We start from the raw sequence: 115,343 nt of genomic DNA, 5'->3' as shown, positions 1-115,343 counted from the left end.
GGCTCCTGGAACCGGTCCGTAACCGGACTGTCGATATCCAGCACGCCGACAAGCAGTCCGTCCTTCATCATCGGGACGACGATCTCGGAACGGGATGCCGCATCGCAGGCGATATGGCCCGGGAAGGCGTGAACGTCATGGACGACGAGAGTTCGCCGCTCCTGGGCGGCGGTTCCGCACACGCCGCGTCCCAACGGAATGCGGATGCAGGCCGGCAAGCCCTGGAACGGGCCGAGCACCAGTTCTTCCTTGGACTCGTCCATTAAGTAGAATCCGGCCCAGTTAATATCCTTCAAGCCTTGCCAGAGCAAGGCCGATGCATTGGCCAGGTTGGCGATAAGATTCGGCTCGCCCTCGATTAGGGCGATAAGCTGCTTATGGAGCAGCGGATAATCCTGATCCGGCTGACCGGAATATTGGCTCGGTGCGAACATCGGCAGGCCTCCTGATTGCATAGTATTTCTTGTTACATTATGTACCATCGTATCACATCCGAGGGCTGCCGCGAAGAGGCGGTCAGCGCCGCAACGCCTGTCTTACCATCCTCTTCCACCTTCTCTCCATATTCATTTGCTTCTTATGACCAATATTCCCGTCGCTCAGGAAAGCCAGTACTCGTCTTTGTACAGATCATACCTATTCGCCTTTTTACAATTCATACCTCTTCGTCTTTGTCAGTTCATCCCTCTTATCTCTGTACCGTTCATACCTCTTAGGACGGGTACCGCATGATGTCCCTATTACGACCAGTCTTCCTTTAGCTCAGGAGAGTCAGTAGCCTTTTATGGACCATAATGGCCTCTTTATGAACGATCCTACCGTTATTCAGAAAAGCCCGTAACCCTCTCGATCCCGCACATATCTCATATCACAATTTATTCACGGTGATCAGGAAACTCAGCAACCCGCTCTAGCCCTCTTATGACGGATATCCCCTTCGCTCAGAAACGAACGATTTCATACCAAGCAGTTTCAGACTAATTGGTTCTGAACCAGGCGGGCTCAGACCACGCGGTTCCGAATCAAGCGGGCTCAGACCAAACGGATAGTTTCATCCTGACCGAGTGGGAGATTGAGCGTAGGGTATTGTTTCGAGGAATATATGTTACCTGAACGACAGGGAGACTACACAAAAGAAGACGTAATGCTACAACAAATGAAAACAAGACTGAGCGAATGGGATATTAAGCAAAAGGAGTGAGAAAGACATCCGGCAAGTAGCAGAGGGACTCCAAAAAACCGCAAATCAGAGAATGCGCACGAATCAGATTCATGGATTTCCCTCCCTGTTCGAAGATATAATGGAAGATAATGATATAAGGTCCCTTGAGCACAATGAGAGAAGCGGACCTGAAGAACCGGCAATAGGCTGCCGGCCGCAGCTTATCGCCGATCCATTACGGGAGGCGTTCTATATGTTATCCAATACGTTCACGTTCACCGACCCGGAGGGCGTTCGCGTCCATGTGTACCGCTGGGTTCCGGAAGAAGGGCAGCCCGTGCGCGGGGTCATTCAGATTGCCCACGGCATGACCGAGACGGCCCGACGCTACAGCCGCTTCGCCGAAGCGCTGACGGATGCGGGCTACGTTGTCTACGGCAACGACCACCGCGGGCATGGCCGGACCGCGGAGCGGTCCCAAGACCTCGGCTATGTCGGCGAGGACGGCTTTACATGGATGGTCCGCAATATGGCGCAACTGACCGAGATCATTCAGTCTGAGCAGGCCGGGCTGCCGGTATTTCTGTTCGCGCACAGCATGGGATCCTTTCTAGCCCAGAAATATATTGCGGAGCACGGCGGTAAAATAAACGGCGTCATTCTGTGCGGCAGCAACGGGCCGCGGGGGCCCGAATTGTACGCCGGAGTCGCGATGACGAAGCTGATTGCCTCCGCTCGCGGCTCCCGCCACCGCAGCAAAATGATTGACAACATGGCATTCGGCGGCTTCAACCGCACGTTCCGGCCGAGCCGAACCTCCTTCGACTGGTTGAGCCGGGATGAGCAGGAAGTCGATAAGTACGTGGCCGACCCAGAATGCGGATTTTTGAGCACAATCGGCTTTTACCGGGACTTGTTCGGAATGCTGCGGGAGATTCACCGCCCCGAGACGATGCAGGCCATACCGAAGGAGCTGCCGGTGATGCTCATTGCCGGCGACCGCGATCCGGTCGGCCAATATGGCAAGGGCGTACGGCGGCTGGCTGAGATGTATCGCGAGCTCGGGATCCGCGAGGTTGAATGCATTTTATACCCGGAGGCGCGGCATGAGCTCCTGAATGAGAAGAACCGGGATGAGGTTACGTCTGACTGTCTCTCTTGGCTGCGGAATCACACGCCGTAATCATTGCTGTAGCAAGGGATATCCTTCGACGTGAATGGCCGATTTGTTTCCTGCATACTTGGAGGGGTATAATGGGATTGGGAAGTACAATCTCGAACATGATTCTTTGGAGGGATAGCCATGCCCCAATTATTTGAACCGCTAACGTTACGCGGGGTGACGATACCGAATCGTATCGTGATGTCGCCGATGTGCATGTACTCTTGCCACAATGAGGACGGGATGGTCAACGATTGGCATCTGGTCCACTATACGTCCCGCGCCGTCGGACAAGTCGGCCTGATCATGATCGAGGCGACCGCCGTCACCCCTGGAGGACGCATCAGCGCGCAGGATCTGGGCATTTGGAGCGACGAGCATGTAGACGGGCTCCGCCGCCTGACCGACATGGTCCACGCGCACGGCAGCAAGATCGGGATTCAGCTCGCCCACGCCGGGCGCAAAGCAACCGTTCCCGGCATTATCGCCCCTTCGGCGCTTCGCTTCAGCGAAGCCTATGAGACGCCGGAGGAGATGACGCTGGAGGACATCCGCAAGACGATCAAAGCATTCGCCGACGCCGCGCGGCGGGCGGAGGAAGCCGGGTTCGACGTGATCGAGATTCACGGCGCGCACGGGTATTTGATCAACCAGTTCCTGTCCCCGCTGACGAACCAACGGACCGACAGCTACGGCGGCGGCGCTGACGCCCGCTACCGCTTCTTGAGCGAAGTGATTGAAGCGGTGCGCATCACGTGGTCGAAGCCGCTGTTCGTGCGCATCTCGGCCAACGAATATGCCGAAGGCGGCAACGCAATCGAGGCATACATTGACTATGCGCGGCGCATGAAGGACCAGGGCGTCGATCTGATCGATTGCAGCTCGGGCGGGGTCGTCCCTCATCCGGTCGAAGCGTACCCGGGTTATCAGGTCCAATATGCGCATGCGATCCGCCAATCGGCCGGCATCGCGACCGGCGCTGTCGGACTGATTACCGAACCGTCCTTGGCGGAAGAGATTGTGCGCAATGCCCGGGCCGATTTCATCTTCCTCGGCCGCGAGCTGCTGCGGGATCCGTACTGGCCGCGTCAGGCTGCGAAGCAATTGCGCCAGGAGCTCGCTCCGCCGAAGCAATATGATCGCGGCTGGTAATCCATTTTTAGAATAATCATTGCATCTTGAACCCCACTTATTCCAGGCGGGGCCGCACGAGCGGCCTCGCCTGCTTGCATTATCTTCGACCCATGCCGCCGCTGCCGTTCAAGTGCCGGAGCGGACCTCTCCGTTCCCGAACATTTTTAAGGTCCGGACAGCGCCCGGAATTGCCTCAAATCCTGTCGTTTTCTTATGAGGAATATCACTTAAAACCTATTTACTTACCCAATATGTTGTAGTATATTATCATGAGTATAACAACATATTGAACGATACAGGTGCTGCGGTTCGACAAAAGCGATGCGCGTCGAGCCCCGGCTTAATAGGGAAGACGGTGCGAATCCGTCGCGGTCCCGCCACTGTAAGAAGCACGCTTCCGGAGCATCGGTCCTCTCCGTTCCGGCAGCAAGTACCCGACAGAACAGGCGCTCTGTAGAGAGCGGCCTTTTCTATGTCCACTGGGACGAATGTCCCGGGAAGGCTGCCGAGGTATTCGGCTTCGAGCCAGGAGACCTGCCTGTGTCGCAGCACATTCATTTCCCTACGCGGAATAGGGAACGTGTTCAGGCCGCGCTCTGCGCTGCGTTACCGCCTTCGGCGGGCGATTGCAGCTGCGTGGTTGCAGGGGGAGCTGCGCCCTGTCCTAGTGATGCGCAGCCGCCATGATAAGAAGCCCCTGGATACATACGGCTTTGCCATGCCGTCCTGAGCTGTTCTCGCGAAGGGACGGCTATTTTTATTGCTCTTTTTCGAGGAGGAATACGGATGCTAACCACCAATCATACCGTTCAGACCGTACACAAACCGAATAATCGCTCGCTCGCGTTCGACGCGAAGCGCATCATGCGTTATGGCGAGCGCATCATGGGCGCTTACCCGGAGCTGGACCGCGAACGCTGGCACCGGGGCGTCCTGGCCAAGCTTCGTCACAGCCATGTTCAGGCATCCGACATCACGCAGGCTTGCATCATGACCGCATTGGAGCTGGTCTCCGTCGAGGAGCCGCAGTGGAAGTTCGTCGCGGCGCGCGCGCTGCTGACGAAGCTGTATAAGGAAGCAGCTTTGCACCGCAGCTACAAGGCGTACGCCGATCGCCCGTACGGTGACTTCTACAAGTTGATTAAGCAACTGGCCGATATCGGCATCTACCGACAGGAGCTGCTGGAGGCCTACACGCCCGATCAGATTCGCGAGCTGGGCCAGGCGATCGATCCGGCCTGCGACGAGTTGTTCGACTATATCGGGCTGCTTACCCTCGCGGAGCGGTATTTGGCCGTTGATTTCGAAGGACGCACGATGGAGCTGCCGCAGGAGCGCTATATGATCATCGCCATGTACCTGATGCATCAGGAACCGGAGGAGCGCCGGGTTGAGCTGGCCAAGGAAGCATATTGGGCGATGAGCAATCTTTATATGACCGCCGCGACGCCGACGATGGCGAACGCGGGCAAGAAGGTCGCCGGCCAGTTGTCGAGCTGCTTCATCGATACGGTGGACGACTCTCTGGAAGGCATCTTCGATTCGAACACCGACGTGGCGCGGCTGAGCAAGATGGGCGGCGGCATCGGCGTCTATCTCGGCAAGGTACGGGCGCGCGGCTCCGATATTCGCGGCCATAAAAATACGAGCTCCGGCGTCATTCCTTGGATCCGCCAGCTGAACAATACTGCGGTGAGCGTCGACCAGCTCGGCACACGCAAGGGCGCCATTGCCGTCTATCTGGACGTGTTCCACAAGGACATTCTGTCCTTCCTCGATCTCAAATTAAATAACGGCGACGAGCGCATGCGCGCGCATGATATTTTCCATGGCGTCTGTATTCCGGATCTGTTCATGGAAGCGGTCGAAAAGCGCGAAGACTGGCATCTATTCTGTCCGCATGAAGTGAAGAAGACAATGGGCTGGACCGACGGGAACGGCCGTCCGCTAGGACTGGAAGATTTCTATGACGAGCAGGCGGGCCAGGGGCAGTTCCGCGAGAAGTATGCAGAGGCGGTGGCGAATCCCCATCTGTCGCGCATTACGCTGCCGGCCATCGACATCATGAAGCGCATTCTCAAGTCTCAGCTCGAGACCGGAACGCCTTATATGTTCTACAAGGATACCGCCAACCGGGCTAATCCGAACAAGGCGCATGGCACGATCTTCTGCTCCAATCTGTGCACCGAGATAATGCAGAATATGTCGCCGACGACGATTGAGCAGGAAGAGCTGGTGCTGGAGGACGGCCGGGCCCGCATCATCATCAGCAAGCTTCCGGGCGACTTCGTCGTCTGCAACCTCAACTCGATTCATCTGGCGCGCGCCGTGCGGGCCGACGTGCTCGAACGCCTCGTGCCGATCCAAGTGCGGATGCTCGACAATGTCATCGACATCAACAATATCGAAGTGCTGCAAGCCCAGCATACGAACCGGCGCTACCGCGCGATCGGGCTCGGCACCTTCGGGCTGCATCATCTGCTTGCGCTGGAAGGCATCGCCTGGGAATCGGATGAGGCCGTGGAATACAACGACTCTCTATATGAGCGAATTCATTATTTGGCGGTTCGGGCAAGCATGGAACTGGCGAAGGAAAAAGGCGCCTACCCACTGTTCGCTCAGTCCGAATGGGAGAACGGCCGCTACTTCGAACAGCGCGAATATACGGCCGGAACGCGTCCTGTCCGCTTCGTGACGACCGAGCAGTGGAACGAGCTCGCTGCCGAGGTCAAGGCGAACGGGATGCGCAACGCCTGGCTGATGGCGATCGCGCCGAACGGCTCCACCTCGATCATTGCCGGCTCGACGGCAAGCATCGATCCGGTATACGAGCTGCTCAGCTATGAGGAGAAGACCACGTACAAAATCGCCAATCCGGCGCCGGACTTGTCCGACAAGACGATGTGGTATTACAAGACGGCATTCCGCCTCGATCAGAACTGGTCGATCCGCATGGCGGGAGCCCGCCAGCGCCATATCGACCAAGGCCAGAGCTTCAACCTGTACGTCCGTCCGGATATCCGGGCTGTCGATTTCCTTAACCTGCATCTGCATGCCTGGAAGGCCGGCTTGAAATCGACTTACTACGTGCGCAGCCAGGCGCTGACCGTAGAGGAGTGCGAAGCGTGCAGCTCTTAAATGAAGTAAAGCAGCGCCGCATGACCGCTCTCGCCTGGCTTCGCTTGTCCGGAAGCAGTCCCGCTTCTTCGGGACCCGCTTCCTCCCCGGGCGGAAGATAGAATGATGATAATGTGAGGAAAGGAAGAAAATGATGACTTTACTCGATCGCGAGCTGAAACTGCAAAAAATATTCAATACCGAGGCGCCGAACCAATCGACCCGCATTATTTTGGGTGAATGCTCCGGCATCTTGAACTGGGACGATATCCGGATGCCGCATATGTACAAGCTGTACAAGGTGCTTCTGCTGAACCATTGGATTGCCGATGAGATTCCGATGTCCAAAGACGCCCAGCAATTTCCGAACCTGACGCCTGATGAGCAGCGCGCCTTTAAGATCAATATCTCGCTGCTGGCGGTGCTCGATTCGATGCAGACGATGTTCGTAGGCGATGTGAAGCGGTTTTTCACCGATTCCTCCCTGGAGGCCATTGCGGCCATTATCGCCCAGCAGGAAGTCGTTCACAATCAATCTTATTCTTACGTGCTGTCCTCGCTCGTGTCGGAGCAGGAGCAAAAGGATATTTTCGAATATTGGAAGCATGATGCCGTGCTGCTCGAGCGCAACCGCTTCATCGCGGACATTTACCAGACGTTCCGGGACAATTCGACGCCGCAGACGTTCTTCGAAGCGCTCGTCGCCGATCTGATTCTCGAAGGCGTATTTTTCTACAGCACGTTCGCTTTCTTCTATAATTTGGCGCGCGACCAGAAGATGATGGCGACGAGCCAGATGATCTCGTACATCCAGCGCGACGAGAACCAGCACTGCTACTTCTTCGGTGAAGTGTTCAAGCAGCTGCTGCGCGATTTCCCGGAATTGAATACCGACGCGAACCGCCGGTTCGTCTACGATACAATCGACCGGGCCGTGCAGTTGGAGACGAACTGGGCCCATTATACGCTCAGCAATATTCGCGGCATCGATCTTCGCGAGTTGAGCGATTACATTAAATATATCGCGAATCGCCGCCTCGCTATGATGGGCCTGGAGAAAGCCTATGAAGGCGTTGACGTGAACTGCATGCCTTGGATTAAGCCTTTCTCCGACGAGGCACTCAATTCGACGAAGACCGACTTCTTCGAAGCCAAATCGCGCAACTACGGCAAAGTCGGCGATGACAACGGCTTCGACGAGCTGTAAGCCGGCGTGTTGCAGGGCACCCGCCCGCGCATGTATCCCTATTGCCAGCGCATATATGAACGATATAATGCAAGGCCGTCCAGTCACCTGTGACCGGAACGGCCTTGCTTTGCGCTTTAACCTGACCATCATCCGCCTTTACAAAGGCCACGTGCGGTACGCGCATTTCACCGTGCCTGCGCGGCTCTTTTTTTGGTGAAAAAACCATCTTCCCAGAGAAGACAGAGGGCATCTGAGCGCCTTATTCGCTTCCGTTAACCGATCGTCTCGACGACCTCGCCATCCTGGTTGCGGATCTCGATCTTGACGATGTGGAATTGCACCTTCCGCAGGTCGTTGCGACCGAATGGGAGAGGGGTCTTACATCCGCCGGATGATGACCAAAATATTGTCGAAAATCGGCACGCCCACCGCGTCACCCATAAAGACGTTGGCCGGCGGCTTGTTATAACGCAAATACCCTGTTGAAGCCGATGAAAGCGATTCCCGAAGCGTAGACCAAGGGGCGGCCCCTACCTGCACGATAAGCTTCGGCAGCGCGGGGAAGTCCTTGCGCCGGGTCTTGTACCGGTCATCCACCATCCCGATGGACAGGATAAGCAGCCCGCCGCCGAGAATGCCGGCCATCTTCGTCAAGGGCTGCCTATGTATTTTCCGTTCGTTATCCGCCTGCGGCTGATCGACGAAGCCGATGCGGAAGGCTAATTTTTTGAAGTTGACAATTCTTAAAGAGGGATGTTACTCTTTATTTGTGTTCCTTATTACGAACGAATTCGGCTTATGTTGTTCTTTAATAAGAACAATAACGTGTATCTGGAGGAGAACGACGATGGGTGCAGTAGCAGGCATTTATCACCTTCACCACGATAAGTTGGACCCCGGACTTGGCAGACAAATGATCGATGCGTTGCGACGCTTTCCCGCTGATTATGTAAGCAGTTGGAGTAACGGTTCCTTATTTTTGGGGTGCCTCCAGCAGTGCATTACCCCGCAATCCATCAACGAGGTCCTGCCCTACTATGATCCGGTTACATCACTCGCCATTACTTCGGATGCGATTATTGATAATCAGGACGAATTAACAGACCAGCTGCAACTATCCAAGCAGGCTCGACAGACCATAACGGACAGCCAGCTTATTCTCCAAGCATATATGAAATGGGGCCATGATATGCCCAAGCGTCTCGTAGGGGATTTCGCTTTCATCATTTGGGATGGCAGGGATCGCACGATGTTTGGCGCAAGGGATTTTTCCGGAACACGGACCCTTTACTTTCATCAATCCCCGGAACTGTTCTCATTCTGTACAATCATGGACCCGCTGCTTAAGCTGCCACACATTAAAAGAGATTTGAACGAACACTGGATTTCCCAATTCCTTGCTATCCCGATCACGACAGACGCCGTAGATTCCTTCTCTACCGTGTATCAATCCATTAAGCAGATCCCCCCTTCGCATTCCATTTTCGTTGCCAATGGGAAAGTAAACTTTCAACAATATTGCCGTCTGCAGCATACTGAGAAGCTTGTGCTTACAAGCAACGAGGAATACGAGGAAGCGTTCCGGGATGTTTTTCAGACTGCCGTTCAAGCCCGGTTAAGAACGTTCCGCCAGGTCGGAGCACATCTAAGCGGCGGACTTGATTCCGGTTCAGTCGTGAGCTTTGCCGCACCGATGTTGAAAGCCAACAATAAGCCTCTCTATACCTTCAGCTATTATCCGATCGAAGGCTTTTCCGATTTCACTTCATGCAACCGTTTTGCGGATGAAAGAGAATACATACGGTCCACGGTGGAGCATGTAGGCAATATCGAGATGAATGTATCCAGTTATCCGTCAAGCAACCCTTACTCCGTCATAGACGAATGGCTTGATACGCTGGAGATGCCGTATAAATTTTTCGAGAACTCTTTTTGGCTTAAAGGAATCTATGAACAAGCCTCTGCCCGGGACATCGGGGTTATGCTTACCGGACAGAGGGGGAACTGGACCATTTCCTGGGGGCCCGCCATGGATTACCAAGCCACTCTGCTAAGGAAGGGGCGTCTGATGTCGTTCTTCTGGGAGCACAGACGTTATTGCCAATCGCTTGGGGCGGATCCCTGGAAAGTGATTCAAATTGTCGGCAAGAAGAGCTTTCCTTGGCTCGCCCCGCTGCTTGCTCCGGGAGGCGACCCTGCGCTGCCGGTCTTGATTAGCCCGGACTTCGCCAGAAAAACCAATGTAACCAACTACATGAAGGCCTGCGGCATGGACGTCTGGGGATCATCGACTCAGAATGCGTATGACATCCGCAAGGATCACTTTAATCAACTGTATTTTTGGAATATTAACGGAACGGTCGGCACGAAGCTTTCCCTTAAGCATAAGATCTGGGACAGGGATCCCACCAATGATTTGCGGGTCGTCCGCTTCTGTCTGTCGGTACCTGATGAACAGTTCGTTCAGCAAGGCGTCGACCGTTCACTCATACGCAGAGCAACCGCCCGCTACCTGCCCGACAAGGTAAGATTAAACCGCAAAAGACGCGGCGTGCAGGGCGCTGACGGCGTGTTCAGGCTCATGCCTGACTGGAATGGATTGATCCGGGATCTTGAACAGATGATTGGCGATCCGCGAACCTCTTATTATCTGAATGCCCCCCTGCTTCAGGAGCTGCTGGACGATATCCGGCATCACCCGCGCCCGGAGCTTGCGTTCGATCTCAAGTTCCGCGTGCTGATGCGCGGATTCATCTTTCATAAATTCCTGTCAAAAATCACTTGAAAGGAGGTGTAACCATGAAAAAGCAGTACAGCAAACCGTCCCTTGAAGTGTTGGATGTGCATCAGACCATGGCTGGACCAGGTACCTCTACGCCGGATGCTTTCCAGCCGGACCCGGATGAAGACGTGCATTTCGATCCGATGGATAGCTAGACAACAGGCTTAATGAATGCGGTTATGATGCGGTACCCTTATACTTCTCAACGGGTATAAGGGTTCCCCTGTTCTCATTTTAAAGACCCTTGGAGAGATGAGCATGACCGAACGAGCAATGGTAAGGACTTACCAATATAAAGCTTTTGGCTTCCGTATTGAGAGCGACTTTGTATTGCCGGAACTGCCTCAGGCTGGCGACCGCGAGACTATGGACAACATTACGGTACGGCGGACAGACTTGCAGCCTCTCTGGAACAGCTCCATTCATTCCTATGGAAACTTGGCTATTCTGGATCACGGCCGTACGGTTATGTTTCGCGTACCTGGGGCTGCTATATATGCGGTACAGGATGCCTCCTCCATTCTGGTCTCTCCGTTCGATCAGGCGGATGAGGATTGGGTTCGGCTTTTTATTCTGGGGACTTGTATGGGCATTCTATTGCTGCAGCGACAAATTGTGCCTTTGCACGGCAGCGCCGTAGCTATTGACGGGAAGGCCTATGCCATTATCGGCGACTCCGGGGCGGGCAAATCCACCTTGGCCTTGCACCTGATGTCCGAAGGATATCCGCTGCTTAGCGATGATGTCATTCCCGTCGTGATGACTCAAGGCTCTCCTTGCGTTGTTCCATCTTATCCACAGCAAAAATTATGGGTGGACACATTGAAGCACATGGGAATGGACAATGCCAATTACACCCCTCTTTATGAGCGTAATACGAAATTTGCCGTGCCCGTGGGGTCCAACTTTCATGAAGAACCTCTTCCGTTGGCAAGTATCTTTGAGTTGGTTCCATCGGATGCAGCCACTCATATTGCGCCAATCCAGGGGATGGAGCGCTTTCGCGTCCTCTTTCATCATACGTACCGTAATTTTTTAGTGCAGCCGCTGGGATTGATGGAATGGCACTTCAAAGCCCTGTCATCCTTCGTTCACCAGATCGGGATGTACCGTCTGCACCGTCCCATGGTTGGATTCAGCACGCTTGATCTGACATCTCACATCTTAAACATTACCCGGCAAGGAGAGAAAGACCAATGAGCAAACTTCATTCGATCACCCCTGTCGATACGCTTGTTCAATGTGAGGGACATATCGTTAGCGATATGGCTGGCGAAAAAGTGATGTTAAGCGTTCAGAAGGGAAAATACTATAATCTCGGTACGCTTGGCGGCGAGATCTGGGATATGCTTATCACGCCCGTGAAAGCGGAACATATTATTCGATCCATTTTATCCGAATATGAGGTGGAGTCGTCGGAATGCGAGGAAGACATTCTCCTGTTCCTCTCGGATTTGGAGCATGAGGGCTTGATACGGCATGTGAAGCGGCTATGAACCGGTTGAGAAGATGGATATGGTTATTCTTATTAGACCGGAAGACATCCCTTTTATTTGCGGAGGCTTTTCTTTATTTGGGGTGGGCGCGCATTCTTTTGTATTTTCCGTTCGCGAAGATCTCGCCGTTACTGGGGAGGCGATCCATGGAAACGCCAGAAGTCCATGATCCGTCGCACACGAAAACCATGAAGCATATTCGGAGCGCGATCCATATCGCGAGCCGGCATACTTTCTGGGAGAGCAAATGCTTGGTAAGAGCGATAGCAGGTATGAAGATGCTTGAAAAAAGAAACCTGCACAGCACTTTATATTTGGGGACCGGGAAAAATAAAAACGGTGACCTGATCGCACACGCCTGGCTCCGCAGCGGTTCAATATACATTACCGGCGCCGAGATGATGAAGCAGTTCGTCGTGGTGGAGAAATTCGCGAAGAGCGCAGGGACAGACTCATGAATGCCATTATTCTTTACCTGAAGCGGCTTCATAAAACGGCAGGGTTACAATTAAGCATCAATATTATTGGCATGGTGATCAGCAGTCTCCTGGAGGGCATGACATTTCTTCTGCTCATCCCCATGCTTACGGTTGGCGGCGTTCTGTTGTCAGAGCCGGCTTGGGAGAACAGGCTGCGGTTTTTGAACATCCTCCACAGCTTGCCGCAGGCTTCTTCCCTAGCCATCATTCTAACGGTATACCTGCTGATTGTCGTCACTCAGAACCTCATTCATCGGGCCGTTACGATCCGCAATGCCGAGATAGAGCAGCATTTCAGCCGACAACTGCGTTACGAGAACTACAGCGCTCTTCTAAGAGCGCAATGGTCTTTTTTCATAAACCGCAGAACTTCCGATCTGGTGAATGCCCTTACGATCGAAACCGCCAGAGTCTTGGGGGGAATCAGTCTGCTTCTCCAATTCATTACATCTGCCTTGTTTACCCTCCTTCAGATTATTTTCGCCTTTTGGATCTCACCGAAGATAACCCTGTTCGTTATTGCCTGCGGAGCCATGCTTGCTTTTCTGTCCCGCGGATTTATTCGCAAATCCAAGCAGCTCGGCAGCCGGACATCCAAGCTCGCCCAAGCTTATCTGGCAGGAATCACTGACCAGCTTCAAGGAATGAAAGATATAAAGAGCAATAACCTGGAACCCTCCCGCTTGGAGTGGCACCAGCAGCTTACCGAAGGAACCATGCAAGAGCAGCTGGATTATGTGCGGCTAAGGCTGACTTCCCAGCTGTTGTATAAAATAGCGTCCTCCCTGCTTATTGCCGGATTTATCTTTACGTCATTTCGTTTTTTTCCGAGTGAGGGGCCGTCTTTGTTGATCGTTATCCTGCTCTTTGCCAGGTTGTGGCCGAGATTTACCAGCCTCCAGTCCAAACTGGAACAATTGGCCTCGACCATCCCGGCCTTCAAGGCTCTTCAGCAATTGCAGCATGACTGCAAATTGGCTGCAGATCAGGCGATTACGCTTACCGAATCGCCCGCTCCGGGACCTGGCCATTGGTTCGTTATGCAAGGAATCGAAGTCAGAAATCTTTCGTTTCGCTATCAGCCGCAACTGCCTGTGTATGCTTTGCAAAATATCAGCGTTCATATTCCAGCCCAAGGGATGACCGCTATCGTTGGCAAATCAGGGGCCGGCAAGAGCACGTTTATCGACATCCTTATGGGCCTGATGCAGCCTGAATCCGGTCAAGTCCTCGTGGATGGCATGGCGATCACGAATGACAATCTGATCGCGTACAGACGCTCCATCGGGTATGTGGCGCAGGATCCGTTTCTCTATAATGCGACCATAAGAGAAAACCTGTTGATGGTTAAACCGAGTGCCACGGAGAACGAGCTGTGGGAAGCACTCGATTTTTCCTCGGCGGCTGAATTTGTACGCAAGCTTCCTCACCAATTGGAGACGCTCATTGGAGATCGGGGCATCCGTCTGTCAGGAGGAGAACGGCAGCGGCTGGTCCTGGCAAGAGCCATCATCCGACAGCCTTCGATCCTTGTTCTGGATGAGGCGACAAGCGCACTGGATACGGAGAATGAAAAAAAGATTCTGACCGCTTTACATCGGTTGAAGGATCGCATTACGGTCATTGTGGTTGCCCATAGGCTGTCCACCATCCAAAACGCAGAACAAATTTTAGTCATCCATGACGGGAAGTTGGTTGAACAGGGAACCTTTTTGTCATTATCCTCAGAAAAAAAGAGTATATTTGCAAATCTTTTACAAAATCAGGAGGCGCAGCCTGTTACCGTCTATACGCTGTAGCCGCTTTCGGAGGTGGCAGAAATCGGATATAATAGGGACAAGCAGATGTATACACGGAGGTTAAACCATGATCGGAGAACGGATTCAAATCCTTCGAAGGAAGAAAAATTACTCACTGTCAGAACTCTCCGAAAGAGCCGGTGTCGCAAAATCCTATTTAAGCTCAATTGAAAGGGGAATTCAGCAGAATCCTTCCATTCAATTTTTGGAGAAGATTAGTGTTATTCTCGGAGTCTCAGTTGAGGAGCTGCTGCATGACAAGGAAGCCTCGAAGGAAGCTGAGGTGTTGGACGAAGAATGGACTAATCTTGTAAAAGAAGCGATGGCTTCTGGCGTAAGTAAAGAGCAATTCAAAGAATTTCTGGAATATAATAAGTGGAAGCTAACACGCGAAGAGTCATGATGATCCCTAGCGTTGACGCAGCCAACAATAAAGAAATCTCCGATTGTTGAGTTCACCACGCATTATCTGTAAACATACCTCAACAAAGGAGATTTCTTTTCGATAATGTCAACGGTCGTGCGTTATGCTTCTGAATTGACATGGAGCGGCCGTTCGGGATCAGACTGTGCCTGAAAATCGCGAAGAAGTTTACGAATGTCCTCAATGGAAAGGCCCATTTGTCGTGCAATTAAGATAATAGCTACCCAATCCTTGTCCAATTGTTCATTGTTACCTGGAACCGCTTCTACCATGATTGCATTGCCTCCCGAATTTACTCGGCCGGTTGCACCACTAACTCCACGCGCCTAAAGTGCCCAGACAAAAAGCGCATTTCATTGTTCCCTAATATATACTTATTAAGTAGTATTATACACGATACTTGACGTTCCATGGTGTCAGAGTATGTCGTCTCTGGAGCACTAGTTTTGTCGAATTCGATGATTACCCGGCCGTGATCCTGTCGCAATACCCTTGCGGATTATGAACCTGCCAATTCCAGCTATCCTCACACATGTCGATAATGCCGTATTTCGGGAACCATCCCAGGCTCATATGGGACTTTGTCGGATCAGCATAGCATATCGCGATATCCCCTGGTCTTCGCCCCACGATTTCATAGGGAATCTGAACCCCCGACACCTTCTCGAAGGAATGGATCATCTCCAGCACCGTAAACCCCCGGCCTGTACCCAGATTGTAAAATTCAACCCCATTTGCATGATCCAAATGCTCCAATGCTCTCAAGTGACCTTGTGCCAAATCCACGACATGAATATAATCTCGAATTCCCGTCCCGTCTTTTGTAGGATAATCGCAGCCGTATACTTTAAGCGATGGCAATCTCCCCACAGCGACTTGCGTAATAAACGGCATTAAATTGTTAGGCGTCCCATTTGGGCTTTCTCCGATCTTTCCGCTTTTATGAGCCCCGACGGGATTGAAGTATCTGAGAATGGAAATTCCCCATCTCGGGTCAGAAGAAGCCAGATCCTGCAGGACCTGCTCAATCATTTGTTTGGTTCTTCCATAGGGACTCACCGCCCCAAGGCTGGCTTCCTCCGAAATGGGAACACATTCCGGTGCCCCATACACCGAGGCGGACGAACTGAATACCAGCTTATACACGCCATGCTTGGCCATCGCCCTGCACAGAACCAGCGTGCTGGTAAGATTCGTATGGTAGTATTCAAGCGGCACCTGAACCGATTCCCCAACGGCTTTCAGACCAGCAAAATGGATTACGGCATCGATGCGATGTTCCTCGAATATCCGATTCAAGCTTCGCTCGTCGAGAAGATCCGCTTCATAAAAAGCAAATCCTTTGCCTGTAATATCCGAGATCCGACGAATCGATTCCGGATGGCTGTTGGAGAAATTATCAAGAACGACGATTTCATATCCCGCCTCCAGCATTTCTACGCAAGTATGGCTTCCGATATACCCGGCGCCACCCGTGATCATAATGGCCATTACCTTGTCTCCTCTCTCCGTATGACCGGATTGAATTTAGTAAGGATCGGCAGCTTTCCCAGATTCGCCTTGGCTATGTTCGTTAAGTAGATAAACTCGCTCGATTTCCGAAAGCACACATAGAAGATCAGGTTCGTTATGGACAGGCACAGCAGGACCCTGACGGCAATATCCCATAACAGCGGCAGCGTGAGTAATCCTGCAATCCAGCCGCATAAGGAGGCCGCAAGAAGAACTAACAAGGCATGCAGTCCGTAACGGGTAAAGTAAGGGCGCAGCGGTTGAAAGAATACGTGCTTATGAAGCAAATAAGGATCAACCCAAAAATAGGTTAACAATCGGCTAATGACCGTTCCGAAGAACACTCCCGGCATCCCGATGAAGCGTGCAAGCGTAATCGATAATGCGATGTTCAGTGCCGCTGCGATCAACGGGCTGTACCTTCCCCTTCGGAACATGCCCGTCGTATCCCGGAACATGGTCGAAGCATTTTGCATCCCCGTCGTATAAAAATTGAGCAGGATCGCAAGCAAGGTCTCCTTGCCGAGGACAAAGGAACCTCCGAGCCATAAAACAATCACGGGATCAAGCAAATTCCACAAACATACGGCACAAAGCCCGAACACCCAAAAGTTGGCCAAGCGTAACACACGATAGAAGAAAAACTTCTTCTCCTTATCCTCCGTAGCGATCAAATTCCCCACGCTGGCCGTTAGAGAATAGAAGAAATAGCTCAGAAATGTAGTTATGGTTGTCAGAATCAAAAAATAATTGGAGTACAGTCCAACCCATATGACGCCAAATAGGTTGGCTATAATCAGATTGTCCGTCCCATTGATGACAACGCCGCTCACTTTGTACATAAGCAGGGAGCGCAGATTTTGAAAAAAGGTCTTCTTCTCTCCTTTGTCCAAAGGAGTGCTGACCGGCTCCCTCAGGAATTCGTACTTTCGGTCGGCCACACGGGAAATATACTTGTTTCTAAGAACGCTCATTCCGATTTGGATGATAAGGAATAGAATGTAGTTCTTCGTTAAGAGAAGCACGATGATTTGGATCGTGTTCATGGCAATCACATACACACTATGGATTCGCGATATCACATGCTGCTGCTGGTCGGCCACAATTATGGCCTGTTTATAAGCGAAGAAGTAGGTAGACACGGAATTGAGCAGAAATAACACATAGATGACTTCGATATGAGAAACCGTCGTTTCCCCCTGAATGAAAACATTAAGAAAAGGAATCAGGGAAAGCCCCAGCGCAAGCACAATCATACCTACGCACAGATAGGCTTTTCGAAATAAATGCATAAAAGCTTTTATCCTGGCCTCGTCCCGATCGGCAAGAGGTTGATACAAGCTGTAAATAATGGCGGTCTCAAAACCGAGATTGGCAAGAGACAGGAGCATGAGGACATCGGAAAACAGACCGCTCACTCCCAGGTACTCAACGCCAAGCGTCCATATAAAAACCGTTCTAACGATAAAACCCATCATGGTGCTAATGGCTTGTCCCAGCAGACCAAAAAAAATGTTATAGAGCGAATTTCGAATTCTCATCCCTGTACCTGCTCTTTTACCTGGTTTCACGGATTTGCTGCAAACCCGTTCTCACTTTCCTTCTGATGATCGGGAAAAATTGCGTTACACGGTAGCGGAACCGTTCTTTTCTTCGCTGGGCCACAAAATCGTAATCCGGAAACCAAGACAGCAGATCCTGATCCTTCACATTGTCAGGGTTCTCCCGCATGCGCTCCTGGATCGGCTTCCATAACCGATCGATTTGGATATTCGTGAAAAACTTGACCTCCCGCTTCAAAAACCGCTTCAGAAAAGCGGAGATCTCATCAGGCACCGGAAAACCGTAGTCATTCGGGTCATGGCCTTCTGCCGCAATCCCCATGATCGTTCTTACGCACTTCTCGCATTGACAGCAGTTCTCTGTGTTGCGATAGCATACCCGGATCGCGGTCTTGTCATTGGTATTGGCATAATGATCGACGACCACTTTGACTTTATCCTGCCGGGACAGTTCGTATCCGTCATGGAACACATCTCCCGCTCCGTAACGAATCATATTGTCCGTGGATGGGTCGGAAGCACATGAATACGTGTTGCCGATCGTATGCGAGCTCGCAATGTAAATTGTTTTAACCTGTATCAAGCAGGTTGCAGGAACCGCAGCCGATATAATCGCCAGACCGTGATGCAGTCCATGCCACCAGGTGTCCCCCAGCGAGCGCCGGAAATCCCGGTCGATCCGCTGAGGATATACGAAGGTGCCGTAATTGGACTCCACCAGGATATTGGAGAGCCCTTCCTTGCGGGCAAAAGCCTCCGCATGCTCACGGTCTGCAGTCCATACCTCGCTGTCTGTACATTCCCCTTCATGCCATCCGTACTCCGTAATGAGAAAAGGCTTCTTATCACGGTGGCGGATATAGGTCGTCAAGGCGTCCAATCCCCCGCTAAATAACACGGCAGCTTCGTGCTCCGGTTGATAATCATAGGAAGAAACCTGCCCAACCTTGATTTGCCCCTTGAGCGGAAAGTGGGGGAACATCTTCTGATATGCCTGCTTCAGTTCCTCAAGACAGTCATAGAAGGAACGATCCAGCTCGTCGACGTACAGCGTTGCATCCGTAAGCCACGCGAGCGGCATCACATTCGCTACAAACGGAATCGACAATATGCTTGCAGGCAGACCCGAGATATCATAGTTATATTTCATAAATAAATGATTGCTTGGTCTGAAATATTTTTGAAGCTTGGGGGCCACACGAAAAAAATAGTCCACACGGTTATGATTTATTTTTATTTGTTCCTGCGACAGTTGTATCATAGGTTCCCTCCTTCAAGACCGGTATTATCGCTGCTTGAACTGATCCAGCCACGCATGGATGGCTTCCAGGTTCGTCCGGACATTCGTCGCAAATTCCGAATGGATCATGGCTTCAAGGCCAGCGAGATCCGTACGGTCAACGGTATTCAGGGCGTACGTCTCACTCATTCCTCTGGCCCGTTCATCGACCGCAATAATGATGGAGCGTTTCTTGTGGCGCATCGCATAAATTCCGGCATGCAGACGCGTGCCTACAAAATCGACATCCGTGCTGAGCACAGCCTCATATTCTTCCAGCGAAGGAGGAATGACGTGAATGGTTTCGGTATTCGATAACGTATGAAAGTACGCATAATCATCGGCTCCCTGAACCCAGAAGTATACTTTCTTATAACTCCTAATCAGAAGATCAATCAGGAGCTGATCTTGACGGGGCGCTCTTGCGTAGTCTGTCAACGTAAACACGACGGCATCCGATTTCCCCCGGGGAATATCCTGGCAATGCTCGGGCGTTAACGACCACATCGTCGGACATCCCGTATTTAACGCCTTGAGCCCCAAATCCGTGACGAATCTCCAGGTCCGTTCATCCCGAACGCTATGCACATAGTCATGGGACAATACCTTGCGGTACAGCATTTTCGTGTACCGTTTTATTTTTTCGCCTTTGCCTGCCCCCACTCCCAGGAGAATGCTGCCTTGTAACGGACGATAATTAAACACATTAATATTCCATTGCGGGAAATGGGTGAACATATCCATGGTCAACAGATTGGTTCCGCCGACAAATTTGTATTTGGCTCTTGTATAGAACTGAACACGCAGTGAATCTCGCATCACCTGGAACCAGCCGAAGGGGGAAAGATGTGTAGGCACGGTAAACACATTTGCCTGGCGCGTAATATCAGACAACTGGCGCCTCACGCATTTCATGATGATTTCATCCCCTTTGTTCAAGGAACCGACTGAGGTGTCGAGCAGCAGGATGTTATCCATATCCACGCCTCCTATCCATATCCAACAATGCGTATAGTTTATTGAGTTCGCCCGCATTGCCATAATGAGTCCTGCTGCACACATCCGCGAGCCGGCATCTTAGCTGCCGATCTCGATATAAATGCTCGATCCCTTCCGCTAAGCCCTCGACCGATAAGTCCGTAATATATCCGTCCTTGCCGTCGGCAACCTGACTCTGTGCCGTAGGATAGCGGGTAATCAGAACAGGCTTGCCCAAAATCTGGGCTTCAGTTACGGTCACAGCTTTTCCCTCGTAACGGGAAGGCTGTACATAGAGATCGCCTTGCTTGATGAAAGGATAGGGATTGTACTGCTTGCCAAGCAAAATGAAATCATCCTGCAGCCGATTTTTCGCAATGAGACCGCGAATCATCTCCTCGTCCCCGCCATAACCCACAACGTACCAGGCAATGTCCTCAAGCCCCTTCTCTTTCAGCTTCTTCAAGGCCATGACAGCTTGGTCGATTCCCTTGGCGTTCGACAAACGGGCGACGGTGACCAATTTGAAGCGCGGATCCGCTGCCATCGGTGACTCGACAGACTCCTCGGACATCATCTTAATGTAGTCCGGAGAGATAATGTTCTCGATCACAGTTACCTTGTCCCTCAGGGATTCGTACTTCGCCAAGAAGGCTTCCCTGCATGAAGGAGATACGGCAATGATATGATCGAACTTGCTCCACAGCTTCAAATCAGAGCGCACATTCGTCGCTACGGTCGAATAATCCGTATGAATCCAGGCTATTTTTGTGCGGGCATCGACTTTCTCGGCAACGTAGTAATGGGGCCATAAGAAGCTCACAGCCACATCGTACAGCTGTTTGTTCCGGGGCAGGAAGGGAAGGGTATATCTCCACATCAACTGCATCTGATAATATCCCGTTTCTGTAACCCCTCTCGCTTTCCCAGCCATGCCGGCATGCACTTTTGCGGCGAGCCTTCCGATCCCGATCAGCAGCTGCCGGCTCCTCATAATGTCGCCGATGGACTTGCGGAAGGTAGCATAGGCTCGTTGCTCCTCCAGCAACTGGACTTGTTCGGGGAGCAAAGGCATAAAATCGCCTTGATGGCGATACAGCATCAGCTCCGCCTGATAGCGTTCATAGTCAAAATGCTCCAGCAAGCTGGCCAGGCTTCTCTCGACTCCTCCAACCTCCATATCGAAGGATGCGAACAGTACTCTTTTCATTTCTGTACACCTACGCTTTTTCTCCATGCCCATAAGAAGGGCCTTAAAGGAATATAGATAAAACGAATCATCCTCGGTAATCGAATGACCTTGACATCCTCGGGATAAGGCAGCATGAAGCTTAGAATGAACAAGCATTTATGCCGTAGCGGCATTAACGCAAACAGATGACGCTTATGGTAGGCTCCGACTTCTTCAGGTACCGGCTCCTTATGGAGATGAATCATCTGCGACAGATAGAACATGGCGTCCTGGGCCAGCCGCACCGATCTCCGCCTGCTTCCAAGCCGCCGCAGCTCCGGCGCTAACGGCGCTTGAAGCAGCGACGATGCCAGGACGACAGATTGTCCCCCGGCACGCATACATCGGCGCCGCCTCAATCTTTTGATGATCTGGCCGTGATCCGGCTGTTGATTAAGAAGCTGCTTGATATCGAGCAGCCAGCGCAGTCGCGACCAGCCGTGGCGGGCGCCGTGGGTCACCAGAAAGACGAACAAATCCTCTCTGCCCAAATAATAGATCGGGCTGCCGAACAGCGTGCTTCTTCGCTTCCTGAGCCACAACTCGTTAAATTTCGGCTCCTTGGACGGGAACGGGTTGAGCCGCCAATGAAGCTCAACCTTGATGCCCTTGACCGGGTGAAAAAAGGTCAGATGGTGATGCCGCCATTTCCAGTCCCCCAGTACGGACTCAATGTAGTCATCTTTCTCGTACCCTAACTTGATAAGTATCGTTTCCGCCCTAAATAATTCGGGTAAAGGAACGAGGAGATCCAGATCCGAGGAAGTGCGAAGCGAGACACTTCCATATAAATCCTGGCCAAGCACAGGTCCCTTTAAAAATAAACAACGCAGGCCTCTTCCGGTCAGTTCCTTGCCGATGTGTTCGATCTCGCCGCCCAGATGAAGCATTCGCAGCGTATTGGTGCAATAGTGGCGGTACAGACGTTGAATGACCGCCGGGGGCACCATATCATCGCCCATATCCTTCATCTGCATATACAGCACGGAATAGACTCGGTGATGCATCGCAAGCTGAATAAATGCATCCCACTCGCAATCCTGAAAAAGTCCGGCTTTGTCCTTGGGCAAAGCCTCGGGACGATCACTTGAAATAATCTCCAGAATCAACTTCATTTCGTTCGTCAGCATGTCTGTGTCCAATCTAAGGGATTTCTCCATGAACTTACTCCTTCTGTCAGATATCGCTCGCTTTAACGAACAAAATAATCTATAATTGTTCTTATTAAAGAACAAACCCCCAATGCCATTCTCCCCTGATTCACCCTAACTAGAGGAGGGACCAAGTTCATGCTCGATATTATTGTTTTTGGTGCCGGCGGGCATGCCAAAGCCGTCATTGACGTGATTGAGAAGACTGGGAAATACCGAATCCTTGGTATCCTTGACAGCCATAAACCGCGCGGTACCGAGTGCTATGGATACGAAATTGTTGGAGGTCTGGATTACTTGTCCGCGCATCAGCAACAAATTCAGGGAGGAATCGTAGCCATTGGAGACAACTGGACCCGCTATCGCATTACGCAAAGCATAAGACAGGTCATGCCTGACTTTCGCTTCATTCAGGCCGTACACCCGCAGGCTTCTATCGCGAGAGGAGCCCGAATCGGCGAAGGTTCCGTTATCATGGCCGGCGCCGTACTCGGCAGCGATGCCATCGTCGGAGACCATTGCGTGATGTACACCCGATCCTCGCTCGATCATGACTCGCGGCTCGGACATTATGCGACGCTCGCCCCCAATGCCGCGACCGGAGGACAAGTCCGGATTGGCGACTATAGCATGATCTCTATCGGCGCGAGCGTGATCCACGCCGTAATCATTGGCGATCATTGCGTAATCGGTGCCGGTTCCACCGTTCTTCATGATATTCCCGGTTGCTCCATCGCTTACGGCATACCCGCCACAATCGCGAGAACCCGACAGCCCGGGGAACGTTATCTGTAGGCAGGAGCATTTGCGGACCGAAGGGACAAGAACTCTTGGATGGAATCAATGACTCTTTGCTGGTCCGCCTCGCTCATTCCCGAACCGGAAGGCAGACAAATCCCGGTCTCGAACAGCTGCTCTGACACCGTCTTCCCTTCGCCATGAGCATAGAACAGGCAATCATGGAACAACGGCTGCAGATGCAGCGGCTTCCATACCGGGCGACTCTCGATGTTGACAGCTTCAAGGGCATGGATCAACTCGGCAGGAGCCACGCCGGTTACCCGGGCATCCATAGTTAAGGCGGTTAACCATCGGTTCGATCGGGTGTTTTCCAGCTCAGGCATGAATTGAATTCCGTCTATTCCCCCTAGCGCCTTACGGTACTTTTCAAAAATGCTCCGCCTCGCCTCAACCCGTTCATTCAGCACCTGAAGCTGCGCACGCCCTATTCCCGCTAACACATTGCTCATTCGGTAGTTGAAGCCCATCGCTTGATGCTGGTAATGCAACGCCGGTTCCCTTGCCTGCGTGGCAAGAAAGCGCGCCCGGCGCAATTCATCCCGATGATTGGATATAAGCATTCCGCCGCCTGAGGTGGTAATGATTTTATTTCCGTTGAATGAATAAATGCCAAAGCGCCCCATAGACCCGCTGGCTTTGCCGTAATAGAGAGAACCGAGCGATTCTGCCGCATCCTCAATAACCGGAACCTCATAACGTTCGCACGCCTCCATAATTTCGTTCATCTTGGCACTCTGGCCATATAAATGAACGACGATGACCGCTTTGGGGAGGTTTCCGGCCCGTGCAGCTTCCTTCAGCGCTCTCTCCAGGGCCGAAGGAGACATGTTCCAGGTATCCGGCTCCGAATCAATAAACACCGGCTTCGCGCCTGTATATGATATTGGATTCGCACTGGCTACAAACGTCAGACTGGAGCAAAATACAAGGTCGCCCTTCCCTGCGCCAAGCAAGGTCAAAGCCAAATGAATCGCTGCGGTGCCCGAACTGACAGCAGCCGCGCCCTTCACTTGGGCATAAGCCGCGATTTCCGCCTCGAACGCATCGACATGGGGCCCGAGCGGAGCAATCCAATTCGTAGTGAAGGCTTCGTTAATAAAGTCTTGTTCCCTTCCACTCGTATGTGGGGGCGATAGCCATATTCTCCGGTTCGCTGTCATCTGCCAACTCCTCTACCTTTCCTGTTCATAGTTCACGGTACCCTTAAATACCGGCATCGTAACATGGTTGCCGTGCTGAATGTTTCCGGGCTTCAACACGTGGAGAAACGTCATCCACAAAATTTTCAAATCCAGCCAGAAACCTTGGTGTTCAACATACCAGACATCGTACTTGAACTTCTCCTCCCAAGAGATCGCATTGCGTCCGTTCACTTGGGCCCAGCCCGTGATGCCCGGCTTCACGCAATGTCTCTTGGCCTGCTCTTCGGTATACAGCGGCAGATATTCCATAAGAAGGGGCCTTGGCCCCACCAGGCTAATATCCCCTTTGGCTACATTCCATATCTGGGGAAGCTCGTCAAGACTATATTTCCGGAGGAACTGGCCGAACGGAACCAGCCTTTCATGATCCGGAAGCGGCTGGCCCGAGCTGTCTGTCTTGTCCGTCATCGTTCTGAATTTCATCAAATAAAACGGAACCCCATGTTTCCCCGGTCGAATCTGGCGGAACATAACGGGCGAACCGATTCGCATTCGTACCAAGAACGCAATGACGGCCAGCAGCGGCAGCAATAACATCAACAGCACAATCGCAATAACAAAATCAAATATGCGTTTCATGACTGCGTACCTTTTTGCGATAATATCCTTCTAAGCCTTGCAATGTTCTCCGCACCGATGAAGCGGCTTGCTTTGCGCTTGATGTAACTCTTCACGCGGACATGGGCAGGTAGCCACGATTGGGCAAAATGATGGATCGTGTAACTATCGTCGTTGATGTAATTGCCTCCATTGATATAGTCGTAAGGACTGAAGAACGATCTGGGATAAAAAACGATCCCGCTCGGAAGCGTCTGGTGCTGTCCGTTAAGCTTCAATCCATGCTTCTGGCTGATCCGGCTCATTATGGCCGTATTGGTCGTCAGATCGAACACATCCCCGCCCTGAAGCAGAAACGGCCTGTCGGCATAGTATTGAAGCAGCTCTCCGATCCAGGGATGGTGCTTAACGGCCCCCATCGTTCCTGATTGTAAATATTGATTGTCCTCAAATCCCGAGAAGGCTTCATGCACCAGGAAGCGATGCAGCGGCTTGATCACTTCCACATCCGTATCCATGTACACCCCGCCTTCATGATACAAGGCATGGAGTCTGACATAATCGCTAACGAACGCAAATTTGCGCGCCTCATAGGCTTCCCTTGCATAAAGATTGGCTTTGACGTCAAAATTATCTTCATTCCATTCGACCAGTTGGTAATCCGGGAGATGCTTCTGCCAGCTTTGAATACACTTTTTGATCAGCTTCGGTTTTTCACCGCGCCCGAACCAGCAGTAATGCACAACCCGGGGAATTTTCTCCGCTCCCTCCAAGCCCTTTCACCCCTTAATGGAACCAGATTAAGAAATCACTGCGATATTTAATGCCGAGAACAATCATATTTTCATAAGTAAAGTAGATGCCGTAAATAACCAGAATGCACAAGTATATAAGCTTCTGGTCCTTCTTGCGGAAAGCCATGACGATCCATGATGTCAGAAGAATCTGATATAAGTTAAAATAAATAGAAATTCTGGCAAAAATCCAGTTTTGCGTAGAAATCAGCATAAAAAATGACCCGATCAACGACAAATTGACGATAATATCGATGTCAGCAAACAACATTCGCAGCTTATCCCTTCCCCAATAGGCAGCCAGCAGCGGCATCATATAGAAGCCGACCCGAATGATGTTAGCCCCCCCTTCCTTAAACTCCTTATATTCCCCATACTGCGTCTCGCTGAGTGCCGAGAACAGCAAATCGGAAAATTGGTTGAACAGACCGACGATGAGAACACCGACAGCCAGCAAGCCAAAAGTCATGCCGGTCCAAGCTTCCCTGCGGACGATAAAATATAAAGGAATAAGGATAAGCGCACTCATATGGAAAACGGAGGCCAGCGCCACCACAACCATGTATTTCTTCCAACTGCCGTTCAACAAGTAGGCTGTCGCGGCAAAGAGCAAAGCCGCCGCCATGTATTGCCGGATGCCGTTCATGGAGACAATGAATGCCCCAGACGTGATGTATACATACATCGCCAGTTCAAACAATCTCGCATAGCGGTGCATCACCAGAACAATCAGTACATTCGTAATCAGCGCCGTCACAAAAATGAGGATTTGCGGATCTTCTGAAATTTGCTTCAGAAGCATTTGGAACAGATTGAAGCCAACATCCTTCTCTGTTGCGATCGTCGCCCATGTGAAATTTTTGAGCGCATAAGCATGCATGTAGAAAAACGTATCCCCGATATTCTTCCTCAGCCCCGCTACCATGACGATGACGAAGCATACCGCAGCAACGAGCAGCCGGTTCGGCCGGATAGGTATTGGGCTATGGGGAAGGGATACCGCAAAATATCTGGCTGTATATGAAAAAATGAAAACCATCAGAAGCGTAAGCCATATGATCGTCATCGCAGGGTTCCTCTCACATCCAATCACACGCTACGTCTTTGCTACGATAAATACATAAAGCGCAACTCCGGGCAGCAGCGCCAGCAAGGTAAGCAGCTTTGCGGGCGACTCCAGGAGCATTGCCGGACTGCGGGCCAGGCAGCAGCTTGAGACATGATGCACCGCTTGTCTAAATTTAAAGGAAAGTCCCGCGAAAGGGAGCTTCATAAGCTGAACGCGATAGAAGGCGAATCCCCTCGGGTTATTGCGATAATGGCGCAGCATATTCCGGGAAGCCCCATCCGGCATGTACTCTACATAGCACAGGACTTCATTCATCAGCAGCAGCTCATAATTGCGGTCAATCATGTAATACTTGTAGGCCAATCCAACGTACTTTTCTCCTTCAAACAGGGGATAGCGGTACATTTTCGTAAGCTTCGTGCGGTACACCAGCTTTTTATCGCCCGTAACGCCGTGCTGGTAGTACAGATCGAACAGCGTGGACCTTGCCTTGTCTTCCGGAAGCCGCGTCCCAATCACGGTTCCGTCCAGTGCGCAATCCAGGCCAACGATGCCGGCTACCTGATCACTGCCGTATCTGCGCCAGAAATCTATAATTTTCTCCACCGCGCCGTCAGGCATATAATCATCGGAGTCGATACACACATTCAGCTCGGTCTCAATGTGGTCATAAGCCGTGTTATGCGCTCCATGCATGCCTTGATTCTCCTGACGGACATAACGTATGGGAATCCGGTTGTCCGCAATCCAGGCCCGGACCAGTTCCGGTGTCTCATCGGTAGATCCGTCATCAATCACAAGCCACTCAAAATCGCCGCTGTTCTGTCTGACGAGGCTGTCATACAAACGCGTCAAGCAGTACGCACGGTTATAAACAGGGGTAAATACCGTTAATGTTCGCATCCTACCTCACCATCGATAAATAATAATTCTCGAGCCAGCGTGCGGTGTCGCGGATATCATACCCTTGCATCCGCAGGGCATCCGCTGGAATCTCCCTGCCGGCGCCGTTGCGGGCAGCTTCAAGCACCCGTTCCACCCACGCTTGTTGATGCTTTAAGGACAGGGACTGAATTAGCCCCAGCCCCAGATCAACTTCCCGCGTGACGTTATCCGAAATAATACAGGGAAGTCCCGCCCCTTGAGCCTCGACCAACGTCAACGGCAGGCCCTCATGGCGCGAGGGAAAAACAAACAGATCCAATGCCTGAAGCAATCTGTCGATATCGCTTCGCACGCCCAGAAAACGCACGCTATTCTCCAGCTTCAAACGTTCCGTCTGGTGCCGCAATTCATCGCGCAGCGGACCATCACCCGCCAGAAGAAGTACGGAGTCGTTCAGCATGGGCCTCGCCTTGGCATACACATCAATCAGATACGCATGGTTCTTCTGATGCTGGAGACGCCCGACATGCCCCAGAACAAAGGCGCTCTCGCCAATCCCCAACTCCTTTCTCACGGCATCCCTTACTTCGGAACGGAACAAAAAACGCTCTTGTTCTATTCCGTTCTTCACGATGCCTGCCGTGTCTGAACTTTGCTTGAAGAGCCAACAGGCAGCGGCTTGCGAACAGGCCAAGAGATGAGTTGCCGAGGAAGATATGCTTTGGCCCGCGTACCATTTAAATGCCTTGGCGGCCAAGCCCCCTTCGCTCCTCGTATTATGGCTATGCGCAATGCGGCAGGGAATGCCTGCCTGACGCGCTGCCTTCAGAACCCAACCGCTCATCCTGTCCATATGAGCGTGAATGAGTCTATAGCCGGCATGATCCTTGAAGAAGCTGCTCAATGCCTGCCAAAACCCTATGATGCCAACGCCTGAAATATACGGAATCCGGTATATCTTCCCGCCCATCCGTTCAATTTGATGGTCGTATACCCCCGGCTTGCAGGTGAGGAAATCGAACTGAACCTTGCTTCGGTCTAGGTTCCGGTACAAATTCATGATCAGGGTCTCGGCCCCGCCCCGGTTCATATTGACGACCGCATGGAGCACTCTTACAGGTCCTGACACGCTCTTTCCTCCCCTTCCGTCAAGTTGTGCATATGGGACTCATAGATCAGCCCCAGCTCATAGAGGACCGCCTTCTGCTCATAATTCCGGAACATCTGAAGACTTTCCCTGCCCATGCTCTTCCGCAGGTCAGGGGAAGCTGCAAGGGTTGCGATTCGTTCCGCAAATTGATCAGCAGCCTGAGGGGGAACAAGATAACCGTTCCTTCCGCCGCTTACTAGCTCCAGATGCCCTCGGTTCCGGGTGGCGATGATCGGAAGCCCGCAGGCCATCGCCTCCATCATCTGAACCGGCAGCCCTTCCCTCAAGCTGCCGGAGACAGCAATGTCGCTCATATGCAGCAGATCGGGAATATCGTTGCGATACCCGAGAAAGTGAACATACCGATCTACGCCCAATTTCACGGATACACTTTTGCAGGCTTCAAGCAACGCGCCCTCTCCCGCCAAGAGCAGTCTTACTTGCGGGGCCTGCTCACGTATTCGGGCCAAGGCATGGATAAGCAGCTGATGATTCTTGTTGCGGTTGAACTCGGCCGCGTAAAATAACAAAATATCATTCCGATCGAAGGACATCCGCTTCCTCAGGCTTGCCTTGTATTCCGGAAGTGCCGGATAGAAACGTTCACCGCTCACGCCAACCCCATGCACATGCTCAATGCGCTTCGCCTTAAAGCGTCGGCGAACGGCTAACCGGTAGTCCTCTTGATTGATCGTAATGAGACAATCGGTCGAACGGGCCAGCAGCTTTTCCACCGGGTAATAAAGCATCCAATTGATTAGCGGCGCGCCTCTGCAGAAATGAAACCCGTGCGCCGTATAAATGACCTGCGTCCCCTGTCTCCGGGCACGTCTTGAGGCCAGACGCGCCAGAACACCGCCCACCGGGGTATGGCAATGCACAATCTGATAACCATGATGCTCGATCAGCCGCTTTACCTGCCGGTAGGCTTCATGATTCCGCCAGCGAAAGGGAGAACGTTCAAAGGGGATATTGAACTTCCGGTCTGCATACGGAAGCTCCAGTTCGCCTTTCGCCGCGATATGAATCTCCCATCCCCTTTGTTTGAACCAATAAAGCACGGGCATATGGAACGAGCTTATATGATAATCGACCGTGGCACAGAACAGTATTTTATTCGACATTCACGGTCTCCCTCGCCAGAACATGGGACATATAGTTCAGCAGATCACCGCGGAGATCGTCGCGTTTTAAGGCAAACTCAATCGTTGTCTGAATAAATCCCATTTTCTCGCCCACGTCATAGCGGGTTCCGGCAAATTGGTAAGCATACACCGCTTCCGCCTGATTCAGGGTGTCTAATGCGTCCGTCAACTGAATCTCGCCGCCGGCGCCGGGGGCCTGCCGGGCCAAAATACGGAAAATCTCCGGGGTCAGTATGTATCTTCCCATAATGGCCAGATTGGACAGCGTCGTGCCTTGCTGCGGCTTTTCCACCAGATGCTTCACTTGATACAGCGCTTCCTCCACTTTGATGCCATCCACGATTCCATAGCGTGACACCTCTTCATCTCTTACGCGCTGGACCCCGATAATCGATGAATGATACCTGTCGTACTTTTCCATCATCTGTTGGAGGCAAGGCTTCTCCGAGGTAATGATATCGTCACCAAGCAGGACGGCGAACGGCTCATTACCTATGAACTTGCGCGCGCACCATATCGCATGCCCAAGTCCTTTCGGTTCTTTCTGCCGGATGTAGTGAATGTCCACCATCTGAGCCGGCTTCTGTACTTCGCTCAATAAATCCAGCTTTTGTTTTTGGAACAGCACCTGCTCCAGCTCCAGGAAATTATCAAAGTGATCTTCAATGGCGCGCTTCCCTTTGCCCGTCACGATAATAATGTCCTCGATTCCGGATTCCACGGCCTCCTCTACGATATATTGAATCGTTGGTTTATCCACGACGGGAAGCATTTCTTTAGGCATTGCCTTCGTAGCCGGCAGAAAACGCGTACCAAGTCCGGCCGCCGGTATGATAGCTTTTTTCACCTTGCTCATTACCATGCTCACCTCCCGGTCTAACTCGTCTTTACTAGCTCCCTCGGCTTCACTTTTTTGTTGGCCAGATCAAGGAGAATTTGTTTCAATTCATCAGCAGGCAGCTTGTCGTATACTTGCAACAGATACTCGATTTCCTTGAAGTTGACCTGCGAAGACTTCCCGATATAAATTTTGGGATATGCCCGCTGCTCATGTACTTCGTCTTCTTTCAAAAGCTCCTCATACAGCTTCTCGCCCGGGCGGATTCCCGTAAATTCGATTCCGATTTCCTCAACGGAATACCCCGACAGGCGAATCACATTTTTGGCCAAATCTACGATTTTCACCGGATCGCCCATGTCCAGCACGAAAATCTCGCCTCCCCGGGCCAAAGCCCCGGCCTGAAGAACGAGACGCGAGGCTTCCGGAATCGTCATAAAATAACGCACCATATCCGGATGGGTGACCGTGACCGGTCCCCCGCGTTCGACTTGCTTTTTGAACAGCGGAATGACGCTCCCCCGGCTTCCCAGGACATTTCCGAAGCGCACAGCTACAAATGTGGTGGGGCTTATCTCATCCATGTATTGAATGATCATTTCCGCGATCCGCTTCGTTGCGCCCATGACGTTTGTCGGATTGACGGCTTTGTCGGTAGAGATCATAACAAACGTCGAAACGCCTGCCTGACTGGAGGCCTTGGCCGCATTCAAAGTGCCGATTACATTGTTTTTCACCGCTTCCTCCGGGTGCCGCTGCATCATCGGAACATGTTTATGGGCTGCGGCATGGTAGACAACATCCGGTCTGTGCTTGTTCAATATGCGGAGAATTTTGCTCTCGTCCTGCAGATCCGCAATCTCGGTATAGAATTCAATGCTTTTATCCTTGAAAAGGTTTGTGAGTTCCATCTCAATGGAATAAATGCTGTTCTCTCCGTGCCCAAGAAGGATCAGCTTGCGAGGATTGAAGTTCGATATTTGCCTGCATATTTCCGAGCCGACAGAGCCGCCGGCTCCCGTCACCAGAATCACTTTGCCTGTTGCATAATCGCTGATGCTTTCCAGATCAAGCTGCACAGGTTCCCTTCCCAACAGATCTTCCACCTGCACATCCCTGAACTGGCTGACGGATACCTTGCCGCTGGCGATATCCTCAATCATGGGAATAATTTGGGTTTTGGCCTTGGTTTTGGCACACTCATCGAAAATCGCCTTCAGCCCGGGTTTGTTAAGAGAGGGGATGGCGATGACAATAAGTTCAATCTGATAATCCCTGGCAATCTGTTCAATGGCACGCGTGCCGCCGACGACGGGAACCCCCAACACATCCAAGCCATGTTTGTGCCGATTATCGTCTACAAAAGCCACCGGCCTCATATCCTGATCCGGGGAATGAAGCAATTGCCTTACCACCATGGTTCCCGCCGAGCCGGCGCCCACGATCAAGGTACGTTTGTATAAGCTTCGCTGCTCCTGCTTGCGGGTAACATTGCACATTAAGCGCCAGCAAAACCGCGAACCCCCAATCAGGATCATCATGATCATCCAGGTTACAGCCATTAACCGCACATGAAATTCCTGAACAGCCATGTATTGAACCGCTACACCCGTTAGAATAGACAGCGTTACCGCTTTGACGATGCCGATCAGCTCATCTATGCTGGCGTATTCCCACGCCTTCTTGTACAAGTCGTACACAAAAGCAAATAGATGATATCCTAGCAGCAGCGCGACGGAAGAAGTTACGATCAACGGGTCCGCGAATACCATGACGTTCGCGGACACGAGGAAATAGCTGATATAAATCGATAACAGGACGATAAGCGAATCCAGCATGGCGAGCAGCGAAAGTCTTTGCTTGTAAGTCAATACGCTCACTCCCCCTTCCCCATTGTTCTTGTGCGGTTCTTGTGCGGTTCTTGACTCCAGCTCGCCAATTTGTTCGCAATAACGAACAAAACGATTTGCAGAACCCGCTGTTACCATGTATCTGATCACTTTTTATTGAAAAAAGTGCCCGCAATTCGGACATGTACAAACTCCAGCAGCCTCTTGGCCTCAAGAGCATCCTCGGCGGACGTCCTACCGTTCTCAATCACGAGCAGGGTCGCCCTGCATCCGCTGGCCAGCACACTGGCCTCACTGGCCGACAGCACGGACGGGCAATCCACCAGAACAATATCAAAATCCTGTGTCAGCTCAAGCTGGTCCATGAACGATGAATCGCATAAATCCAGCAGCTCCGTAACCGCTGAGCCGCTGGATATCACACACAGGTTCTCGATCGGAGTCTCTTGGATTACTTCCTTAATAACCGCTCGATGTCCCACAGCCTCTGCCAGCCCCGGGCCAGCCTTCACATTCAGAATCCGGTGAATGGCCGGACGCCGAACATTGGCATCAATCAGCAACACCCGATCGCCGCGCTGGGCGAAAGCAATGGAGAGATTGACGGCCACCGTCGTTGTCCCGTTTCCCGGCCGGGGCGAGGTAACCGCCAACGAAGCAAACGGAGCGTCCGTAACAGCAAATCGAATATTGTTGCGCAGAACTCGGTATTGGTCCGCTTGGACTGAAGAGGCATGATGATAAGTTATCGTGCTGTAATCCACCAATATAGGGTTGGAACGATTCCGCTCATGTGCCAAGGGACTCACCTCGTCCCCCTTGACCCATGTTCTCGCTCTTCATCGTGCGAAGGATCTCCCTCTTGCGCATACAGTCCATTTGCCCCAGTACCGGCAATTCCAGCAGTCTCTCCAATTCGCGCGGCGAACGTATGGAGCCGTCCAGCGAATCCATCACAAAGATAAGGCCCACGCCTGCAATGGCCCCTGCAAGCAGGGCAACATACAGCCCTGCATAGCTCGGCTTATTCACGGGAACGGGGTTGGGATCCTTCTTGGCGCCGCTTAGCAGGATCACGCCATGAAACTTTAAATTTTCGGCTGCTACCTGTTTAAAAGCCTCGACAACAGCATTTGAGATGTGAGCAGCCAGCCCGGGATGTTCATGGTAAGCCGTTACTAACGTAACGAATGAGTTATCGACGCTGGTTACGGAGATCTGTTTTCGCAAGCTTTCGGGCGACTGCTTCAACCCCAATTCCTTGATCACGCGCTCCATCACGACCGGTTCACGGATCATGACCAGCATAGTCCCTCTCATGTTTATTTCACTGGAAGACAGGATAATACGTGCTGAAGATGCATACACGGCCGGCTTTGGCCTCGAAACATAAAGAGCTCCCAACACGCCACAAATGATGATGGATACGAGAATGATCCACCAACGCCGTTGAAGGACACCGTATGTTTCCTTCAAGTTAATTTCTCTGACCGCCATCTTGCCGCCGGATGTGAATGAGTCATCGTTCATTACGAAGTTCACCTGCCTAATCACGGATTTAACTTTATTAAGAACGATATTACCTAGTTTAGTTCTTAATAGAGAACATGTCAATAATAAACAATTCCTTGAATGTGACAATTCCGTGATTGTCACAGAATCCGATCCTTAGGCGGTTGAAGCACAGCGTGCAGCCTTATTCAACCTGATTGTTCTGGGACTTATCGTTCGGTTTTAAAGCCAGTTTCGCGGTATGAAGAGTATTGTTTTCCACCGTATACACAGGCGCTCCGATCCCTGCGTTGATTGTCGATATTCCCGCCGCCGGCGTGTTGCTCCGAATCGTATTCCCCCGAATCGCCGCGCTCCGCACAGGCGCTTTTAATTGGCGTTTACTATAATCATTGATCTTGATCAATTCAATATCGCTGTTATCGAGATAAAAGGCGTTGACCAGGTTATTTTCGAACACAAATTTTTTGACGGCCTGGACACGGATCGCCGGGGCAGTTCCCTGAACCTCGAAGGTTGAATTTTTAATGGACAAATCGAGCTCTGTATGGTTTGCTATCACATTATTCGTTGCCATAGAAGCGGAGACAAAGGTGCAGTTGTTAAACGCGTATTTCCCGGCCGTATTGATGAAGACCGCTCCGAACGTTCCGGTGTCGGCAGTCTCAAATCGGCAATCCGTATACGTTCCAGGGGGCAGGCTCAAGCCGTACGTGGAATTATATTCGAGCACCTGCAGATTATGAAACACACTGCCTCCCGGGGTGTTGCCTGTTAGCACCCGGAGGGTGGACTCCCCGATGATTTTTACGTTCCTGAACTCACTGGGCATGCCGTTAACGATCAACCCGGATTCCCTCTTCTTGTTATTGTAAATCGTAAGGTCGGACACCTTCACCCCGAATTTCTCCTTGCCATCCACCCGAAATACGGCGTCCGTCAGCGTCATGCCGTTCACCTGAATGTTCGGTCCCAGAAAACTGGCAATGGAATCATTCATCTTGTTCCCTGTAAATACGGCGTCATTCTCCGCTACAATCTTGGAACCGTCAAAATGATTGTTGACAATGACCGCGTCCGCAAAAGGAGCAGAGACGGCAAGACCGAACTTGTTGATGGAACCAAAGTAATTCTCCTCGACATGGGCCCCTTGCCCATCGTACAAAATAAGATCATAAGCTGCGTTGTTGTAGAAACGGTTTCGCTTGATCGTCACGTCCGAGTTCCAGTTTCCATTCTCGAAAAAGCCCCCCTCCACATCAATCCCTGATTGAGGAGCCGTTCCTTTCATGTCATGCAGAATATTATCCATAATGGTTACGTTGCGGGTTCCGCCCACCGTAATGCCCTGTCTTCGATTGAAGGCAAATTCGGAGTTTTTGACAACGGAATCCGACGTGGGAACCCGGTTCCACACCTGTACATAAGCGCCGGCCGCGGATGGTTGATGAAACACCACATGATAAAAGGCGGCTCCTTGGGGAATGACCATGTTCTCTCTCATCTTTGCCGAGCGCTTTTCCAAAAAGCCCCCGTTGGATTCATAGAAATAGATGTCAAAGTTTGGGGGTAATCCTTGGAAATTGGCCAGTTCAAAATAACCTTCCTTCTGCAATATCTCATGGGAGAGGGGTTGCATCGACTTGGTTCTAATTTTTTTCAAATCTCTGATCGGCTTGCCTTTGCTGTCGATGCCGCCCCTAACAAAGGATTGGGCGTTCATCACCCCGGTATTGGTTCCGTGAGCACTCAGCATAAGCCCGTCTCCCGTGAAGTTAACCGCCTTTACCCCATCGATCGTTACGCGTTCGGCCCCTTCCAGCAGGATGCCATACCCCCCTTCATGCGTCCCTTTACTATCCGGATGATCCTTTTTGGAGTAATCATGCATGTCTTTGTCGCCCTGATACGTGCCGCCAAGCAGCGTCACATCGTGAACACCGTACCCGATATACATCAGATCATATCTTTCTTTATCATTGGGCTCCTTCTGTAAAATAACATCAGGCGTAAGTTGAAAAGTCATGTTGCTGACCATGTTAATCCGGCTGTTTTTATCGATAGTGTACTTTCCTGGAGGCAGCGATACGGCCGTTATTCCCGCTTTACCCGCCCATGCCAGCGCATCGTTAATCCCCTGTGTCGTCTGAGTCGGTTGCGTCCCGTCATTGCGAATTCCCCATCTTGCCAGATCAATGCTCTGCACCGGCTGCACCGCACTCTTCTTAGCATCTTCCGCTTTGGCGGACACCGGCTGTTCATAGAGCACAGCAGAGCATAACAACAACAGCAGTGCTATCGTTCCGGGTTTGTACATAACATCCTCCTTCTACAGCATAGTCACCCCCAAGATTACCATATTTTCCTGCAAAGAAACAGTTTCATCCAGCCTGCATTCATTCAATAATTAACCGCTGAAATCCAGCCGCTGACCATGCTGAGGGTGATGGATATCAATTCATGGATGGGCACAGCGAATAAGCACAATGCTTGCGCTGATCTTCGTCGTGGCTATTAGGAGGGTGACAACAGAAACGTATTCCATTTACCATAAATAGCAATGAAATTCTATATTCCTCCGCGATGGAACTATCTATACTGGGGGTAGGCAATGTATGGAAATCAAGACACGAGGGAGGACATCAAATGACACAGCGACAGCTTGAATGGGAAGCCGATCTCGTCATCATCGGCGGCAGCATGGGAGGATGCGCCGCGGCGCTGGCCGCCTGCCGCTTGGGCAAGACGGTGCTGCTTACGGAAGAGACCGCCCGCATCGGCGGCCAGTTGACCAGCCAGCTCGTCCCGCCGGACGAGCATCCATGGATTGAGCAATTCGGATGCACGGATACATACCGCCAGTTCCGCCATGCGGTGAGACGGTACTACCGGGATCATTTGCCGCTGAATGCGAAGGCGCGCTCCGACGAACGGCTGAACCCCGGGAACGGCATTGTGAGCCGCCTCTGTCACGATCCGCGCGTCGCGCTGCATGTGCTGGAATCGATGCTGTTCCCGTATGTGCACAGCGGGCGTCTTGTCATCCGCACAGGCTGCCGCCCGATCGGCGCCGAGGTCGAGGGCGACCGCATTCGCGCCGTTACGGTACGTGATGCGCGGGGAGACGAATATGTTTGCACGGGGGCCTATTTTCTCGATGCGACCGAATGCGGCGATCTGCTTGCCCTGTCCGGGGCCGAATACGTTACCGGTGCGGAATCGCAGCGCGAGACCGGTGAGCCTCATGCCGTTCCCGGGCCGGCCGAGCCGCAAAATATGCAAGGCATTACGTACTGCTTCGCCGTCGAGTACGCCGAAGGAGAAGACCATACGATCGGGAAGCCGGAACGCTACGATTTCTGGCGCCAGTATCAGCCATCCTTCTGGCCCGATCGGCTGCTGAGCTGGACCGGCGTCCAACCGGCCACCTTGAAGCCGGTGCAATATTCGCTCTTTCACGAGCCCGGAGTCTTCCCGCTGTTCCACTACCGCCAGATCACCGATCCGGCCCTGTATGATCCGGCATCCGGGTCCGTTCCGAACCCCGTCACGCTCGTGAACTGGCCGGAGAACGACTACTGGCTCGGCTCCGTGATCGATGTCAGCGAGGCGGAACGCGAACGCCATCTGCAGGACGCAAAGCAGCTCAGCCTGTCGCTGCTGTACTGGCTGCAGACGGAAGCGCCGCGAAGCGACGGCGGCTCCGGTTATCCGGGCTTGCGGCTCCGATACGATATTGCGGGCACCGCAGACGGCATGGCAATGTATCCTTATATCCGGGAAGCGAGACGCATCCGGGCCGAGTTCACCGTCCTGGAGCAGCATGTCTCCACCGAATACCGCGCGGGCCAACCGGCCGAACCATTCGCGGACTCGGTCGGCATCGGCTGCTACCGCATCGATCTTCATCCTTCGACAGGCGGGAACAATTATATCGACATATCATCCTTGCCGTTCCAGATTCCGCTGGGCAGCCTCCTGCCCGTGCGGATGGACAATCTGCTGCCGGCATGCAAGAACATCGGCACCACCCATATCACCAACGGCTGCTACCGCTTGCACCCTGTGGAATGGAACATCGGCGAAGCGGCCGGCGCGCTGGCGGCATACGCCCTCGACCACGGGATCGCGCCGCGCTCAGTGCGAAGCGGCCCGGATCATCTGGCGGCGTACCAGCGCCAGCTGCAGCAGCTCGGGGTGGAGCTGCAGTGGCCGTCCATTTACCCCGTGTAAGCCGTCACAGTCTGTCCCCCCGCTTGCAATCGGGTCAGGCGGGGAGACTTTTCCGGCATATTGTTCATGCTGAATTCCATAACGATATAACAAAACTATCGTTGAAATCTTCGAGAGATTATGGCACAAGAAAGATCAAAGCCAAACTTCATGAACGCGGACTTACCATATCCAGACGTCGAATTGGACGCATCTTGAAAGAACAGGGCCTTGTTTCTACGTATAAAGTGGCTCAATACAAACCTTACAAATCGGCCTGTAACAAGTCACAGCAGCCAAATGAACTGAACCGTCAGTTCCAACAAGCTGAGGTGAAACGCATCGTTGTAAGCGATCTGACGTATGTCAAAGTCAAAAACAGATGGCACATGTTCAGCCCCCATCGGAAATTTTTAATGAATTTCCGTCTATAATTAGAGGGCAAGGTGGCTAGCCTAAACGTTGCCTTACCTGTATATGTCAACTGGTCGTCACCAGATTACGTTTGCACAGTAACTATCGGGGCAGATGAACAGATCGTTGCGGAGGAAATTCTTATATTTTTTTGTCCTTACTATAGTGGTCGGACTATCTTAGTCCAAAGTTGCGGCTTCGTCTTAGGACAGGCATAAATTCTTACACATTCATTACTTTTGGAGAAACCGAGAGAAAGCGAAGGTAAGGTTTTGACATCCCAATACGGTGGTATCTGACGATCTTAAGGCTATTATGGGGATAAAAATTAAGATAAAAGGGTTATATTCTCTAGCATTTTGTATGTGCGTACAGTTGTTTCGGAGAAATATTATACGGAGGTGATGAGGGTTAAGTTCTTTCGGAACGCACCGCCCGATTCATTCGGCACTGGGTGGGGGTAAAAAGAAGACCTTGAGGATTGCCGCCCCCAAGGTCACATTATTTCTAATCACATAGGTCGAGAATATCAACAAACACAGCATCTTTTAATGTTAGTCTTCGATTAACTGGGTCAATCCTCTTCAAACAGTCCCAATCATAAACCGTGTCGTATGAATCGTATTCATGACTCAATTTAATGTATCCATTGCCTTCAAACATCTTATTTATTTCTACTTCTGTTTCAATTAATTCAAAAGTATTGGCCGGGCCTACTAATCCTAAATCGCCGACTAATGAGCTATGCCTTATTTTATGGAACAGCAGGTATTCATATATCGGTAAAATTTTTGAGATTCTCATCTGAATTTCTTGTGATAATATGAATCCTCCATCACCATACCTATCCTTCATCTTAATGTAAACATGAGCCGAGGGAGAAAAACCATCCTGTATAACAATATCTGATATATCCTTTATAGTATGAATGTCTTTCGGCAATTCTACGGGTTTCCGACTCTCCTCAATATACCACCGGTCAAGTTCCCTTTTTAAATATAACTTTTCTAAAATTTCTTTGATATGAGGATATTCTTGAATAAAACTAATACCATGAGTCATGTTACCCTCCCCATTTTCTACTCTTTATTGGATCGCCTGTTTGCTTGCCAGTCACAGGGTCAAACTCACCCAAATGATTTTTTTTGTTTCTTATCCCATTTCTCAAGACGACCATGCTGACTATCCCACTGATAATAATTCTTTCCGTCAAACCAAGTTTTTCTTCCGTTTATTGTTCCTTGTGATTTCATTCCCTGATCTTTCATCCAATTAGTTTGCTCGGATAGTATCTTGTACGTGGAATTATCACCTTGTTTAATTTTATTAAAATCGTTATAACAGTTCGTATTATGAACCCAAATCCCAATATCCGTTACATAATACGTGTGGTAGTCCGCTACCGTAAAGTTATAAACCGTAACAGGCTTATCAAGTTTAACGAACTCCACCTTGTCAATCGTCAGGTTGCTTCCGTCAGCCTTTTGGAGTTTGTCGCCTACTTGAAGTTCATCGGCGAAGACCCACCCTTTGCCTTCCACCCAGAACGGATGGTTGTCGGTCGTCTCGATGATTTGCTCCCCAACGTACAGCTTGATTATATCATCACGTTGGTTGCGGTATAAAGCCGTTACTTCCTTGTAAGCTAATTCTCCATCCGGATTAAACTCATCTTTGGCGAGAACCTTATCCCCTACCTCGATTTCCTCGATAGGTTTCTCCCCTTCGTCTGTTTGAACCTTTGTTCCTGCAGTAAAACAATTACAGCCCTTAACTGCTTTTTTTACTGCCATATTTACATTATTACCTACTTTAACACCTTGTTTTGCCGCCTTCATCGGCGTAAAGTCTATAAATAATAGTGTAGCTTTGCCCCATTGCTCCAAAGACATAGGTATTGCTTGGCTGACTTTAATGTAGTCGTCAACTTGAGAAACTGCTCCCATAGTCCAATAATCCACTGCAGAGTACCAAGAGGAGTGAACTTGTTTCATGTCTTTTACGAATGTGTTCCATTCGTCTGTAACCCAATTATGGCCGCTCGGATCCCATCGAATCATTGGATTATTTCCGACATACGTATACAAATTCAAGCTCAGAGGGTTATGGATCTCCCCTTCATACGTATCCTCCGTTAAAAACCGCCCGATGCTCGGATCATACCATCTTGCACGCAAATACTGCAGCTCGGTTGCCGCATCCCAATATTCTCCCGAGTAGCGGAAGATATTCGGAACCTGCTCCTCTTGTATCAATGGATTGCCCCAAATGTCGTACGTATAACGGTTCAGCACATTTCCTCGGGCATCCCGGATTTCCGTAATGTCTCCGTGTCCGTTGGATACGTAATACTGAAGACCGTTCTGTCCCGGAACTTGGCGAGCTAACAGCTTGCCGTTCGAGTCATGGACATACGCCGCCGTAATCGTGACGCTTCCGTTGGCCTCTACCTTGCCCTCGGCTACGATTTTCGCCCGATCATCATAGTAGTAACGGGACATTACGCCTCCTTCGGTGCGTTCCACCATGAGATCGATTGTCCCCGTTATACCGATAGCTTGCCTTCTTCCGTGGTCCGAATCAAGCGGTTCCGGTGATCATACGCATAATAAGCTTCATTATTAATCCATTTCAAATACTCAGAATCCCAGACCATGGAGAAATCTTATGTCGAACTACAGATGCCTATACTGTGATGACCTGATTCATTCTGCACACGATTTTAAAATAAAGAGACCTTGAAGAGATTACCCCTCAAGGTCAAAATTGTTATTTTCTCAATTCCTCAAATAGAGACTTGCCACAATGCGTTGGTTTATTCCAAGAGTTTTCAAGTAAGTTATACATCTTATAAAATTGTTCTCTCTTTGTTTCGTATGCCCTTTTACTATTGGCTAGCTGTAACTTGTCTGAAAAATCGATTACTTCTCTTAATCTCATATCAATAGTTAGCATAGAAAGTTTTTTAGAAATCATTTCGCACATCTCAATTGCTTTTTGGAATGTTCCAATTGGATTAGTGACAGCAAATCGAATTGATAATTCTTCGACACCATCATTCTCTATTATTCCTGAATTGATTTCTATTTCGATAATACAGACTGAGTCATTATAGAAGTAGTAGCACTCTGGTTGGCTACTATTCGAAATATCACTTGGAATATAAGGCTTCACATGATCGAGTAGAGAGATCACATTAACAACTTCACTGAACTTTAATTTACTATCTCCGTTAATCTCAAATAAATCATCAATAAACGAAACTTCGTTTTCTTTGGGTATTAAAAGAAAATTATAAGATTCCATCCCCAAACAAACCACCTACTTTAATTCCCATAATAGTAACCATTCAAGAGTTGCTCGGTTGTAATTCCACGTGTATTTAATTGTTTTTCCGTTAGTGTCTTAGTCGGAACATTTTCAATCCCTGCTTGTTTAGCAGCTCTAACCCTATGATGACCATCGACAATAAGTTTTCTACCATTAATTTCAAAAATCTCAATAGGATCTCCATTCCAACCGTTCTTCTTCATTTCTTCAGTTAATTTCTTTAGATTTTTTCGGGATATCGCATCCCCTGTTCCTTCTAAATCCCACACTCTTGAGAAATTACAATTCGTATTATGCACCCAAACTCCAATATCCGTCACATAATACGTATGGTAGTCTGCAACCGTAAAGTTGTAAACCGTAACAGGCTCAGTTAGCTTAATGAACTCAACCTTAGCAATCGTTAGATTGCTTCCGTCAGCCTTTTCGAGTTTATCGCCTACGTGAAGTTCATCTGCGAAGACCCACCCTTTTCCTTCAACCCAAAACGGATGGTTGTCTGTCGTCTCGATGACTTGCTTCCCAACATGCAACTTAATAATATCATTACGTTGGTTGCGGTATAAAGATGTCACTTCCTTGTAAGCCAATTCTCCATTCGGGTTATTCTCATCCTTGGAAAGAACCTTATCTCCGACTTGAATGTCTTCAATATTTTTCTCCCCTTCGTCTGTCAGAACCTTAGTTCCTGCTGTAAAGCAATTGCAACCGGCTTTGGCTTTAGTAGCGGCCTTATTTGTCTTCGTAGCTTTTTTGGTGTCTAAGGCCGTATCAACCATTTTCACTACTTTTCCGGCCTTTAATATTTTTCCGGCAGGCAGCAGGCTGAAGGCGGCAGCTCCCTTATCTAACCAGCTTGATTCGGAATCAAAAATAGTATTTACATCATCAAGAAATAAGAAATCCGCTCCGCCCTTGATGATTTTCCAAGCTCCATCTACCCATGCCCACATGTTTCCGCTTGGATCAACATAAATCAATGGGTTATTGGCTACATACGTATAAAGATTCAAGCTCAGAGGGTTATGGATCTCCCCTTCATACGTATCCTCCGTTAAAAACCGCCCGATGCTCGGATCATACCATCTTGCACGCAAATACTGCAGCTCGGTTGCCGCATCCCAATATTCTCCCGAGTAGCGGAAGATATTCGGAACCTGCTCCTCTTGTATCAATGGATTGCCCCAAATGTCGTACGTATAACGGTTCAGCACATTTCCTCGGGCATCCCGGATTTCCGTAATGTCTCCGTGTCCGTTGGATACGTAATACTGAAGACCGTTCTGTCCCGGAACTTGGCGAGCTAACAGCTTGCCGTTCGAGTCATGGACATACGCCGCCGTAATCGTGACGCTTCCGTTGGCCTCTACCTTGCCCTCGGCTACGATTTTCGCCCGATCATCATAGTAGTAACGGGTCGTTACGCCTCCTTCGGTGCGCTCTACCATGAGATTGTCCCCATTATAGCGGTAGCTGACGGATTTGCCATCTTCTATCGTCACTCGGGTCAAGCGATTGCGGCTATCGTAGGTGTAGCTGGCCCCCTTGATGTTCGGCAACTGATCGCTTCGCAGGGTACTGCGGTTATCTCGCTGATCGTACGTATAGGCCTCATTGAACTGGCTCGATGTCTTGATGCGGTTCAATGGATCGTAGCTGAATTGGAAAACCGATCCGTTGTCGTTCTTCGCTATAATATTTCGGTTGTTATCGTAGTCGTACGTATAGCTGCCAAAAGGAACATCGCCTTGCTTCTGCCGGATCCCTGATAGATTAAAACCATCATACGCATAGGATTCTTGCAATCCATTCGTTGCGCTTAAGAGAGTTACTCGATCGTATGATTCCGGCCCATAGGTATATGAGAATCCGGCTAGTTTCGTTCCTTGTCCGTCGTTCACTTGCACTTCACGAGGTGTACGAACAAGAGTATTATATTCCATCTGTACAGAGGTGTGAAATCCAGGTCTAGAAACCGTTTGCTTCGTGCGCAGACCGCGCTTCTCGTAATCAAATTGCAGGACAGTCTGGTCAGGGTACGTCAGGGACGACATTTCGCCCGTAGGATAGTAAGTATATTGCGTCGTTCCCGTTCTGTCCGTCATGGAAGTTCGTCTGCCAGCCGAATCGTATGTGTACGAGATGGTTTCATCCGCAGTTATGCTGCTTGTGAGCAGATCTCTATTATTATAGACGAGCTGGTGCGTGTGTCCTTTCCGGTCAATTCGTTTTACCACATTTCCATTGGCATCATAGTAGAACTTCTGAATCTGTTGCATCGGATCCGTCTGCTTTGCCAGACGACCGATTGCATCATAGCTCTTCAGCACCCGATTGCCGTCGGGATACTGTATCGCGATGAGATCCCCCGTCAAATTATAGCGATATGCCGTTTTCTTTCCTTCTGCATCCGTTACCGAGGACACGCGTCCTAGCGGATCATAAGCATATTTCGTCACTTGCTGCTTGCCGTCTGTGCGGCTCGTTATGTTACCCAATATATCGTATTCATAACGCTCCAGCGGTATTGCCCCGGACGGCTTGACCTCTTCGCGCGCCTTCAACCGGCCGAACTGATCGTAGGTGTTCGCAATGTATTGTTTGCCCCGTCAATGACGGTTACCGTATGGTTGACGTCATCATAGACGGTTCGAATCGGATGGAAGGTAATCACTTCTTCCTGTATTGTACGGCCCCAATCATCATACGTATACTCTATCCGACTATTATTAAAGTCTTGCTTCTTGATTAAACGGCTTCGATGATCATAAAAGTACTTTGCTTCCCCTCGGCCATTCACTTCTTTCACCTTGCGGCCTATTGGATCATAGTGCACTTCGGTCACCGAACCCGTCGGATCGGTTACTCTGATAATATTGGCGGCATCGTCGTATTCGATCTTCGTCTGCGCACCATCCGGATAGGTTTCCGTCAAAACCCGGCCAAGCATGTCATACGTGTAGACGGTTGCTTGGCCTTTGCCGTCCACATACTTAGTAATATCACCCGTGAACACATCGTATTCTGCTTCGACGGCAAACGGGATTGTGTTGCCGTCCACATCTCGCACCTCTACCGTCTGCTTCGTCGGATACACGGCACTGTACCGCGAGCTATATTCTTGCTTGATTACCGTATCCTCTTGATCCCCCTTGATCCGAATTTCAATCGGATTACCGTGACGATCATAGGTATAGCCAGTCTGGGAAAGCAATTGTCCAGCATCATCCTTCACTGTTGCCTGCATAAGCTTTCCTGCACGATACACATATTCGAATTTTAGACGGGTACCACCAGCTCCCGGCTGGTCACTTCCTACCAATGCCATGTAATATGGTTCAAAATGCACCATATCATATTGGTAATGCGAAACGGCTCCAAGCGGGTTCGTCTCAGACAGCAGCAATCCAAAATCATTATATGAGCGCTTCGTTACGTTGACCGGAGAAGAGGCTCTTCCGTTATACGTTCGCTCTTCGATATGAATCGGTACGGTCCTTGATTTGCTTCGATCATACCCGTACCGTGCTTCTCTTCGTTCTTGGGTGTTCAAAATTCGCTCATCGGTCTGTGTAAGATAAGTGATAGATGGCCTTTCATCATCGACATATTCCTGATCGTATGAATAGATAGTCTGCTTCATGCCCTCGATGACTTCGGTTGTAAACTTCTGATTTCGACGAATGTCTTGCATTTCGTTTTTATGATGCTTGACATATAGCGTATTTACTTTTTTCGTCTCGCTTGGGGTATTGAAGGTTGGTTCCACTCCCGCATAACGGAGTTGTTCCTCTACAGCATAATCCCCAATTTTCTTCATGACCCGCGTCGCGTTCAACTTGGTCATTGCCTTGGTCGGATGCTCAATTAAGTCGAGCACAATCCAATCGTTTTTGCCCCACGAATCATAAGGAGGATTATTTCGATACCCATACACAAGATTAAATACCATCGGCGAAACATGATAGTCGTATTTAGTAGAGCGCCCTTGCGGATCAATTACTTCACGTAATACCTCCTGCTCGCCGCCATTTACCTTTATAGTTCCTTTATTATAGGTAACTCTTCGTGGGCCTGACATTACCGTTACATTATTTTTGTTGTAGTAAAAGTACATCGCATGAGCGACTTTATCTTCGTTATCCGTGAGTCCAATCGCTTCAAGCACGGGTCCATAATATCGGTCATAGCCATAACTAAATTTTATTTTATTTTATTTCCTAGTCTATCGCGAATTTGAATCAGCTTTCCGTCGCGGTCAAAATATTGTTTTCTCCCATTCTGAATATCTGTCAGTTCATAGATGGCCCGCGCTCCCGACACCTCAACGATATCGGATGTCTCGCCGAATACGAGGTTGCGCCAAGGATAACCCATAAGATTCATATTTTCCGACAACATGAACGTACCGACACCGGCTATATAGATATACCACTGCCCATTTTTTTTATTCATGTAGGAAATATCCCATATCCATCCATTTCCTATCGGGAAATAACTTTCTTCAAAGGTTTTCTCCGTCTCATTGCTCAGAGCATATGTGCCTTCTTTTACGAATATATTATCTTTTGCCCGTGTACTGTCATAGATGCGGCGCAGTTCAAAATCTAGTCCATTGACTCCCGTTACAATCATGTCTGTCACTTCAATGCGCAAAGAGCCGTCTATCGTGGAGATATTGGCCTCTTCTGCACCAACGGAATAAGGAGCCTGATCAAGCGTTAATGGCAATTTTTTTAATGCCAATTCATCATAGTTTTTTTCGCCTAATAGAGCTTTCGCCCTGTAATCATATGTACTCTCGGTAACAGACAGGTTCCGATTATATACTGACTCCGTAACCGTGTTCGATGGATAGTCCTGTTCCGTTACGCTAAGTGCCTCTTCCATCTTTTGCTCTGCCAGCAGTAGCGGATTGGGAGGCAGATTCGGATACTTGGACGCGATAAAATCCTCATATGAGCCACCCTGCTCCCGAAGCTGCAGGCCTTGGTAGATATGGTGAAGTCCATACCCTTTAATCATTTCTCTAACGACCCACTCCCGAGTTACATGGAACTTCTCGGTAAGTGTCGAAACCGTAATTAAATCCTCAGGATTAAAATTTTCCGTGGTCTCTTGCGACTCATATACCGCAGAAGTGACCGTTGTGGGATTATTTAAACCCCTGTCAATAAATTGTTCAGCTTCTTGAGCTGACGCAAAAGGAACACTAGCTAATGTTAAAATAATAGCTAAAAGAGTGGATACCCACCTTTTCAAGTTGAACGCCTCCCGATACATTTATAAATTTATTAGCTTGTATATCTTGAGAGCGGCTGTTGGCTGTAAACGGATTTAGTAACAGTTATGTGGATATTTGCAGCATTATTGTACTCTCCTGTTTTGATTATTGGTATATTTCCGATCCGTCGTTGTTTTTGGAAATCGAGTAGGTTTATTCCGTTGGTTGTGCAGTATCATTTCTACTGGCCCCGAAGTTTTGTAGTGCGGATTAAATCGAAGATAATGAACGACGATGCTCGCTTCCCATGGTTGGTTAGGATGAATCGGCATTAATCGAACGAATACTTGGGCATTTATGACGTTATCATCCTGAACCATTAGAGAAATAACCGTTCTCTCGTCTCTTCCTGGAGTTAATTCATAGGTTTTCGTGCCATCATCCTCATTGGTTGTGTTTGTAACATTTATGGTATTCTGGGGTTCCGGGAGCCAGGGAAGATTGGGACTCTTGTAACGACGTATTTGCACTTCCAATTTAGCGTTTTCACTCTTGAGGCAACTGATTTCACCGGTTAATAAAAATTTGGAGTTCAAAAGACCTTCGCCGATTTTCACCGCCTGCCCGATACCAACCGATGCATCTGAGCCCCAGTACCCCCTCGGAACCGTAATCACTTGCCCCCTCCCCTCGTTGCTATGGAAAATTCCATATCTATGGGAACCCCTCTTCTCCCAACCATTTGCTATACCGCTTTTATTGCTAAATAAAGTGAATAATGAATTCGATAATGCCTGAGGCTCGCTACTATACTCAAATTCGATATCATCGATATAGACATTTCCTGAACCCTGAGCACTGTTAAACTGTGCGCCTGCTACTATTTTTGCATACGCGGCGCCGCGAGGAATTGTACCTCTGACAGATAATATGATATCCGAGAGACTATCAGAAGAAGTATAGTTTGTCCTCACTAGGGTACCGTTCTGATGAAAAAACAAGATTCGTAAATGCGACACGGCCCCCCCGGTTTTCTTGAATATGCCTCTTAGCTGATACCCCCGCGATGGAACGACTTCTATATTTTGAGCCACGTATACTTCCTTTCCTCCCCTGCCGTTTCGGCCTACGACCTGTTTTTTGTTTCCTCCATCCTTAATCATTGAAAATGCGAAAGATGCTTGCTCATCAAAACGCTCCCAATAATCCGCAATTGTACTAGCTCCGTTCTGTATTCCCTCACCCTGGAAATCAGGGTTGCTCAGTCGATTAAAAAATGCGGAGCTATCATAAACCACTTCAACGCCCTTCACTGAAATAGAACCTGAGCCATTGCTTCCAGTGGCTTGAATCACTAAGTGAATAATCGCATTTTTCGCGTTCTTCGGAACACTGCCTGCTTGCTCGCTTATCGTAACAAAGACATTGGAAGTTAATACGCTCTTCTTCTCCATTCTTTCTATAATATTTCCTTTTTCATCGACATAATCCAGAGCCATAACCACATTTGCATTTTGCAACTGCTCAATCCTAATTGAACTTCTCATCACTGCCTGTTCTTGTGGAGTTACGGCAATCGTCTGTTTCAGTCCTACTGAATTTCCAACCGGCATATTCGAAGCTTTAATTTGCTGAACATTTCTCGTCCCATACTTCAGAATGCGATAATTCGATATCGCTTGGTTATCCGCCACATACTCCCAGGCAATCGGTGCACCTGATTTGTTTACGTATTTAAAATCACCGTTTTTCACCAGATTAGAGCTCACCCGGTCATCTTCTTTCTTCGTTATACTCCTATTCGTTATATTTCCATTCTTATCTGACTGAAAAGTGATATCCGTTTCATCATGCGAAATTTGTGTGATATTCCCGTTCTCATCATAATGGTATTTGGACTCATAAGCGTTGACGCCGGAGACTGAAGTGGTTAAAAAAATAGCAACCAAAGTTAAAACAACACTATATTTCATTGTCAATCCGCCCTTTCTGGATAATTGAGATCCCTCTTAGACGAACGATAAGCCGTTCTTCCTCATCCCCCCCTTTTTCAGGCCCAGAAAATATGCTCAATTTTTCGAGCCTCTACATATGTGATGATGGGCGCCCTCATCCATCAACTCTCATGGTTAACCATATCATATTCTTCCTTAAATTCCCTTATCCTTATTTAAGGACAAATTCGACACCAATATGTATTTTTTACAAGAAAAAAGGACGCCTGCAAAAGGCTATCCTTGGTTTCAGTTGAACACTTGAATCCCTACCAAAACAAGCTTCTTTACGAGCATGGTCATAAACGAAACTAGCATAGTTTGAAATAAAATCTAACGGCTCCGCTATCATATATGTTGAAAAAATATCGGCAAAAAGAGAACATTTTCACAATTCGCTTCATTTATCCTTACCATTGAAAACTATTATTGCATTGGCTATAGAGGTCCTGAAATTTTTTTATAGTTTCGACGTCCATCCTTTCATCTCTATCCGTGAATAACTTCATCATTAATTTACACTCGCGTTCTTTTGAAATATCATCAACTTTGGAATACCGAAATGCACTTTCCATGTAACATTCAATTCCATTTTCAATGCTTCCAATAGCGGTGTAGTAGTCTCCTTTAAGCTTGAAGTAGTGCGCTAAAGCAGATTTCTTGTACGGTGTAGTGTACGGCAAGCCGATGAATTTATCTTCCATTTGCAAAAGTTCTTCGATGGGAGATAGATCTTGCGATTGTAAATAAATCATAATCAATTGGTTGATGACATGCAGCAAAGTATTGCTAGTGCAACTTCGCAAACATTCGTGAAGTGGGATAAAGCAAGTTCTCTATTCCCTTTTTTCGCGAGTAGAACAGCAGTCATTAATTTTGCATTATCTTTTATGTGCGGATAGGGGAATGTCATATACTGTTTCAAGAATTTTTCACTTAAATTATAGTCGCCTAAATAGTAATAGGAATCGTTAATAATTCCTACAGACTCCGCTTTAAATAAACTTACCGGTATATCCTCGGCTACGTTGTTACTGCATAGATCAATGCTCTCCTGAAAGAGCCGCAAATTATACGCATGAACGCCTAACTTATAATATAAGGTTACCCGTTCTTCTGCCGACAGGAAATCAACGTAATGTAAAACATATCGGCCCGAATCATAGGTTGCATGAAGCTTGGTAAAATCATTTCGTTCCATGAGGTACTTCTGAAGGAGAGCCTTGGCGACAAAGCTATTGATGCCATGGCCACGGGATTGACGGATAATGAGGTCATACAGAGCCAGTCTGAGTGGGTCGCCGTTAATGTCCCGGTCAACAAAATGGTACAGCCTTTCCATTGCATCCATGCTGTCCATATCCTTGCAATGCAGGCAGGCAGATGCCGCTTTGATAATCAAATCCGTGTTATCTGTTTTGACCACTTCGTGCAATATTCCGAACAGAACATCGGATTTTTGTTCTAATTCAATATACGGCTTGACAATTTCGTGAATTGGGACATTTAAAGCTGAAGCTACAGAGTAAATTTTTTCAAATGAAGGATGTTCCACTTCACCAGTTTCAATTTTGGAAATATAGCCCGTGCTGACACCTGATAATCCGGCCAATTGGCTTTGAGTTAGATCGGCTTTATTTCTGTATTGTCTTATGATGTCGCCAATAGTTGAATATTGGAGCGACGCCGTTTCCATATCTTCACCCTTCCGATCCGTCTTTGTTCTTTCTTCACATTACCATTATATTGAAATGATGTAAAGGAACAAGAATAACTCATCCCAATTACCACTAACAGTAACAAAAACAGCTATTCCCCCTTAGTGAAAGTAAGTATCCTATCCTGATGTCAGGAAAGTCGCGCTTTAATCGGCGCTCTATTCCCCTGATTCCTTCATGAATACAGCAAGAGACTGCAGCCGTCAGACGGTGCAGTCTCTATAATGCCACTTTACACAAAATGCATCATTAACGCTTGGAAGCATACCATTCGTTGGCGGCCTTTACCATAGCCTCGCCGCCCTGTGCGTGCCATTCCGCGAGGAATTGATCATAGTTGTCCAGCGGCTCCGCGCCGCTCACGAAGTTGATGAATGTATCCTCCTGAAATTTATTCAACCGCTGCAGGTTTTTGGAGATGTCCGGGATTGGCGGCGCCGAGCTCATCGGATCGACAATGATCAGGCCTTCCGCATTTTTCTGGAAGGTAACAAAGTAATTTTCTACGACCGGATTTTTCTTGAGGCGGGCCTGCCAATATGTCGGATAATTTTTCTCATCCACGCCCGTCAGGAAGGCACTCGCATTGCTGCGCTCGTCTGCGAACTTCGGCATGTTCGGCGTATACACCCCGTTCTCGAAGGTGTGATGCACCCCTTCTTCGCCGATAGCAATCCCTTTGAAGATATCCTTATCGAACTTCAGATCGAGCCACTTGACGGCTTCTTCCTTATGCTTCGAAAATTTCGGCACCGCGATGTAATAGTTGGTCGTAGTGCCGGCCGATCCTACCCGGGCCACACCCGCTTTATCCTTCAAGACGGGGACGATCTCCAGCTTCGCATCCGGGAAGTTCTTGGCTAGGGCGTTCACGAGATTCGGGGCGACCCACCATCCCGGGCTGTACATGCCCGCCTTCCCGCTGGCCATCTTCTCGATGGATTTATCCGCCGTGTTGATGCCCCATTCCGAGTCGATCAGCCCCTCTTGATACAGCTGGCTCATGAAGGCCAAGTACTCCTTCATCTCCGGCGCTTCGACGGAATGAATGATTTTGCCGTCCCGTTCCAGCCAAGCCGTCGTCAAGCCGAACACGCTGGCGATATCAGGATGCACGGGGGCTTTGCCGCCAGTCAGCGGGATAACACTCTTCTTCTCCTTGAATGCCTTCAACACCGTGACGAGCTCGTCAAGATTCGTCGGCTCCTTCAGATTCAATTCATCGAGCCAATCCTTGCGCACGACGAGCGCATACGAGGCCGAACCATTGCCGCCGCCAGTCTCCGGAATGGCATACGTTTGGCCTTCATAGCGGGCGCTTACCCAGGAATCCGGCCCGATCACCTGCTTCATGTTCGTGCCGTACTTCTCGATCAGATCGTCGAGCGGCTCAAGCGCTCCAGCGGACACGAGCTGGTAGTATTGAGCAGGCGCTAGCTTCAAGACGTCGTACGGCTCCTTGTTCGCCATGAGCAGGTTCAGCTTCTCGTCAGCATTTTCTGCCGGCAGCATCTCATATTTTACCGTATAGCCGGTCTTCTCCTTCAAATACTGGGCGACCGCGTCCCCGTTCGGCTCGAACCGATCGAACAGCATCAGCTGGCGCAGCTGCTTGCTGTCCCCTTCCCCGCCTTCTGCGCCCTGGCCCGTCTTGGTGCTGCTGCAGCCGATAAGCGACAATACGGTCATGATCGCCACCACCGAGATCCATATCCGTTGACGCCGCATGAACATTCCCCCGTTTCTTTTGTTCTCTTGCGCACGCATACGTGCCTAGACGTTCATTAACGCGGTTAACCTTTAACGGAACCAATTAACACCCCTTTCACGAAGTATTTCTGCAGAAATGGATAGACGAGCAGGATCGGCAAGGTCGCGACCAGAATCGAAGCGGCTTGAATCGCCTGCGGCGTCGAGTTCATGACGGCATCGATGTTCGGCACATGTCCCCCATCCTGATAGGTGATGTTGGAGTGAATCAGCAGTTCCTTCAAATATAGCTGAAGCGGTTTCAAATCCGGAGAGTTGATGTAAATCATGGAAGCGAAATAATCGTTCCAGAAGCCGACCGCATAGAAGAGCGCAATCGTGGCGAACACCGGCAAGGATAAGGGAACGGTAATGCGGAACAAGATCGTCAGATTGGATGCCCCGTCCATCTTGGCCGATTCCTCCAGTTCGTCGGGAAGCGATTCGAAGTAATTTTTAATGATTAACATATTGAACACGCTGATCATGCTCGGCAGGAAGAGGACCCATAGCGTATCGATAAGGTTAAGCCGGTGCATAAGCAGATACGCCGGAATGAGACCGCCGCTGAACAACATCGTGAACACGTACATGAGAATGAAAAATTTCCGCCCGCGCAGCCGCGGCTTGGACAGAGGATAAGCGGCGATCGCCGTCATGACGAGCCCCAGGGCGGTTCCCGCCACCGTGATGATGAAGGATACCATGAAGGCGTTCATGAATTTGGCGTCGCTTAATACATACGCATACGTGCCGAATTGAATATCGACTGGGAACAAGGACACCCGTCCCGACAGCACGGCCTCTTCGCCGCTTAACGATTTGGCGAGCAGGTTGAGGAACGGGAACAGCGTCGTCCATGACACGATGGCAAAAAAGAAATAGTTCAACGCCTGGAAGATGCGCTCTCCCGGCGACATGCGGATCGCCGTCCGCACCCCTTTCGTCTTTCGATCGGTTTTCATGCCGGGCCTCCTTTCTTCGTCAGTCGTCCCGCTGCGGCTGCCTTCCGCTCTGCCGCTCGGGCGTTCAGCCGTACCATCCGCCAGCGCGGCGCTCTACCAGATACCGCGGTTCAGCAGGCGCCGGCTAAGGTAATTCCCGCTGATGATCAGAATGAAGCCGACGATGGAATCGAACAGTCCTACCGCGGCCGAAAAGCTGTAATTTTGTTCGCCCAGCCCGGTGCGGTACACATACGTTCCGATAACATCCGAGACATTATAGACGACTGGATTGTACATGACGAGAATCTGCTCGGTGCCGGCCTCCAGCATATGGCCGAGCCGCAGGATGAACATAAGCAAAATGACCGGGACCAGGCCCGGGAGTGTAATATGCCAGATTTGGCGGAACTTGTTCGCCCCGTCGATTTTGGCTGCCTCGTACAGCTGCGGATCGATGGAGCTCAGTGCCGCCAAATAGACGATCGTGCCCCAGCCCGCCTCCTTCCAGCCGGCCGTGCCGACGAGCAGCCAGCGAAAAACGCTGTTGTCGAGGAAAAACTTGATCGGCTCTCCGCCGAACCATTCAATCATCCGGTTGACAAGCCCTCCGTTGATGGACAGCAGATCCATGAACATGCCGCTCACGATAACCCAGGACAGGAAGTGAGGCATGTAAATAATCGTCTGAACCGGGCGCTTGAACCACATTTTCGTTAGCTCGTTCAGCAGAATGGCCAGCACAATCGGAAGCGGAAACAGAAGCACGATCTTCATCATCGAGATGATGAGCGTATTCCAGAACACCTGCGCGAACTTCGGCGACTGGAACAGCCGCTCGAAATGCTGCAGACCGACCCACGGGCTGTCCGTGATGCCGCTGAAAATGTTGAAATCTTGAAAGGCGATGACGACGCCGTACATCGGAGTGTACTTGAACAAGAGCAAAAACGCGATGCCCGGCAAAAGCGCGATATACAAGTCCCAGTCTTTGCGCACGTCGCTCCCCAGCTTGCCCCAGTAACGCTTCCGCTGCGGACGCGGAGCGGCGGCAATGTCCGCCTTTCTTATCTCCATCTGGCCTCCCTCCTTCCTTGCGGCCGCATACCCTGTATCGGCTGTGATGTATTACTAGCGTAAGGGACGGCCGCCATCAGGAAAACGGGAAAGCCATGACTTCTTCTGGTAAATTGATGGCTATGAGCCAGGAGCGCCTTGCCCGCTGCCCGGCAGCACCCTCCGTTAGCCCCGCTTCCATTCGCTAGGCGTGACTCCCCAATATTTGCGGAACACCTTCGTAAAATAACTTACGTCGCGGAAACCCGCGACTTGAGCGGCATCATATACCCGCTTCCCTTGAAAGAGCGCCTCCTTGGCCCGCTCCATGCGGCGCTCCAGCACATAAGCCGAGAACGGCTGCTCCATCTCCTGCTTGAACAGCCTGCTCAAGTAAGAGGCGTTAATGAACAGCCGATCCGCCACTCCTTGCAACGACAGCTCGCCGTGAAGCTCCCGCTCGATCAGCTCCTTCACTTCCCCCACGAGCCGGTTGCCGCCGCGCCGCCTCACCAGGCAGGATTGCGCGCCGATGCGCCGAATCACACTCCGCATCCAGCCGCTCCATTCCTGCTTCGTGCGCAGCTCCGACGCATGGTGGAACGATTCCGCGTCCTCCTGCATCACTTCATGCAGCGACCACCCCTGCTTGTGCATCCACGTCACGACCCACGACTGCAGCAGCAGCATCTGCTCCTTGAGCACCTCGGCCTGGTCGATGGCGCACACCTCGCCGACCCAGGCCTCCGCCGCCGCTGACGCCTGCCGCTCGTCTCCGGTGCTCCATGCGATATCCAGCTCCCGCATCCAGCGCTCGCTCTGGACTGCCGCCGCCTCCGGCGGCGGAGCGATCCCGCCTTCGCGATACGGGATGACGAGGTCGCCCCCATGCACGAGCCGCTGGCCCAGTGCGAACATCGCCTCCTTGTATAAGCGGGGCACATCCTCCACCCCTCCATGCGCCGAGCTGATGCCAGCGCTGGCCGTCAGCTTGAGTGATGTCTTGATATGCTCCAGCATCGCGCCTGCCATGGCATGGATGGCGATGACCGCGTCCCCGTCCGCCGTACCGCCGTCGCCTGAATCATGATGGAACAGAATGGCGATCGGCTTATCGACATCGCGGCAGATCAAGGCCGAACGGGCTCCCATCGATCGGAGCGTCTCCTCGGCCACCTGGCCGACGGCAAAGTGAATCAACGCGGCATCTTCCCCGAATGCCTGCGCCCGCTCAAAGGACACAGGATCGGGCTCCATCAACATCACCGCACAGCGCTCGTCCGCGGAGAGCGTGATGCCCAGCTCCGCCATCCGCAAGCGGAAGGCTTCGGCAGGCAAGCCGCCCTCCAGGCCCAGGCGCAGCGTATGCTGCTGCAGTGCCGGCAGATGGGCCTGCCATTGCCGGCGCAGCGAGGCATAGTCATGCTTGCGCTGAATCTCCAAGCGGCGTTCCGCGACCGCTTCCGCGACCGCCCGCACAATCGCATCCTGGCCCGCCGGCTTGAGCAAATATTGCTTGACGCCCTGGGCGAGCGCTTCCTGCGCGTACGGGAAGTGATCATGGCCGCTCAAAATGATGGCCTTCACCTCGGCATTCCAGTCCATCGCCTGCCGCGCCAACTCAAGGCCGTTCCCGTCCGGCAGCTGAATATCGACGAGCAAAATGTCCGGGCGCTTCACCTGCAGCCATCGCTTCCCTTCTTCTGCCGTCGCAGCCGCCGTCACCCCGGTTATGCCGGCCTTCTCCCATGGCATCAACTCCGTCAAGCTTTGACGAAGCCGCGGTTCGTCCTCAATGATCAACAAATTCATGCTGCTCCTCCCTCCTATCTTCTTCCCAAAAAAATCTATAAATCGTAAATCTAACCCCCACCGTCCTAGCAGCTACCTTATCCCGTGCGCAGCGCCGTCTCGTTCAGCGCTACCAGCGGCAGAACGAGCGTGACGGCCGTGCCTTCTCCAGGAGTGCTGTCAATGCGAATATCGGCTTCAGGGCCGTAATTCAGGCGTATGCGCGCCGCCACGTTCCTTAACCCGTAGCCTGCGCCCGCGTACTCATCCTGCTGTACTTGATGCTGATCGGGCTGCTGCAGCACCGCCGCCAGCTCCCGCTGCAGCCGCTCCCGCGCCGCGGCCGCCATCCCCGCGCCCGAGTCGGTTACCGCGATGACGAGCGCCGGCCGCGCTCCGTTCTCCTCCAGCTGCGCCGCAATGCATAGCACCGCCTCCCGCCCCGCTTTCTCCACGCCGTGGATAATCGCGTTCTCGACGATCGGCTGTACGAGCAGCTTGACGATGGGCAGCTGCTCCGTCTGCGGGTCGATGTCGTACACGACCCGGAATTGATCCATGAACCGCAGCTGCTGAATGCGGATGTACACATGCAGGTGCTCCAGGCTTTCCTTGACGGTGAGCACATCCTTGCCCTTGCTGAGGCTGAGCCGGAAAAAGCGGGACAAATTCAGGACCATCTCCGCGATATCCTCCGCCTCGGACTGCTGCGCCATCCAATAGATAGAATCCAATGTGTTGTACAGGAAATGAGGATGAATCTGCGATTGAAGCAGCTTCAATTCCGTATTGGCCAGCCTCAGGCTCTGCTCGTAGTGGTCCCGAATGAGATGATGCTGCTTCGAGGCCATCTGATTGAACAAATCCGTCATGATGCCGAATTCGTCCCGCCGATCCGATTCAAGACGCACGTCCAGATTGCCGCCGGTTATCGCCCGCATGCCGCGGGCTAGCTTCCGCAGCGGCGCGGCGATGCCGGTATAGATGCTGAAGGCCATAAGTAGAGCAAGCACGATGCTGAGCGCGATCATGAACACGGCATAATACTCCAGCTTGTAGGATTGCGCGAAAATTTCGCCTCTGGGCTGGGCCAGCGTCAGAGTCCAGCCATAGTAAGGCGATACCGCGCGGATTAGCACTTGATCGCGGGCCTCGGCATGCGTAGCGTAGCTGTCAAACGAGACGGGCTGCCGGCCTGTTCCCGCTACCCACTTCCCATCGGCTGTATACAGATGCAGCTCGGACTGGGCCGAGGGTAGAAGGGAGCGGATATATTGCTGCAAGCGCGCCGTATTCAGGCTAATAATAAGCGCATGCCGTTCCCGGTCCGGATTATAGATATCCATCGATCGCACCACGGCCAGACTGTCGACGCCGAAGACTTGACCGAACGGCTTGCCTCCGCCGATGGGTTCGTCGGGCTTCATGAACACAATGCCCGTCCCGATCCCGTTCAGCGTCTGCCGCAGCCAGATGCGCTCATTCGCGCGGTCCACAGGCAGTACGCCATGTGCCGTAGAGATGACGGCATTGGAATGATCATGGTAGACGGCAATCTGGGAGAACATTGGATGAATGGACAGGAAGTCGGAGAACTGGCGCTTCATGCGGGCGAATGCTATCACCTCCCGCGTTCCCAGCTCGCGATTCGCTTGATTCAGCTTCGCGACAATCTCCGGATCGGTCGATAGCATGGCCGACAGTTCTTCCACGTTTTGCAGCACGAGCTCGATATTGTCCATCAGCGCATGCATTGCGCTCTCCGTACGCGCCGTCGTCTCGGACAGCAGCAATTGCTGCGAGCGTTCATTCGAGAACCAGCCGGTTAGCGTCAAAGGGACGAGAATGAGTACGAAATAAGCTGTCAAGCGCCACTGAATGCGCTGACGGAACCGATTAGAAAGCTCCCGGAGCATGACGGTCACTTCCTTCCCATGAATGAGCCGGTACATCACGATCTGCCTCGCGCCTTGTCTGGTTACGGCTGTACTGGAACCATGCATTCGCTTCCCGCGTCATTTCTTCTCCGCCTTCGGCCAGCCACTCGGCCGCATACGTATCGAAATCGTCCAGCGGCCGTTCCCCGAGCACAATCTCAATCAGCCTGTCATTCTTCTTCGCCAGAAGCGGAGCATAGCGAGTCATCGCCGGAGTCGGGAGCGACCGAAAAGCGTTCGGCATCGCATAAGGAGAAATATGCCGCAGGTTATCATACAAGTGATAGTGCAAGCCAAGCGAATCCAATCGGCTGCGAACGTAGCCGCTCTCGGGAATATCGGCCAGATTGGCGTACATGCCCCGGTATTGATCCCGGTTATGCATGCCCATGTCCGTCACCCGCCTGCCATCCCTCCATTCCCACACTTCTCCTTCAAAGCCGAACTTCAGCGTGTCCCTCCCCTCGCCGGAAATGAAATTCAACAATTGGAGCACTTCAACTGCGTGCGGGCTCGTGGCTGGAATAACTTGATAGGAACGCACCGTTGGCAATCCATACGTGCCGGCTCCGCCGGGGCCTTGCGGATACGGAAGCGTGATCCATTCCGCTTGCGGGTCGCACTCAGCGTTTTTCTCCAGTACGCCGCGGGTATCATACCATGTTCCGGTGAACAACCCGATCCGCCCGTCAATCACTTGCCGCTCCAGCCCCCGCTGCGTCTGAATCGGGAACAGCGGGTCGATAAGCCCTTCCGCCACCAGCCCGCGCATGAAGGCGAGGGCGTCTTTCATTTCCGGCAAAATATTCGAATAGACCAGCTTGCCGTCACGCTCCGCCCACTGATTCAGCTGTACGCCAAATGCGCCGAACCACAGGGAGGAACGCCCGAAATCCTCAATAAAGCTGGTGCCGTATGTATTCCGGATGCCGTTGCCGTCCGGATCGAATGTGGTAAAAGCACGCATTACTGCTACCGTCTCCTCAAGCGTCTCGGGCGGCGCAAGGCCAAGCCGGTCCAGCCAATCTTTGCGGATGTACATCATTTCCAATCCTTTCGCTTCATTCAGGCTCGGAATGGCATACACTTGGCCGTTGAAGGACACCTGCTCCCACACTTCAGCGGGAATCCGCTCTTTCAGCTGCGGAGCATAACGCTCAATCAAATGATCGAGCGGAGCCAGCATCTGCTTGCGCGCATAATGCGAGACCCAATTCGGATCGGAAATGCTAATCAGATCAGGCGTATGGCTCGACATCATCATGACGCCGACCCGATCCTCGTACCGGTGCCACGGAGGGATAATGACCTCCACCTCGAGCCCCGTCTCGTCCTCAATATACGACAAATACGGGTTCTCATTCTCTGTCCACGGCTCGGGGAACCTGATCCCGAGACTGTTCATCACGATGGTGATCGAGGGATCTATTCGTTCCCGCTCGGCCTTCATCCAGTCCACGTTGGCCGCATGACAACCGGCGAGCGACAGCGCCAGCGAACAGCATATCCCGGCTGCCATGACGGGCTTCCATTCGCCGCATAACGGCCTCAACAGCTCTGAAAGCGTATTCAAAAATTTTCTTGCCCTCGTCATTCTCCCCTTATACCCTTGCACTCCTCTCTCTCCTTTCCTAATGCTGAAGTTCGGCTCCATGCCCCAATATATACAAAAAGGGCCTATCAGTATGCATGTTCTGATAGGCCCTTGTCCAAAGCTTATTCTACTCTTCTTCCTCTAACCGTTTCAAGAGGTCAGCCTATCCGATCGGGATGATCCATTTTCGATACTAGCCCACCATTTGCAACTTTACATTTGTCAAAAATGTAAAGTTAAATTATACTAATACTAAACAATGTACAGCACGAAACTAGGATCAACCACCACGAAATCGGAGCGATGAACCCATGTCACATAAAACAAAAGTTACTCAGCAGCATATCGCCGACGCCCTGGGCCTGTCCCGGAACACCGTATCCAAGGCGCTGAACAACGACCCCGGCCTGCGTGTAGACACGAAGCGGCGCGTCCTGCAAAAGGCAGTCGAGCTCGGTTATATGAAGATTCATCATGAACTGACCTCCTCCGAGGCTTACGCCGCAGAGAACCGGCTTGTTGCGCTGCTGACCCATTCGGACTATATGGGCAATCCTTATTGGATGTCCTTTCTGAAGGGGCTGAATGCGACGCTGAAGGAAGCAGGCTGCACGTTGACGATGACCATCGTCGATATGGAGGAAGAACGCCAGCTTCTCCTTCCGGGACTTTTTCACCAGCAGAAGCCGGCGGGAGTCATCACGATCGGGCCGTTCCTCCGCGAATATTATGAGATGATCGCATCTACGGGAACGGCATCCCTGTTCATCGACACCCATGCCGATTATAAGCCCGGCGATTTGAAATGCGACATTTTGCTGGCTGACAACAAGCACAGCGTCCATACGCTGGCGAGCAAGCTTATTGATCAGGGCCATCGGAATATCGGCTTTGTGGGGGATATTGGATCATGCCTAAGCTACCGCGAGCGCTGGGAAGGCTTCCAGCTCGCCTTGAGAGAGCGCGGAATGGACGCGGATGAAGACTACTGCATCATCAACCGCATGCAGCGCCATTATTACACGGAAGCGGAGCTGCGGGAAGCCTTCCGCGCCCTGAAGCGGAAGCCGACTGCCTTCGTCTGCGTGAACGACGCGATCGCGATTGAGCTGATGAATATCATACGCGAATCGGGGCTCAGCATCCCGGGAGATATTGCGTTGACCGGCTTCGACAACATCGCGGAATCGATACTGGTGCAGCCGTCTCTGACGACCGTGCATGTTCCTAAGGAGGAAATGGGCATGCGGGCAGGCGATCAGATCGTATGGAGAATGGGCCATCCGAAGCGGCCTAACGAGATGATACGGCTCGATGTCGAGATGATGTGGCGGGAATCGTAAGCCTGCCCTTCCCAGTAATCTGCTCCGCGGGCCTCACGTGCATGCCATGCAAAATGTAAACTTACATTCATTTTAAAATGTAAGTTAAATCGGATGGTTTTGTAGGGTTTTAGATGCAAAATGCACATTATCAACTTGACATTATGCCAAGTCTGCATTACTCTGGATGTAGGAAAAGGGCGCTTTGTCCCGTGCCATTTTTCGGTGCGGCGGCATTCGCCGGCAGCAGGTGGTGACCGCCCAGGTCTATGATGAGTCCTTCCTGCCCAGACTGTAAGGGAGCTGGAGAGCTTCGCCGGCCTGAAGGTGCATGTCTATCCACGCTGTACCATATTTCACCATGACATTATTTGCAAAGTGAGGAGTCACATCATGAGCCAATTGAAGATTCTCGGTCCGGATATCCCGAACATGCCGTGGGAAGAGCGGCCAGCAGGCCATAAAGAGGTGTTGTGGCGCTATAGCAACAACCCGGTCATCCCGCGTGATTTGCTGCCTAATTCCAACAGTATTTTCAACAGCGCCGTCGTTCCTTTCGAAGGCGGATTCGCAGGCGTCTTCCGCTGCGATGATAAATGCCGTTACATGCGGCTTCATGCCGGCTTCAGCAAAGACGGTCTGAACTGGGACATCAACCCGGAACCAATCACGTTCCAATGCGACGATCCGGAGATCGGCAACTTCATCGAAGGCTACGATCCGCGCGTATGCTGGATCGAAGACCGCTTCTATGTTACCTGGTGCAACATTTACCACGGGCCGACAATCGGCATCGCTTACACATACGATTTCAAGACATTCCATCAGCTTGAAAATGCATTCTTGCCTTACAACCGCAACGGGGTTATGTTCCCGCGCAAAATTAACGGCAAGTATGCAATGGTCAGCCGTCCATCCGACACGGGCCATACTCCATTCGGCGATATCTTCTACAGCGAGAGCCCGGATCTGGAGCACTGGGGACATCACCGCCATGTCATGGCGCCTATGGGCGGATGGCAGAGCAAGAAAATTGGCGCAGGCCCAATCCCAATCGAGACAAGCGAAGGCTGGCTGATGATCTACCACGGCGTGCTCAACTCCTGCAATGGCTTTGTGTACGCATTCGGCGCCGCGCTGCTTGACTTGGAGCAGCCTTGGAAGGTCCTGTACCGCAGCGAGCCGTACCTGCTGCAGCCATCTACCCTGTACGAATGCGTCGGCGACGTTCCGAACGTTGCATTCCCATGCGCTTCGCTCGTGGATGCCGCTTCCGGCCGCATTGCGATTTACTACGGCGCAGCCGATACAGTAACAGCAATTGCTTTCGGTTATGTGGACGAAATCATCGATTTCGTGAAAAACAACTCCCGCGTGGAGTAATCACGAAGTCATAACCAACTGCAACCGCAAAGATGCAATTGAACCTATGGTTCTGCCGCTTTCTTTGTAACCCCTATAACACACCCCCTGCACGACGGTAATCGTCATGCAGGGGGTGTCCTATTTTTCCCTCACTCCAGCTGACCGAATCCGAAATCAAGCAGCTTGTGCGAGTCCTTCCATACCTTATCGTTTGTCGAATGGAGAACGACGGCAATCAGATGGCGGCCATCCCGCACCGCCGACGACACGAGACAATACCCCGCCTCATCCGTGAAGCCGGTCTTTATGCCAGTCGCTCCCTCATAATAATATTCGCTCCCTTTTTGCAGCAGCTGATTGCGGTTGACCAATCCGGACACTTCGCCCTGCGCTCCAACCGAGGCCGGGGTCACCTCCGCATACGTCATACGAACAATCGCCCGGAAATGCCTGTTCTTCATCGCCTCTTGGGCAATAAGCGCCAAATCATACGCCGAACTGTAATGATCGGGATCGTTCAGACCATGCGGATTGTTGAAATGAGTATTGCGCAGCCCCAACTTCTCAGCCCGTTCATTCATCAAGCGAACGAACACCTTCATCGCTTCATCAATGCTCATATCCGGATCGCCGCTTTCCTGGCGTCCAATCTGGACCGCAATTGTGCGCGCCGCATCATTGCCGGATGGCAGCATCAGCGCTTCAATCAGCTGGTACCAGGAAATCTCCTGACCCGGCTCCAACCCCGCCGTGCTCTCCCCCGGTTCTTTAAGAAGGACCTCCGCGCCCACTTCCACCGTCTCATTGCCCTGCTTCCGCTCCAGACCAAGCAGCGCCGTCATCATTTTTGTCGTGCTGGCAGGCGCCTTCCGTTCCTGATCATTTTTGAAAAAGAGCACTTTCCCCGTATCCGGATCAATGACGATCGCCGCCTCCGCTTCCAAGTCATAATGTGCGAACAACCGGTTCTCCCTTTCTGGCTGCAATTCAGCCAGAGCACTCTTCAAAAACTGCTTAACCCCCAAAGCCGCCGGCTGCGCCCAAAACCATACCCCCACGACCAAAACCGCTCCTAACAGCACCCACCGCTTCTTCTCAACTGCTTTCATGATTTATCTCACCTTCACTCATTATCGTTCTAAGAATGATCCTCATTCTATAGAACCCCGCTTAACATAGTTGTAAGCAATAATGAACAAAACATAAGAAACTATGAAGAAAACATGAAGGCCCCCGAAGCATGATCGCGTTACTCTTTGCCCGGTATAGTGGAATCCCCTTTTTCTGTTTGTGTCCTTCTGCTCGCCCTCCCATCGGCTCAGGGTCGCGTCTCACATTTACCTGAGTCGTGGCAATCAATCTCCTAGCTATGCAGAGTACCTCTGCACCCCTTACAGCGAGTCTCCCAATTACTCAGGTTGCCCTTTGCAAACGTCCTATGCCGAATCTCCCAGACGCTAAGGAGTGCATTTGCAACACCTTACGATGAATTTCTCCGTCGCTCAGGAGTGCACTTGGACAACGCCTTACGGTGAGTCTCCCGATCACTCAGGAATGGAGTTGCAACATCTTTTGCTTCTCTCAATTACTCAAGGAGGCTTTTACAAGCCTTATGATGAACTCCCACTGTCCAGAGATTCTTTGCCCGCTTTTGATGAACCTCCCAACTACTCAGGTAATTAGGGTTCAAAACAATGGCTTTCATGTAACGAGGCTCGTTGTTGTTTTATTTCTTCATACCAAAAATCCACTTGACATGGAAACATATGTTTGCTACTCTAACCACAAGAACATATGTTTGCCTTTAAACTGTACTATGGGAGGGTGCTCGGATGATTGGCTGGACAAACGCTGGTACGTTGGAGGAGTTGACAGGTTGTTTCCCTACAGAAGATTCATGTATTCCTGCCCTGTTTGCGCTGAAATGGCCTCATGGCTACCGCTGCCCGAACTGCCGGCATACCCGTGCCTATGTCATCCGGACTCGGCGCCTTCCTTTGTACGAATGCAGCGCTTGCCAGCACCAGACATCCCTGACCGCTGGCACGATCATGGAGGGCAGCAGAACCTCCCTGCGGAAGTGGATAGCCGCGATATGGCTTGTCTCTCGTCGGGATGAAGGCATTAATGCGGTCAAGCTGAGCTCTATTATTGAGGTTACCTACAAGACGGCATGGGCGATGCTCCATAAGATTCGCACTGCGATTAGCTGTGCTGACGAGCAAGAACAGCTCGAGCATAACGTTCATGGCTTTATCGCCTATTACGGCAGCAGCCGCCAATATTCCTGTTTCGAGCTGACGGCACAGGAACATCCGCTTATCGTGGCAGCCTCACTGGCCCCAGATGGCCAGGAGCAGGAGTATAAGATGAAGCTGGTCAACCGGCAGCACATGTCCGGCAAGCTGCTTCTTCCTTCGGGATGCGATGACTTTATTGAACAACACGTATCGGCGCTGACCGCCGCAATCTCTATTATCCGCCAGCGGTTTCGAGTCAAGCACAATAGTCCCCTATACACTGTGTTCCGGCGAGCAAAGCGTTGGCTATGCGATACGTTCCGCGGGATAAGCAGCAAGTACCTGCAGCATTATTTAGATGAATTTTGTTACCGGGAAAATACAGTCGCCCGACACGCAGCCGGATGGGGGCATTTGGCTAAGATATGCTGTGCCAGAAATGGGGCTCGGGATCGTTATTTGAGGCGGGCAAGCTCATTACGCAGCCACTCTCGATATACGGCGGCTGCGTGAATTTATTCGCAGAGAAGCGGAGTATACTTATCACTTATGAGTCACATATACTCATTAAAGTTACCGTTCCTCAATAGCCGTAACCGATTTGAAGTCGATATTTTAGGTGGGAAATAATTTACGGGATGTAGTATCGGAACTTATTTCGTATTGGGATTTTGACATGATGCGTGTTCCCGCATAATGAAGCTACTATCCTCTTCAAACTCGGCGTGTACCCTTTTCCTATTTACCTTTCATCATCATGATTGTCTCGCATCCTTGTTTCTCTGTTTGGTACGTATACGTACTAGTTTGATATTATCATTCCGCTTTTCCCAAGCGACTTTTCCTGAACGACGGGGATACCGATCAAAAGAGCCATAGAAGCAATAGAACCATAGAAACAATAGGATCGTGAAACAATAGGATCGTAGAAACAGTAGAATCGTAGAAACAGTAGAATCGTAGAAAAATTGCCGTAGAAGCGATAGAGCGCAGATGCAATGAAGCCATATCAAGACACTCGCCTCCCCCCCTACAAACCAACGCCGCCAAGTCAACAAAAAAGCAGCGCCCCCGGCACTGCTTTGACCATCTTATTCAGCTTATTCTGGTGCAGTGGCAGAGGCGCCCTGCCCGGACGCGCCGTCTGCTCGACTCTTATAAGCAGGATCAGGCGGAGCGATTCGCGGAAGATCGATAATGAACAGCGTCGCCTGGGATGAGCTCTCGGCGCGGATGGTTCCGCCGTGAAGCTCGATAATCGTCTTGGCGATCGCAAGGCCGAGTCCGGAGCCGCCGGTTTTCTCGGAACGTGATTTTTCGACGCGATAGAAGCGATCGAAGATATGAGGCAGATCGTGGCTCGGGATGGGGTCACCCGCATTTTTGATGACAATCTCCACCTTGTCTTTCTCTTGACGGAGATGAAGCTCCACGACGCTGCCGCTGTACGCATAATGCATCGCATTGGACAACAGATTGTCGAACACGCGCACCAGTTTGTCTGGATCGGCATCAACCCAGCATTTGTCTGTATTACTGCTCATTTGCAGCGTTAATCCAGCCTGTTCCATCGGGTACCGGTAATGCACGCACAGCTGGCCAGCCATCTCTGACACGTTCATCGGCTTGGTGCGCAAGGTCATGCCGCCGTTCATCCGCGTATATTCGAACAGATCGTTAATCATGACATTCAGCCGCTCGGCCTTCTCATAGGCAATATGAATATAATGCCGCAGTTCCACTTCATCGCGATAACGATCCTGCTCAACCAGCCCCAAATAGCCGAGAATCGAGGTGAGCGGCGTCCGCAGATCATGTGAAACGCTCGTAATCAGCTCATTCTTCGTCCGTTCCGCCAGCCGTTCTTCCTCGATAGAGGTCTTCAATTGATAGACCATAACATCAATGTTTGTGGCCAGACGCCCAATCTCGTCATCGGTCGTAATATTGCACCGCTGATCGAAATCCCCATCGGCAATATGCTGCACCGTCTCCGTAATCCGCTCAAGACTGCCAATCAGCTGGCGGTTCAACAGCACATAGAAGAGGATGAACAGGATTATGCCCGTAATCACCATCGTAGGCACAACACCCAGCTCAAACGCCAGGAAGTTGATGATGCGGTACGTGACAGGCTCGTTCAACTCCCGAATCACACCAGCCGCAAACATGAGTAAAACGAGGCTCATAAAGGTAAGCAGCAGGGTCAGCACAAACCTAAAAAGCAGCTTCCAACGGATACTTTTAGCCCAATGCCTGTTCAATCTTATACCCTACTCCCCATACGGTCTGAATATATTTATCGCCATGGGCCTCCAGCTTATCCCGCAGCTTGCTGATATGAACCGCTACTGTATTGTGAGAACCATTGAAGCTCTCCTGCCACACCCGTTCGTACAGCTCTTCGGCGCTGTATACTCTCCCTGGATGGCTTGCCATCACATAGAGAATTTCGAATTCCATCGAGGTCAAATGGATCGGTTGCCCGTTCACCCGAACGGAATGTGTCGCCTTGTTGATCTCAAGATCCTGAATGCGGATGACTCCGGCAGGCTCGGAACCGGCCTGGATATGAGCATTCAACTGATACGTGCGGCGAAGGAGTGACTTGACACGGGCCACCAGCTCCAACGGGTTGAACGGCTTCACCATATAATCATCCGCGCCGGTCATCAGTCCCATAATTTTATCCATGTCCTCTGCTTTAGCGCTCAGCATGAGAACCGGTGTCGCCTGCTTTTCCCGAATCTTCAGACAGACGGACATCCCGTCCAGCTTCGGCATCATAATATCCAGAATGACCAGGTCCACCGGATCCCGTTCCAGCACCGACAAAGCTTCAACCCCGTCATGCGCCTTGAACAGTTGGTAGCCTTCGTTCCTTAAATATATTTCAATTAAATCGGCAATCTCCTTATCGTCATCCACAATTAAAATGCGGGTCACATTCGAACCTCCTCGCTATGTTCGTGAGCCTTTCGGCTTTAGCATAACAACATCACAGGGCTGAATTCAAGCATACCCGGCAATTGCCACAAGCCAAGCCGGCGCCCAAATCCAATCTCATGACAATTATGCCGTGCTATGCTGCTCCCTGGATCGCAAAAAAAATCCTGCGCCGCGAAAAGGCGACACAGGATGGCCCTACAAGCTCTTAGGCAACGCATTCGATTAGAATGCCGTAGTGCCCACCGCTTCCAGCCAAGCCTTCGCGATCATCGCGTGGCCCGCCGGTGTTGGATGCACGCCATCCGGTGCCCAGAATTGCGGTTCGCGGCGGGCAGCCGCCTGCGCGAACAGACCGTCCAGCGGCACATAATAAGCGCCGTATTCACGGGCTAACTGGCGCACAATATGAATCTTCGGATCCAAATCCTCCCGCCATTGTGTCCGATCGGCCGGCACCGGCAGCACGAACGGCTCGATGAGCACGAGCTGCGTTTCCAACTCCTTCAAGGTCCGTTCAATAATATCACGGTACCCTGACTCGAATTGCTCGGCTGTCGTCTCATCCTGTCGGCTATAGCGCCGCCAGCAATCGTTGATCCCGATGTAAATGCTGACCCATGTCGGCTTCAGCTTCAGGCAGTCATCCTCCCATCGTACCTGCAGATCGCATACCCTGTCTCCGCTGATGCCCCGGTTCAGGAACGTGACATCAACCTGCGGGTACATGCTCTGGAACAGACCAGCCGCCATGAAGGCATAGCCTGTGCCCAGATGAGAGGGCAGTTCCCGCTGACGGCCCGCATCCGTGATGCTGTCGCCTTGAAAAAGAACTACATCTCCGTCTTGAATCGTTCGCTTCGATACTGAGCTGTTCATCGAATCCCTCCATCGATTGGTATGACCATGTTCCACGTATGCTTCGCATCATGGAGCCCGTTCGTTCCATCCGAGGCCGCTGCGAACAGGCGGGTCGGCCGTCCTTCCTCCAAGAGCAGGAACGAGCGCTCCAGATTGCCCATCAGCGGCTCCTTGCGGTCGTTCCATCGGATGGGACGGGAATAAGCCCGATAACCCTAGTCCACAACCAACTGTGGCCATCCCGGGACGTGGCCCGGATTCCGGTGTATTTCTCGCTGCATACCCACCCGTCCATGTCCTTGGCAATCATCATATCTCCTCCTTCACCGTCTGTCCATACAAACGGTTCCTGCAAATGTACGGATTCGGGAAAAATTGGCCCTCCGAATGGTACGGAGGAGCGACATCCAGGTGCGGAAAGGAGGCGACGCCGAGCACCATCCAGCTGTATTCATGCGTTCCGTGCATGTACGCCCTCGGCTTCTTCATCAGAGGAACCGTCCGTTCATAGCCGCTCATTCGGAATCCCCTTCCGATCGGCGGACAAACCGACGCTGCTGCATCCTGATGCCTCACCTACAGCTTGGATGGCATCGAATCCTGCGCATCCTGCATACTATATTTTCAAGCTTAAATACTGCATCAGAGCAAGGCAATGGAGTTCTTCAAGCCGCATTGTGCCCGGTCGGAACAAAAGGAGGGGAGAATAGGGAAATTCCATGTTATACAATAGAAGCGATGTATAATTTGGATGGGGAATAACAAAAAATAATCACCACAATAAAAAAAATCATTTCCATTATAATAGGGCACATTTTAGGATAGAAGAACAGCATTCCGCATTCCGTTATGCCGGTTCTCCGGGTGAAGAGAGGTCTCTCGTCCATTTCCCAAAAACACGAACGTCCTCCTGAGAAAGACAAAGCTCAAAAAACGAGAACACGTGCTGTCATTAGGATTATGCGACGTCAGCTTTCCCTTCCTTACTTCTGCCATACCCCAAATGTCCACATCACGAAGACGAAAAATATGCGTATAATTGACAGATATTTTCTATTAAAAGGTTTTATAGCCATAAAAGAATAAATTAATGTAATGAAAATTTACACTAAACGTCATATAATCTTTAACTATTTTATGAACTTCGTAATGTTTGCTATTTCAAAATCCGCACATTCTCAGTATAATGTTTGAAAAGTGTTCCTATAAAGCTTGAAAGGATGGGTGATGAGCCTTGGAAATGTTACAACGTGAACAAGCAGAAGTGCTAAACCCGTACGAAATCGTACAAAAGCAAATCGATGCGGCTGCGGCAAAATTACAGTTACCCGAGCATATTACTGAACTATTGAAAAAGCCGAAACGGGTCTTATCGGTGAGCTTCCCTGTACGGATGGACGACGGTACGGTGCGGATTTTTGACGGGTATCGTTCCCAGCACAACGATGCTATCGGACCAACAAAAGGCGGCATCCGATTCCATCCGGACGTGACACTGGACGAGGTCAAAGCATTATCGATGTGGATGACATTCAAATGCGGCGTCGTTGGCCTGCCTTACGGCGGGGGCAAGGGCGGCGTCATTTGCGACCCTCGCCAAATGAGCAAAGGGGAAATTGAACGGGTCAGCCGCGCGTTCATGGAAGCCATCTCGGATATTGTAGGACCTGAACGGGACATTCCGGCTCCAGACGTATACACGACACCGCAGATTATGGGCTGGATGATGGATACCTACAGCAAGCTGCGCGGACATTATACGCCGGGCGTCATTACAGGCAAACCGATTATTATCGGGGGCTCCCAAGGACGAAATGCAGCGACGGCCCAAGGCTGCGTATATACGATTCAATCGGCGCTTCAGGACATCGGCCGGCCGATGGAGAAGGCGACGGTCGCCATTCAAGGCTTCGGCAACGCCGGACGCATTGCGGCTCGCCTGCTGACCGACCTCGGCGCGACTGTCGTAGCCGTAAGTGACTCCCGTGGAGGAATCTACGATCCGAACGGACTCGATCTCGACCGCGTCGAGCAGTTGAAGGACGAGGCGACGATATTGGAATACGGTCAAGACTTCCACGTTTCGAACGAGAAACTCCTTGAACTAGACGTCGACATCCTCATTCCGGCAGCATTGGAAAATGTCATCACGAAGGAAAATGCCCCTCGTATCAAAGCCCGCATCGTGGCGGAAGCAGCGAACGGCCCGACGACGCCGGAGGCGGACGCCATCCTGAATCAAAAAGGCTGCATCGTCATTCCCGACATTTTGGCAAATGCTGGCGGCGTAACCGTATCCTACTTCGAATGGGTACAGAACTTGATGAACTATTACTGGAGCGAAGAGGAAGTCCTCGACAAGCTACAGACAAATATGGTCAAGTCGTACGAAGCGGTACGCGACATGGCCAATGAATACAATACGGACCTGCGTACGGCCGCATACATGATCTCGCTTCAACGCGTTACTGAAGCTATGCGCGCTCGCGGCTGGGTGTAATACATCGTACCAGCGAACAAATCAGCTATCTTGCAGCAGCATCCATCTGCCGCAGGGTAGCTTTTTTGCTGCAGTCGAGGCTGCGATCTAGTGGCCAGCGCTTCCATCATGCGGGTCTCCAATTTTCCGCTTCTCCGGTTCATTTGGATCATGGGCGCTATTTTCCTATAATAGGTTATACAGCATGAAGGATGACGTGCCTCAGACAGCGTCGAATTCTGATATAAAATCTCATCTAAAGGAAACATAATCATCATGAACACCTTGAACCTACGGACGCGGCGTCCGTTCCAAATGATTCGCGGGGTGCTGCAGGTCTGGAAATATGCTTACCGGCCCTTTCTTCTTTTCGAGCTGTTCTACAAGCTAATGACAATCGGGCTATTCATCCCGTTCATGTCGATCGTCTTCAACAAAATATTGGAGATCGGCGGCTTCGGGGCGGCAGCCAATCACGATCTGCTGCGCTTTGTCCTGAGCCGGTACGGATTGCTCAGTCTTGTCCTGCTCGCTCCGGTGGCAATGATGCTGATTTATACCGAATTCGCCGTTCTTATTTATATCGCTTATTATGGGATGCAAGGCAAAACTGTCCGGCTGCGCGCCGTCGTGCTCAAAGCATTATCCCGCCTTCCTGGGCTGTGGCGCATCGGGATATTCGGCCTGGCGCTGTACCTATTGCTGCTGTTCCCGCTGCTGAATACGGGCTTCGGCTCCTCGCTGCTGCCGAACGTCACGATTCCGAACTTCATTACGGGAGAGCTGATGAAGACCAGCACTGGAACGGCAGTATTTATCCTGTTTTTCACGATCGTCTCCATTCTGAACCTGCTCTGTATCTATGCGCTGCCCATCCTGGTGTTGGAGGATTCGAACCAGTTCTGGCGCGCCTTCGCGAAGAGCGCCCGCCTGTTCTGGAAGAGCAAATGGTCGATTCTCCGGGCCGTCGGCGAATGGGTGCTCGTGTTCGTGCTGATCATCGCCGTCTACATCGCCCTGATCGCGGCGGCGATTGCCGTGCTGCCGGAAAGTCTGCCCGAGACAGCCATCGTCACGGTCGGGGGCGTCATCAGCTTCGGGGTCTACGTGATGACGCTCGTCATGACACCCCTGTTCATCACCGTCGTTACCCGGCTCTATGTCCGTTACGCAGGTAAGAAGCACATCTCCCTGCATTCGGACGAGCCGGATATTGCCGGGGGCCCGACCCGGGCGGAAAGACGTCTCTTCGCCTCACAGCATCGCCCGAAGCTGGCCCTGTTCGGCCTGCTCATGCTCATTGCGGTCAGTTGGGGCGTCACGGCGTTGCTGACCGACTGGGGCGAAGCGAAAGATAAGTTCGTCATCATCGCCCACCGCGGGAATGTGAACGCTGGGGTCGAGAATACGCTGGACGCGTTCGAAGGGGCGGTTGAAGCCGGGGCCGATTATATTGAACTGGACATTTTGCAGACGAAGGATCAGAAGCTGGCGGTCATTCACGACCACAATCTGAGGCGCCTGGCGCGGCGCAATGTCAATGTATATGATCTGACTCTGGCTGAGCTGCAGGATATTCCGCTCTTCCAGAACGGCTATGCCGGACGAGTTCCTTCGCTGGATGAAGTGCTGGATGCGATGAAGGGCCGAATCCGCCTCAACCTCGAGCTGAAGACGCATGGTTATGAGACGCCGGACTATGTCTCCAGCTTCATCGATACGATCCGCCGGCATCAGGCCGAGAATGACGTTGTCGTGTCCAGTCTCGAGTATAATCTGCTTCAAGAGTTGAAGGAAAAGGCTCCCGAGCTGAAGGTCGGCTATATTATTTTCGCCACCTTCGCGCCGCTGAACCGGTTCGATGCCGATTTCTTCGTCGTGGAGGAGGCGTTCGTCACCGCCCGCCTGGTCGCCTCCGCCAAGCTGATCGGCAAGCCGCTCTATGTGTGGACGATTAACGACCCGGAACGAGCGGCCCACTTCTACTCGCTCGGGGTAGACGGCATTATTACCGACATTCCGAAGGAAGCGAGGGAAGCCATCAAGGAGCTTGGCGGGGAACCGGTCTTTTTGCTTGATCTGGAATAGCTGCCATAATGAAAATCGCCTCCCTTCGGTCGCTCAGACCGGGGAGGCGATTGCTGTTTTTGCCACTGCCGGAGCAGCGAGAGGATAGGGGTACTTTATTAATGCTCCAGTTTTTCGCGAACGGAAGCGAGCTTCTGCCCGATTGATCCAGCCTTGTCGCGGCGATCGTCGATTTTCACGACGGTCGACACCCGGGAAGCCCCGCTCTGGAATGGGCTCTCATGCAATGCTCGTACCGCCTCGAACAATCGATCCAGCGGCCCTTCAATAATCGTCCCCAGCGCCGTCAGTTCATAGACGATGCCGTCGACCTGCTCAAGCGCACGCTGCATATCGGCGACGTACGAGCTCAAGCTCGGCGACTCTGTCCCGATAGGGATGACCGTAATCTCTGCCAGCGCCATAGCGCCATCCTCCCTTCGTGATCCTGCCCCCTATCTGTATCCTTTGCGATGACTTCGCCAATCGATTATCAACTCAGTCCGACGACGCCCTGCTCCTCATCGAGGCGGATCCGCTCCGCCGCCGGATGCTTCGGCAAGCCTGGCATCGTCAGCACCTGGCCGGTATGCACGACGATGAAGCCCGCGCCCGCGGACCAGCGGATATCGCGCACCTCCAGCGTGAACCCTTCCGGGGCGCCGAGGAGACTCGGCCGATCGCTGAACGAATACGGCGTCTTCGCCATGCAGACCGGGAGCTTCGCCGTATCGAACCGCTTCAGCTCGCGCAGCGCCCGCTTGGCAGCGGGGCTGTAGGCTACCTCGGCTCCATGGTAAATGCCGGTGACGATCGCTTCGATCTTCTCTTCGATCGGCAGCTCATCCTCGTACAGCAGCCGGAACCGGCCCTCTTCCTGCGCGTCGGCCAGCCGCACGACGGCTTCCGCCAGCGCCGCTGCGCCTTCTCCGCCCTTCGCCCAAGCTTCGGACAGAATCGCCTCCGCCCCGATCTCGCTGCACATCCGCTGAACGGCCTCCAGCTCCTTCTCCGTATCGGCCGCGAACCGGTTCACCGCGACGACCACCGGCACGCCGAAGCTCCGCATATTCTCCACGTGGCGGCGCAGATTAGCAAATCCGGCCGCGAGCGCCTCCGGCGACTCCTGCCCCAGATGATCCTTCGCCAATCCGCCGTTATACTTCAGGGCGCGCACAGTCGCGACCAGGACGACAACCGCCGGCGCCAGCCCGCTCTGGCGGCATTTGATATCCATGAATTTCTCCGCGCCCAGATCGGCACCGAAGCCAGCCTCGGTCACGACATAGTCGGCCAGCTTCAGCGCATAGCGCGTCGCCCGCACGCTGCTGCAGCCGTGCGCAATGTTCGCGAACGGACCGCCATGCACCAACACCGGATCCCCTTCCACGGTCTGGACCAGGTTCGGGTAGATGGCGTCCTTAAGCAGCACGCACATCGCCTCGACAGCTTGCAGCTGCGATGCGGTTATCGGCTCGCCCTCATAGGTATAGGCGACCACCATCCGGCCGAGCCGCGTCCGCAGGTCGTCCATATCCTCGGACAGACAGAGCACGGCCATAATCTCCGAAGCCGTCGTAATCATGAAGCCGTCTTCCCGCACGGCGCCGTTGCCGTCGCCCAGCCCGACGACGATATGCCGCAGCGCGCGGTCGTTCATATCGACAGCCCGCTTCCAGACGATGCGTTCCGGCTGGATGCCAAGCGCGTTGCCCTGATACAGATGATTGTCGATCATGGCCGCTAACAGATTATGCGCCGACGTAATCGCGTGAATATCTCCGGTAAAATGAAGATTGATATCCTCCGCCGGCATAATCTGCGCGCGTCCGCTGCCGGTCGCGCCGCCCTTCATTCCCATGCAAGGCCCGAGCGACGGCTCGCGCAGCGCCGCCACCGCCTGCCGGCCGATGCGGTTCAGCCCCTGCGTCAGCCCGATCGTCGTCAGCGTCTTCCCTTCTCCCGCCGGCGTCGGATTCATCGCCGAGACGAGAATCAGCTTGCCGTCAGGCCGATGCGCATTCTCCTCCCATACTTCCTGGCCCAGCTTCGCCTTATACTTGCCGTAGAGCTCAAGCTGCTCCGCCGGCACGCCGATTCGGGCTGCAACGTCAACTATTGGTCTCATCATTCGAATAAGTTCCCCCTGACTCCTGTCGATACCTACATTATACATTTCCGTCCCGGACCAAGATATTCACAAATCCGTGACAAACCGCTAACGATCACGCGACCGCCGTCATGCAACCCCACACCGACCTTCAAGACGTTGAGCAGTTCTCCCTTCGGGTCCCGGCATGCATCCGAGCGCTCCGCCTCTCCAAAATTTTCGTCAGGCCGACGGAAAAGTGTTCACGCACACGAATTTCACTTCCGTCATGTCCTGAATTGCGTACTTGACGCCTTCCCGGCCGTAGCCGCTATTCTTGACGCCGCCATACGGCATATGATCGGTGCGGAAGGTCGGGATGTCGTTGATGATGACGCCGCCGGCCTCAAGCTGCTGGGCCGCTCTCATCGCATCCGCCAGATTCCCCGTATAAATACCGGCGTTCAGGCCGAAGTCGGAGCGGTTCGCCAGTGCAATCGCCTCATCGAGCGAGGCGTAAGGGACAATAGACACGACGGGCGCGAAGGTCTCGCGGCACGAGACGTCCATATCCGGTGTCACACCCAGCAGCACCGTCGGCATGAAATAGCCTCCCTCACGCCGGCCTCCGCAGGCAATCTCGGCCCCCTGCGCCACGGCCGCATTCACCCACGCCTCGATGCGCTCCGCTTCGCGCTCGGAAATCATAGTGCTGATATCGGTGGCCTCATCCAGCGGATCACCGGCGCGAAGCTGCTGTGTCCGCGCCACGAACCGCGCGGTGAACTCGTGGCAGATCGACTCATGCACATAGATGCGCTGGATGGAGATGCACACTTGTCCGGCGTAGCCGAAGGCCCCCTCCACGCACCGCGGAATAATGGGCTCCAGCGGAACCCCGGGCTCGACGATCAGCGCCGAATTCGAACCGAGCTCCAGTGTCGTCTTGCGTAGCCCGGCCTTCGCCTTCAAGCGCGCCCCGACCTCCTCGCTGCCCGTGAACGTAATCTTGCGCACGCGCTCGTCCGCGACCAAACGGTCGCCAATCACGCGGCCGCTGCCCGTCACGATTTGCAGCGCCCCGTCGGGCAGGCCGGCCTGGCGGAAAATGCCGCCCAATGCGAGCGCGCTAAGCGGCGTCTGGGAGGCCGGCTTCAACACGACGGCATTGCCGGCGGCCAGGGCCGGGCCGAGCTTATGCGCCACCAGGTTCGCCGGGAAATTGAACGGCGTAATCGCGGCGACGACGCCGAGCGGTTCGCGCAGCGTGAAGCCGAACCGGCCTTCCCCGCCCGGCGCCGCATCCATCGGGATCGTCTCGCCGTAAAGACGCTTCGCCTCTTCCGCCGCGAACCGGTACGTCGTAATCGTCCGCTCCATCTCGGCGCGCGCAGCCCGAATCGGCTTGCCCGCTTCCTGGGCCAACTGCCGGGCCAGTTCCTCCTTACGCGCAATCATCTGCTCGACCGCCTTCAGCAAAATATGGGCCCGGGCATGGGCGGGCATCGCCCGCATCTTCGCTGCCGCCCGCTGCGCCCCGGCGATCGCCTCCTCCAGCTCGGCCTCGCCGGCCTGGCTGATGCGGCCCAGCAGTGCCCCATCATAGGGGGCGAACAGCGGTGCGGTCTGCTCCGTCACCCTCCACTCGCCGTTAATGAGCAATCCGTAGGTCTCAACCTGTGACATCGCTATCCCTCTTTCCATGAGCATCGTAACTATGTACTCATTATACATTACCCTGTTAGCGGCAGACGGTTCAGCCTCATCCCTCTATGTTCGCAAGTTGGAAGCAAGCTGCTGATATGGCGCCGGACCTGCATGGTCGATTAAAGTAAAAATCGTGATGCATACGTACCCTTGTACCCGTGCCTTATCCTTACTCTCCCACTGACTCAGGCAGCATCCTTCAACATATCGGCCTGCCCAGCCCTTTTGATCGCTCTCCCCTTCGGTCAGGATTCATATCTATCTGCCGCTCTGCCGCATCTGCCGGTCTGTCGCAGCCCGTATCCGCCCTCTCCCATCGACTCAGGCTCTCCATAGGCTTATCGGTCTCGGCCCAACTCTCTTCATACCTCAGCCTCAAGATGACCGATCGCAGATCTATTGTTCATTAATGATGCACAAGATTAACGTTATAAAATATCGCTCGGTGCTGCCGGCAGCCCGAAATGAGATGGCACACTATATTGGAAAAAATGGAGCAGGAGCGTAGACAGAAATAATTACTACAGATAGATGAGACGAGAGGCTGGCTTATCACATTCATCCCATGCCTAAGTAACGTAATCTGCGTTTTGCGAAGTGGAATTTACGGTCATTATCTACCTGAAAAAAATGCGGTTGCGGAACGCATCCCTGAGTAGTTGGGAGATTGGACAAAAGAGAGCGGGTATATATTCAATGTAGAGAGCAATGTCAGTACAAAGAGTGATGTCAGTGCAAAGAGCAGGGTCAGTGCGATGAGTAGAGTCAGTGCCATGAGCAGAGTCAGTGCGATGAGCAGGGTCAGTGCAAAAAGCAAGAGTGCAAAAAGCAAGGTAAGTGCAAAGAGCAAAGCCAGTGCGAAGTGCGACGTATGCTGCATTAGAAAGTTGGAGGCCGATGAGGCGTCTGCATCAAGGGAAAAGAAGCGGATTGACAACAGTCATCCCGCGCCCTCTAATTCAGGTGCCGACCAAATAGCCAACGTTGGTTATCCAATGTTTGCATCACACCAATCATTATTAATCGGACAATTTGGAAGGGAGCTCACGCATTGTGACCGACTTGATTATTCTCTCCTTACTGCGCCAGCGGCCGATGCACGGCTATGAAATTCAACAGACGATTCAGACCAGTCGCGTCGATGTGTGGACGAATGTGCTGTCCGGCTCCATTTATTACGCCTTGAACAAGATGGAGAAAGAAGGGCTGATTCGGACGGAAGCGGAGGAACGGACAGGAGCCCGCCTGCGCAAAGTTTATGCTATCACGGAACAGGGCGAGCGGTACTTCAAAGAGAAAGTGCGGGAATCGCTGACTCTTACGCCCCATTCGGTTAAGCGTCATTCAGGCCGCCGGGACGCCGGAGGAACTGCTCACGGCATACGAGGCGGACAGTCTGGAGGAGCTGTACCTGCGGATGATCTCGAACTTGATGAGCTTCCCGATGCTGTTCACGAGCGAAGCATTCTTTCGACTGGATGGCGCCCCGGAGTGGGTACGCATCATCGCTTCGCTCCAGCCTTTCCACTACTTCGTCAAGGCGATGGGCGCTGCCATTCATGCCAACTCAGCGTACGCCTTGGTCTGGGAGCCGCTCGCCATCCTGGCCGGATTCACCGTGCTCTGCATGACCATTGCGATATTGACCTTCCGCTGGGATGCCGAGCAGGCCGGGGTAAGGCGGAAGCGGCGTACGCACGCGGTATCCAGCTAACCCATGTCTTCCGTAGAGGAAGGGGCGACCTCGGCTTGTGCCGACGAATGGCCCGGCGCTCCAGCATACGTGAGGCGCAGCCAGGCCGCCTTAAGCATGCACTGAATGCGCCGGGCCGCCACGCCCATTATCCGCGCGAAGGGACGGCTTCTTCCGCCAACGCCAATAGCCCGCGGCTCAGGCAAGTAGAAGCCGACAGCCGCTTCCGCTCGCTCGCGAATTGAATCTCGACAGCCTCTTCGTCCAGGCTGACAATCTCGCCCGGGCCGAAGGCTGGATGCTTCACCTTCGTTCCGGCCGCGATCCCGCTCCATGTCCGAATTGCATTCGGGATTATAGGGACCGCTCCTGCCTGCGGTACGGACACAGTCGCCGCCTGCGCCGAGCTCGCCGCAGGCGCAGGCTGAAGCTTCTCCACATAAGACACGAACCGGGAGCGCTTCGCCTTCTCGCCGCCCCGCTCCCGGTAGGACAGCAGCTCAAGCTGGGATTTTGCCCGCGTCATACCCACATAGAACAGCCGTACCGCTTCCTCCATCTCCGCGGTCTCGCCTTTGTCGTAGCTGCGGATGTCCTCTTGCGAAGGAATGATGCCTTCCACCAGGTCGATCATGAACACATGCTCGAACTCCAGACCCTTCGCGCTGTGAAGCGTAGAGAACGTGACCGCGTTAGTGTCCCGGTTCCGCTTGGCGGAGGCCATGATCGCCTCCAGTTGCTTCAAGCGCGCCGCGAAGTCCGGCAGTGTGGCGAGGCCATCGGCGATATTGTCCAGCGTATTCAATATGCCGATGATATACTCTTTGCGGAAGCCGAGCCGCTCGCATGTTTTCTCGACGGCCTTGTCATAGCCCAGCTTCGTGCGGATAACGCGGATAGCCGCTTGCGGGGTCATCTCCTTCAGCCCGGCGAAGGTTTCCTTGCTTTCCTGCAGCAGAATGATCTGATAGTCCTGCAGCGGCACATGGCGAAGCAGATTATCGAAGACCGATTCGCCGTTGTGAATGTCCTTCAATGCCGCCATTTGCTGCTTCGAAATGTAGCCGTTGAACTTGAGATGGATTTTTTCCAAAAGATCAGGCCGCCGGTCGGTAAATGCCATCCGCATGAAGTTAAGCACATCCTCGACCACCCAATGCGAGAAGAATCGGCTGTCCCCGTCACGGATAAAAAACGGGATGCCGGCGCGATCAAACTCATTCATAAGCGCAATCGAAGAAGAATTATTCCGATACAGGACAGCCGTATCGCGCAAATTGGCCATGGCGGACACGCGCTCCGCTACCTTTTTCGCCTGCTCCTCGTATTCGGCGACCTCTGTGACGGCAATCGGCCGCTGCGGCGCGTTGGCCGTGAACATCTGCTTGTCATAGCGCTGCTTGTTCTGCTTGATGAAGCGGTTGGCGACTTCGACGATATTATGGGAAGAACGGTAATTCTGCTCCATTTTCAGCAGCTTCGCATCAGGGTATACTTGCTTGAATTGAAGCAAATAATCCGGCTCCGCAGCCCGCCACGTATAAATGCTCTGATCATCGTCAGCCACAACGCACAGATTCCGGTGCGGCTGGGCCAGCTTGCCGATAATCTCATGCTGCACGAGCGACGTATCCTGGCTCTCATCGGTCAAAATATAATCATAGCGGGACTGGTACCGCTGCAGCAGCTTCCAGTCACGGCTGAACGCCTCATAGGCTACCGTCAGCATATCGTCGTAATCAAGCAGGAGCTTGTCCGTTCCCGTACGCTTGAATTGCTCGTACTGCCGGGCGATATGCGCCGCCTTCGGCACGCTGCAAGGGACGCGCTCCCATTGATCCGAAGGAAGCAATTTATTTTTGACAAAGCTGATATAGGTCGTTAATTCATCCATCTGATCATCGGCGATATGTTCTCCTGCGCTCGACTTGTATAGCTCGCGCAAGATGATCTTTTTGTGAAGAGCCGGCATTCCCATCGGGGCTTCTCCCCGGCTCTCCAGATCGACATCCCCTTCGATGATCTGGAAATCAGTGCGCGCATTCCGAAGATGCTCGCGGGTGACCGCGAACGCCAGACTGTGAATCGTCGAGAAATCGACCCCGCGGACCGGCAGCTCAGGACAGAGCCGCGCGAACCGTTCCCTCATGTCTGCCGCAGACGCTCTGCTGAAGGTGATCGCCTTAATGCGTGACGGATCCGCCTTTTTTTCCACGATCAGGTACCCGATCTTCATCACGATTGTCGTCGTCTTCCCCGATCCGGGAGAGGCCAGAAGCAGCATCGGCCCGTCGGTATGAAGGACCGCCTCCGTCTGTACCGTATTGAGAACGATGCCCTCCCGCCGCTTGCTTGCCAAGAACCCTTCCTTCTCCTGCATGACCATACTATCCTTTCGTTGTTGCCTGTTGCTGCACTCGGTTCAAGCCCGATGTTCTCCATTGTACATGTTATCCTCCCATGAAAAAAAGAGCCCGGGCATCCGGACTCTTCGCTATATGGCACGCCCGAGGGCTGCAAATAAGCGGGAGGGGGTTACGAACGGTTCATCTCATAATTGTTCTGGTGCATTTCCTTAATGAGATGCTGCAAAAAGTGCTGCTCCTGCTGGCTTAATCCGTGCTGATTCTCTAGAAGAAGATACTGTTGAATATTGCGGCGCAGCAATTCATTTTTGCGTTCCAACATATGCTCGTTACTCAAAATCGTCACTCCCTGCTTGAATGGATTTACGCATTCCTAATCGATGCGTAAACGGCTTCTGTAAGTATAACGGATAAGGGCCTGTCGTTGAAAACGTCCTGAAAACGCCTCAGCACGCCTCTCACGGCCGGAGTCGCGCTGCTTGAAGCCTGAGCGCTTCCGCTTACAGTTATCCTCCGTCATGCTCGAAAATTCAGCCCTCTGGGCATTCCGCCCAGAGCCCCTGCGGCGATTCACTCCCCATCTTGCTGCCGGGCAACTGCGCATAGATGCTAACGATCTCCTCCAGCTTCATCCGCACAAGACCGCTGGATGACGGCGCCACGAAATCGCGCACGCCTTCTACGACCGGCTCGTCCTGGAATCCCCATTCCACTCCTCTCCGCCCGCTGTAAACCTCATAGACACCCTTGCCGACGAAGCATACGGTCTGCGGACGGTGCGTCTCGATTTTGCGGCGCAGCAGCTTGCGCCCCTCCGCATATTCGGCCGCCGTAATGTCCGCCGCCGTCGGAGTCGGCCGGGCGACAATGTTGGTGAAGCCGTAGCCAAGCTTAAGCAGCTCTCCGTCCTCCTCAGCCCGGTACAATCGCGGAGTCAAGCCGGCCCGGTGCAGGATCGTCCAGAAGCGGTTGCGCGGATTGGCGTAATGATGGCCCGTCTCCCCTGAGCGCGGGCTTGGATTGAAGCCAACGAACAGCACATCGAGCCCCCAGGCGAGATGATCGGGTATCGGATTCATAAGTACACCTCCTGTTCTTGTTCTGCATATGGGAACTATACATAATTAATGAGATTAATAGTAAATGACAGCAATGAACGATTGCTGGTTCCCGAGTGAATCCTATGATTATAATACCTATGAATGGCATCAAATAAAACGCGGCCAATCCGGCTGCATGATGCAAGAAATATACGAGACTATAGACACACTATATAGAAAATACATGTCCAAGGATAAGAACGGGAGGATTCGCCCATGCTGCTGCATCTTACCTACCTGTCCGGCGGCCACAAGGTCACCGGATATTTGAGCCTGCCGCCCGGATACCGCTTGGATCCGGAGCGGCTGGGGCTCTGGCTTCGCGGCCACTATGCGTGCCCGGAGCTTCCGCGCCCGGCGGAAGCGGCCTGCGGCTGGCCGCCGGAACGCCGGGACATGTCGGCGGGACGTTGGCCGGTCCTTGTCTATTGCCGCGGCGGAATGGGCAAGTTCGGCCGCGTGCGGACGCATTGGCTGGAGCAGTTCTCCAGCTATGGATATATCGTCTTCGCCCCATGCTACCGCGGCAATGAAGGGGGCGAAGGCCGAGACGAATTCGGCGGCTCCGATACGGAGGATGTCGTCGCCGCCTGGCGCATGCTCGCCCAACTGCCGTTCATCGATGCGCGGCGCATCTCCGTCATGGGCTTCTCCCGCGGGGCCATCAACGCGGCCAGAACGGCGGCCGGCGCCCCCGGCATCCATCGCCTCATCCTATGGAGCGGCGTATCGGATCTGGCCCAGACGTACGAGGAACGCGTCGATCTGCGGCGCATGCTCAAGCGCATTATCGGAGGAACGCCTGCCCGGCAGGAGACAGCGTTCCGCCTTCGCTCTCCGATCCATCTGGCGGAGCAGATCAGTTGTCCCGTCCTGCTTATCCACGGGACGGAGGATGAGCAGGTTCCTTATGCCCATGCCGTCCGGATGCGGGACAGGCTGGCATCGCTCGGCAAGGAGACAGAACTGCATACTTATGCCGGGGAAGGTCATTTATTCCCGTCTGAGACGCATAGCGAAGCCGTACAGCGAATGTTCCATTGGATCGAAGCGACGGGACACTGACTTCTGCGCGCTGTCATACATAACCAGCCCGCTCCCGGCACACACTGCATGTAGAAGCGTCTTCGCCTCTTTTGGAAGAGAGGCAAGCGCTGCTGCGAGAAAGATAAGCCAAGTAGAGACCGAATCGGATACTTCTTATATTTTATCAAAACGAATGAGGTGAATTCGCCATGGGTTACTCCGGCGTTCGTTTATTGCTGCTGTGCTGCGCCGCATCATTGCTAGGGATCACGGCATCCTGCGCCAAGCCGAATCCGATTGAACCGCCCAGTCCGACGAGCACGGCGCTGCTGGACGGATCGCATATCGATTCGAGAGGCAGCCGGCTGATTCCGCTGCGCGTTGCCGCGCATGAGCTCGGCTTGCGGATGGAGGATCGCGACCAGGTCGTACGCATCGGCTATACCGACGTGATCTATGAGCTGTATCCGGGACGCCCCGAAGCGCTTGCATCCGGCCAGCCGGTCACACTGCCGCAAGCGCCCGTCCGGCTCAAGGGAGCGCCGTTCGCCACCGTCGAATCCCTGTCCCAGCTGTTCCAGGCTCCGGTGCAATGGAATCCGGAACGGCAGACCATTGATATCGGGGCGATCCGGAATGCAGGGCAGACGCCGCCCGACGGCTCGGCGCGCGGGCTCCGCATGGCCGGCACGGGGGTGGACGCCCAGACCTTGATTCAATACGCGAAGTCGTTCCTGGGGGTCCCGTACCAATTCGGTGCCGCTTCTTATGAAGAATCGAAGAAGTTCGACTGCTCCTCCTTCACCCAGCATGTGTTCGCACATTATGACATCCAACTCCCACGTCTGGCCCGGGATCAAGCCAAGCAGGGCTCCGCCGTCACCCGGGATAAGCTCATGCCGGGAGATCTGATCTTCTTCACCGTTCCCGGACGGTTCGAGAATGACCGGATTCCGGGACATGTCGGCATCTATATCGGCGATGGGAAGTTCATTCATACATGGGGCGATCCGGGCGTCCAGATCAGCGATGCGGACGGTGGACATTGGGGTTCCGTGCGCCTGTCGATGCGCCGGGTCATCTAACCGGAGGGCCTGATCGCACGGTCTGGCCAGACGAGAGGCAGTCGATAGGAAGTCAAGATTGCAGGAAGCTTATGAAGAATAGGATGGGAATCTCCGGCCGGATCACGATATAATGGATAAGATAATCCGGTGATATGGAGGAGAAGCGGCACTACAACCGCCGCGCTTCCCGCACCCCGGGTTGACCTGAAGCCAAATGGGGGAACGACGATGAAGCATTGGGGAAAAACCGTCGTATTTCTGGTGGTGGCCGCCGTCTTGACGCGGGTCATTCCGTTTTCTTCTTTCTTTCGCAATGTAGATACGCTCGTGCATGAGTTCGGTCACGCGATCGTCACCCTGCTCGTGTCCGGCAAAGTATTGTATATTCATTTATTCGCCGATCATAGCGGAGTCACGTACTCTTCCGCGGCAGCCCATTCGTGGCGCTTCATTCTTATCGCGCTCGCCGGCTATATCGTCTCTACGGTGTTCGCGGTCCTGCTGTTCTACGGATATGCCCGCGGGAAGCAGCAGACCGGACTAATGGCCATTCTTATTCTCACGGTCATTAGCCTGCTCTTCTTCGTGCGCAACGGCTACGGCGTCATGTGGTGCATCGGCTTCCTGCTCTTGACCGCCGCGATCTGCTTCTGCCCATGGCCATGGCTGCGGCAAGGCTATTACTTGCTGGTCGCCTTCATCGCCCTGGTGGAATCGGTCCTGGGCCCCGTATTCTTGCTCATCCTGGCCGTGCAGAATCCGGGCCAGGCTGGGGATGCCGCCAATCTGGCGCGGCTGACCCCGGTTCCGGCCGCCTTATGGGCGCTCCTGTTCACGGCGGTCGCCCTCCTCGGAGCGAGGGAATGCCTGCGGCTCTTCCTTCATCCGAGGAAGAGTCCCCGCTCCCGCTAACGGCGTCCGGGCCAATCAGCTCTACCCCGATTCGCGACACACGAACGGTCACACCTGATGGCGTGAATGTATTGCTGCCGGGAATCGCATAGACGGAGGCCGCCCTCGCTTCGAGCGTAGGGCGGCCTCTTCTTGTCTTGATTACATATTCAGCCTCGAGATGAATTCCTCCGCAGCGCTATATCCCTGCTGCTGCAAATAATAGTTGTTGGCCGCCGCCTCGACGAGGCTGGCGACATCCCGTCCGGGCTGAAGCTGAATCTGGACCGTCGGAACCTTGACGTCCATATATTCCGTGAACCGGGGCTCCAGTTCCAGCTCGTTGTTCAACTCGTTGTCCTTCCATTTCGTCAGCTCGATGTCGAGCACGATGCGGGTCTCTTCCTGAAAGGCGCTGCGTCCGTAGATGCGGGCCACGTTAATAAGTCCGATGCTGCGCAAAGCGAGAAATTCACGCGTCTTGCCGTCATGGGAGCCGATCAGCGTCTCTGGGTTCATCTTGCGCAGGACGACCGCGTCATCCGAGACGAGGCGATGCCCCCGGCGGATGAGCGTCAGCGCCGTCTCGCTCTTGCCGATGCCCGACTTGCCGCGCAGCAGGATGCCGATACCCGCCACGTTCATGCACACGCCGTGCACCTGAATCTCGGGCGCCAGCATTTTCGTCACATAAGAATCAACGAGTCCGATGAACTTCGATGTCGTCATGGAGGTGCGGAGCAGCGGAATGTCTTCCCGCCGGCAGTGATCAATCAAGTACGTGAGCCCTTCCTGATCCCGGGTAACGACGAAGCAAGGGGGATGGTATTTCACGACGTTTTTGATCCGGGCGTCGCGCTCTTCCTCGGTCAATGTATGAAGGTACCCAATCTCCTTCAGTCCAAGCACTTGAATGCGTTCCTGCGGGAAAAATTCGTAGTACCCGGCGAATTCAAGTCCCGGACGGTGCACGCGTGTATTGGAAATGGTGCGGTTCAGGCGGTTCTCGCCCGTCAGCACTTCAAGCTTGAACTTCTCCACAAGCTGTTGAATCATGACCGTTTTCATCTCATCACCTCATCGGATCCAATTGTTCCTTATATTCTAACAAAAAGGAGAGCGAAAAACCCATCCATCGTGAAACTTTTCACTAATTTATTTAGAAAAACATAACTCGTTGGACTAAGAAGGAAAAAAGGGGCCCAAACGTAGTTTTTCGCTGCAACGAGAGAGCCCCCTTATTCTTAAAGCTTGAGTGCCGAAAAACTGCAGAAATGCAGTATTCTCTTATGACGTTTACTTCGAAACAGGAATTCCTGCAAAACCGCATGAATTTTAGTATATGAAAGAGATAAAAACCGAAAATCGGATGAGATAATGTATTTTTACATTAATTTGATAAAATATCAGCTAAATGGGCGGAAATTCCTGCATTAACGCAGGATTTCACTGCATCTTCCATCTTCCGCCGTTCTCTTCCCGCCTCAAGCTTTATCCTCTTCCTCCCCTGTCTTCTCACAGATTTGGTGATGCGTCGGATGCCGGGAAACCATTCCTGCCGCATGCCAGGCTATCTGGAAATCCGTTTCAATATTACCGATATCCCTCTTAGAGTCGAAGAGATCAGCAGAGGGAAAATTGAATCTCTTTTCTATATTTCTATTTTCTGCATGAAATTGTATAATAATGTACTACGAACAATCGTTTCTATGAGAATGGACTGAGAAAACAGGCTTCGAACATTTGCCGTGATAAATTCCACATTTTCTTCTCGTAAAAACGTCCATTTTATTTTAATTTCTGGCGAACAAGTGGTACACTAAGTGTAAACGCAAACATTGGGTATGTCATTTTGGATATACTCATAGATTTGGCATAATCCGTAAGGAGGTCTAGCATTCATGTCGGCTGCAGAAGTTACTGAGAAGGAAAGGGTATGGAAGGATTACTATGGACCCAATCTCGGGTACATCCAGGAACAGTACGAGCAATACGTTAACGATCCCGAATCCGTCGAAGCGAATTACCGGGACCTGTTCGCCCACTTCGGGCCGCCGCCTGCTTCAATCGGTTCCCTAGCAGATGGAGCCGCTGCTCCGGTCTCGCTGGACGGAGACGGGTTAAATAAAGTCGTCTCCGCCGTCAAGCTGGCCGGTATTATCCGCACCTTCGGCCATCTGGCGGCCGATATCGATCCATTGGGTATTAATCCGCCCGTGGATACCCGCCGCTTCGAGCCGGAGGCCTACGGCTTGACCCGTGCGGATCTGGAAGTTCTGCCTGCCTCGATCGTGCTGAAGGAGACGCCTGCCGGCGTCCATACCTGCTGGGATGCGATTGAGCATCTGCGGGCGGTGTACACCCGATCCATCGCGTACGAATTCAGACATGTGCATGACGAGGAGGAATTGAAGTGGCTGCGCAGACATACGGAATGCCTCAACTCACCAGAGCCGCTTACTTCAGCCGAACGCGTCGCTCTCTTAAAACGACTTATCGAGGTGGAACAGTTCGAGACGTTCCTGCACCGCACTTTCGTCGGGCAGAAGCGCTTCTCGATCGAAGGCACTGATGTTCTCGTGCCGATGCTTGACGAACTCGTCCGCACCTCCGCGGCCAACGGCACTCAGCATATCCTCATGGGCATGGCCCATAGAGGCCGGTTAAACGTGCTCGCACACGTGCTTGGGAAGCCGTACGGCAAGATTTTCTCGGAGTTCCATCACTCTCCGAACAAGGATCTGTTCCCGTCGGAAGGCTCGATGGGCATCAACTACGGCTGGACCGGCGACGTCAAGTACCATCTGGGCGCCGACCGCTCCGTAACGGAAGGCAATACCGTGCGGACCAAGGTTACACTCGCGAACAACCCGAGCCATCTGGAATACGTCAATCCGGTCGTGGAGGGCTTCTCCCGCGCCGCTCAGGATGACCGCAGCCAGCCAGGCTATCCGCTCCAGGATACTGGCAAGGCCGCGACGGTGCTCATGCACGGCGACGCCGCCTTCCCGGGGGAAGGCATCGTCTCCGAGACGCTGAACTTCAACAAGCTGCGCGGCTTCCAGAACGGAGGCACGCTGCATATTATCGTCAACAACCGCATCGGGTTCACGACGAAGAGCGAAGACTCCCGCTCGACACATTATGCGAGCGACCTGGCCAAAGGCTTCGAGATTCCGATCGTGCACGTGAATGCAGACGATCCGGATGCTTGCATCGCGGCCGTTCGCATGGCGGTCGAATACCGGAGCGTGTTCAAGAAGGATTTCCTGATCGATCTGATCGGCTACCGCCGCCACGGCCACAACGAGATGGACGATCCGGAAGGCACGTCGCCGTTCGTGTACAGCAAGGTGAACCAGCATCCGACCGCGTATGTCATCTATGGCGAGCGGTTGAAGCAGGAAGGCTTGGTGGACGGCGCGCAGATCGATCAGATGAAGAAGGATGCCGAAGCCGTCATGCAGCAAGCGTATGACAAGATGAAGGAGACAACCGACCGGGCGTACCGCCACAACACGGGCGAGCCGCCAAGCCGCTTGTCTGGCAACGGCACGGCCGTGCCGATCGAGCAGCTGCGGGAGATCAACCGCGAGCTGTTGGAGGTCCCGGAGGGCTTCCAGGTCTATCCGAAGCTGCAACGTATTTTGCAGCGCCGGGCCAATGCGCTTGATGAGGGCGAGAAGGTCGACTGGGCGCTCGCCGAGACGCTGGCGTTCGCGACGATCCTGGCGGAAGGGCAGCCGATTCGCATCACTGGGCAAGATTCCGAGCGGGGCACCTTCTCGCAGCGCCATCTTGTGCTGCATGACCATAGAACGGGCGACACGTTCTCGCCGCTGCACCGCATACCGCAGGCGAAGGCCTCCTTCGCTATCTATAACAGCCCGCTGTCCGAGGCATCTGTACTCGGATATGAATACGGCTATAACGTATTCGCGCCAGAGACGCTCGTTATCTGGGAAGCGCAATACGGCGACTTCGCCAATGCGGCGCAAGTCATTTTCGACCAGTTCATCGCTGCCGGCCGGGCGAAATGGAACCAGAAGTCCAATCTCGTCGTCCTGCTGCCGCATGGCTTCGAAGGCCAAGGGCCGGAGCATTCCAGCGCGCGTCTGGAGCGGTTCCTGCAATCATCCGCAGAGCATAACTGGACGGTGGCCAATCTGACCAGCGCAGCGCAATACTTCCATCTGCTGCGCCGTCAGGCCGCGATCGGCGGAACCGATGAAGCGCGTCCGCTCATCGTCATGGCGCCGAAGAGTCTGCTGCGCAACGCGCGGAGCGCCTCGCCGGGCCGCGAGTTCAGCGAAGGGCACTTCCATCCGGTATGGGATGAAGCCGTGGAAGGCGAGCTGCCGAAGAAGGTGGAGCGGCTCATTCTCGCTACCGGCAAGATGGCGGTTGATCTGCAGACCGAACTGGAGACGTCGGATCGGGATCACTCCTGGCTGCATATGATCCGGGTCGAGCAGCTCTATCCGTTCCCGCAGGAAGAGATTACGGCTATTATCCAACGCTATCCGGCCCTGAAGGAGATCGTCTGGGTACAGGAAGAACCGAAAAATATGGGCGCCTGGACGTACATGGAGCCGCGTATTCGCGAAGTGGCTCCGAAGAAGGTGCCTGTCCATTATATCGGACGTCCGGAGCATTCCAGCCCGGCGAGCGGGTATGCGGATGTCCATAGCTTCGAACAACGGCAAATCATTACGGAATCATTGCATCGCTCGACAAAAACTAATTAAACCTGGGAGGTTACGATCGTGGCTGAAATCAAAGTGCCTGATCTTGGAGAATCGATATCGGAAGGAACCTTGCATAAATGGCTTGTCAAAGTAGGCGATACAGTAGGTCAAGGGGATCTGCTCGCCGAGTTGGAAACCGATAAAGTCAATCTGGAAATCAGCGCCGAGGAGAGCGGAGTCATTGAATCGATCCTGAGAGGGGAAGGCGAGAACGTCGCTGTCGGCGAAGTAATCGCCGTCATCGGCTCCGGTGCGGAAGCAAGCGCTCCAGCAGCGCCGGCGGTTCAAGCGGCTCCGGCAGCGGAAGCGGAAGCGACTGCCGCCGAGAAGGAGAGCGCTTCGGCAGCAGCTCTGGCAGCTCCGCCAGCGCCCGCCCCAGTTCCTGCGCCTGCTGCGGACAGCGGCGCATACCACGCCTCTCCGGCTGCACGCAAGCTTGCAAGAAAGAAGGGCATCGACCTGAACGGCGTCTCTGCACGCGACCCGATCGGCCGCATCCAGCATGATGATGTGCAGGCGAACGCAGCCCGTCCGGCGGCAGCGCCAGCTGCGGCTCCAGCAGCGCCGGCGAAGCCTGCGGCACCGGCTTCCGGTGCGGCAGCCGATCCGGCCAAGCCGATCGAGCGCCAGCGCATGTCCCGCCGCCGCCAGACGATTGCGACCCGCCTGGTGGAGGCGCAGCAGACGGCAGCCATGCTGACGACGTTCAACGAAGTCGATATGACCGCGATTCTCGATATCCGCAAGCGGCGCAAAGACGGCTTCAAGGAAAAGCATGATGTGGGCCTCGGCTTCATGTCGTTCTTCACCAAGGCGGTCGTCGGCGCATTGAAGGCTTACCCGCTGCTGAACGCCGAGATCGACGGACAAGATATTCTCGTGAAGAAGTTCTACGATATCGGCATCGCCGTCGCGGCGAAGGAAGGTCTCGTCGTGCCGGTCGTTCGCGACGCGGATCGCCTCAGCTTCGCGGAGATCGAGCGCTCTATCGGCGAATTGGCGTCGAAGGCACGCTCCAACTCGTTGGCACTGTCCGATCTGCAAGGCGGCTCCTTCACGATTACGAACGGCGGCGTCTTCGGTTCCCTGCTGTCGACGCCAATCTTGAACGCGCCACAGGTCGGCATCCTCGGCATGCACAAGATTCAACTGCGTCCGGTCGCTATCGATGAAGAGCGCTCGGAGAACCGTCCGATGATGTACATCGCCCTTTCCTACGATCACCGCATCGTCGATGGAGCGGAAGCGGTCGGATTCCTGGTTAAGGTCAAGGAGATGCTGGAAGATCCGGAGACGCTGCTCCTCGAAGGATAATACGGCTTTGGAATACGTTACAGTCAGCCGGCTCTGCGGAGCCGGCTGTGTTGCGTTCTCGGCGGCCGGGCGCGGGCCCGGTTAGCGGCGCGAAGCCCATGTTCCGCAGCCGTGCTCATACGGCCTGTCGGCATGCTTGACCCTTGCGGAGAATTGCTTTGACTTCCCGGAATCCGCGTGATAGGATAATTTTGGAGATTGCGTCTTGTATATCGCATCGATATTGGCACTATTGCGGCTGCTTGCAGGCAGGCCGCTTTTTCTGTACCATGCGGGTGAACTCCAACAGTACTATTCGTAACGGAGGTGCAGCAGTTGACGACAACCGTATTTTTCGCTTCGAACTCATTAGGCTACCTGACAGACAGCCAACTACAGCGGATGCTGGACCGGTTCGGGCTCGGCCGATTGCTTCACTCCGCGCCTACGGAGCACGGGGTCATGAAGCAGACGCTGTTCGTCACATCCACAGCCGGGGAGTTCGTGCTGAAGGGCAATCCACTCTATCCCGGACAGTGGAAGGAGGAAGCGTATTTTATCCGTCATTTGCACGCTAAGACCGGAGTTAACGTGCCTTATCCCTATCTGATTGACGAGTCGGATGATATTTTCGGCTGGAGCTATGCGCTGATGCCCCGGCTGCCCGGACAGCATATTCACGATCCGGAGCTGCTTCATCATGAAAATGCATGCGCCATGGCAGCCGCGCTCGGACGCGCCCTGCTTGCGCTGCACGGATGGAAGGCGGAGTATCCCGGGGAATTCGACCCGGACCGCGGCCATATTCGCCCGTTCGCCGATTCCCACACGGCGTGGCTGTACGGGACGATTCGCTATTGGCTCGACGACGCCGTGAAGTACTCCATCATTACGGACCAGGACAAGAAATGGGTCGAGCAGCTATTGGACAACGCGCAGGCGGCGATGGACAGGCTGGACTCCCCCGCGTTCGTCATGGGCGACTTCAAACCGGAAAACGTGCTCGTGCAGCAAACCGATCGAGGCTGGGAAGTTAGCGGCGTAATTGATTTTACTACATCTTATTTCGGGGATGCCGTCGCAGACTTGCCGAAGTTGACGGCACTGTATCTGGAACGGGGAGAAGAGGAGCAAGCTGCCAGCTTCCTGTCCGCCTATGTTGGGGACAGCGCTCTGCTGCAGGAAGGATTCCTGGAACGATTCCGGGTCCATATGCTGCATCAGCGGCTGCTGCGGTGGGGATGCGCCCAAGCGATGAAGCAGGTCACCTGGGATCCGGCATTGTCCTTCTCCGAGTGGGCCGAGCCGTATACCGAAGCGGCTGCAAGACTGCTTAGAGTGAACCAGGATCGGGAGACCCGCCCGAGAAGCGAGGGAAAATGAGCGTACGTGCGAACAGCAACAGCAGGCCGTCAGGCAGATCGCCTTCTCCTCTCCGACGTTCTCTGTGGCCGAAGGTTCAAGACCGGCAACTTCGCCGATTATGGCCATTTCTTTACCCGCTCGGAATGCCAACAGCGCTTCCTCAACCTCCGCGACGAATGGAACGAAGGCGGAATGGAAGCCTGTCAGCCCCTAAACTTGATTTACGGCGTCCCGACCGAATAAGCCACCAGCACACTTCCGTGATGATAATGACCGCCGCCATCAGAACGAGAATCGACGGTCCTTGATATTTGCGGAGCACCATTTCTTAATAGCGAAGTAACCGGCAAAAAAGACGAGAATCATCCGGCGGCGACTATCCTTCAATTCCAGTTCTATCTCCTGAAGCTTGGTCAAGAAGGAAGAGAACACCTGCTGCGACGACTGGAACTCGCTGTAGAAGCGGTTCTTCTCCATGCCCATCCACTGCGATTCCAGCGAATTGATGGCCTTCTGAAGTCCTTCCATTTGCGTTTTGGATAATCCGTACGCCAAATGGAACATATTTGCCACATTATCGATTTGCTCTGGTGTGATCGTAATGCGCATCGTGCATCCATTCCCTTATCTTGAATTTGATATGATTATAGCGAATCACCGCCCTCATTCCCAGCGAGTAATTTCCCAATTTTTTCACTTCCATTCCAAAGCGGCTCCCGGGACTCCTCCTCATAATGGACCATTCAGTCCCTCCGCAGCCGGACCTGTAATCGGGACTTACGGCTTATCAGTTCGAGATCGTTTTTGGTTTGACAATTAAAAAAAAAGGAATATACTTCTCTGTAACAGGAGATGATCTGATGAATTTGAACACACCCAAGTTCACTGCCGTCCCCCGCCGCAAGCTGGTGGATCAGGTGCTGGATCAGCTCCATGACGTGCTGGTCCGCCATTATCACCCCGGCGATCGGATGCCGACCGAGCCGGAACTGATGGAGCTGTTCGGCGTAGGCCGTTCGACGGTCCGCGAAGCCGTCAAGATCTTGGTACATGCCGGTGTGCTGGAGGTCCGGCAAGGGGACGGGACGTATGTCCGCTCGCTTCCCTCCGATGCGGACTCGTTGGAACAACGGCTGCTCCGGGCCGAGACGGAGCACATTAACGAAATCAGAAGCATGATGGATGCCCAAGTGGCGCGGTTGGCCTCGGAACGGCGCACGGACAAGGATCTAAGGCGGATGAAGCGGCTGCTCGAAGAACGGAAAAAGGCATTGGAGGCCGGCAATTATGCCTCCTATGTGGATTTGGATGTGGAGTTCCACTGTTCGATTGCAGAGGCAAGCCAAAATCCACTGCTGCTCGATCTGTACCTTGCCTTTTCCAACGCGATGCGTGGCGAGCTGAGCCACCTTATCGTCGGTACGAAGCATTATGAGGACCAGTCGGAATTGCATGATCAGCTGTATCAGGCGATTGCGGCCCGGGATGCCGCTACCGCCGTGCGCTTGTCGCTGGCCAATCTCGCGCCGCAGGACCGCCGCGGCAGCGAATAACGGTTGCCTACACAGAGGAGAGGAGAGACGTCATGGTCATTGATGTTCAGGAGGTAACCTGGAAGAGAGATAACAAGACGATTCTAGATCGAGTATCCTGGGAAGTTAAGCCGGGGGAGCATTGGTGCCTGCTCGGGCTGAACGGCTCGGGGAAAACGACCTTATTGAATATGATCAACGGCTATATCTGGCCGACCTCAGGAAGCGTCTCTGTCCTGGGCAAGCGGTTCGGCACCTTCGACCTGCGCGAGCTGCGCAAGCACATCGGCTGGGTAAGCACCTCCCTGCAGCAGAAGCTCTACGGACACGAGACGGTGGAGAAGATCGTACTTAGCGGGAAATTCGCCACGATCGGCTTGTACGATGACATCGAGGAGACTGACGAGGAGAAGGCATTGTCCTTGATCCGGCTGCTCGGCTGCGAGCGGCTGCTCAACCGTACCTACGATACTTTATCGCAGGGCGAGCGGCAGCGAGTGCTTATCGGCCGGGCGCTGATGGCGTCGCCGAAGCTTCTCATCCTGGACGAGCCGTGCACAGGACTTGATATTTTCGCCCGCGATCAGCTGCTCCATATGATTCAATCGATTGCGCGCGAGCCGGATGCCCCGACTCTTATCTATGTGACGCATCATGTTGAAGAAATCATGCCCTGCTTCAACAGAGCCCTGCTCATTAAGCAAGGAACTGTATTCTCGTCCGGTAATACGGCCGACCAGTTGACCTCTGCCCATTTAAGCGAATTTTTCCATGCACGCATCGAAGTGCGGCAGGAGCTGGGCCAGCGCTATTCCCTTCAGCTGCTGAACACGGAATGATACGTTTCTGCCTCTTCGCCTCAATACGACATTGCTTTCACATACAAAAGCCGACCTGCGTCGGCTTTTGCTGCTTCAGCCCTCTCATTGCCCCGAAGGCAATGCGGCTTGGTCAGATGGTCGATCTTCGAACAAGAACGAACGATATCAAGGCGTATATCAAAGTAAAGGGTACGGTCATCAACACCAATTCCCAAGCGGAGTAGCGGAGGAAAAAATCCCACACCGCCTTCCAGCCCTCATAGTAGGACAGAGCCAGCGACAAGACACTCAGGATGGCGAAGGATACGATGATCAACACATACATTCCTGCGGCGCGGTACCGCCGGTGCACGCTGGAGATCGCGAAGCCGAAGCAATACAGATGCATCAGCAGCAGAAATGCTATCCCTATCTGCTGAATGACAGGCCCGTCACTCCAATAGGGCAATTGGAAGAAGTGAAGCCGAACGCCCCATCCCCCAGACAGGTTTTCCATGAACGTCAGCAGGACTAGCAGCAGGGACGACCCTGCACTGGTGATCGCGGACATCGCGATCGTGCCGAGCATATAATCTTGCCTTCTAATATTCATGCCGAGCGCATAGGGAAAGGTGTGAGCCAAGGTGAAGGTGCCGGCGACGAACATATAGACATAAATGCTTGCCATTCCCCCAGTATAAAAAGGCTTGTTCCCTTGTTCAATGCTAAGACCAATCCCAAGATTGATGACAAAGCTGAGAAGCATAATGCTCCACGGTATGAACAACCAGGTCCATTTATCCCGGAGATGCATCTTCAATACGCCAGCTGTGCGGTTCATCGCTCCTCTCCCCCTTCTCTGCCGGACGGGTGGCTGCCCGTCAGATGAACAATCAACTGCTGCAGGGACACCGAAGCTAGCTCAACATCAAGAGCAGCGGCCTGCTTCCGCTCTTCGGAACTAAGCGGCCCCATTATCGTTACCGAGGCCAAGGCGCCGAACGTATCGCGGTGCACCACCTGCCTCCCCTCGATGAAGCGCCCGACTTTGGATGCCGTGCCGGTTGCCGTGAAGGCGCGTTCGCGCAGCGAATCGGCATTCTCATCGATCAGCATTTTCCCGTCATCGATGACGATAATATGCTCCAATATCCGGCTCACCTCGTCGATCAGATGGGTCGAGAGCACAATCGTACGCGGGTGCTTCGTGTAATCCTCAATCAAGCGATCATAGAAAATGCTTCTCGCGACCGCATCCAGGCCCAGATATGGCTCGTCAAACAGCGTTAGCGGAGCGCGGCTCGCCAAGCCAACGACCACGCCAAGCGCCGATAGCATCCCTCTGGATAGCTTCTGAGCACGCGGTTATTCTCAAAGGGCGCCTCCCCGAACAAGCGAACGGATCCGCTCGTCGGGAACAGCTGGGCCGTCATCAAATGCATAATCGTTGTCTTCCCGGCTCTATTTCTGCCCAGCAGCCCATATATTTTATCTTCCTCCATCACAAAGCTGACATTTTGAACCGCGTTCACATTTCCGTATGATTTGGTCAACTCCCGCACTTCTGCTACATGAATCATCGCGTGCCCTCCCCTCTGCGAATCATATCGATCAAGTGGTCTGTCGTGATGCCAAGCTTCTCTGCCTCCCGGATCATCGTGACAACATATTGTTCGTAGAACTTCTCCTTGCGCTTCGCCAACAATAGGGCACGTGCTCCCGGCGCCACGAACATCCCAATCCCTCTCTTCTTATATAAAATCCCTTCATCCACTAACAGATTCACACCCTTAGCCGCTGTCGCCGGATTGATCTGGTAGAAGGAAGCAAACTGATTTTTGGAAGGGACCGGCGATTCTTCCGGCAGCCTTCCCTCGATGATATCGTCCTCAATTCGCTCCGCAATCTGGACGAATATCGGGCGCTCGTCATCAATGAGCGAACTCATCTCCCCACCACCATGTTCTATCGTTGTCATCCCGTCGCGAGCGCACTGAACGGTAAAAAGGGCCCCGGCCTATTGCCGGAGCCTCTGCTGCCTGCTTCCGTTAGATAGCAGGATTGTTTTGTGCCACACCCTGAGACGCTTAGAACTGTGCCACGACGCCCTGGGATGGAGTGGACAGCACGTTTACGACACGGCCGTCCGACACGGTGAGGACGTAGATAGTGTATGTTTCCCCATTGACAAGTTGATTACCATAAGCGTCTTTATCGTCGTATTTCAGCGTAACCACGCCTTCTCCCGAAGCAGATACGATTTTGGAGCTATTTGCTCCTGCCCAATTAGCCTCATCCAGCGTAAAGCTGCCTGCTTTGGAGGAAGGGACCGCCATGACGGCATAGTATGCAACGCCTCTCTCATTCGCCGGCTTGCTGAAATAGACCCGCATGTCGCTTCCATCCATCACCGCGGTTACGTTCGTCGCCGAAGATACGTATTGAGCCGACAAGGCCACATCGCGGGATGGATCAGAGAGCGCATTGACCGTGCTGACTCGCCCGTCAGCTACGGTGAGGACATAGAACCGATAAGCGCTGCCGCTTGTAATGGCCTCTCCTCTCACGTCACGTGCGTTGTCTGGCAGAGAAAGGCGAATCGTGCCGCTCTGCTTCGAAGCATACGTGTAATATGGCGTATTGTTGGCATCCGCCAAACCAAAGCTCTGATCCGACTTCACGGCCATCACGCGGTATTCCAACACGCCATAATCATTGGACGGCGCGGTGAAGCTCACCTCGATATCGCGCGCCGTGCCGCTATTGCCCGTTACGTTGGCCGTTACGTTCGACGGCGCAGAGACCGACGAGTTGCTTGTTAGCATGATTTCCGCGGAAGGAACGGACAACATATTCGCGTTATTGCTGTTGTTGCTGACGGACAGGACAAATACCTTGTAGCTGACGCCATTTCGAATCGCCGCTCCATCAACATCCTGCGCCGAGGAGGACAGAATCTGATCAATATTTCGGCCTGTCTTGCTGACGTACGTATAGTTGTAGCTGGATACGTTGTTGGCACGGTATACGTCGAAACGGCTTGCATCGACCGATTTCACGACCATGATCCGGTAGTGCGAGATATTCGATTCATCCGCCGCCCGGTTGAAGCTGACTCGCATGTCGCGGCCGTCGTTATAATCGTTGATGTCGCTTGCCATGACGTTGGCAGCCGGATAGACCGTCGAGTTGTTGCTCAATGTGATGGTGTTCGACGAGCTGGACAACGTATTGGAATAACTGCCCGAGCCGACAGACAGGACGAATACGCGGTAGCTTACCCCGTTACGAATCTGCGACCCGTCGACATCTCTCGCGCCGGACGAGAGCGTCACACTCTGGTTACTGCCATTGCGGCTTACATACGTATAATTATAGCTGGATACATTGTTCGCATCCCCTACCGTGAAGCGACCCGCATCGGACGATTTCACGACCATGACGCGGTAGTGGCTGATATTTGATTCATCCGCCGCACGGTTGAAGGTTACCCGCATGTCACGGCCATCGCCGTAATCATTGATATCGTAAGCCTGAACATTGGCCGCGGCATACACGGCCGAATTGCTGGACAGCGTAATAGTGCTGGAAGCGTAAGACAATGCATTGGAAGAGCTGCCTCTGCCTACCGACAGGACAAACACGCGATAGCTCACACCGTTCCGAATATAAGAGCCGTCCACATCTCTGGCGCTGGAGGAGAGCGTCAAGCTAAGATCGCGCCCCGTCTTGTTCACCTTCGTGTAGTACGAGCTCGATACATTGTTCGCATCCGATACATTGAACCGGTCCGCATTGGATGTCTTCACGACCATGACGCGGTAGTGATCAATCAACGACTCGTCGGAAGCCCGGTTGAACGTGATCCGCATGTCACGGCCGTCGTTATAGTCGCTGACATCGCTGACTTGCACATTCGTGACCGCATTGGCGATGGAATTATGAGACAGCGTAATCGACGAAGACGCGCCGCTCAGCACATTGTTAGAGCTGTACCCGTCATTCGACACCGCCATGACGAATACCCGGTAGGTCTCATTATTTCGAATATAAGAACCGTTGACGTCCGTCAGGCTCGAAGACAAGGTTGTCGTGATATTGTATCCGGTCTTCGACACTTGATAATAACGGCTGGACGACAATTTATTAGCTTCGGTCAGATCGAATCGGGTGTAGTCCCGGTTCGGCACGACGAATATGCGGTAGTGGCTCACCTTCGACTCATCGGAAGATTTCGAGAACGCTACCTGCAGGTCGCGACCGTCGCCGTAGTTGCTCACATCCGCCACGCTTGTAATGACTGGCGCGCCGACTGTGGTGCCCAGCGTAATCGTCGCCGTGGACGCAGAGAGCTGATTGGAATGACGATTCACATTATTGCTTACGGACAAGACGAACACCGTATAAGGCACGCCATTGCGAATTCTGTCTCCGGACGTGTCCCGGGACGACGAGCTGAGTGTCGTCGACAAGGTCGTGCCGGATTTGTATACCGTCGTATAGTTCGAGCTGGATACCGAATTCGCGGCGTTCAAATCAAAGCGATGCGCATCCTGCGACTTCACGACCATGACGCGATAGTTGGAAATATTGCTCTCATCGGAAGCCCTTGTGAAGCTCACGGACATATCTCTTCCATCGCCATAATCGGCAACGTCACGTGCCTTCACATTCGTGACCGCATAGGCTGAATCGCCTGTCAACGTCACGGTCTGCGAAGGCCGGGATAATACATCCTGGCTGCGCTTGCCTACAGTCAACACATACACGACGTAGGATTGGTTCGCCCGGAGAACATCTCCGTTCACGTCGCGGGTCCAGGAATTGAGCGAAAGAGAAGGATTGCGGCCATACGTATCGACGACCGTGTAATTATTGTCCGCTACCAGGCGAGCCCGCGCGAGCGTAAAGGACGATGAATCCGAAGCCTTGACGACGAGAACGCGATAATGATTGATATTCGATTCCTGGGACGCCCGATTGAAGCTGACGGTCAGGTCGCTGCCATTACCCGCTTGGCCGGTTACTCTGGCATTTACATTCGTTGCCTGATAGACTTGGTCGCTCAGATAATCATCTTCATCACGATTCGTCGTATTAATCGTTACGGTCTGCGTTCTGGAGTTCCACAGCACTTGCTCGCCCATCGCTTCGCTGACGAAGCGCAACGGAACCATCGTTCTTCCCCGGATCGTCTGGGCAGGAACCTCCAGAGTCACGTTCGAATCGTTGATCGTAGCTACCTTGGAGCCAATCTTGAGGACAATGGTCGTACCCGCCTTAGTCGCGGTCACCGTCTGCGCTCTCTGGTTCCATCCTACCCTCGCATCCAACGCCTCGAAGATGGCCCGCAGCGGAAGCATCGTCCGCCCTCGAATCATCATTGGCGGTTGATCCGTCTTTAGCTTGACGCCATCGATATACACACTGATCTGTGGGGCCGCCTGCACTTGCGTTTGAATGGCAAATGTAAACAATAAGGCAAATGCAATCAGCCCGGATAGTATCCTTTTCACAAGTTCATCCTCCATTTGTTGTCATTTCAATCCTTTGATATGTGTAACGCGGTTACTAAGGTAAATGTTTCTTTCTTTCTAAAATATTTTCATTTTTGGGCAAAATATTGAACAATTACCCTGATGCAAGAGAGGCATGAAGGCCTGCATATCCGGCCCTGCCTTCTATGCTTCGAAAATCGTCAGCAGCGGCCATTGCTCCCGCCACTGCTTCGCGTTCACCCGCGCCATATAATAAGCGGGATCGGGAAATGCCGGGCTCCGCCTGACGACCATCTGGAACAAATCGTCCAAGCCATGCGGATGAATCAGTTCAATCCGCTCCTCTCCAGTCAAACGCGCGCCTACCGCCGTGGCGGTCTCCGGCCATCGGCTCAACGCATCGAAGGTAGACTCGTAAGGCGCCACGCCATTGCGAATATGCATGCGGGCCTGGTTTTTGACCGACCATTTTTCGTTGCCCGTACGCCTTATCAGTTCCTGCTCCAGGGCAAAATCCCGCTGCTCGGACAGATCCTCCGGGTCATAGTAGACGACATCGATATCCTGATGCCGCGCCCGGTATTCGAATCCATGCAGCCGATCCCAGATATAATTGCGAATATACCCGGCGGCTATATAGCATTGCGGCAGTTCCAACTCCCTGACGACCCGCAAGTCGGCCAACAATTCCTCATGTTCATGCAAATAATGAAGCAAACGCTGCTCCAACACGGGGATTCCTCCATTTTTTTGCAGGCGGGCGCCTGCCCTTATTTTTTCCGGCCGATGTAGAGCAGGTGAGAAGAGATGAGGACAGGAAGCCATCTCATAGATCAGCTCCATCACTTGGCGATATTCGTCTTCACCGCGCGAACGCCAATAGTCGAATTGCTGCTCATTCATCGCCCCGGCAATGCTGGAAGAAGCAAGGAGCTGTACCGTCTCGAAGCCGTGTGCTTCCATGAACGGGGCAATCTCCTCCACCCGGAAATAATACGCGCCGGTGAACCGCCCCTCATCCTGATGATTGAAAATTCCCGTCTCCATGAAGCCGCGAATCTGGCGGATGCTGTCATTCGGCTTCCAATGCTGCGGATGGAGGATCGAGTTCATCACATGGCGGACTACGGTCATCACCGCGACGAAGACGATGCCGCCCCGCTTGGTCACGCGGAACAGCTCTTGCACGGCGGCATGCCGATCCTCTTCCGCCTGCAAATGATAAAGCGGCCCCATCATCAGTGATGCGTCGAATAGCTCGTCGTCGAATATCCCCAGATCTCTTGCGTCCGCTGGGTAGAACCCTTGGAATTGCCCGGCAAGTCCCCGCTCTTCCGCCATCACCCGCGCGATCTCCACCAGTCTTGGCGTAAGATCGGTCAAGGTGACTTGATAGCCCGCTGCGGCTAATTCAAGAGCATATTTGCCCGGTCCCGCTCCGTTATCCAAGAGATGCCCGCCAGGCGGCAGATGCTTGCGAATATGATGCCAGTTCACCATAAATTCAAGGGGCTCCCTGTCCAGGCGCCCCCACTCGTCAAACCCGTTATAATAATCGATAATTTTGTTCATGGCGGCACCTGCCCTTTTCTCTGCACGTTATCGTTCGAAACCTTACAGCTCGGTCCATGTCGTTCGCACATACCCGATCCGCATGCCCTCCCGCCATATAAAAGAACCAGCCCGGACGTTCCCGGATCGCATTCATCCGATCGGTCATATAATCAATTTCCGACTGTTCAATGGCATGTACCACCTTCTCTGACAGACGTATGGAATTCACCCCTCTATCTTCCACAAGAGGAAAAACCATCCCCTCTGTTAGATTGCCGGCGAAGCAAAATGATTTTGATCCAATCGGTCAAGCCTCGCTCACATACTCACTCTGCAGAATGCTCATCTGAATAATGTCCCAGTACTTGCCTTCGCGGTACAGCTTCTGGCGCAGCCGGCCTTCTTCCTTGAAGCCGCTGCCCAGATAGCAGCGATGACCGCGCTCATTGAATTCGAACACTTCCAGCTCCAGCCGGTTCAGATTCAGCGTGTCGAAGGCGAACCGTTTGATCAAGGCGATTGCTTCCTTGCCGTAGCCTTTGCCAAGATGCGACTTGCGGCCAATGACGATGCCCAGGACGGCGCAGCGGTTTTTCCAATCGAGCCGATGCAGATCGATCTGTCCGATATATTCCAGTGAATCCTTGTCGGCGATAATGAAGCCTTTGCTGCGGCTGTTTCCCTCGATCATCATTTTCAGAAAGGACTCTGTGTCATGAAGCGTCTGCGGATAGGTAAAGATATCGCTTAACGTATCCGTAATCTCCGGGTCGTTGACCCATTCCCGCATATACGGCAAATCTTCCATTCGATACTCTCTTAAAATGATGCGCTCCCCTGCGATATGCGGCATTCGGATCATCCTTTCTGTCCAGAATACGTACTTGGCCTGAGCTCGGGCGGGTGCGTCGTCCCCACAGTATAGACCGCCTGCTTCCGCATCATCGCCTCGATAACGCCTCCGGCAATCTCGGAGCGGGTCATGGTTATATGAGTTTAGGAGAGCGTATGCGGTTCCTAACGTATCCGATTCATCCCCGGGGGAAGCTCGCCGCCGCTCATCCAAGCTTCCAGGGCAAGATGGAAGGTTCGGAGGCCCCCCAAAGGGAGATCATGCCCTGCGGCAGGAACAAGATAGCCTTCCGCACCGGGATGACTGCGGGCAATGAAGGCCGCGGAGGCCTTCATCACCTTCCTCTCCTTCTCTCCCGCCATAACCAGGATGCGTGCCCGGTTACGGGCAAATCCTTGCGGTAATCGATAAGACATATTTTCTTGCATCATCGCCATAAATGTATCCCGCTTCATCTGCAGCGACTCCTGGTAATATCGTTCGAATTGTTCCGGCCCGATCCGCAATTGCCGTGCCTGCCGCCGGGCGAACGATCGGTTCTTCACGAGCGGATACGACATGCGGAGAAGGGGGGGCAAGCAGGGAATACCCCAGCTTCATCGGCTTCGCGAGCCCGCTGACGATGACCGCATGGTCTGCAACATCTTCCCTCATGCCCAGCATTTCCAGGGCAATCTGCGCGCCGAGAGAGAAGCCGACGACCGTGACCTGCCGCCCTTCCCTATGCATATCGATCAGTTGAATGATGGTCTGTGCCGTCTGACAGATCGAATGGAATGGGATATCTTTGCTCTTCCCGTGACCAGGCAGATCAGGGATGACAATATGGTAACGCCCTTTGAAGTATTCCAACTGCTTCTCCCACATCCATCCGCTGACACCGCCCCCATGCAGAAATACGAGCAAAGGCGCGTCATTGACGCCGAACTGCTCCAGATACAGATTCATCCTTCGCCTCCTATGTACCGTCCACGCGGATTCTCATTTTATTCCCATTCAAGCACGGGAACGTGATGCTCGATCCGAAGGCGGTACAGATTCATGATGCGGATCTGCTCCTCGCTCAAGCGCTCCCGATCCCAGTACATGTGCATGAGGTTGTACTCGAATATTTCTTTCAATTTCAAGAACAAGGGCAGCTGCTTCAGCATCTCCGGATGAATCGCATGCTCCTCCTGATACCCTTCTATCAGAGCGTTCGCAATGGAGCGCCCATAGTCCCGTATGCTCCCCGCCCCCGGGAACGAGAATTCCAGGGCCGAATAGAGAGGGACGGCCAGGTCATACATATAGTAATGCTTCTCGCAATCTTGAAAATCGATCATCGTGAGCGAGGAACCGCGATCAACAAGGGTATTTTCGAGCCACAAATGGCCATGAAGCAACCCATACGTCGTTCGTTCCCGGGGAAGCTTCTTCACCTCCGCCAGCACGTTGGCCGCAATCGCCTGAATTGCCGTCTCCTCTGCAGGGATGTACTTCGCGAAGTTGTACTCTTCTTGATCATGCCAGTCCCCGAGATGGCGAAGCGGATGATTCGCCTCATAGCGCTGCGTAATCCGGTGCATTCTGCCAATCTGCCTTCCCAATTCGGCCAGCACCTCCGCATTCCACTCCGCACGGGGCAGGTGAATGCCCGGGGCCGCCTTATATACGACAACGATAATGTCCTTGGGAGGCATGAGCTCGACGATCTGACCACGGAAGGAGGGGATTGCCGGTGCGACGCCGACGCCCTCCCGGTACAACGCGTTCGTCCAGGACACTTCTTCAAGCTGCTCCTCATACGGTTTATAGTTGGTCACACGGATATAATACGTTCCTTGATCGCCCGTACAGCGGTACATTTCATTAGTTACCGCCTCTGCCGTATGTATCTGGATTGGATAGTTCGCATTCAGAAAACGCATTACCTGCTGTTCCATTCGCCGTACCTCCGACACATAAACAGTTCTCTACAGGTGATGACAGACAGGATACCGGTATCCGGATACCAGGCAGTCACCTCATCCAATTCCCGAATCAACCGGCACCGGAATCTTGTTTAACGGGCGGGCATCGCTTCGTCCTTCGTTAAGGCCTCCAGATCATAATAAGCATCGCGCAGCCAAGGGTGGAGCACCTTCAACGTGTCCCGCCGCTGCCACAAGTAGTTGACATATGCATAGGAAGCATGTCCCAGAGAGATCTCAAGCGCTTCCTCCACTTGCTTCAAATAGGGAGGAGTCCCTTCCTGATCCCATTCGATCTTATCGGCAACGAACAGCACCTTGTCTATCATCGTGGCCTGCTTGCGGAGCGTCGTATGGCAGCCAACGGCATCCAATATGTCTTGTTCGGAGACATGGAACAGATCCCGGGCCATCTGCCTGGACAGCTTCTGATGAACAATCATCGGGAAGGCCTCTTCTTCCGGCAGTACTTCAATGCCAAGGGAACGCGATATGGGCACTCTGACATGGTGGGGATAGACCGCGCTAATATCATGCAGATAACCGGCGTATTCCGCCGCCTGCGAATCCAATCCGAATCGCACTGCCAGACGGCGTGCTTCTTCTCCTACCTTCATGCAGTGCTCCGCTGTCCAGGGACACCCGTTCCTGGCCAAAAAACGATAAACATCTTCACGCAGATCGCCTGACGACGCTTCAACCTTTAATTCAGCATAGACCGGATTCATATTCGCCTCCCCTTATGCCGCAGCGGGACGACGCATGCAGCCATCCATTTTACACGGTATTGGATAATTGTGTATGTTGATCTGCTTCATCGTAACACAGAAGCGAACCAAGGGGGTTAAAGATATATAAACATATCATTCAAATCGTTTCTCCTCCAGCTTCGCTATTATATAGCAACCTCCCATTGGCCATTGAATGCCAATACCCGCACATGAACAAAAGGATGCGCAATCTGCCCATCCCTGAGATGAATTGACAACCGGGTCTATGTGCCATGCTATCGGCGAGCGACGATTTCCACCTTCATCCGGTCCGGATCCTCGAAAAACACGGCGTAATGATCGCTGCCCCCGGCATATGGATATCTGTCCGTATACAGCATAGGAATGTCTCTCTCCTCCAGCTTGATGCGCAGTTCATCAACGCGCGCCTTCGATTCCGCGTGGAAAGCGATATGGTTCAAGCCAGCGCGCTTGCGATGGTATGGAAGATCAAGAAATCGGGCTTCCGTCTGTACGAAGACGAGATAGGTCTCTCCCTGCTTCCAGCTGATGCCTTGCGGCCATCTCTGGAACTCCTCATACCCCAGTTCCTTCAGCAGCCATCCCCAAAAGGCGATGGACCGTTCCAAATCCGATACATTAAACTCGACATGATGAAGCATGTTGGCCTCCTCCTCTTCTCCCGCGCTAACACAAAACCCACCTTCCAGCGCTTGGCTTAGGGTGGGTCTTCTCCTGTTCAACAGAACTGCAGTAACTTGATATTTTTGTATACCCATTGTACTTCAAAACAAAAACACGCACAAGTGTTCCTGTTTTCTTGAGCTATCACTATGGTCTTTTCACGCGTCCGGCTTGGCCGGCCTCCAGCCTGCCCTAATTCAAAATTATCGGCAAGGAATAGCGGGCGAAGCCTTCGCCGTCATAACTGTATCTCTCGCAAATGATATAGTCCCTGCCTGCCGCGCTGACATCGAACTGATGATCCGCGACATAAGCGTCCACCCTGGAGCTGGCGGCATCGAAATCTCCCTGGTCATTGGCAACGACAACGCACAGCTGCGGAGGCATCGTTACCCGCATATACCATTCCGGTATCCCTTCGAAGGCGCTGACTTCAACGCAGAGAATGTACGCATGGCGGTCCGGATCCGCCTGAGAATCGGCATTCGGCCATATTCCGTACTGCACTTGCGGACTCACCACTTGGGGGAAATGCTTCGTCGAGGACAGCAGGCTTTCCTTGGCATGACGGTATTTGCTGCTCATATCCTGCAGGTTGATGCACGGAATTCCAATCAGCTTCAGTTCTTCATGCCGTACGACTATCGGCTCCATATTCGGCAGTTTGTTCATGATTTCCACGCTGGTTATCCTCCTCTCTGTTAATTCTTGAACAAAGACATATATTGCGACAGCCAGATCTCATTCGGGGCAAGATAGAATTTCACGCCCTCCGAGTCTTGCCGCCTCCACTTCAATGATATCTGCCTCGCTCTGCCTATTCCCTACGGCAGTGGCCAGGTCAGTCGATTCCGTCAAATAGACATACGGACTTCTGACAAGCTTCAAGCCTTCCGCCAGGAGATTACTCGAGGACGCTCTTATAGGTCCCATGGTAGAGCATGCGGGGAGGGCAAGCTTCTTCATACTGCCGAGTTCCGTCCATTGCGGCTCCTTCCGCATTTTTACTCTACACGGTCTGTTGATCGTCCGCTAGTATTTTATTACATTTTTCCTCGCAGTTCGTCTACTTTCTTCTATCGGCTCTGAGTGGGATACAAGCAACAAGCTCGTCCCAAATGCATCAAGCCCCCGCGGCCGATTGGAGAATCTCCCTTCGCTCGCAGGGCTCATGTCAAGATCATTCCTGCTCCAGGTGCTCTTCGATCTTGGAATAACCTCGCTCTCTATGAAATCACCTTCATCCTGCTTAATGCGCTGGCTGCAACAAGCCCCAAGAAGAAGCCCGAGATCGGGGCGACGACGATGATGCCGATGTAGTTCGAGCTTGATACGGAGAAGAGCTTGAACCCGGCGACCGCGATTGCCGTACAGCATGCGACCGCCCAGTATTGAATCTTGGCGCTTCTCTTGACTTGAACAAACCCGGACCCGCACCGGGCCTTGCTGAGCAGCAGAACAAGAAATAACCCCTCCACTAGCAGACCTATGATAGACAACCCATACTGAAGGAGTTTATACACTGGTGTGCCCATCATATTTTGTTGTAAGAACGGGTAGCGGCCCACAAATATTCCTGTCTCGTGCGTAAAACCGTCCAATGATACATGAGCATAGAACCCGATAATGACCGAGATCAAAAACACGGTCCAGCCACGGATGCCTGACACCCTCCAGGGCCGCGCAAGTCCCTGCCCTTTCCGATCCAGATCCCATACGGACGGCAGATGGCGCACCAAAGGATCCTTGATCAGGTAATGGAACAATACCGCCAACAGCAAGCTTAACGGGATGGCGTACAGGAACAAGCCCAGCGTCGAATGGCCGATCGTCTGATTAGGCTCCAATGCAACGAAAAATTCAAAGTCGGGAGCCATGCTCCCCAAAATAAGGCCGGTCAAACTGAGATACTTTGGCTGCAACAGCTTCAACGGCGCAGCATACAACGCATGTGCAAGCGTATACGGCATAGCTTCCCTCACTATTCTAAGGTTTCTGACATGGGCGTTTTGTCACGAGGGCCGATCCGGCTTAGGAGCCATCCACTTCCAATAGACAGTGAGTTACATCTTACATACTCATACCGAATCAAGCCATGGTACTCGACAGTAAACCCATCCTTAATTTGATCGTATTTATCGGCGGCGATGGCGAATCCGAAGCTTGCCCCGGGGCCGTAACCATGTTGCCCGTATGCGACCGCCTTTCCATCGGAGTTTATAATGCCTTCGTTTTGCCACATATTGTAGTCGATTCCCGGTTATCGCCCTGCATGAAAAAATGGAGAGACAGCCTCATTGCCACCCCTCCGTGCTCGGCTTCTCTTTTTGGTCCGGCCCGCTATTGGCGATATAAGCATCATATGCTTTCTTCACCCAATCGAACAGATAGGCGCTGCCCCCATGATCGGGATGGAGCAGCTTCAGCAGCTTTTTCGACTGCTTCCGTACCTGCTTGTCATCCGCTTCTTCAGGAACCCCGATAAGCACATGAAAAGACACGACTCCGGCCTGGCGATGCTCCCAGGAGTTCGAGGAGCTGTCGCCATAAGAACGGTTATACGACTTCTCCCGGCCCGGAGCCTGTTCGGCCAGCCCGGACAGCTTATGGCGCACATGCTCCAGTATCGCCTCCAGCCGCTCCTCTTCGCGAGGGAGGCCGCCTTCCCAGAACTCGAATTCGAATTTCCTCATTATCTGCTCCAAATGCTCCATCAGATCGTTATACATGATGAGGGTCGCCTTCATACGATCCGCCAGCCTGTAGATTCGGAGCAGTTGCCGCACCGCCCATTCCGGCATTTCCAATGCAAATGCGTGCAGTACCTTGCCCATATCCTTCTCCGGCACCGGCACCTCCTGCAAGAACTCCATCAACCGTTCCTGCTGCTCTTCGTTCAGCCTCGCTCCGATCTGGACCGCAAATTGCAGCTTGGTGGTGCCGGCCTTCACTTTGTTCTGCCAATCCCTGTTCAAGTTCATCAAGGACCGGACGAACTCCACAATATAAGGTTCGGTCACCGTGACGCCATTCGTATCGTCCAGATTGGCGAACTGGGCTCCATCCATGTAGTTACCTTCTCTGCCGCTCTGCATATCTTTCTTCACCTCGAACCGGACGCCGCCGTCTGAAATCTCTTTTCTTCATTCTTCACCCACTTGGATGGAAGGGACTGCTAGCTTCCCAGTAATACGGAACATGCATTTACGCCCGCCTTCCGCCATGCATTCCGTCCGTTCCACATCGGCTTGCAGCAGATCTGCGAACAAAGCAAGCTCGCACTGGCAAGCCGGGGAATGCTTGGCAGCCACCTGCGCAATCGGACAATGGGCCTCTTCCAGCCAGAACGATTCACCCGAGCTGTGTCCCCACCTGGCCATATAGCCTTCCTTGTCCTGAATTTCGGCCAGCGCCTGCACCCGCTGCTCCAGCTTCTGTCCCTTCAGCAAGCTCGCATATCGATGCATCAGCTTCTGCTTCCGCCGCTCGAACAACCGCTCCACGAACGTATCGCCGGCCATGGCCTGCATCTCTTCAATCAAGTCCAGCGCAAGCGCGTCATACTTGTTCACGAACAACGAGCTTGCCTTCTCTGACAAGCTATATAGATAGGCCGGCCTGCCGATGCTGGGGCGGGTCAATTGAATGCGGACATACCCGCCTTTCTGCAGATCGTACAGATGCCTGCGTACCGCGATGCACGTTAGCTTCAGTTGATCCGCCAGCGGTTGAATGCCAATGGGCCCCTGCTGCTTCAGCATCGCCAGGATGTCTCTGCGCACGGGCTGCTTCAGCAGGCGGGCTTCCTGCGCAATCGTCATCTCTCCTCCCTCCCTCCGATTCAATTTGATAAATCTCCCACGGCACCATTTGCCGTCAGACCCGATTTCCATTCCTCCTTATTGTATCTCATTGAAAAATTTTTGTATATGGTCAACATTTTTGATTAAGGCAAAATTTATAGTCAAAAAAATTCTTTCTAACCTCGAGCAGACTCCCTAAAACCTGCAAATTTGCAGCTTTTTTGCCGGGTCCGCTATTCGGATAATAAAATCCTGCAAACATACATCAATTCTACCCCATTATGACCTTGATTGAGATTCAAAGGGAAAAATCATGTATTTCTGCAGGAATTTTACCAAAAACGCCCTCTAAAGAAAGAAAAACCTGTATAATCGCAGTATTTTTTCCACGGGCGCATCGTCATTCTCCCTTGCCCAGACGGACAATTGTCCCGCGTGATGAATTTCAATTATAGAAAAACAATGATATTATCGCGTCCCTCCTTGTATCTCAATATATCATCCTCATGATATGGTCTATACAAGGCAGTGCGATCGGACATAATGCATCCTCGAGGATTACGAGCTCCCGTTGATTCAGCTTGCCTCCCGGAACCTTCGCAATCTCCCCCACCACAGCATGGCTATCGGAATCCGTTATGGTTGTCGTCCTGTTCAGCGGATCCTTGGAGATGACATACTCACGCCCTTCATTTGTCCATATCAACCGGGGATTTGTTGCAATCCTTGACCGATCCTTTAGGCAAGACAAGCTTTCACGTCCTTCACGCATCGTCGCTATCGTCCATTTTCTGCGCCCAAGCCATGGGCTGCTGTCCATAATTTGTACATGGCGCTCCGAGTGGATATCTCGCCCTTCAAAGCTCAATTGCCAGTGATCAATCACCCAGCTTACTGCTTTATTTGTCCTCGTCGTAAATATTCGTTGAAAAGAGCCGACTGCATTGCCGCCATCATCTTCGATTGATATAGGAGCTGTTGACATGTTAAGCACTGGACGAGTGTAATAATACGTTTCCATAAGAGACTCCTTATATCTATTTTACACTTGCAAGCTCAATCTCCCTAAGTTTATCACCTAACCCTACTATTGGATGCAGCCTCATCACGAAAAAGCACCCAGAACATAAGCGATCCCTCGCCCTGCTTGCTGAGTGCCTTGCGTACGGCCATATTTGAAAATGAACAACGCCCCGGCTACGAACCGGAGCGCTGCACCCGAATGCCTTTCCATTTACTGGTTCTACTTGACGTGATGCTTATTGTACCATGCTACGAAATTAGCAACGACCGAATCGAGAAACGCGATGGTCGGCTCATGAATCAATGTCCCGCTATCGTCAATTTTCTCATGAACGGAGCCGACATACACTTCATTCCCGGGAAGAAGAGGAGAAGACACGCCTGGCGAGAACAAAATATCGCGCAAATGTTCCTGGGCCCGCACGGTCCCCAATGTGCCCATCGAAGCGCCGACGATCCAGGACGGCTTGCCTACCAGTACCTTTTCCCCGCGGGAGAGCCAGTCAATCGCATTTTTCAATACGCCCCGGCGTCACCCATAGGACGGCATCTGCCGCGCCCACCTTTGTGACGAATTCCTTTACCTCGGCCGGCGGATGATTTTCAATATCTTGATTGTAGAAGGGGAGCTCCTTGATGCTGACGATATCGATATCGATTCGCTCCTGATACCTTTTTTGCATATAAGCAGCCAGCTTCAGATTATAAGACTCTTTGCGGTTACTGCCAACAAGGGCCACAATATTCATGGATCACGCCTCCTCTGAAATAAACATCCAATCGCTCTGACCTAATTGCCATCGGGTACATCCTTTATTATCCAGTGTTGATATATTCTCCATATGAAGGTGGTACCACGATAACCTCGTCCTTTGCTGACGGGTTTTTTTGTTTATTTTGCAAAGGGGGTGATGGTCATGGATGACGGCGGATATTACTTGCAAGGCGACGCTCGTCCCTGTCGGGGAAGATCAGTTGCCCGTGATGGAACAGTCGAGAAAAATCGTGCACCGGTTCAATCAGCTGTATCGGCCGGTCTTGCCAGAACCGCGAGCGTTGGTGGGAGACGTGCCTCGCCTCGTCGGGCTGGACGGCAATCATAAGGTGAGCAAAAGCCTCGGCAATGCGCTGCCGCTCGATTCGACCGGCTACAGCTATCATCAAGCGTTCCGCAAGGAAGGAGCCGACGAGATCTATGACAGCTGCTCCAAGGGACAAATCGCAGGCACAGAAAAGGCGCGTCTCGTCGCGAAGGAAACGATGCTGGAGGTGCGCGGTATACAGTAGCTCCCAACCTCGTAGTATAACCGGTTCAGGCACTTTAAGCCATAAGCAGGCACCCCTTAGAATGCATTCGCAAAGGTCCGAAAAGAGGCCCATGCCGATCTAAGGGGTGCACGATATTGCCTTATAGAATCAATTCAAATCCCGTCGTATTCTCCAAAATCTCAACGGCGAACGACTCGCCCTCGCGGCGGGTGACGCTTACCGACAGATGGCCCGAACCGATAGCGATGCGCTCGGCCTTCAATTGATCCATTCCTTCCGGAAGGAACGGCGAGAGCGCGATCTTCCGCTTCGCGGCATCCGGGTACAATCCGAGCATGGCCTGCAGGAAGACGATCGACGTTCCGGCGGACCAGGCCTGCGGAGAGCATGTCGTCGGATAAGGGACCGGATGCCCGGTCTCGGATCCATAGCCGCAGAACAATTCAGGCAGCCGCTGATATTCGAAGAAGGAAGAAGCCTGAAGCAGACCCGATATGACCCGTCCTGCCTCCTGCTTGAAGCCGAGCTTGCCCAATCCGAGCAGAATCATCGCATTGTCATGCGGCCAGACGCTGCCGTTATGATAGCTCATCGGATAGTAGCCTGCCGCGTCCGTGCTCATCGTGCGGATGCCGTATCCGTTGAACATATCGTCCTTCATCAAGCGCTGAGACAGTCCCTTCGCCCGGGAAGCCTCCGGCAAGCCGGTCATCAGCAGATGGCCCGGATTGGAGGTGACGCTGTGGACCTGGCGTTGGTCCTTGTCGATCGCAATCGCATAGCATTGCTCGTCCTCCATCCAGAAGGAAGACTCGAAGCGCGCGCGCAGCTGCTCCGCTTCCTCCTCCAATCGCTGCGCCCACTCAGCTTCACCCATGGCATTCACAAGCGGAGCAAGCGATTTTTTGGCCTGGTAGACGTAGCCTTGCACCTCGGACAATGCGATCGGAGCTTCCGCATATTCGCCGGAGCGGTGCACGATCGAGTTCGCCGAGTCCTTCCATCCTTGATTCGGGAATCCCTTCTCCGCTTCCTGACGGTAAGCGACGAAGCCGGAGCCCGCTTCCAGGGCGGAATCGATATAGTCCAGCGCGCGGATGACATTCGGCTTCAATTCCTCGACGAGAGCAAGATCTCCCGTCCAACGGTAGTACTCGCCGAGCACGACCAGGAACAGCGGCGTCGCATCCACCGTGCCGTAGTATGGCGAGAACGGCGATTGATTCGTCGTGACCAATTCCCCGAACCGAATCTCGTGCATAATCTTGCCGGGCTGCTCGTCTCTCCACGGATCGACCTTTTCTCCCTGATACGCGGCAAGCGTTCTAAGCGTACCCTTAACGATGTCCGGGTTGACAGGCAGCATGAACAGCGCCGTGATCAGACTGTCTCTTCCGAACGGCACGGCGAACCACGGCAGTCCCGCCACCGTCGTATCGCCATAGCCGACATCGGTCGTCAGCATGCGCAGATCTTGAAGCCCCCGCTGGAACAGCCCGTTGAATCGTTCCGAATCCGTGCTTACCTTCGAGCTGTTCTCGTACCATTGGACATACGATGCCTCGAGCTTCCGCAGCCCTTCTTCATACGTCAATGGTGCAGCTGCCGGATGATGATCCGACGTCGGGGTGATGAAGAACGTAATCTCCTTCTTCTGGCGTGCGTCCAACGACAGCGGGAAGCGCACCGTGCCGCTCGCATCCGCCGTTCCTTCCGCGTCCCACGCGATGCGCGTCCCTCTTCTAATATTGTCGGCCCCGAGATACGACAGGGTCAACTCCCGGTCGCCCGCCCGCGTCTCCTCCTGCTTGCCCACTTCACCGGTGCGATACTTCCGGACCAGGAACATGTCCTGGAAATCCGCCTCGAAGAAGGCCGAAAATTCAAACTCGACCGGATGCGTAAAATAGTTCGTTAACGTGCAGCGCTCATATAAAATGCCGTCATAAATAAACCGCTCCCGCAGCACTTCAATGGCTCCTTCATCCTTCTTGTCCTTCATCAGCCGGAAGGAAGCCAAGTAACTCTTGTCGCCAACGGAAGAGAGCAGTGTCGGCTTCTCACCGTCAATCCACACTTCCATACGGCTTAGGTAACGCGTGTCCTTCATATACAATCCGTTACCCTGATCATCGCCAGCGACGATATCTCCATCCAGACCTGTCAGGAAAAACAGCTCGCCTTCTTTGATTACGCGGTAGTCCATCATCGATCTCCCATCTATTCATAGTTTCTGCGTGAACGGCAGGTCCATCTATCTCCTTGGTGCGTGACGATCCTCTACGTTACCGTCAATTCGGCCTGCAAGCCTTCCTCGGAATGAGGCCCGATCCAGATATGGAACTTGCCCGGCTCTACCTTGAACCGGAACTGCTCATCTAGCAGCCCCAGCTCTGCCGGCGTTAAGTCGAAGCTCACCATCCGGCTCTCTCCCGGCTGCAGGAAGACTTTGCGGAAGCCCTTCAATTCCTTGACGGGACGCGTCGTACTTCCGACTAGATCGCGGACATACAGCTGCACCGTCTCTTCTCCGGCGCGCGTACCCGCATTCAACACCCGGACAGAGACCGAGACCGGCTCATCCCGGTGAATCGCGCTTCGTTCCAATTGCAGATCGTCATAATGGAACGTCGTATAACTGAGGCCGTACCCGAACGGATACAGCGGCGAATCGTCGCAATCGATATAATCCTCATACAAATGCGGGCGGCCCGTATTTTTACGGTTATAATAAATCGGAATTTGTCCGGTAGAACGCGGGATCGTGACCGGCAAGCGGCCGCTCGGGTTATGGC

At 52.8% G+C, this 115,343-nt stretch carries 97 protein-coding genes, 4 pseudogenes and 2 riboswitches (2 of these 103 running past the window's edge); of the genes and pseudogenes, 30 read left to right on the top strand and 71 right to left on the bottom strand.

Features of this window, described 5'->3' with window-relative positions; translation table 11 throughout:
- On the bottom strand, positions 1-434 hold the 5' portion of the coding sequence (locus DQX05_RS01075) for a GAF domain-containing protein (RefSeq protein WP_119790125.1). 58 nt of this gene lie to the left of the window's left edge; only the first 434 of its 492 coding nucleotides appear in the window; the start codon lies at positions 432-434; the stop codon falls past the left edge of the window.
- A 981-nt stretch (positions 435-1,415) separates the two neighbouring features.
- Here DQX05_RS01075 and DQX05_RS01070 point away from each other — a divergent pair.
- From DQX05_RS01070 to DQX05_RS01055, 4 genes are all read left to right on the top strand, one after another.
- The gene (locus DQX05_RS01070; RefSeq protein ID WP_119790733.1) at positions 1,416-2,345 is read left to right on the top strand and encodes an alpha/beta hydrolase; all 930 of its coding nucleotides are present in this window, start codon (positions 1,416-1,418) and stop codon (positions 2,343-2,345) included.
- Between the two features lie 120 nt (positions 2,346-2,465).
- A complete protein-coding gene (gene namA, locus DQX05_RS01065; RefSeq protein WP_119790123.1) occupies positions 2,466-3,476 on the top strand; it encodes an NADPH dehydrogenase NamA in 1,011 nt (336 codons plus the stop codon).
- Positions 3,477-3,738: 262 nt separating this feature from the next.
- Positions 3,739-4,014: riboswitch (cobalamin riboswitch) on the top strand.
- A 230-nt stretch (positions 4,015-4,244) separates the two neighbouring features.
- Positions 4,245-6,596: a ribonucleoside-diphosphate reductase subunit alpha gene (locus DQX05_RS01060; protein ID WP_119790121.1), complete on the top strand. Its 2,352-nt coding sequence runs from the start codon at positions 4,245-4,247 to the stop codon at positions 6,594-6,596.
- 154 nt (positions 6,597-6,750) lie between these two features.
- Positions 6,751-7,782 carry a ribonucleotide-diphosphate reductase subunit beta gene (locus DQX05_RS01055; RefSeq protein WP_182914595.1) on the top strand — a complete coding sequence of 344 codons (1,032 nt, stop codon included), beginning with the start codon at positions 6,751-6,753 and terminating at the stop codon, positions 7,780-7,782.
- A gap of 360 nt (positions 7,783-8,142) precedes the next feature.
- Here DQX05_RS01055 and DQX05_RS01050 read toward each other — a convergent pair whose 3' ends face one another.
- On the bottom strand, positions 8,143-8,409 hold the full coding sequence (locus tag DQX05_RS01050) for an MraY family glycosyltransferase (protein ID WP_119790729.1): 267 nt from the start codon (positions 8,407-8,409) through the stop codon (positions 8,143-8,145).
- Between the two features lie 202 nt (positions 8,410-8,611).
- Between DQX05_RS01050 and DQX05_RS01045 the strand changes: the two genes are divergently transcribed.
- The 7 genes from DQX05_RS01045 to DQX05_RS01015 all read left to right on the top strand — a co-directional run bounded on the left by DQX05_RS01045 (position 8,612) and on the right by DQX05_RS01015 (position 14,723).
- A complete protein-coding gene (locus DQX05_RS01045) occupies positions 8,612-10,549 on the top strand; it encodes an asparagine synthase-related protein (RefSeq protein WP_119790120.1) in 1,938 nt (645 codons plus the stop codon).
- Positions 10,550-10,563: 14 nt separating this feature from the next.
- Positions 10,564-10,701, top strand: a complete 138-nt coding sequence (locus DQX05_RS01040) for a paeninodin family lasso peptide (protein WP_119790118.1) — start codon at positions 10,564-10,566, stop codon at positions 10,699-10,701.
- Positions 10,702-10,804: 103 nt separating this feature from the next.
- Complete coding sequence (locus tag DQX05_RS01035; protein ID WP_259391717.1) at positions 10,805-11,746, top strand: aldolase; 942 nt, start codon at positions 10,805-10,807, stop codon at positions 11,744-11,746.
- Positions 11,743-12,042 (top strand): lasso peptide biosynthesis PqqD family chaperone, encoded by a 300-nt coding sequence (locus DQX05_RS01030; RefSeq protein WP_119790116.1) that lies wholly within the window; start codon positions 11,743-11,745, stop codon positions 12,040-12,042. The genes DQX05_RS01035 and DQX05_RS01030 overlap by 4 nt, the downstream gene beginning before the upstream one ends.
- Positions 12,039-12,500, top strand: coding sequence for a lasso peptide biosynthesis B2 protein (locus tag DQX05_RS01025; protein ID WP_119790114.1), 462 nt, complete (start codon positions 12,039-12,041; stop codon positions 12,498-12,500). The genes DQX05_RS01030 and DQX05_RS01025 overlap by 4 nt, the downstream gene beginning before the upstream one ends.
- Entirely contained in the window at positions 12,497-14,320 is a 1,824-nt protein-coding gene (locus DQX05_RS01020) for an ABC transporter ATP-binding protein (RefSeq protein ID WP_119790112.1), read from the top strand. Before DQX05_RS01025 ends, DQX05_RS01020 begins: the two co-directional genes overlap by 4 nt.
- 67 nt (positions 14,321-14,387) lie before the next feature.
- A complete protein-coding gene (locus DQX05_RS01015; protein ID WP_119790110.1) occupies positions 14,388-14,723 on the top strand; it encodes a helix-turn-helix domain-containing protein in 336 nt (111 codons plus the stop codon).
- Between the two features lie 122 nt (positions 14,724-14,845).
- Here the strand turns inward: DQX05_RS01015 and DQX05_RS01010 are convergent, their stop codons facing one another.
- From DQX05_RS01010 to DQX05_RS00980, 7 genes are all read right to left on the bottom strand, one after another.
- Positions 14,846-15,016, bottom strand: coding sequence for an anti-repressor SinI family protein (locus DQX05_RS01010; RefSeq protein WP_119790109.1), 171 nt, complete (start codon positions 15,014-15,016; stop codon positions 14,846-14,848).
- Positions 15,017-15,033: 17 nt separating this feature from the next.
- Positions 15,034-15,117, bottom strand: a riboswitch (cyclic di-GMP riboswitch).
- Between the two features lie 89 nt (positions 15,118-15,206).
- Entirely contained in the window at positions 15,207-16,235 is a 1,029-nt protein-coding gene (galE, locus tag DQX05_RS01005) for a UDP-glucose 4-epimerase GalE (protein ID WP_119790107.1), read from the bottom strand.
- Positions 16,235-17,797, bottom strand: coding sequence for a lipopolysaccharide biosynthesis protein (locus DQX05_RS01000; protein WP_182914570.1), 1,563 nt, complete (start codon positions 17,795-17,797; stop codon positions 16,235-16,237). Before DQX05_RS01000 ends, galE begins: the two co-directional genes overlap by 1 nt.
- 16 nt (positions 17,798-17,813) lie before the next feature.
- The gene (locus tag DQX05_RS00995; RefSeq protein WP_119790106.1) at positions 17,814-19,079 is read right to left on the bottom strand and encodes a peptidase; all 1,266 of its coding nucleotides are present in this window, start codon (positions 19,077-19,079) and stop codon (positions 17,814-17,816) included.
- 24 nt (positions 19,080-19,103) lie between these two features.
- Complete coding sequence (locus DQX05_RS00990; RefSeq protein ID WP_119790104.1) at positions 19,104-20,075, bottom strand: polysaccharide pyruvyl transferase family protein; 972 nt, start codon at positions 20,073-20,075, stop codon at positions 19,104-19,106.
- The gene (locus DQX05_RS00985) at positions 20,068-21,285 is read right to left on the bottom strand and encodes a glycosyltransferase (RefSeq protein WP_119790102.1); all 1,218 of its coding nucleotides are present in this window, start codon (positions 21,283-21,285) and stop codon (positions 20,068-20,070) included. Before DQX05_RS00985 ends, DQX05_RS00990 begins: the two co-directional genes overlap by 8 nt.
- Complete coding sequence (locus DQX05_RS00980) at positions 21,282-22,466, bottom strand: nucleotidyltransferase domain-containing protein (protein ID WP_119790100.1); 1,185 nt, start codon at positions 22,464-22,466, stop codon at positions 21,282-21,284. The genes DQX05_RS00985 and DQX05_RS00980 overlap by 4 nt, the downstream gene beginning before the upstream one ends.
- Before the next feature lie 129 nt (positions 22,467-22,595).
- Here DQX05_RS00980 and DQX05_RS00975 point away from each other — a divergent pair, with 129 nt between their 5' ends.
- On the top strand, positions 22,596-23,252 hold the full coding sequence (locus DQX05_RS00975) for an acetyltransferase (RefSeq protein WP_119790098.1): 657 nt from the start codon (positions 22,596-22,598) through the stop codon (positions 23,250-23,252).
- Here the strand turns inward: DQX05_RS00975 and DQX05_RS00970 are convergent.
- The 12 genes from DQX05_RS00970 to DQX05_RS00915 all read right to left on the bottom strand — a co-directional run bounded on the left by DQX05_RS00970 (position 23,243) and on the right by DQX05_RS00915 (position 36,578).
- The gene (locus tag DQX05_RS00970; RefSeq protein WP_119790097.1) at positions 23,243-24,418 is read right to left on the bottom strand and encodes an aminotransferase class I/II-fold pyridoxal phosphate-dependent enzyme; all 1,176 of its coding nucleotides are present in this window, start codon (positions 24,416-24,418) and stop codon (positions 23,243-23,245) included. The genes DQX05_RS00975 and DQX05_RS00970 overlap by 10 nt on opposite strands.
- 12 nt (positions 24,419-24,430) lie before the next feature.
- On the bottom strand, positions 24,431-25,039 hold the full coding sequence (locus tag DQX05_RS00965; protein ID WP_119790095.1) for a sugar transferase: 609 nt from the start codon (positions 25,037-25,039) through the stop codon (positions 24,431-24,433).
- On the bottom strand, positions 25,036-25,791 hold the full coding sequence (locus tag DQX05_RS00960; protein ID WP_119790093.1) for a glycosyltransferase family 32 protein: 756 nt from the start codon (positions 25,789-25,791) through the stop codon (positions 25,036-25,038). Before DQX05_RS00960 ends, DQX05_RS00965 begins: the two co-directional genes overlap by 4 nt.
- Positions 25,792-25,804: 13 nt before the next feature.
- Positions 25,805-26,878 (bottom strand): EpsG family protein, encoded by a 1,074-nt coding sequence (locus tag DQX05_RS00955; RefSeq protein WP_119790091.1) that lies wholly within the window; start codon positions 26,876-26,878, stop codon positions 25,805-25,807.
- Between the two features lie 30 nt (positions 26,879-26,908).
- Positions 26,909-27,784: a glycosyltransferase family 2 protein gene (locus DQX05_RS00950; RefSeq protein WP_119790089.1), complete on the bottom strand. Its 876-nt coding sequence runs from the start codon at positions 27,782-27,784 to the stop codon at positions 26,909-26,911.
- 1 nt (position 27,785) lies between these two features.
- The gene (locus DQX05_RS00945) at positions 27,786-28,895 is read right to left on the bottom strand and encodes a glycosyltransferase family 1 protein (RefSeq protein ID WP_119790087.1); all 1,110 of its coding nucleotides are present in this window, start codon (positions 28,893-28,895) and stop codon (positions 27,786-27,788) included.
- Positions 28,880-30,040, bottom strand: a complete 1,161-nt coding sequence (locus tag DQX05_RS00940; protein ID WP_119790086.1) for a glycosyltransferase family 4 protein — start codon at positions 30,038-30,040, stop codon at positions 28,880-28,882. The genes DQX05_RS00945 and DQX05_RS00940 overlap by 16 nt, the downstream gene beginning before the upstream one ends.
- Positions 30,030-30,917 carry a UTP--glucose-1-phosphate uridylyltransferase GalU gene (gene galU, locus DQX05_RS00935; protein WP_119790084.1) on the bottom strand — a complete coding sequence of 296 codons (888 nt, stop codon included), beginning with the start codon at positions 30,915-30,917 and terminating at the stop codon, positions 30,030-30,032. Before galU ends, DQX05_RS00940 begins: the two co-directional genes overlap by 11 nt.
- Before the next feature lie 20 nt (positions 30,918-30,937).
- On the bottom strand, positions 30,938-32,770 hold the full coding sequence (locus tag DQX05_RS00930) for a polysaccharide biosynthesis protein (RefSeq protein WP_119790082.1): 1,833 nt from the start codon (positions 32,768-32,770) through the stop codon (positions 30,938-30,940).
- A gap of 125 nt (positions 32,771-32,895) precedes the next feature.
- Positions 32,896-33,558 carry a CpsD/CapB family tyrosine-protein kinase gene (locus DQX05_RS00925; protein WP_119790080.1) on the bottom strand — a complete coding sequence of 221 codons (663 nt, stop codon included), beginning with the start codon at positions 33,556-33,558 and terminating at the stop codon, positions 32,896-32,898.
- Positions 33,539-34,279 carry a YveK family protein gene (locus DQX05_RS00920; RefSeq protein ID WP_119790078.1) on the bottom strand — a complete coding sequence of 247 codons (741 nt, stop codon included), beginning with the start codon at positions 34,277-34,279 and terminating at the stop codon, positions 33,539-33,541. Before DQX05_RS00920 ends, DQX05_RS00925 begins: the two co-directional genes overlap by 20 nt.
- Positions 34,280-34,445: 166 nt before the next feature.
- Entirely contained in the window at positions 34,446-36,578 is a 2,133-nt protein-coding gene (locus DQX05_RS00915) for a right-handed parallel beta-helix repeat-containing protein (RefSeq protein WP_119790077.1), read from the bottom strand.
- Positions 36,579-36,907: 329 nt separating this feature from the next.
- Here DQX05_RS00915 and DQX05_RS00910 point away from each other — a divergent pair, with 329 nt between their 5' ends.
- Positions 36,908-38,494 (top strand): FAD-dependent oxidoreductase, encoded by a 1,587-nt coding sequence (locus tag DQX05_RS00910; RefSeq protein WP_119790075.1) that lies wholly within the window; start codon positions 36,908-36,910, stop codon positions 38,492-38,494.
- Positions 38,470-38,907 carry an IS3 family transposase gene (locus tag DQX05_RS32975; RefSeq protein ID WP_119790073.1) on the top strand — a complete coding sequence of 146 codons (438 nt, stop codon included), beginning with the start codon at positions 38,470-38,472 and terminating at the stop codon, positions 38,905-38,907. The genes DQX05_RS00910 and DQX05_RS32975 overlap by 25 nt, the downstream gene beginning before the upstream one ends.
- Before the next feature lie 487 nt (positions 38,908-39,394).
- Here the strand turns inward: DQX05_RS32975 and DQX05_RS00900 are convergent, their stop codons facing one another.
- From DQX05_RS00900 to DQX05_RS00825, 14 genes are all read right to left on the bottom strand, one after another.
- Positions 39,395-39,949, bottom strand: coding sequence for a hypothetical protein (locus DQX05_RS00900; protein WP_119790071.1), 555 nt, complete (start codon positions 39,947-39,949; stop codon positions 39,395-39,397).
- Between the two features lie 65 nt (positions 39,950-40,014).
- Entirely contained in the window at positions 40,015-41,388 is a 1,374-nt protein-coding gene (locus DQX05_RS00890; protein ID WP_259391716.1) for a polymorphic toxin-type HINT domain-containing protein, read from the bottom strand.
- Positions 41,389-41,656: 268 nt separating this feature from the next.
- Entirely contained in the window at positions 41,657-42,193 is a 537-nt protein-coding gene (locus DQX05_RS00885) for a hypothetical protein (RefSeq protein WP_119790069.1), read from the bottom strand.
- A 20-nt stretch (positions 42,194-42,213) separates the two neighbouring features.
- Positions 42,214-44,781 carry a polymorphic toxin-type HINT domain-containing protein gene (locus tag DQX05_RS00880; protein WP_119790068.1) on the bottom strand — a complete coding sequence of 856 codons (2,568 nt, stop codon included), beginning with the start codon at positions 44,779-44,781 and terminating at the stop codon, positions 42,214-42,216.
- Positions 44,778-46,385, bottom strand: coding sequence for an RHS repeat protein (locus tag DQX05_RS00875; protein ID WP_119790066.1), 1,608 nt, complete (start codon positions 46,383-46,385; stop codon positions 44,778-44,780). Before DQX05_RS00875 ends, DQX05_RS00880 begins: the two co-directional genes overlap by 4 nt.
- 35 nt (positions 46,386-46,420) lie before the next feature.
- The gene (locus DQX05_RS00870; protein ID WP_119790064.1) at positions 46,421-47,479 is read right to left on the bottom strand and encodes a hypothetical protein; all 1,059 of its coding nucleotides are present in this window, start codon (positions 47,477-47,479) and stop codon (positions 46,421-46,423) included.
- 105 nt (positions 47,480-47,584) lie between these two features.
- A complete protein-coding gene (locus DQX05_RS00865; RefSeq protein WP_119790062.1) occupies positions 47,585-49,414 on the bottom strand; it encodes a hypothetical protein in 1,830 nt (609 codons plus the stop codon).
- 778 nt (positions 49,415-50,192) lie between these two features.
- Entirely contained in the window at positions 50,193-51,131 is a 939-nt protein-coding gene (locus tag DQX05_RS00855; protein WP_119790059.1) for a helix-turn-helix domain-containing protein, read from the bottom strand.
- A 271-nt stretch (positions 51,132-51,402) separates the two neighbouring features.
- A complete protein-coding gene (locus DQX05_RS00850) occupies positions 51,403-52,881 on the bottom strand; it encodes an extracellular solute-binding protein (protein ID WP_119790724.1) in 1,479 nt (492 codons plus the stop codon).
- A gap of 65 nt (positions 52,882-52,946) precedes the next feature.
- A complete protein-coding gene (locus tag DQX05_RS00845) occupies positions 52,947-53,867 on the bottom strand; it encodes a carbohydrate ABC transporter permease (RefSeq protein ID WP_119790057.1) in 921 nt (306 codons plus the stop codon).
- Positions 53,868-53,960: 93 nt separating this feature from the next.
- Positions 53,961-54,923, bottom strand: a complete 963-nt coding sequence (locus DQX05_RS00840; RefSeq protein ID WP_119790056.1) for an ABC transporter permease — start codon at positions 54,921-54,923, stop codon at positions 53,961-53,963.
- A gap of 165 nt (positions 54,924-55,088) precedes the next feature.
- Positions 55,089-56,714 (bottom strand): response regulator, encoded by a 1,626-nt coding sequence (locus tag DQX05_RS00835; RefSeq protein ID WP_119790054.1) that lies wholly within the window; start codon positions 56,712-56,714, stop codon positions 55,089-55,091.
- A gap of 77 nt (positions 56,715-56,791) precedes the next feature.
- Positions 56,792-58,645 carry a cache domain-containing sensor histidine kinase gene (locus DQX05_RS00830; protein WP_259391752.1) on the bottom strand — a complete coding sequence of 618 codons (1,854 nt, stop codon included), beginning with the start codon at positions 58,643-58,645 and terminating at the stop codon, positions 56,792-56,794.
- On the bottom strand, positions 58,590-60,245 hold the full coding sequence (locus DQX05_RS00825) for an extracellular solute-binding protein (RefSeq protein WP_119790050.1): 1,656 nt from the start codon (positions 60,243-60,245) through the stop codon (positions 58,590-58,592). The genes DQX05_RS00830 and DQX05_RS00825 overlap by 56 nt, the downstream gene beginning before the upstream one ends.
- Positions 60,246-60,535: 290 nt before the next feature.
- Here DQX05_RS00825 and DQX05_RS00820 point away from each other — a divergent pair, with 290 nt between their 5' ends.
- Both DQX05_RS00820 and DQX05_RS00815 read left to right on the top strand, forming a co-directional pair.
- On the top strand, positions 60,536-61,567 hold the full coding sequence (locus DQX05_RS00820) for a LacI family DNA-binding transcriptional regulator (RefSeq protein ID WP_119790048.1): 1,032 nt from the start codon (positions 60,536-60,538) through the stop codon (positions 61,565-61,567).
- Positions 61,568-61,939: 372 nt separating this feature from the next.
- Positions 61,940-62,929, top strand: coding sequence for a glycoside hydrolase family 130 protein (locus DQX05_RS00815; protein WP_119790046.1), 990 nt, complete (start codon positions 61,940-61,942; stop codon positions 62,927-62,929).
- Positions 62,930-63,060: 131 nt separating this feature from the next.
- Here the strand turns inward: DQX05_RS00815 and DQX05_RS00810 are convergent, their stop codons facing one another.
- The gene (locus DQX05_RS00810; protein WP_119790044.1) at positions 63,061-64,020 is read right to left on the bottom strand and encodes a D-alanyl-D-alanine carboxypeptidase family protein; all 960 of its coding nucleotides are present in this window, start codon (positions 64,018-64,020) and stop codon (positions 63,061-63,063) included.
- A 723-nt stretch (positions 64,021-64,743) separates the two neighbouring features.
- Here DQX05_RS00810 and DQX05_RS00805 point away from each other — a divergent pair.
- Positions 64,744-65,664, top strand: coding sequence for a transposase (locus DQX05_RS00805; protein ID WP_119790043.1), 921 nt, complete (start codon positions 64,744-64,746; stop codon positions 65,662-65,664).
- Between the two features lie 587 nt (positions 65,665-66,251).
- Here the strand turns inward: DQX05_RS00805 and DQX05_RS00800 are convergent.
- The 6 genes from DQX05_RS00800 to DQX05_RS00785 all read right to left on the bottom strand — a co-directional run bounded on the left by DQX05_RS00800 (position 66,252) and on the right by DQX05_RS00785 (position 69,477).
- Positions 66,252-67,322, bottom strand: coding sequence for a sensor histidine kinase (locus DQX05_RS00800; RefSeq protein WP_259391715.1), 1,071 nt, complete (start codon positions 67,320-67,322; stop codon positions 66,252-66,254).
- Between the two features lie 73 nt (positions 67,323-67,395).
- Positions 67,396-68,097, bottom strand: a complete 702-nt coding sequence (locus DQX05_RS00795; RefSeq protein ID WP_119790039.1) for a response regulator transcription factor — start codon at positions 68,095-68,097, stop codon at positions 67,396-67,398.
- Positions 68,098-68,322: 225 nt separating this feature from the next.
- Entirely contained in the window at positions 68,323-68,976 is a 654-nt protein-coding gene (locus DQX05_RS00790; RefSeq protein WP_119790037.1) for an SGNH/GDSL hydrolase family protein, read from the bottom strand.
- Positions 68,973-69,119, bottom strand: coding sequence for a hypothetical protein (locus tag DQX05_RS30470; protein WP_182914569.1), 147 nt, complete (start codon positions 69,117-69,119; stop codon positions 68,973-68,975). The genes DQX05_RS00790 and DQX05_RS30470 overlap by 4 nt, the downstream gene beginning before the upstream one ends.
- Positions 69,119-69,268: a hypothetical protein gene (locus DQX05_RS30465; RefSeq protein WP_182914568.1), complete on the bottom strand. Its 150-nt coding sequence runs from the start codon at positions 69,266-69,268 to the stop codon at positions 69,119-69,121. Before DQX05_RS30465 ends, DQX05_RS30470 begins: the two co-directional genes overlap by 1 nt.
- Positions 69,268-69,477 carry a hypothetical protein gene (locus tag DQX05_RS00785; protein WP_119790035.1) on the bottom strand — a complete coding sequence of 70 codons (210 nt, stop codon included), beginning with the start codon at positions 69,475-69,477 and terminating at the stop codon, positions 69,268-69,270. The genes DQX05_RS30465 and DQX05_RS00785 overlap by 1 nt, the downstream gene beginning before the upstream one ends.
- A gap of 721 nt (positions 69,478-70,198) precedes the next feature.
- Between DQX05_RS00785 and DQX05_RS00780 the strand changes: the two genes are divergently transcribed.
- Both DQX05_RS00780 and DQX05_RS00775 read left to right on the top strand, forming a co-directional pair.
- On the top strand, positions 70,199-71,458 hold the full coding sequence (locus DQX05_RS00780) for a Glu/Leu/Phe/Val family dehydrogenase (RefSeq protein ID WP_119790722.1): 1,260 nt from the start codon (positions 70,199-70,201) through the stop codon (positions 71,456-71,458).
- A gap of 255 nt (positions 71,459-71,713) precedes the next feature.
- Positions 71,714-73,525, top strand: coding sequence for a glycerophosphodiester phosphodiesterase (locus DQX05_RS00775; protein ID WP_119790033.1), 1,812 nt, complete (start codon positions 71,714-71,716; stop codon positions 73,523-73,525).
- Between the two features lie 98 nt (positions 73,526-73,623).
- On the opposite strand, the gene DQX05_RS00770 is transcribed toward DQX05_RS00775, so the two are convergent.
- From DQX05_RS00770 to DQX05_RS30190, 4 genes are all read right to left on the bottom strand, one after another.
- On the bottom strand, positions 73,624-73,929 hold the full coding sequence (locus tag DQX05_RS00770; RefSeq protein WP_119790031.1) for an MTH1187 family thiamine-binding protein: 306 nt from the start codon (positions 73,927-73,929) through the stop codon (positions 73,624-73,626).
- Between the two features lie 68 nt (positions 73,930-73,997).
- Positions 73,998-75,632: a formate--tetrahydrofolate ligase gene (locus tag DQX05_RS00765; RefSeq protein ID WP_182914594.1), complete on the bottom strand. Its 1,635-nt coding sequence runs from the start codon at positions 75,630-75,632 to the stop codon at positions 73,998-74,000.
- 204 nt (positions 75,633-75,836) lie between these two features.
- Positions 75,837-77,279 carry an aldehyde dehydrogenase family protein gene (locus DQX05_RS00760; protein WP_119790027.1) on the bottom strand — a complete coding sequence of 481 codons (1,443 nt, stop codon included), beginning with the start codon at positions 77,277-77,279 and terminating at the stop codon, positions 75,837-75,839.
- Positions 77,280-77,913: 634 nt separating this feature from the next.
- The gene (locus DQX05_RS30190; protein WP_147385141.1) at positions 77,914-78,237 is read right to left on the bottom strand and encodes a hypothetical protein; all 324 of its coding nucleotides are present in this window, start codon (positions 78,235-78,237) and stop codon (positions 77,914-77,916) included.
- A gap of 116 nt (positions 78,238-78,353) precedes the next feature.
- Between DQX05_RS30190 and DQX05_RS00750 the strand changes: the two are divergent.
- Positions 78,354-78,584, top strand: a pseudogene (locus tag DQX05_RS00750) (PadR family transcriptional regulator); the annotation flags it as partial.
- Between the two features lie 133 nt (positions 78,585-78,717).
- A complete protein-coding gene (locus DQX05_RS30460; RefSeq protein ID WP_182914602.1) occupies positions 78,718-79,014 on the top strand; it encodes an ABC transporter permease in 297 nt (98 codons plus the stop codon).
- Positions 79,015-79,141: 127 nt separating this feature from the next.
- On the opposite strand, the gene DQX05_RS00740 is transcribed toward DQX05_RS30460, so the two are convergent.
- From DQX05_RS00740 to DQX05_RS00735, 3 genes are all read right to left on the bottom strand, one after another.
- Positions 79,142-81,373, bottom strand: coding sequence for an ATP-dependent helicase (locus DQX05_RS00740; protein WP_119790023.1), 2,232 nt, complete (start codon positions 81,371-81,373; stop codon positions 79,142-79,144).
- Positions 81,374-81,528: 155 nt separating this feature from the next.
- Positions 81,529-81,696: a hypothetical protein gene (locus DQX05_RS30455; protein ID WP_182914567.1), complete on the bottom strand. Its 168-nt coding sequence runs from the start codon at positions 81,694-81,696 to the stop codon at positions 81,529-81,531.
- Between the two features lie 193 nt (positions 81,697-81,889).
- A complete protein-coding gene (locus DQX05_RS00735; RefSeq protein WP_119790021.1) occupies positions 81,890-82,438 on the bottom strand; it encodes a mismatch-specific DNA-glycosylase in 549 nt (182 codons plus the stop codon).
- A 237-nt stretch (positions 82,439-82,675) separates the two neighbouring features.
- Between DQX05_RS00735 and DQX05_RS00730 the strand changes: the two genes are divergently transcribed.
- The 3 genes from DQX05_RS00730 (at position 82,676) to DQX05_RS00720 (ending at position 85,464) form a co-directional block, all read left to right on the top strand.
- Positions 82,676-83,524: an alpha/beta hydrolase family protein gene (locus tag DQX05_RS00730; protein ID WP_119790019.1), complete on the top strand. Its 849-nt coding sequence runs from the start codon at positions 82,676-82,678 to the stop codon at positions 83,522-83,524.
- Positions 83,525-83,694: 170 nt separating this feature from the next.
- Complete coding sequence (locus DQX05_RS00725) at positions 83,695-84,570, top strand: C40 family peptidase (RefSeq protein ID WP_119790018.1); 876 nt, start codon at positions 83,695-83,697, stop codon at positions 84,568-84,570.
- A 210-nt stretch (positions 84,571-84,780) separates the two neighbouring features.
- Positions 84,781-85,464 (top strand): M50 family metallopeptidase, encoded by a 684-nt coding sequence (locus DQX05_RS00720; RefSeq protein ID WP_119790016.1) that lies wholly within the window; start codon positions 84,781-84,783, stop codon positions 85,462-85,464.
- A 141-nt stretch (positions 85,465-85,605) separates the two neighbouring features.
- On the opposite strand, the gene hprK is transcribed toward DQX05_RS00720, so the two are convergent.
- Entirely contained in the window at positions 85,606-86,511 is a 906-nt protein-coding gene (gene hprK, locus DQX05_RS00715; protein WP_087444157.1) for an HPr(Ser) kinase/phosphatase, read from the bottom strand.
- An 833-nt stretch (positions 86,512-87,344) separates the two neighbouring features.
- Here hprK and DQX05_RS00710 point away from each other — a divergent pair.
- The 3 genes from DQX05_RS00710 to DQX05_RS00700 all read left to right on the top strand — a co-directional run bounded on the left by DQX05_RS00710 (position 87,345) and on the right by DQX05_RS00700 (position 92,867).
- On the top strand, positions 87,345-90,191 hold the full coding sequence (locus DQX05_RS00710) for a 2-oxoglutarate dehydrogenase E1 component (protein ID WP_119790014.1): 2,847 nt from the start codon (positions 87,345-87,347) through the stop codon (positions 90,189-90,191).
- Between the two features lie 18 nt (positions 90,192-90,209).
- Complete coding sequence (gene odhB / locus DQX05_RS00705; protein ID WP_119790013.1) at positions 90,210-91,505, top strand: 2-oxoglutarate dehydrogenase complex dihydrolipoyllysine-residue succinyltransferase; 1,296 nt, start codon at positions 90,210-90,212, stop codon at positions 91,503-91,505.
- 315 nt (positions 91,506-91,820) lie between these two features.
- Positions 91,821-92,867 carry an aminoglycoside phosphotransferase family protein gene (locus tag DQX05_RS00700; protein ID WP_119790011.1) on the top strand — a complete coding sequence of 349 codons (1,047 nt, stop codon included), beginning with the start codon at positions 91,821-91,823 and terminating at the stop codon, positions 92,865-92,867.
- Between the two features lie 264 nt (positions 92,868-93,131).
- Here the strand turns inward: DQX05_RS00700 and DQX05_RS00695 are convergent, their stop codons facing one another.
- On the bottom strand, positions 93,132-93,458 hold the full coding sequence (locus tag DQX05_RS00695; protein ID WP_119790009.1) for a WXG100 family type VII secretion target: 327 nt from the start codon (positions 93,456-93,458) through the stop codon (positions 93,132-93,134).
- A gap of 251 nt (positions 93,459-93,709) precedes the next feature.
- On the opposite strand from DQX05_RS00695, the gene DQX05_RS00690 reads away from it, so the two are divergent.
- On the top strand, positions 93,710-94,402 hold the full coding sequence (locus DQX05_RS00690; protein ID WP_119790007.1) for a FadR/GntR family transcriptional regulator: 693 nt from the start codon (positions 93,710-93,712) through the stop codon (positions 94,400-94,402).
- 32 nt (positions 94,403-94,434) lie between these two features.
- The gene (locus DQX05_RS00685; RefSeq protein WP_119790006.1) at positions 94,435-95,220 is read left to right on the top strand and encodes an ABC transporter ATP-binding protein; all 786 of its coding nucleotides are present in this window, start codon (positions 94,435-94,437) and stop codon (positions 95,218-95,220) included.
- Between the two features lie 112 nt (positions 95,221-95,332).
- Here DQX05_RS00685 and DQX05_RS00680 read toward each other — a convergent pair whose 3' ends face one another.
- The 18 genes and pseudogenes from DQX05_RS00680 to DQX05_RS00585 all read right to left on the bottom strand — a co-directional run bounded on the left by DQX05_RS00680 (position 95,333) and on the right by DQX05_RS00585 (position 112,028).
- On the bottom strand, positions 95,333-96,022 hold the full coding sequence (locus DQX05_RS00680; protein WP_119790004.1) for a hypothetical protein: 690 nt from the start codon (positions 96,020-96,022) through the stop codon (positions 95,333-95,335).
- A pseudogene (locus DQX05_RS00675) lies at positions 96,019-96,761 on the bottom strand (ABC transporter ATP-binding protein). Before DQX05_RS00675 ends, DQX05_RS00680 begins: the two are co-directional and overlap by 4 nt.
- A complete protein-coding gene (locus tag DQX05_RS00670; RefSeq protein WP_119790003.1) occupies positions 96,758-97,129 on the bottom strand; it encodes a GntR family transcriptional regulator in 372 nt (123 codons plus the stop codon). Before DQX05_RS00670 ends, DQX05_RS00675 begins: the two are co-directional and overlap by 4 nt.
- A 139-nt stretch (positions 97,130-97,268) precedes the next feature.
- A complete protein-coding gene (locus DQX05_RS00665) occupies positions 97,269-100,697 on the bottom strand; it encodes a copper amine oxidase N-terminal domain-containing protein (protein ID WP_259391714.1) in 3,429 nt (1,142 codons plus the stop codon).
- Between the two features lie 165 nt (positions 100,698-100,862).
- The gene (locus DQX05_RS00660; protein ID WP_119790001.1) at positions 100,863-101,411 is read right to left on the bottom strand and encodes a nucleotidyltransferase family protein; all 549 of its coding nucleotides are present in this window, start codon (positions 101,409-101,411) and stop codon (positions 100,863-100,865) included.
- Positions 101,412-101,449: 38 nt separating this feature from the next.
- Positions 101,450-102,251 (bottom strand): annotated as a pseudogene (locus DQX05_RS00655) (class I SAM-dependent methyltransferase).
- A gap of 289 nt (positions 102,252-102,540) precedes the next feature.
- Entirely contained in the window at positions 102,541-103,086 is a 546-nt protein-coding gene (locus DQX05_RS00645; protein WP_119790000.1) for a GNAT family N-acetyltransferase, read from the bottom strand.
- 164 nt (positions 103,087-103,250) lie between these two features.
- Positions 103,251-103,502: an alpha/beta fold hydrolase gene (locus DQX05_RS30185; RefSeq protein WP_147385140.1), complete on the bottom strand. Its 252-nt coding sequence runs from the start codon at positions 103,500-103,502 to the stop codon at positions 103,251-103,253.
- Positions 103,468-104,034 (bottom strand): alpha/beta fold hydrolase, encoded by a 567-nt coding sequence (locus DQX05_RS00640; RefSeq protein WP_119789998.1) that lies wholly within the window; start codon positions 104,032-104,034, stop codon positions 103,468-103,470. The genes DQX05_RS30185 and DQX05_RS00640 overlap by 35 nt, the downstream gene beginning before the upstream one ends.
- Positions 104,035-104,072: 38 nt before the next feature.
- The gene (locus DQX05_RS00635) at positions 104,073-105,011 is read right to left on the bottom strand and encodes a phosphotransferase enzyme family protein (RefSeq protein ID WP_119789997.1); all 939 of its coding nucleotides are present in this window, start codon (positions 105,009-105,011) and stop codon (positions 104,073-104,075) included.
- Positions 105,012-105,130: 119 nt separating this feature from the next.
- On the bottom strand, positions 105,131-105,766 hold the full coding sequence (yqeK, locus tag DQX05_RS00630) for a bis(5'-nucleosyl)-tetraphosphatase (symmetrical) YqeK (protein WP_119789996.1): 636 nt from the start codon (positions 105,764-105,766) through the stop codon (positions 105,131-105,133).
- Between the two features lie 278 nt (positions 105,767-106,044).
- Positions 106,045-106,431 carry a VOC family protein gene (locus DQX05_RS00625; RefSeq protein WP_119789995.1) on the bottom strand — a complete coding sequence of 129 codons (387 nt, stop codon included), beginning with the start codon at positions 106,429-106,431 and terminating at the stop codon, positions 106,045-106,047.
- A gap of 214 nt (positions 106,432-106,645) precedes the next feature.
- Positions 106,646-107,125 carry an AraC family transcriptional regulator gene (locus DQX05_RS00620; protein ID WP_259391751.1) on the bottom strand — a complete coding sequence of 160 codons (480 nt, stop codon included), beginning with the start codon at positions 107,123-107,125 and terminating at the stop codon, positions 106,646-106,648.
- A gap of 554 nt (positions 107,126-107,679) precedes the next feature.
- Positions 107,680-108,423, bottom strand: a complete 744-nt coding sequence (locus DQX05_RS00610; RefSeq protein WP_119789991.1) for a DUF4184 family protein — start codon at positions 108,421-108,423, stop codon at positions 107,680-107,682.
- A 324-nt stretch (positions 108,424-108,747) separates the two neighbouring features.
- The gene (locus DQX05_RS00600; RefSeq protein WP_182914565.1) at positions 108,748-109,548 is read right to left on the bottom strand and encodes a molecular chaperone DnaJ; all 801 of its coding nucleotides are present in this window, start codon (positions 109,546-109,548) and stop codon (positions 108,748-108,750) included.
- A 48-nt stretch (positions 109,549-109,596) separates the two neighbouring features.
- On the bottom strand, positions 109,597-110,274 hold the full coding sequence (locus DQX05_RS00595) for a helix-turn-helix transcriptional regulator (RefSeq protein WP_119789988.1): 678 nt from the start codon (positions 110,272-110,274) through the stop codon (positions 109,597-109,599).
- A 472-nt stretch (positions 110,275-110,746) separates the two neighbouring features.
- A complete protein-coding gene (locus DQX05_RS00590; RefSeq protein WP_119789986.1) occupies positions 110,747-111,277 on the bottom strand; it encodes a tubby C-terminal domain-like protein in 531 nt (176 codons plus the stop codon).
- A 222-nt stretch (positions 111,278-111,499) separates the two neighbouring features.
- Positions 111,500-112,028, bottom strand: a pseudogene (locus DQX05_RS00585) (NADPH-dependent FMN reductase).
- A 172-nt stretch (positions 112,029-112,200) separates the two neighbouring features.
- Here DQX05_RS00585 and DQX05_RS00580 point away from each other — a divergent pair.
- A complete protein-coding gene (locus DQX05_RS00580; RefSeq protein WP_259391713.1) occupies positions 112,201-112,566 on the top strand; it encodes a hypothetical protein in 366 nt (121 codons plus the stop codon).
- A gap of 121 nt (positions 112,567-112,687) precedes the next feature.
- Here the strand turns inward: DQX05_RS00580 and DQX05_RS00575 are convergent, their stop codons facing one another.
- Positions 112,688-114,754, bottom strand: a complete 2,067-nt coding sequence (locus DQX05_RS00575) for an amylo-alpha-1,6-glucosidase (protein ID WP_119789984.1) — start codon at positions 114,752-114,754, stop codon at positions 112,688-112,690.
- A gap of 74 nt (positions 114,755-114,828) precedes the next feature.
- Positions 114,829-115,343 carry the 3' portion of a glycoside hydrolase family 3 N-terminal domain-containing protein gene (locus tag DQX05_RS00570; protein ID WP_119789982.1) on the bottom strand. 1,618 nt of this gene lie beyond the right edge of the window, so only the last 515 of its 2,133 coding nucleotides appear in the window; the start codon falls outside the window, past its right edge; the stop codon is at positions 114,829-114,831.

This window comes from Paenibacillus thiaminolyticus (assembly GCF_003591545.1).
Taxonomy (GTDB): Bacteria; Bacillota; Bacilli; order Paenibacillales; family Paenibacillaceae; genus Paenibacillus_B; species Paenibacillus_B thiaminolyticus_A.
The sequence above is the reverse complement of the archived record's forward strand: the minus strand, read 5'-3'. Positions and strand labels throughout refer to the sequence as shown.

Bases quoted from the DNA above. Each gene is read 5' to 3' on its own strand.
- DQX05_RS01070 (WP_119790733.1), top strand. From the start codon at position 1,416: ATGTTATCCAATACGTTCACGTTCACCGACCCGGAGGGCGTTCGCGTC.
- namA (WP_119790123.1), top strand. From the start codon at position 2,466: ATGCCCCAATTATTTGAACCGCTAACGTTACGCGGGGTGACGATACCG.
- DQX05_RS01060 (WP_119790121.1), top strand. From the start codon at position 4,245: ATGCTAACCACCAATCATACCGTTCAGACCGTACACAAACCGAATAAT.
- DQX05_RS01050 (WP_119790729.1), bottom strand. From the start codon at position 8,409: ATGGCCGGCATTCTCGGCGGCGGGCTGCTTATCCTGTCCATCGGGATG.
- DQX05_RS01045 (WP_119790120.1), top strand. From the start codon at position 8,612: ATGGGTGCAGTAGCAGGCATTTATCACCTTCACCACGATAAGTTGGAC.
- DQX05_RS01040 (WP_119790118.1), top strand. From the start codon at position 10,564: ATGAAAAAGCAGTACAGCAAACCGTCCCTTGAAGTGTTGGATGTGCAT.
- DQX05_RS01035 (WP_259391717.1), top strand. From the start codon at position 10,805: ATGACCGAACGAGCAATGGTAAGGACTTACCAATATAAAGCTTTTGGC.
- DQX05_RS01030 (WP_119790116.1), top strand. From the start codon at position 11,743: ATGAGCAAACTTCATTCGATCACCCCTGTCGATACGCTTGTTCAATGT.
- DQX05_RS01025 (WP_119790114.1), top strand. From the start codon at position 12,039: ATGAACCGGTTGAGAAGATGGATATGGTTATTCTTATTAGACCGGAAG.
- DQX05_RS01020 (WP_119790112.1), top strand. From the start codon at position 12,497: ATGAATGCCATTATTCTTTACCTGAAGCGGCTTCATAAAACGGCAGGG.
- DQX05_RS01015 (WP_119790110.1), top strand. From the start codon at position 14,388: ATGATCGGAGAACGGATTCAAATCCTTCGAAGGAAGAAAAATTACTCA.
- DQX05_RS01010 (WP_119790109.1), bottom strand. From the start codon at position 15,016: ATGGTAGAAGCGGTTCCAGGTAACAATGAACAATTGGACAAGGATTGG.
- galE (WP_119790107.1), bottom strand. From the start codon at position 16,235: ATGGCCATTATGATCACGGGTGGCGCCGGGTATATCGGAAGCCATACT.
- DQX05_RS01000 (WP_182914570.1), bottom strand. From the start codon at position 17,797: ATGAGAATTCGAAATTCGCTCTATAACATTTTTTTTGGTCTGCTGGGA.
- DQX05_RS00995 (WP_119790106.1), bottom strand. From the start codon at position 19,079: ATGATACAACTGTCGCAGGAACAAATAAAAATAAATCATAACCGTGTG.
- DQX05_RS00990 (WP_119790104.1), bottom strand. From the start codon at position 20,075: ATGGATAACATCCTGCTGCTCGACACCTCAGTCGGTTCCTTGAACAAA.
- DQX05_RS00985 (WP_119790102.1), bottom strand. From the start codon at position 21,285: ATGAAAAGAGTACTGTTCGCATCCTTCGATATGGAGGTTGGAGGAGTC.
- DQX05_RS00980 (WP_119790100.1), bottom strand. From the start codon at position 22,466: ATGGAGAAATCCCTTAGATTGGACACAGACATGCTGACGAACGAAATG.
- DQX05_RS00975 (WP_119790098.1), top strand. From the start codon at position 22,596: ATGCTCGATATTATTGTTTTTGGTGCCGGCGGGCATGCCAAAGCCGTC.
- DQX05_RS00970 (WP_119790097.1), bottom strand. From the start codon at position 24,418: ATGACAGCGAACCGGAGAATATGGCTATCGCCCCCACATACGAGTGGA.
- DQX05_RS00965 (WP_119790095.1), bottom strand. From the start codon at position 25,039: ATGAAACGCATATTTGATTTTGTTATTGCGATTGTGCTGTTGATGTTA.
- DQX05_RS00955 (WP_119790091.1), bottom strand. From the start codon at position 26,878: ATGACGATCATATGGCTTACGCTTCTGATGGTTTTCATTTTTTCATAT.
- DQX05_RS00950 (WP_119790089.1), bottom strand. From the start codon at position 27,784: ATGCGAACATTAACGGTATTTACCCCTGTTTATAACCGTGCGTACTGC.
- DQX05_RS00940 (WP_119790086.1), bottom strand. From the start codon at position 30,040: ATGTCGAATAAAATACTGTTCTGTGCCACGGTCGATTATCATATAAGC.
- galU (WP_119790084.1), bottom strand. From the start codon at position 30,917: ATGAGCAAGGTGAAAAAAGCTATCATACCGGCGGCCGGACTTGGTACG.
- DQX05_RS00920 (WP_119790078.1), bottom strand. From the start codon at position 34,279: ATGAACGATGACTCATTCACATCCGGCGGCAAGATGGCGGTCAGAGAA.
- DQX05_RS00915 (WP_119790077.1), bottom strand. From the start codon at position 36,578: ATGTACAAACCCGGAACGATAGCACTGCTGTTGTTGTTATGCTCTGCT.
- DQX05_RS00910 (WP_119790075.1), top strand. From the start codon at position 36,908: ATGACACAGCGACAGCTTGAATGGGAAGCCGATCTCGTCATCATCGGC.
- DQX05_RS00900 (WP_119790071.1), bottom strand. From the start codon at position 39,949: ATGACTCATGGTATTAGTTTTATTCAAGAATATCCTCATATCAAAGAA.
- DQX05_RS00890 (WP_259391716.1), bottom strand. From the start codon at position 41,388: ATGTCCCGTTACTACTATGATGATCGGGCGAAAATCGTAGCCGAGGGC.
- DQX05_RS00885 (WP_119790069.1), bottom strand. From the start codon at position 42,193: ATGGAATCTTATAATTTTCTTTTAATACCCAAAGAAAACGAAGTTTCG.
- DQX05_RS00865 (WP_119790062.1), bottom strand. From the start codon at position 49,414: ATGAAATATAGTGTTGTTTTAACTTTGGTTGCTATTTTTTTAACCACT.
- DQX05_RS00855 (WP_119790059.1), bottom strand. From the start codon at position 51,131: ATGGAAACGGCGTCGCTCCAATATTCAACTATTGGCGACATCATAAGA.
- DQX05_RS00850 (WP_119790724.1), bottom strand. From the start codon at position 52,881: ATGCGGCGTCAACGGATATGGATCTCGGTGGTGGCGATCATGACCGTA.
- DQX05_RS00845 (WP_119790057.1), bottom strand. From the start codon at position 53,867: ATGAAAACCGATCGAAAGACGAAAGGGGTGCGGACGGCGATCCGCATG.
- DQX05_RS00840 (WP_119790056.1), bottom strand. From the start codon at position 54,923: ATGGAGATAAGAAAGGCGGACATTGCCGCCGCTCCGCGTCCGCAGCGG.
- DQX05_RS00835 (WP_119790054.1), bottom strand. From the start codon at position 56,714: ATGAATTTGTTGATCATTGAGGACGAACCGCGGCTTCGTCAAAGCTTG.
- DQX05_RS00830 (WP_259391752.1), bottom strand. From the start codon at position 58,645: ATGTACCGGCTCATTCATGGGAAGGAAGTGACCGTCATGCTCCGGGAG.
- DQX05_RS00820 (WP_119790048.1), top strand. From the start codon at position 60,536: ATGTCACATAAAACAAAAGTTACTCAGCAGCATATCGCCGACGCCCTG.
- DQX05_RS00815 (WP_119790046.1), top strand. From the start codon at position 61,940: ATGAGCCAATTGAAGATTCTCGGTCCGGATATCCCGAACATGCCGTGG.
- DQX05_RS00810 (WP_119790044.1), bottom strand. From the start codon at position 64,020: ATGAAAGCAGTTGAGAAGAAGCGGTGGGTGCTGTTAGGAGCGGTTTTG.
- DQX05_RS00805 (WP_119790043.1), top strand. From the start codon at position 64,744: ATGATTGGCTGGACAAACGCTGGTACGTTGGAGGAGTTGACAGGTTGT.
- DQX05_RS00800 (WP_259391715.1), bottom strand. From the start codon at position 67,322: ATGTTTGCGGCTGGTGTGATTCGGGAGTTGAACGAGCCTGTCACGTAC.
- DQX05_RS00790 (WP_119790037.1), bottom strand. From the start codon at position 68,976: ATGAACAGCTCAGTATCGAAGCGAACGATTCAAGACGGAGATGTAGTT.
- DQX05_RS30470 (WP_182914569.1), bottom strand. From the start codon at position 69,119: ATGGGCAATCTGGAGCGCTCGTTCCTGCTCTTGGAGGAAGGACGGCCG.
- DQX05_RS30465 (WP_182914568.1), bottom strand. From the start codon at position 69,268: ATGATTGCCAAGGACATGGACGGGTGGGTATGCAGCGAGAAATACACC.
- DQX05_RS00785 (WP_119790035.1), bottom strand. From the start codon at position 69,477: ATGAGCGGCTATGAACGGACGGTTCCTCTGATGAAGAAGCCGAGGGCG.
- DQX05_RS00780 (WP_119790722.1), top strand. From the start codon at position 70,199: ATGTTACAACGTGAACAAGCAGAAGTGCTAAACCCGTACGAAATCGTA.
- DQX05_RS00775 (WP_119790033.1), top strand. From the start codon at position 71,714: ATGAACACCTTGAACCTACGGACGCGGCGTCCGTTCCAAATGATTCGC.
- DQX05_RS00770 (WP_119790031.1), bottom strand. From the start codon at position 73,929: ATGGCGCTGGCAGAGATTACGGTCATCCCTATCGGGACAGAGTCGCCG.
- DQX05_RS00765 (WP_182914594.1), bottom strand. From the start codon at position 75,632: ATGAGACCAATAGTTGACGTTGCAGCCCGAATCGGCGTGCCGGCGGAG.
- DQX05_RS00760 (WP_119790027.1), bottom strand. From the start codon at position 77,279: ATGTCACAGGTTGAGACCTACGGATTGCTCATTAACGGCGAGTGGAGG.
- DQX05_RS30460 (WP_182914602.1), top strand. From the start codon at position 78,718: ATGATCTCGAACTTGATGAGCTTCCCGATGCTGTTCACGAGCGAAGCA.
- DQX05_RS00740 (WP_119790023.1), bottom strand. From the start codon at position 81,373: ATGCAGGAGAAGGAAGGGTTCTTGGCAAGCAAGCGGCGGGAGGGCATC.
- DQX05_RS00735 (WP_119790021.1), bottom strand. From the start codon at position 82,438: ATGAATCCGATACCCGATCATCTCGCCTGGGGGCTCGATGTGCTGTTC.
- DQX05_RS00730 (WP_119790019.1), top strand. From the start codon at position 82,676: ATGCTGCTGCATCTTACCTACCTGTCCGGCGGCCACAAGGTCACCGGA.
- DQX05_RS00725 (WP_119790018.1), top strand. From the start codon at position 83,695: ATGGGTTACTCCGGCGTTCGTTTATTGCTGCTGTGCTGCGCCGCATCA.
- DQX05_RS00720 (WP_119790016.1), top strand. From the start codon at position 84,781: ATGAAGCATTGGGGAAAAACCGTCGTATTTCTGGTGGTGGCCGCCGTC.
- hprK (WP_087444157.1), bottom strand. From the start codon at position 86,511: ATGAAAACGGTCATGATTCAACAGCTTGTGGAGAAGTTCAAGCTTGAA.
- DQX05_RS00710 (WP_119790014.1), top strand. From the start codon at position 87,345: ATGTCGGCTGCAGAAGTTACTGAGAAGGAAAGGGTATGGAAGGATTAC.
- DQX05_RS00695 (WP_119790009.1), bottom strand. From the start codon at position 93,458: ATGCGCATTACGATCACACCAGAGCAAATCGATAATGTGGCAAATATG.
- DQX05_RS00690 (WP_119790007.1), top strand. From the start codon at position 93,710: ATGAATTTGAACACACCCAAGTTCACTGCCGTCCCCCGCCGCAAGCTG.
- DQX05_RS00685 (WP_119790006.1), top strand. From the start codon at position 94,435: ATGGTCATTGATGTTCAGGAGGTAACCTGGAAGAGAGATAACAAGACG.
- DQX05_RS00680 (WP_119790004.1), bottom strand. From the start codon at position 96,022: ATGAACCGCACAGCTGGCGTATTGAAGATGCATCTCCGGGATAAATGG.
- DQX05_RS00670 (WP_119790003.1), bottom strand. From the start codon at position 97,129: ATGAGTTCGCTCATTGATGACGAGCGCCCGATATTCGTCCAGATTGCG.
- DQX05_RS00645 (WP_119790000.1), bottom strand. From the start codon at position 103,086: ATGCCGCATATCGCAGGGGAGCGCATCATTTTAAGAGAGTATCGAATG.
- DQX05_RS30185 (WP_147385140.1), bottom strand. From the start codon at position 103,502: ATGTCTTATCGATTACCGCAAGGATTTGCCCGTAACCGGGCACGCATC.
- DQX05_RS00640 (WP_119789998.1), bottom strand. From the start codon at position 104,034: ATGAATCTGTATCTGGAGCAGTTCGGCGTCAATGACGCGCCTTTGCTC.
- DQX05_RS00635 (WP_119789997.1), bottom strand. From the start codon at position 105,011: ATGGAACAGCAGGTAATGCGTTTTCTGAATGCGAACTATCCAATCCAG.
- yqeK (WP_119789996.1), bottom strand. From the start codon at position 105,766: ATGAATCCGGTCTATGCTGAATTAAAGGTTGAAGCGTCGTCAGGCGAT.
- DQX05_RS00625 (WP_119789995.1), bottom strand. From the start codon at position 106,431: ATGCTTCATCATGTCGAGTTTAATGTATCGGATTTGGAACGGTCCATC.
- DQX05_RS00620 (WP_259391751.1), bottom strand. From the start codon at position 107,125: ATGAACAAACTGCCGAATATGGAGCCGATAGTCGTACGGCATGAAGAA.
- DQX05_RS00610 (WP_119789991.1), bottom strand. From the start codon at position 108,423: ATGCCGTATACGCTTGCACATGCGTTGTATGCTGCGCCGTTGAAGCTG.
- DQX05_RS00600 (WP_182914565.1), bottom strand. From the start codon at position 109,548: ATGCAGAGCGGCAGAGAAGGTAACTACATGGATGGAGCCCAGTTCGCC.
- DQX05_RS00595 (WP_119789988.1), bottom strand. From the start codon at position 110,274: ATGACGATTGCGCAGGAAGCCCGCCTGCTGAAGCAGCCCGTGCGCAGA.
- DQX05_RS00590 (WP_119789986.1), bottom strand. From the start codon at position 111,277: ATGGAAACGTATTATTACACTCGTCCAGTGCTTAACATGTCAACAGCT.
- DQX05_RS00580 (WP_259391713.1), top strand. From the start codon at position 112,201: ATGACGGCGGATATTACTTGCAAGGCGACGCTCGTCCCTGTCGGGGAA.
- DQX05_RS00575 (WP_119789984.1), bottom strand. From the start codon at position 114,754: ATGGACTACCGCGTAATCAAAGAAGGCGAGCTGTTTTTCCTGACAGGT.